103 protein-coding genes and 1 pseudogene (1 of these 104 running past the window's edge) are annotated in these 115,343 nt (G+C 45.1%); 42 read left to right on the forward strand and 62 right to left on the reverse strand.

All coding sequences use genetic code 11. The features are described from left to right. The first annotated feature begins 167 nt into the window (after positions 1–167). The 8 genes from FBF61_RS10830 (at position 168) to FBF61_RS10865 (ending at position 12,338) form a co-directional block, all read left to right on the forward strand. A complete protein-coding gene (locus FBF61_RS10830) occupies positions 168–3,569 on the forward strand; it encodes a TonB-dependent receptor (protein WP_229215003.1) in 3,402 nt (1,133 codons plus the stop codon). A 70-nt stretch (positions 3,570–3,639) separates the two neighbouring features. Beyond that, positions 3,640–5,070 carry a RagB/SusD family nutrient uptake outer membrane protein gene (locus FBF61_RS10835; RefSeq protein WP_138477255.1) on the forward strand — a complete coding sequence of 477 codons (1,431 nt, stop codon included), beginning with the start codon at positions 3,640–3,642 and terminating at the stop codon, positions 5,068–5,070. A gap of 31 nt (positions 5,071–5,101) precedes the next feature. Continuing rightward, a complete protein-coding gene (locus FBF61_RS10840) occupies positions 5,102–5,830 on the forward strand; it encodes an SGNH/GDSL hydrolase family protein (RefSeq protein WP_138477256.1) in 729 nt (242 codons plus the stop codon). 64 nt (positions 5,831–5,894) lie between these two features. Continuing rightward, a complete protein-coding gene (locus tag FBF61_RS10845; protein WP_138477257.1) occupies positions 5,895–7,568 on the forward strand; it encodes an FAD-dependent oxidoreductase in 1,674 nt (557 codons plus the stop codon). A gap of 137 nt (positions 7,569–7,705) precedes the next feature. Next, complete coding sequence (locus tag FBF61_RS10850; RefSeq protein WP_138477258.1) at positions 7,706–8,947, forward strand: MFS transporter; 1,242 nt, start codon at positions 7,706–7,708, stop codon at positions 8,945–8,947. A 215-nt stretch (positions 8,948–9,162) separates the two neighbouring features. Then, complete coding sequence (locus FBF61_RS10855; protein WP_229215004.1) at positions 9,163–9,681, forward strand: gluconate 2-dehydrogenase subunit 3 family protein; 519 nt, start codon at positions 9,163–9,165, stop codon at positions 9,679–9,681. Positions 9,682–9,784: 103 nt separating this feature from the next. Beyond that, entirely contained in the window at positions 9,785–11,497 is a 1,713-nt protein-coding gene (locus FBF61_RS10860) for a GMC oxidoreductase (RefSeq protein WP_138477259.1), read from the forward strand. Positions 11,498–11,657: 160 nt separating this feature from the next. Further along, on the forward strand, positions 11,658–12,338 hold the full coding sequence (locus FBF61_RS10865; RefSeq protein ID WP_138477260.1) for an RNA polymerase sigma-70 factor: 681 nt from the start codon (positions 11,658–11,660) through the stop codon (positions 12,336–12,338). A 65-nt stretch (positions 12,339–12,403) separates the two neighbouring features. Here the strand turns inward: FBF61_RS10865 and xylA are convergent, their stop codons facing one another. The 3 genes from xylA to FBF61_RS10880 form a co-directional block, all read right to left on the reverse strand. Then, complete coding sequence (gene xylA, locus FBF61_RS10870) at positions 12,404–13,732, reverse strand: xylose isomerase (protein ID WP_138477261.1); 1,329 nt, start codon at positions 13,730–13,732, stop codon at positions 12,404–12,406. A gap of 198 nt (positions 13,733–13,930) precedes the next feature. After that, positions 13,931–16,048, reverse strand: a complete 2,118-nt coding sequence (locus tag FBF61_RS10875; RefSeq protein WP_138477262.1) for a peptidylprolyl isomerase — start codon at positions 16,046–16,048, stop codon at positions 13,931–13,933. Between the two features lie 105 nt (positions 16,049–16,153). Continuing rightward, positions 16,154–16,579, reverse strand: a complete 426-nt coding sequence (locus FBF61_RS10880; protein ID WP_138477263.1) for a hypothetical protein — start codon at positions 16,577–16,579, stop codon at positions 16,154–16,156. Positions 16,580–16,787: 208 nt separating this feature from the next. Between FBF61_RS10880 and FBF61_RS10885 the strand changes: the two genes are divergently transcribed. Further along, entirely contained in the window at positions 16,788–17,090 is a 303-nt protein-coding gene (locus FBF61_RS10885) for an SCP2 sterol-binding domain-containing protein (RefSeq protein ID WP_138477264.1), read from the forward strand. Between the two features lie 73 nt (positions 17,091–17,163). After that, a complete protein-coding gene (locus FBF61_RS10890) occupies positions 17,164–18,615 on the forward strand; it encodes a Gfo/Idh/MocA family protein (protein WP_138477265.1) in 1,452 nt (483 codons plus the stop codon). Between the two features lie 42 nt (positions 18,616–18,657). Here the strand turns inward: FBF61_RS10890 and FBF61_RS10895 are convergent, their stop codons facing one another. After that, entirely contained in the window at positions 18,658–19,377 is a 720-nt protein-coding gene (locus tag FBF61_RS10895; protein ID WP_138477266.1) for a pyridoxine 5'-phosphate synthase, read from the reverse strand. A 375-nt stretch (positions 19,378–19,752) separates the two neighbouring features. Between FBF61_RS10895 and FBF61_RS10900 the strand changes: the two genes are divergently transcribed. The 6 genes from FBF61_RS10900 to nadB all read left to right on the forward strand — a co-directional run bounded on the left by FBF61_RS10900 (position 19,753) and on the right by nadB (position 26,302). Further along, a complete protein-coding gene (locus FBF61_RS10900) occupies positions 19,753–20,202 on the forward strand; it encodes a GatB/YqeY domain-containing protein (protein ID WP_138477267.1) in 450 nt (149 codons plus the stop codon). Beyond that, positions 20,199–20,768, forward strand: coding sequence for a CvpA family protein (locus tag FBF61_RS10905; protein WP_138477268.1), 570 nt, complete (start codon positions 20,199–20,201; stop codon positions 20,766–20,768). The genes FBF61_RS10900 and FBF61_RS10905 overlap by 4 nt, the downstream gene beginning before the upstream one ends. A gap of 79 nt (positions 20,769–20,847) precedes the next feature. Continuing rightward, the gene (rlmN, locus tag FBF61_RS10910; RefSeq protein WP_138477269.1) at positions 20,848–21,900 is read left to right on the forward strand and encodes a dual-specificity RNA methyltransferase RlmN; all 1,053 of its coding nucleotides are present in this window, start codon (positions 20,848–20,850) and stop codon (positions 21,898–21,900) included. A 191-nt stretch (positions 21,901–22,091) separates the two neighbouring features. After that, positions 22,092–23,513: an inorganic phosphate transporter gene (locus tag FBF61_RS10915; RefSeq protein ID WP_138477270.1), complete on the forward strand. Its 1,422-nt coding sequence runs from the start codon at positions 22,092–22,094 to the stop codon at positions 23,511–23,513. A 178-nt stretch (positions 23,514–23,691) separates the two neighbouring features. Next, a complete protein-coding gene (gene nadA, locus FBF61_RS10920) occupies positions 23,692–24,687 on the forward strand; it encodes a quinolinate synthase NadA (protein ID WP_138477271.1) in 996 nt (331 codons plus the stop codon). A 37-nt stretch (positions 24,688–24,724) separates the two neighbouring features. Further along, positions 24,725–26,302, forward strand: coding sequence for an L-aspartate oxidase (gene nadB, locus FBF61_RS10925; protein WP_138477272.1), 1,578 nt, complete (start codon positions 24,725–24,727; stop codon positions 26,300–26,302). Positions 26,303–26,340: 38 nt separating this feature from the next. Here the strand turns inward: nadB and FBF61_RS10930 are convergent, their stop codons facing one another. From FBF61_RS10930 to FBF61_RS10940, 3 genes are all read right to left on the reverse strand, one after another. After that, positions 26,341–27,690 carry a vanadium-dependent haloperoxidase gene (locus FBF61_RS10930; RefSeq protein ID WP_138477273.1) on the reverse strand — a complete coding sequence of 450 codons (1,350 nt, stop codon included), beginning with the start codon at positions 27,688–27,690 and terminating at the stop codon, positions 26,341–26,343. 336 nt (positions 27,691–28,026) lie between these two features. Continuing rightward, positions 28,027–28,788 (reverse strand): patatin-like phospholipase family protein, encoded by a 762-nt coding sequence (locus FBF61_RS10935; protein ID WP_138477274.1) that lies wholly within the window; start codon positions 28,786–28,788, stop codon positions 28,027–28,029. Continuing rightward, positions 28,785–29,639: an MBL fold metallo-hydrolase gene (locus FBF61_RS10940; RefSeq protein ID WP_138477275.1), complete on the reverse strand. Its 855-nt coding sequence runs from the start codon at positions 29,637–29,639 to the stop codon at positions 28,785–28,787. Before FBF61_RS10940 ends, FBF61_RS10935 begins: the two co-directional genes overlap by 4 nt. 130 nt (positions 29,640–29,769) lie before the next feature. On the opposite strand from FBF61_RS10940, the gene FBF61_RS10945 reads away from it, so the two are divergent. The 3 genes from FBF61_RS10945 (at position 29,770) to FBF61_RS10955 (ending at position 35,516) form a co-directional block, all read left to right on the forward strand. Beyond that, positions 29,770–32,094: a GH92 family glycosyl hydrolase gene (locus FBF61_RS10945; RefSeq protein WP_138477276.1), complete on the forward strand. Its 2,325-nt coding sequence runs from the start codon at positions 29,770–29,772 to the stop codon at positions 32,092–32,094. A 177-nt stretch (positions 32,095–32,271) separates the two neighbouring features. After that, entirely contained in the window at positions 32,272–33,420 is a 1,149-nt protein-coding gene (locus FBF61_RS10950; RefSeq protein WP_138477277.1) for an FAD-dependent oxidoreductase, read from the forward strand. A 182-nt stretch (positions 33,421–33,602) separates the two neighbouring features. After that, a complete protein-coding gene (locus FBF61_RS10955; RefSeq protein WP_138477278.1) occupies positions 33,603–35,516 on the forward strand; it encodes a S9 family peptidase in 1,914 nt (637 codons plus the stop codon). A 7-nt stretch (positions 35,517–35,523) separates the two neighbouring features. Here the strand turns inward: FBF61_RS10955 and FBF61_RS10960 are convergent, their stop codons facing one another. Genes FBF61_RS10960 through FBF61_RS10970 form a run of 3 tightly spaced genes read right to left on the reverse strand, consistent with a single transcriptional unit; the run spans position 35,524 to position 37,402 of the window. Beyond that, a complete protein-coding gene (locus FBF61_RS10960; protein ID WP_138477279.1) occupies positions 35,524–36,267 on the reverse strand; it encodes a class I SAM-dependent methyltransferase in 744 nt (247 codons plus the stop codon). 26 nt (positions 36,268–36,293) lie between these two features. After that, positions 36,294–37,166 carry an alpha/beta hydrolase gene (locus FBF61_RS10965; RefSeq protein WP_138477280.1) on the reverse strand — a complete coding sequence of 291 codons (873 nt, stop codon included), beginning with the start codon at positions 37,164–37,166 and terminating at the stop codon, positions 36,294–36,296. 56 nt (positions 37,167–37,222) lie between these two features. Continuing rightward, positions 37,223–37,402: a hypothetical protein gene (locus FBF61_RS10970; RefSeq protein WP_138477281.1), complete on the reverse strand. Its 180-nt coding sequence runs from the start codon at positions 37,400–37,402 to the stop codon at positions 37,223–37,225. Positions 37,403–37,478: 76 nt separating this feature from the next. On the opposite strand from FBF61_RS10970, the gene FBF61_RS10975 reads away from it, so the two are divergent. Further along, the gene (locus tag FBF61_RS10975) at positions 37,479–38,492 is read left to right on the forward strand and encodes a threonine aldolase family protein (protein ID WP_138478054.1); all 1,014 of its coding nucleotides are present in this window, start codon (positions 37,479–37,481) and stop codon (positions 38,490–38,492) included. Between the two features lie 5 nt (positions 38,493–38,497). Here FBF61_RS10975 and FBF61_RS10980 read toward each other — a convergent pair whose 3' ends face one another. The 8 genes from FBF61_RS10980 to FBF61_RS11015 all read right to left on the reverse strand — a co-directional run bounded on the left by FBF61_RS10980 (position 38,498) and on the right by FBF61_RS11015 (position 48,109). After that, positions 38,498–38,899, reverse strand: a complete 402-nt coding sequence (locus FBF61_RS10980) for a DUF1398 family protein (RefSeq protein ID WP_138477282.1) — start codon at positions 38,897–38,899, stop codon at positions 38,498–38,500. A gap of 137 nt (positions 38,900–39,036) precedes the next feature. Next, positions 39,037–39,729, reverse strand: a complete 693-nt coding sequence (locus tag FBF61_RS10985) for a DUF421 domain-containing protein (protein WP_138477283.1) — start codon at positions 39,727–39,729, stop codon at positions 39,037–39,039. Between the two features lie 122 nt (positions 39,730–39,851). Further along, complete coding sequence (locus FBF61_RS10990; RefSeq protein ID WP_138477284.1) at positions 39,852–40,262, reverse strand: hypothetical protein; 411 nt, start codon at positions 40,260–40,262, stop codon at positions 39,852–39,854. A 341-nt stretch (positions 40,263–40,603) separates the two neighbouring features. Then, complete coding sequence (locus FBF61_RS10995) at positions 40,604–41,557, reverse strand: DUF4249 domain-containing protein (protein ID WP_138477285.1); 954 nt, start codon at positions 41,555–41,557, stop codon at positions 40,604–40,606. Positions 41,558–41,567: 10 nt separating this feature from the next. Then, positions 41,568–43,976: a TonB-dependent receptor gene (locus tag FBF61_RS11000; protein WP_138477286.1), complete on the reverse strand. Its 2,409-nt coding sequence runs from the start codon at positions 43,974–43,976 to the stop codon at positions 41,568–41,570. Between the two features lie 86 nt (positions 43,977–44,062). Further along, on the reverse strand, positions 44,063–46,156 hold the full coding sequence (locus FBF61_RS11005) for a M3 family metallopeptidase (protein WP_138477287.1): 2,094 nt from the start codon (positions 46,154–46,156) through the stop codon (positions 44,063–44,065). A gap of 71 nt (positions 46,157–46,227) precedes the next feature. Then, positions 46,228–46,998 carry a hypothetical protein gene (locus FBF61_RS11010; RefSeq protein ID WP_138477288.1) on the reverse strand — a complete coding sequence of 257 codons (771 nt, stop codon included), beginning with the start codon at positions 46,996–46,998 and terminating at the stop codon, positions 46,228–46,230. Between the two features lie 190 nt (positions 46,999–47,188). Continuing rightward, positions 47,189–48,109 carry an SMP-30/gluconolactonase/LRE family protein gene (locus FBF61_RS11015; protein WP_229215005.1) on the reverse strand — a complete coding sequence of 307 codons (921 nt, stop codon included), beginning with the start codon at positions 48,107–48,109 and terminating at the stop codon, positions 47,189–47,191. 360 nt (positions 48,110–48,469) lie between these two features. Here FBF61_RS11015 and FBF61_RS11020 point away from each other — a divergent pair, with 360 nt between their 5' ends. Together FBF61_RS11020 and FBF61_RS11025 are read left to right on the forward strand one after the other, a co-directional pair. Continuing rightward, entirely contained in the window at positions 48,470–49,555 is a 1,086-nt protein-coding gene (locus FBF61_RS11020; RefSeq protein WP_138477289.1) for a shikimate dehydrogenase, read from the forward strand. Positions 49,556–49,580: 25 nt separating this feature from the next. Beyond that, positions 49,581–50,882, forward strand: coding sequence for an NAD(P)/FAD-dependent oxidoreductase (locus FBF61_RS11025; RefSeq protein WP_166444502.1), 1,302 nt, complete (start codon positions 49,581–49,583; stop codon positions 50,880–50,882). On the opposite strand, the gene FBF61_RS11030 is transcribed toward FBF61_RS11025, so the two are convergent. The 8 genes from FBF61_RS11030 to FBF61_RS35510 form a co-directional block, all read right to left on the reverse strand. After that, positions 50,855–51,661 carry a helix-turn-helix domain-containing protein gene (locus FBF61_RS11030; RefSeq protein ID WP_138477291.1) on the reverse strand — a complete coding sequence of 269 codons (807 nt, stop codon included), beginning with the start codon at positions 51,659–51,661 and terminating at the stop codon, positions 50,855–50,857. The genes FBF61_RS11025 and FBF61_RS11030 overlap by 28 nt on opposite strands. A 60-nt stretch (positions 51,662–51,721) precedes the next feature. Next, a complete protein-coding gene (locus tag FBF61_RS11035; protein WP_138477292.1) occupies positions 51,722–52,609 on the reverse strand; it encodes an oxidoreductase in 888 nt (295 codons plus the stop codon). A gap of 66 nt (positions 52,610–52,675) precedes the next feature. Then, positions 52,676–53,191 carry an SRPBCC family protein gene (locus tag FBF61_RS11040; RefSeq protein WP_138477293.1) on the reverse strand — a complete coding sequence of 172 codons (516 nt, stop codon included), beginning with the start codon at positions 53,189–53,191 and terminating at the stop codon, positions 52,676–52,678. Continuing rightward, positions 53,181–53,507 (reverse strand): ArsR/SmtB family transcription factor, encoded by a 327-nt coding sequence (locus FBF61_RS11045; protein ID WP_138477294.1) that lies wholly within the window; start codon positions 53,505–53,507, stop codon positions 53,181–53,183. Before FBF61_RS11045 ends, FBF61_RS11040 begins: the two co-directional genes overlap by 11 nt. A 193-nt stretch (positions 53,508–53,700) precedes the next feature. Continuing rightward, positions 53,701–54,093 carry a type II toxin-antitoxin system VapC family toxin gene (locus tag FBF61_RS11050; protein WP_138477295.1) on the reverse strand — a complete coding sequence of 131 codons (393 nt, stop codon included), beginning with the start codon at positions 54,091–54,093 and terminating at the stop codon, positions 53,701–53,703. After that, positions 54,075–54,305: a hypothetical protein gene (locus FBF61_RS11055; protein ID WP_138477296.1), complete on the reverse strand. Its 231-nt coding sequence runs from the start codon at positions 54,303–54,305 to the stop codon at positions 54,075–54,077. Before FBF61_RS11055 ends, FBF61_RS11050 begins: the two co-directional genes overlap by 19 nt. A 22-nt stretch (positions 54,306–54,327) precedes the next feature. After that, complete coding sequence (locus FBF61_RS11060; protein ID WP_229215006.1) at positions 54,328–54,783, reverse strand: DUF433 domain-containing protein; 456 nt, start codon at positions 54,781–54,783, stop codon at positions 54,328–54,330. 17 nt (positions 54,784–54,800) lie between these two features. Continuing rightward, a complete protein-coding gene (locus tag FBF61_RS35510) occupies positions 54,801–55,028 on the reverse strand; it encodes a SymE family type I addiction module toxin (protein ID WP_138477297.1) in 228 nt (75 codons plus the stop codon). A gap of 153 nt (positions 55,029–55,181) precedes the next feature. Here FBF61_RS35510 and FBF61_RS11070 point away from each other — a divergent pair, with 153 nt between their 5' ends. Next, a complete protein-coding gene (locus FBF61_RS11070; RefSeq protein WP_138477298.1) occupies positions 55,182–55,388 on the forward strand; it encodes a helix-turn-helix transcriptional regulator in 207 nt (68 codons plus the stop codon). A gap of 121 nt (positions 55,389–55,509) precedes the next feature. On the opposite strand, the gene FBF61_RS11075 is transcribed toward FBF61_RS11070, so the two are convergent. From FBF61_RS11075 to FBF61_RS11140, 15 genes and pseudogenes are all read right to left on the reverse strand, one after another. Further along, positions 55,510–55,791, reverse strand: a complete 282-nt coding sequence (locus tag FBF61_RS11075) for a protein-tyrosine-phosphatase (RefSeq protein WP_138477299.1) — start codon at positions 55,789–55,791, stop codon at positions 55,510–55,512. Next, positions 55,788–55,961, reverse strand: coding sequence for a hypothetical protein (locus tag FBF61_RS34595; protein WP_166444503.1), 174 nt, complete (start codon positions 55,959–55,961; stop codon positions 55,788–55,790). Before FBF61_RS34595 ends, FBF61_RS11075 begins: the two co-directional genes overlap by 4 nt. Positions 55,962–55,972: 11 nt before the next feature. Beyond that, positions 55,973–56,414, reverse strand: a pseudogene (locus FBF61_RS11080) (DUF6934 family protein). A gap of 47 nt (positions 56,415–56,461) precedes the next feature. After that, positions 56,462–57,457: a glycosyl hydrolase family 18 protein gene (locus FBF61_RS11085; protein WP_138477300.1), complete on the reverse strand. Its 996-nt coding sequence runs from the start codon at positions 57,455–57,457 to the stop codon at positions 56,462–56,464. A 21-nt stretch (positions 57,458–57,478) separates the two neighbouring features. After that, entirely contained in the window at positions 57,479–58,588 is a 1,110-nt protein-coding gene (locus tag FBF61_RS11090; protein ID WP_138477301.1) for a Gfo/Idh/MocA family protein, read from the reverse strand. A 13-nt stretch (positions 58,589–58,601) separates the two neighbouring features. Next, entirely contained in the window at positions 58,602–59,708 is a 1,107-nt protein-coding gene (locus tag FBF61_RS11095) for a Gfo/Idh/MocA family protein (protein WP_138477302.1), read from the reverse strand. A 66-nt stretch (positions 59,709–59,774) separates the two neighbouring features. Next, positions 59,775–60,362, reverse strand: a complete 588-nt coding sequence (locus tag FBF61_RS11100) for a helix-turn-helix domain-containing protein (protein WP_138477303.1) — start codon at positions 60,360–60,362, stop codon at positions 59,775–59,777. After that, positions 60,332–60,673 (reverse strand): type II toxin-antitoxin system HigB family toxin, encoded by a 342-nt coding sequence (locus tag FBF61_RS11105; protein WP_138477304.1) that lies wholly within the window; start codon positions 60,671–60,673, stop codon positions 60,332–60,334. Before FBF61_RS11105 ends, FBF61_RS11100 begins: the two co-directional genes overlap by 31 nt. Positions 60,674–60,828: 155 nt before the next feature. Further along, positions 60,829–61,212, reverse strand: a complete 384-nt coding sequence (locus FBF61_RS11110) for a T9SS type A sorting domain-containing protein (RefSeq protein WP_138477305.1) — start codon at positions 61,210–61,212, stop codon at positions 60,829–60,831. A 231-nt stretch (positions 61,213–61,443) separates the two neighbouring features. Next, positions 61,444–62,685: an MFS transporter gene (locus FBF61_RS11115; protein ID WP_138477306.1), complete on the reverse strand. Its 1,242-nt coding sequence runs from the start codon at positions 62,683–62,685 to the stop codon at positions 61,444–61,446. A 132-nt stretch (positions 62,686–62,817) separates the two neighbouring features. Continuing rightward, complete coding sequence (locus FBF61_RS11120; protein ID WP_138477307.1) at positions 62,818–63,588, reverse strand: 3-ketoacyl-ACP reductase; 771 nt, start codon at positions 63,586–63,588, stop codon at positions 62,818–62,820. Further along, positions 63,585–64,730 carry a Gfo/Idh/MocA family protein gene (locus FBF61_RS11125; RefSeq protein ID WP_138477308.1) on the reverse strand — a complete coding sequence of 382 codons (1,146 nt, stop codon included), beginning with the start codon at positions 64,728–64,730 and terminating at the stop codon, positions 63,585–63,587. Before FBF61_RS11125 ends, FBF61_RS11120 begins: the two co-directional genes overlap by 4 nt. Positions 64,731–64,870: 140 nt before the next feature. Further along, a complete protein-coding gene (locus tag FBF61_RS11130; protein WP_138477309.1) occupies positions 64,871–65,695 on the reverse strand; it encodes a sugar phosphate isomerase/epimerase family protein in 825 nt (274 codons plus the stop codon). A gap of 217 nt (positions 65,696–65,912) precedes the next feature. Beyond that, positions 65,913–67,295, reverse strand: coding sequence for a glycoside hydrolase family 88 protein (locus FBF61_RS11135; protein ID WP_138477310.1), 1,383 nt, complete (start codon positions 67,293–67,295; stop codon positions 65,913–65,915). Between the two features lie 92 nt (positions 67,296–67,387). After that, the gene (locus tag FBF61_RS11140) at positions 67,388–68,302 is read right to left on the reverse strand and encodes a helix-turn-helix domain-containing protein (RefSeq protein ID WP_138477311.1); all 915 of its coding nucleotides are present in this window, start codon (positions 68,300–68,302) and stop codon (positions 67,388–67,390) included. A gap of 185 nt (positions 68,303–68,487) precedes the next feature. On the opposite strand from FBF61_RS11140, the gene FBF61_RS11145 reads away from it, so the two are divergent. Then, the gene (locus tag FBF61_RS11145) at positions 68,488–70,257 is read left to right on the forward strand and encodes an ABC transporter ATP-binding protein (protein WP_138477312.1); all 1,770 of its coding nucleotides are present in this window, start codon (positions 68,488–68,490) and stop codon (positions 70,255–70,257) included. Positions 70,258–70,316: 59 nt separating this feature from the next. Here the strand turns inward: FBF61_RS11145 and FBF61_RS11150 are convergent, their stop codons facing one another. The 3 genes from FBF61_RS11150 to FBF61_RS11160 all read right to left on the reverse strand — a co-directional run bounded on the left by FBF61_RS11150 (position 70,317) and on the right by FBF61_RS11160 (position 74,977). Beyond that, positions 70,317–72,878 (reverse strand): penicillin-binding protein 1A, encoded by a 2,562-nt coding sequence (locus tag FBF61_RS11150; protein WP_138477313.1) that lies wholly within the window; start codon positions 72,876–72,878, stop codon positions 70,317–70,319. An 80-nt stretch (positions 72,879–72,958) separates the two neighbouring features. Then, positions 72,959–73,354 carry a peptide-methionine (R)-S-oxide reductase MsrB gene (gene msrB, locus FBF61_RS11155; RefSeq protein WP_138477314.1) on the reverse strand — a complete coding sequence of 132 codons (396 nt, stop codon included), beginning with the start codon at positions 73,352–73,354 and terminating at the stop codon, positions 72,959–72,961. A 75-nt stretch (positions 73,355–73,429) separates the two neighbouring features. After that, positions 73,430–74,977: a DUF5723 family protein gene (locus FBF61_RS11160; RefSeq protein ID WP_138477315.1), complete on the reverse strand. Its 1,548-nt coding sequence runs from the start codon at positions 74,975–74,977 to the stop codon at positions 73,430–73,432. Positions 74,978–75,328: 351 nt separating this feature from the next. On the opposite strand from FBF61_RS11160, the gene FBF61_RS11165 reads away from it, so the two are divergent. Both FBF61_RS11165 and FBF61_RS11170 read left to right on the forward strand, forming a co-directional pair. Beyond that, positions 75,329–76,759 (forward strand): circularly permuted type 2 ATP-grasp protein, encoded by a 1,431-nt coding sequence (locus tag FBF61_RS11165; RefSeq protein ID WP_138477316.1) that lies wholly within the window; start codon positions 75,329–75,331, stop codon positions 76,757–76,759. A 112-nt stretch (positions 76,760–76,871) separates the two neighbouring features. Continuing rightward, the gene (locus tag FBF61_RS11170) at positions 76,872–77,603 is read left to right on the forward strand and encodes an esterase family protein (protein WP_138477317.1); all 732 of its coding nucleotides are present in this window, start codon (positions 76,872–76,874) and stop codon (positions 77,601–77,603) included. A gap of 43 nt (positions 77,604–77,646) precedes the next feature. Here the strand turns inward: FBF61_RS11170 and pheS are convergent, their stop codons facing one another. After that, positions 77,647–78,687, reverse strand: a complete 1,041-nt coding sequence (gene pheS / locus FBF61_RS11175) for a phenylalanine--tRNA ligase subunit alpha (protein WP_138477318.1) — start codon at positions 78,685–78,687, stop codon at positions 77,647–77,649. Between the two features lie 327 nt (positions 78,688–79,014). On the opposite strand from pheS, the gene FBF61_RS11180 reads away from it, so the two are divergent. Further along, positions 79,015–79,413 (forward strand): LytR/AlgR family response regulator transcription factor, encoded by a 399-nt coding sequence (locus FBF61_RS11180; protein ID WP_229215007.1) that lies wholly within the window; start codon positions 79,015–79,017, stop codon positions 79,411–79,413. A 111-nt stretch (positions 79,414–79,524) separates the two neighbouring features. On the opposite strand, the gene FBF61_RS11185 is transcribed toward FBF61_RS11180, so the two are convergent. After that, the gene (locus tag FBF61_RS11185) at positions 79,525–80,244 is read right to left on the reverse strand and encodes a porin family protein (RefSeq protein ID WP_138477319.1); all 720 of its coding nucleotides are present in this window, start codon (positions 80,242–80,244) and stop codon (positions 79,525–79,527) included. A gap of 167 nt (positions 80,245–80,411) precedes the next feature. Between FBF61_RS11185 and radA the strand changes: the two genes are divergently transcribed. Continuing rightward, on the forward strand, positions 80,412–81,791 hold the full coding sequence (gene radA / locus FBF61_RS11190; RefSeq protein ID WP_138477320.1) for a DNA repair protein RadA: 1,380 nt from the start codon (positions 80,412–80,414) through the stop codon (positions 81,789–81,791). A gap of 53 nt (positions 81,792–81,844) precedes the next feature. Here the strand turns inward: radA and FBF61_RS11195 are convergent, their stop codons facing one another. Both FBF61_RS11195 and FBF61_RS11200 read right to left on the reverse strand, forming a co-directional pair. Further along, positions 81,845–82,759 carry a DUF58 domain-containing protein gene (locus tag FBF61_RS11195; protein ID WP_138477321.1) on the reverse strand — a complete coding sequence of 305 codons (915 nt, stop codon included), beginning with the start codon at positions 82,757–82,759 and terminating at the stop codon, positions 81,845–81,847. Between the two features lie 14 nt (positions 82,760–82,773). Continuing rightward, on the reverse strand, positions 82,774–83,226 hold the full coding sequence (locus tag FBF61_RS11200; RefSeq protein WP_138477322.1) for a septal ring lytic transglycosylase RlpA family protein: 453 nt from the start codon (positions 83,224–83,226) through the stop codon (positions 82,774–82,776). A 239-nt stretch (positions 83,227–83,465) separates the two neighbouring features. Here FBF61_RS11200 and FBF61_RS11205 point away from each other — a divergent pair, with 239 nt between their 5' ends. Then, positions 83,466–83,813 (forward strand): DUF3276 family protein, encoded by a 348-nt coding sequence (locus FBF61_RS11205; RefSeq protein ID WP_082213641.1) that lies wholly within the window; start codon positions 83,466–83,468, stop codon positions 83,811–83,813. Between the two features lie 121 nt (positions 83,814–83,934). Beyond that, complete coding sequence (gene ychF / locus FBF61_RS11210) at positions 83,935–85,035, forward strand: redox-regulated ATPase YchF (protein WP_138477323.1); 1,101 nt, start codon at positions 83,935–83,937, stop codon at positions 85,033–85,035. Positions 85,036–85,116: 81 nt separating this feature from the next. Here the strand turns inward: ychF and FBF61_RS11215 are convergent, their stop codons facing one another. Together FBF61_RS11215 and FBF61_RS11220 are read right to left on the reverse strand one after the other, a co-directional pair. Next, positions 85,117–85,500: a hypothetical protein gene (locus tag FBF61_RS11215; protein ID WP_138477324.1), complete on the reverse strand. Its 384-nt coding sequence runs from the start codon at positions 85,498–85,500 to the stop codon at positions 85,117–85,119. 11 nt (positions 85,501–85,511) lie between these two features. Next, positions 85,512–86,795: a type IX secretion system plug protein gene (locus FBF61_RS11220; protein WP_138477325.1), complete on the reverse strand. Its 1,284-nt coding sequence runs from the start codon at positions 86,793–86,795 to the stop codon at positions 85,512–85,514. A gap of 245 nt (positions 86,796–87,040) precedes the next feature. Between FBF61_RS11220 and FBF61_RS35515 the strand changes: the two genes are divergently transcribed. After that, entirely contained in the window at positions 87,041–87,214 is a 174-nt protein-coding gene (locus FBF61_RS35515; protein WP_138478063.1) for a Uma2 family endonuclease, read from the forward strand. A 158-nt stretch (positions 87,215–87,372) separates the two neighbouring features. Here FBF61_RS35515 and FBF61_RS11230 read toward each other — a convergent pair whose 3' ends face one another. Continuing rightward, the gene (locus FBF61_RS11230) at positions 87,373–89,331 is read right to left on the reverse strand and encodes an ABC-F family ATP-binding cassette domain-containing protein (protein ID WP_138477326.1); all 1,959 of its coding nucleotides are present in this window, start codon (positions 89,329–89,331) and stop codon (positions 87,373–87,375) included. Positions 89,332–89,439: 108 nt separating this feature from the next. On the opposite strand from FBF61_RS11230, the gene FBF61_RS11235 reads away from it, so the two are divergent. The 5 genes from FBF61_RS11235 to FBF61_RS11255 all read left to right on the forward strand — a co-directional run bounded on the left by FBF61_RS11235 (position 89,440) and on the right by FBF61_RS11255 (position 97,560). After that, positions 89,440–90,027: a precorrin-2 dehydrogenase/sirohydrochlorin ferrochelatase family protein gene (locus tag FBF61_RS11235; RefSeq protein WP_138477327.1), complete on the forward strand. Its 588-nt coding sequence runs from the start codon at positions 89,440–89,442 to the stop codon at positions 90,025–90,027. A gap of 361 nt (positions 90,028–90,388) precedes the next feature. Continuing rightward, a complete protein-coding gene (locus FBF61_RS11240) occupies positions 90,389–93,745 on the forward strand; it encodes a SusC/RagA family TonB-linked outer membrane protein (RefSeq protein WP_138477328.1) in 3,357 nt (1,118 codons plus the stop codon). 34 nt (positions 93,746–93,779) lie between these two features. Beyond that, the gene (locus FBF61_RS11245; RefSeq protein WP_138477329.1) at positions 93,780–95,261 is read left to right on the forward strand and encodes a RagB/SusD family nutrient uptake outer membrane protein; all 1,482 of its coding nucleotides are present in this window, start codon (positions 93,780–93,782) and stop codon (positions 95,259–95,261) included. Between the two features lie 33 nt (positions 95,262–95,294). After that, the gene (locus FBF61_RS11250; RefSeq protein ID WP_138477330.1) at positions 95,295–96,221 is read left to right on the forward strand and encodes a zinc-binding metallopeptidase; all 927 of its coding nucleotides are present in this window, start codon (positions 95,295–95,297) and stop codon (positions 96,219–96,221) included. Positions 96,222–96,255: 34 nt separating this feature from the next. Beyond that, the gene (locus FBF61_RS11255) at positions 96,256–97,560 is read left to right on the forward strand and encodes a DUF4302 domain-containing protein (protein WP_138477331.1); all 1,305 of its coding nucleotides are present in this window, start codon (positions 96,256–96,258) and stop codon (positions 97,558–97,560) included. A gap of 92 nt (positions 97,561–97,652) precedes the next feature. Here FBF61_RS11255 and FBF61_RS11260 read toward each other — a convergent pair whose 3' ends face one another. The 4 genes from FBF61_RS11260 to FBF61_RS11275 all read right to left on the reverse strand — a co-directional run bounded on the left by FBF61_RS11260 (position 97,653) and on the right by FBF61_RS11275 (position 104,336). Continuing rightward, positions 97,653–99,026, reverse strand: a complete 1,374-nt coding sequence (locus FBF61_RS11260; RefSeq protein WP_138477332.1) for a RagB/SusD family nutrient uptake outer membrane protein — start codon at positions 99,024–99,026, stop codon at positions 97,653–97,655. A 19-nt stretch (positions 99,027–99,045) separates the two neighbouring features. Then, the gene (locus FBF61_RS11265) at positions 99,046–102,153 is read right to left on the reverse strand and encodes a SusC/RagA family TonB-linked outer membrane protein (protein ID WP_138477333.1); all 3,108 of its coding nucleotides are present in this window, start codon (positions 102,151–102,153) and stop codon (positions 99,046–99,048) included. A gap of 161 nt (positions 102,154–102,314) precedes the next feature. Next, on the reverse strand, positions 102,315–103,085 hold the full coding sequence (locus FBF61_RS11270; protein ID WP_138477334.1) for a glycosyltransferase family 2 protein: 771 nt from the start codon (positions 103,083–103,085) through the stop codon (positions 102,315–102,317). A 9-nt stretch (positions 103,086–103,094) separates the two neighbouring features. Next, positions 103,095–104,336, reverse strand: a complete 1,242-nt coding sequence (locus tag FBF61_RS11275; RefSeq protein ID WP_138477335.1) for a glycosyltransferase family 4 protein — start codon at positions 104,334–104,336, stop codon at positions 103,095–103,097. A 116-nt stretch (positions 104,337–104,452) separates the two neighbouring features. On the opposite strand from FBF61_RS11275, the gene FBF61_RS11280 reads away from it, so the two are divergent. Then, positions 104,453–105,358: a class I SAM-dependent methyltransferase gene (locus FBF61_RS11280; protein WP_138477336.1), complete on the forward strand. Its 906-nt coding sequence runs from the start codon at positions 104,453–104,455 to the stop codon at positions 105,356–105,358. Positions 105,359–105,364: 6 nt separating this feature from the next. Here the strand turns inward: FBF61_RS11280 and FBF61_RS11285 are convergent, their stop codons facing one another. The 5 genes from FBF61_RS11285 to FBF61_RS11305 all read right to left on the reverse strand — a co-directional run bounded on the left by FBF61_RS11285 (position 105,365) and on the right by FBF61_RS11305 (position 109,904). Continuing rightward, positions 105,365–105,865: an ORF6N domain-containing protein gene (locus FBF61_RS11285; RefSeq protein WP_138477337.1), complete on the reverse strand. Its 501-nt coding sequence runs from the start codon at positions 105,863–105,865 to the stop codon at positions 105,365–105,367. Between the two features lie 96 nt (positions 105,866–105,961). Then, positions 105,962–106,768, reverse strand: a complete 807-nt coding sequence (locus FBF61_RS11290; RefSeq protein WP_138477338.1) for an FkbM family methyltransferase — start codon at positions 106,766–106,768, stop codon at positions 105,962–105,964. A 28-nt stretch (positions 106,769–106,796) separates the two neighbouring features. Next, positions 106,797–107,699: a glycosyltransferase gene (locus tag FBF61_RS11295; protein ID WP_138477339.1), complete on the reverse strand. Its 903-nt coding sequence runs from the start codon at positions 107,697–107,699 to the stop codon at positions 106,797–106,799. A gap of 2 nt (positions 107,700–107,701) precedes the next feature. Continuing rightward, positions 107,702–108,316, reverse strand: a complete 615-nt coding sequence (locus FBF61_RS11300; protein WP_138477340.1) for a class I SAM-dependent methyltransferase — start codon at positions 108,314–108,316, stop codon at positions 107,702–107,704. 67 nt (positions 108,317–108,383) lie between these two features. Further along, entirely contained in the window at positions 108,384–109,904 is a 1,521-nt protein-coding gene (locus FBF61_RS11305; protein ID WP_138477341.1) for a lipopolysaccharide biosynthesis protein, read from the reverse strand. A 126-nt stretch (positions 109,905–110,030) separates the two neighbouring features. On the opposite strand from FBF61_RS11305, the gene wecB reads away from it, so the two are divergent. Together wecB and FBF61_RS11315 are read left to right on the forward strand one after the other, a co-directional pair. Beyond that, the gene (gene wecB, locus FBF61_RS11310) at positions 110,031–111,128 is read left to right on the forward strand and encodes a non-hydrolyzing UDP-N-acetylglucosamine 2-epimerase (protein ID WP_138477342.1); all 1,098 of its coding nucleotides are present in this window, start codon (positions 110,031–110,033) and stop codon (positions 111,126–111,128) included. Positions 111,129–111,167: 39 nt separating this feature from the next. Further along, a complete protein-coding gene (locus tag FBF61_RS11315) occupies positions 111,168–111,812 on the forward strand; it encodes an FkbM family methyltransferase (protein WP_138477343.1) in 645 nt (214 codons plus the stop codon). Positions 111,813–111,814: 2 nt separating this feature from the next. On the opposite strand, the gene FBF61_RS11320 is transcribed toward FBF61_RS11315, so the two are convergent. Beyond that, positions 111,815–112,714 carry a GNAT family N-acetyltransferase gene (locus tag FBF61_RS11320; RefSeq protein WP_138477344.1) on the reverse strand — a complete coding sequence of 300 codons (900 nt, stop codon included), beginning with the start codon at positions 112,712–112,714 and terminating at the stop codon, positions 111,815–111,817. A gap of 406 nt (positions 112,715–113,120) precedes the next feature. Here FBF61_RS11320 and FBF61_RS11325 point away from each other — a divergent pair, with 406 nt between their 5' ends. The 3 genes from FBF61_RS11325 to FBF61_RS11335 all read left to right on the forward strand — a co-directional run bounded on the left by FBF61_RS11325 (position 113,121) and on the right by FBF61_RS11335 (position 114,919). Then, a complete protein-coding gene (locus FBF61_RS11325) occupies positions 113,121–113,741 on the forward strand; it encodes a response regulator transcription factor (protein WP_138477345.1) in 621 nt (206 codons plus the stop codon). Between the two features lie 81 nt (positions 113,742–113,822). Then, entirely contained in the window at positions 113,823–114,353 is a 531-nt protein-coding gene (locus FBF61_RS11330) for an RNA methyltransferase (RefSeq protein WP_138477346.1), read from the forward strand. A gap of 149 nt (positions 114,354–114,502) precedes the next feature. Then, on the forward strand, positions 114,503–114,919 hold the full coding sequence (locus FBF61_RS11335; protein ID WP_138477347.1) for a histone H1/H5 family protein, HCT subfamily: 417 nt from the start codon (positions 114,503–114,505) through the stop codon (positions 114,917–114,919). Between the two features lie 35 nt (positions 114,920–114,954). Here the strand turns inward: FBF61_RS11335 and pgeF are convergent, their stop codons facing one another. Further along, positions 114,955–115,343: the final stretch of a peptidoglycan editing factor PgeF gene (gene pgeF / locus FBF61_RS11340; RefSeq protein ID WP_138477348.1), read on the reverse strand. The gene runs 412 nt beyond the window's last position; 389 of the gene's 801 nt are visible here — the last part of the coding sequence; its start codon lies off the right edge, out of view; the stop codon is at positions 114,955–114,957.

Consider the following 115,343-nt stretch of genomic DNA (forward strand, 5'->3'; position numbering starts at 1 on the left):
AAACCTTTTGATAATAACGAAACAGAAAGAATAAAATAAAAAAAGAGCCGGCAATGTTCCCGCATTACCGACTCAAGTATTATCCCTTTTGGTTGTCGCCAATTCACCTCCGGTAGGAGGCAGGGATCGTTTTGTCAGTTTTCAATCTTAACAAAACAATCAAATCTATGAAAAAACCCTTAAAATACCGTCAGGTATTACTTTGGACAATGCGAATAACAGCTATACAAATCATGCTCGCCGTCTGGTTTATCGGGACCGGTTTTGCGCATGAAAGCAATGCCCAGTCTCTTCTTTCCCAGAAGATTACCGTGATGGTGGATGGAAGTGAAGTAAAGAAAGTGCTAAACCAGGTGGAAAAGCAGGTGGATGTTCGCTTCGTTTTTAGTTCAAAAATCATAAAATCGGCAAGAAAAGTTACGGTCAACGCTGCCAACAAACCACTTTATGAAGTCCTTGACCAGATATTGACGCCTCTCGGCCTGCAGTATGAAGTATCGGGCAAAATAATCATCCTTAAGAGAACGGAGAACTTGCCGGAAATCAATGCTCCGGCTGGAGATGGCGCTCCCAAAAAGGATCTTTCCGGAAAAGTGCTTGATGAGCAGGGGCTGGGTTTGCCGGGGGTGAGCGTGGTATTAAAGGGAACGCAGACCGGTACTACTACCAATGTTGAAGGGGAATTCCAGCTGACCCTGCCTGACAATGCACAGGCGCAGGTTTTGGTATTCAGTTTTGTCGGTTACACTACCCAGGAAGTGGCTGTCGACAACAGGTCTGTTTTAGAAGTGAAAATGGCTGTGGAGGACAAGTCATTGCAGGAAATAGTGGTAGTAGGTTATGGACAGGTCAGGAAAACTGATCTTACAGGCTCTGTAACCACTATTCCGGTGGACGAAATCAAAAAGGTAGCTGTTACGTCCATGGACCAGGCATTACAAGGACGCGCGGCTGGTGTACAGATCACCCAGAACTCTGGTGCACCCGGCGGAGCTACAACGATCCGGATACGTGGAGGGAATTCCATTCAGGGTGATAACGAGCCTTTGTATGTGATTGATGGGATTCCTTTCAAAAACGAAAGCTCTAACAATGGTTCGAGCTTCAATGTTCTGAGCACATTAAACCCAAGTGATATTGAATCCATGTCGATTCTTAAGGACGCTTCTTCCACGGCCATATATGGTTCCAGGGGAGCGAACGGGGTGGTGATCATCACTACAAAACGTGGGAAAGCAGGGAAGTCGAATGTGACATTGGATGCTTATTATGGTGTGCAGAATGTGCGCCGTAAATATCCCGTGCTTAACGGAAGCGAGTATGCAGCTTTTGTGAACGAGGCAAATACCAATGAAGGCAGGGCGGCCGTGTATACGCCTCAGCAAGTGGAAGCTTTCGGTGAGGGCACCGACTGGCAGAATGAAATTTTCCGTTCGGCACCGATGTATAACTATCAGCTCTCGATGAGCGGAGGCGACGATAAAACACAATATGCGATATCTGGAGGTTACTTCAAGCAGAATGGGATTGTAACCAATTCCGATTTTGACAGATATTCTTTTCGTGTAAACCTTGACAGGAAACTTACCAGCAAAATCAAGGTTGGAAACAGCCTGACGGTAAACCGTACCCTGACGAACCAGTCGAGGACAGACGGCTCCCTTGGGAGTGCCGGCCTGGTAACCATTGCTGCATTGCAGTTCCCAGGCATTTTACCGGTTTACAATCCGGACGGCAGCTATCTGATGAACCATCCTGCGCTGACCTTTACCGCAGACAATCCGGCAGCCCTGGCCAGGGAAAGCAAAAACACCAATAAGGCGCACAGGGTTTTCGGCAACGTTTTTGGCGAATATCAGATCATGGACGGGCTGAGCCTGAGAGTAGTTTTGGGAGTGGATGGTATCCTTCAGAAACAGGATAGCTATCTGCCCAGAAGTGTTTCCAGTGGTTTGTCGCAGGGTGGAGTGGGAAGTATCACAAATAATCAGTCGATCACCTGGCTCAATGAAAACCTTCTGACTTATACCAAAAATTTTAACCAGAAACATAACATAACTGCGCTTGTAGGGTATACCCAGCAAGCCAACAGGACTGAGAATGCTTATGCAGCTTCCCGGAACTTTGTGAACGATAATCTCGCGACCGGCAACCTGGGCTCAGGCTCAGTGGCACTGGTACCTTCTTCGGGAATAGGAACATGGGGGCTGGAATCTTATTTAGGCCGTATCAACTACGGTTTCAATGAAAAGTACCTCCTTACCGCCTCATTCCGTGCAGACGGTTCCTCGCGATTTGGAGCAAACAAGCGTTATGGTTTTTTCCCATCGATGGCACTGGCATGGCGGGTGTCGGAAGAGAGCTTTATCAAAAATATCAGGGCTATCAGTGAACTGAAAGTCCGCGCGACAATCGGCTCGACCGGAAACCAGGACGGTATCGGCAACTATCCGGCCTATTCGTTGCTTTCAACGCAGAACTATGTACTTAACAATGTGGTATCAACCGGAATCGGTCCGAACCAGATCGCAAACCCCGACCTGTCGTGGGAAACTACAACCCAGTCTGACGTAGGTATCGACCTGAGTTTATTGAGCAACCGGATCAGTATTACTGCTGACGCCTATCTGAAAAGGACGAAAGATCTGCTGTTAAATGTTACGATCCCCAGCTCATCCGGATTTTCCAGCGCTATTAAAAACCTTGGCCGGGTAGAAAACAAAGGGATTGAACTGAGTGTTACTTCTCACAATATCGACGGGGCTTTCAAATGGACTACGGAGTTTAACTATGCATTAAACCGTAATAAGGTATTGGATATCGGTGGCGCGCCGCAAATTTTTGCCGGTGAAGTGGCCAATATCGCGCAGAATGTAAATTCGGGTATTATCAGGGTTGGTGAACCGCTGGGTTCATTCTATGGCTATGTTACTGATGGTCTTTATCAAACCCAGGAAGAGCTGCTTGCATTGACAGACGGCAGTGCCAGAAAACCGGGAGACCGCCGCTATAAAGATTTGAACGGGGACAAAAGGATCGATGATAATGACCGGACCATCATTGGCCGTGCGCAACCGAAATTCATCGGCGGGATCAGCAATACGTTTTCGTATAAAGGCATCGACCTGACCGTTTTCTTCCAGGGTGTTTATGGAAATCAAATATTGAACGCCAACAGGTTTGAGCTGGAATATCTGAACGGGACCAACAATCAGGACCGCGATATGCTCAACCGCTGGACCCCAACCAATACGAATACTGATATTCCCAGAGCGTCCACTACCCGGCCGGCCAACAGGATCTCAACCCGGCAGATCGAGAATGGTTCTTACCTGAGGTTGAAAAATGTGCAGCTGGCGTACAATCTGCCTGCCTCATTGACCAAGCCACTGCATGTGCAGGGGGTAAGGCTCTATGTTACTGCACAGAACTACCTTACCTGGACCAAGTATTCGGGATATGATCCGGAAGTGAACCGATTCGGACAGGACAGCCGCAGCCAGGGTTTTGACTACTCAAGTTATCCTGCGGCTAAGACAATGATTTTCGGCCTGAATGTAAGTTTTTAGAACCGGCTGAATCAATTTTATAAAAACACCAACCTGGCCTTCATCCGGCCGTTGAAAAAATATACATATAATGAAAAAGATACTTCCATTCTTTCTGATCCTTTTCTGGGCAAGTTCCTGTGATGTGCTGGATCAGATTCCGGAATCCAACTTTACGCCTGCTAATTTTTACAAAAATGCCGATGACGCGAAAGCTGCGGTAAACTCTGTTTATGATCCGATGAACACTGCGGAAATGTATAACCAGGTGATGTGGATCATACAGGACCAGGCTACCGACGATTCGGAATGGGGGGGCGGACGCTCCACGGCCAATCAGGCGAAAAATGATCTGGACAAATATACATTTACTCCAGCGACAAGCACCTTTTTGTCCGTTTGGTCAACGGTTTACAGAGGTATCAACAGGGCAAATACTGTTCTGGAGAGAGTTCCGGGCATTACTATGGATACCGAGCTGCAAACACGTTTGCTGGCTGAAACCAAATTTATGCGGGGCTTTTACTACTTCACGCTGGTGAGGCTGTTTGGCGGGGTGCCGCTTTTACTTAACGAGACCACTTCGCTCAACAACCTTCAGGTATCGCGCGCAACAGCTGAGGAAGTGTATGCGCAGGTGATCAAGGATTTCACAGAAGCTGAAGCCGTGCTGCCTTTAACTTACACAGGTGCCGATAAAGGTCGTGCTACCAAAGGTGCCGCGACGGCCTTTCTGGCGAAAGTTTACCTTACCCGTGAGGATTGGGCCAATGCTGCGTTGAAAGCAAAGCAGGTTATAGATTCGGGAGTTTACGATCTCTGGGCCAATTATTCAGATGCTTTTTTGATCGCCAATAAAAATGGGAAAGAGGCAGTTTTCGAAGTGCAGGCACTGGGTGGCGGCTTCAATGAAGGCAGTTTTATGCAGGGCTATATGCGCCCTAATTTTGACAGGGTAAACAACATTTCCGGCTTCGGAGATGACCCGGTGACCAAAAATCTTTACGATACGTATACTGCCGCCGACAAACGCCGGGATGTGAATATCAGGCTGTACTCTGCCACAAGTACCCCTGCCGCTCCCGCCAGCGTAGATTATCCGGCTTATGTTTACAAATATCTTGACCCATCTGCGACAGCGAATGGAGAAGGAAGTAATAATTACCCGATCATCCGCTATCCTGACGTATTGCTCATGTATGCAGAAGCGCTCAACGAACAGGCGGCGGGAAATGCGGAGGCTTTCAATGCTATCAACAAAATCAGAACAAGGGCGGGGCTGGCAGTGTTGCCATCAACGTTAAGCCAGGCTGCTTTCCGTGACGCAGTTCTTTTGGAAAGACGGCTGGAACTGGCTTTTGAGGGGCATCGCTGGTATGATCTGGTTCGTACGAAGCGGCTCGTAAGCGCAATGAAAGCGCAGAATCCGACAATTGTGGTAACGGATAAAAATTATCTTTTCCCTATTCCGCAGACGGAGCGGGACGCCAATCCCAACCTCACCCAAAATCCGGAGTTCTGATCCTCCTTTTCTAAGTTAAAAAAACACATCTATGCAAAGAAGGACGTTTTTACAGACTACTATCGTGTCAGCTTCCCTTGCTTTTCCTGCCGGTTTGGTGCAGGGAAAACAGGCGCGCACTGCTGAGGCACCGTTTATCATCAACGCCGGAATCGGAGGCAACAATACTGTTGATCTCCTGGGCAGGATCGATAAGGATTGTCTGGCGCACAAGCCTGATATGACGATTTTGATGATCGGGACAAATGATATGAACAGCAAGAAGTACATCCCGTTGCCAGAATATGAAAAGAATCTCAGAAAGATCATTGAGATGATTCTGGGTGTAAAAAGCGAGATTATGCTGATGACGATCCTGCCGGTACACGAGCCTTATCTGTATACCCGCCATGAAAAAGCGTTCTATGGATCGGATGGCCACAAGGCACGAAAAGTTAAGGTTAATGAGACAATCAAAAAGGCTGCTGACGATTACAAACTTCATTTTCTGGATATGCACCACGTATTCGATAGCATAGGAAATGTCGGCGAAGAGAGTAGCAGTTTGATTCAGAATGCTTTAAATAGTCAGAAAACCGACGGCGTGCACCCTACTGCTGATGGTTACCGCACCATGGCTGTTGCCATCTATGAAGCTTTGATCCGTACCAATGCGCCTTATCAGCGGCTGGTATGCTTTGGCGACAGCATTACAAACGGCGGGGGAGGCGTGGACGGCAACAGTTATCCGGGTTACCTCAAAAGATTGCTGGGCTACTGATCAAAAGCGCTGTGACAGCGACCATAATTTCGATATTCTATTTTTCAACAATAAGTAAATACATATGTTCTTTAACAATTTATTGAAGCGGGTATTGCAAGGAGGTTTGTTGGCCATCCTGTTGCTTAACACCGGCTGCGGCGGCAAACAGGAGGAGAACGATGCTTCCTATGATGCCGACGTGATTGTTTACGGTGGTACTTCCGCTGCGGTCACTGCGGCCGTGCAGGTAGTGAAATCAGGAAAAACGGTGATCGTCGTTTCTCCCGACAAACATTTGGGCGGTCTTTCAGCGGGAGGTCTTGGATTTACAGATACCGGCGACAAATCGGTGATCGGCGGCCTTGCCCGGGAGTTTTATCATCGTGTATTTATGCACTACGATAAGCCGGAAGCGTGGCAGTGGCAAAAAAAGGAAGAATATGGAAACAAAGGCCAGGGTACCCCTGCTATGGATGGAGCTGACCGTACGATGTGGATATTTGAACCTCACGTGGCCGAACAGGTTTTCGAAGATTTTGTAAAAGAAAATAACCTGAAAATTTACCGCGACGAGTGGCTCGACCGTGAAAATGGTGTTGAGAAAAAGGATGGTAAGATCACTTCTTTCAAAACCCTGAGCGGAAAGACTTTTACAGGTAAAATGTTCATAGATGCAACTTACGAGGGCGATCTGATGGCTGCCGCGGGCGTGAAATTCCACGTTGGACGTGAAGCAAACAGCGTTTATAATGAAGAATGGAACGGTCTTCAGCCGGAGGTTTTCCAGCATGGGCATTATTTCAAAAAGAATATCAGCCCGTATAAGATCGAAGGTGATTCCACGAGTGGTTTGCTGCCTTACATTTCCAGTGAAAAAATAGGTAAAAAAGGAGACGGTGATAACAAGATCCAGGCATATTGTTTCCGTATGTGCCTTTCAGCGAATCCGGACAACCGCATTCCCTTTGCAAAGCCGGAAGGTTACGATTCCACCAAGTACGAATTGCTGGCGCGGGTTTATAAAGCAGGCTGGACAGAAACCTTTCAAAAATATGATCCGATCCCCAACAAAAAAACGGATACCAACAACCACGGCCCGTTCAGTACGGATTTTATCGGACAGAACTACGATTACCCGGAGGCTACATATGAAAGAAGAAAAGAAATTATCAAAGAGCATGAGCTGTACCAGAAAGGGCTGATGTATTTTCTTGCCAACGATTCGCGTGTTCCGGCTGATGTACGTACAGAAGTAAACAAGTGGGGCCTGCCAAAAGATGAGTTCAAGGACAACGGTGGTTGGCCTCACCAGATTTATGTGCGGGAAGCAAGACGTATGATCGGGCAGGCAGTGATGACGGAAAATGAAACTTTGGGTAAAAAAGCAGTTTCCGAACCGGTTGGAATGGGATCTTACGCGTTGGACGCACATAATGCACAACGGTATGTGAAAGCTGACGGATTTGTGCAAAATGAAGGTGATATCGGCGTTCACCCTAAAACACCTTACAGTATTTCATATTCGTCTATCATTCCTAAAAAAGAGGAATGTGAGAACCTGTTTGTACCCGTTTGTTTGTCCAGCACGCATATCGCGTATGGCTCTATCCGGATGGAACCGGTATTCATGATATTGGGGCAAAGCGCCGCGACAGCAGCAGTACAGGCCATTGAAAGAGGTGTTTCTGTTCAGGAAGTTGATTATGCCAAATTAAAGGAGCAGCTTCTCAAAGACAAGCAAAAGTTGGCATTGTAGGGCTTTTTCGGAATTTTATTGGCCTTTAAGTGTGAATAACCATTTAGGTTTTCGAAAAATTTGAAGCAGGTAGCCGGGTAGAAGTCCGGCTATTTTGCATAATATTGCATTAATTCCGTTAAACTATCTAAACTCAAATGACGACCCTTACTGCATCACGTTCAGACGCTTCACATCTTTTCAGTGCCCCGGTTATAGTTGCTGCCCTTGGTTATTTTGTTGACATTTACGACCTGCTTCTTTTTGGTATTGTGCGCCTGCCCAGTCTCGCGTCGCTCGGTCTGTCCGAAGCTGAAATTTCGCTCACCGGCGCCAGTATTTTAAACTGGCAAATGACCGGCTTGCTCCTCGGTGGGATCTTGTGGGGTGTTTTGGGGGATAAAAAAGGACGTTTATCTGTTCTGTTCGGTTCTATTATTACCTATTCTCTTGCGAACATCGCCTGCGGCTTTGTACAGGACGCCGATACTTATAAAATACTTCGTTTTATTGCCGGTGTCGGACTTGCCGGGGAGTTGGGTGCAGGGATCACGCTGGTCTCGGAGATCCTGCCAAAGCACCTTCGCGCGATAGGTACTTCGCTGGTGGCAGGCATTGGTTTGCTAGGCGCAGTTGTAGCCTATTTCACGGTTGAGTTTTTCGACTGGCGATATGCTTATTTCATCGGTGGAGGACTTGGAATATCTCTTTTACTGCTGCGTATCGGGGTTTTTGAATCAGGTATTTTTAAAGATCTCAAAAATCAGAAACATGTTGAGAAGGGAAATTTCTTCTCTCTGTTTAATAATAGAGACAGGCTGTCGCGCTATCTCAAATGTATCGGAATTGGTCTGCCTACGTGGTTTGTGATCGGTATCCTTGCCACTTTCAGCAATGAATTCGGTAAAGCCTTGGGTATTGCCGAAGCTATCAAGCCCGGGCTTTCGATCATGTGGTGTTATGTGGGACTTTCTATTGGTGACTTTTGCAGCGGGTTTTTGAGCCACTGGCTTGAATCGCGTAAAAAGGCTGTATTTTATCTGATGCTTTTCACGTTGTTATGCAGTTGTATTTATCTTTACGCGGGAATTAAGACTTCCGGACAGTTTTATTTTGTGGCCGGATTACTCGGTTTCGGGATTGGGTATTGGGCAATGTTCGTGACAATAGGAGCGGAACAGTTCGGTACAAACCTGAGGGCCACTGCTGCCACGACGATACCGAATATGGTGCGCGGGACGGTGGTGATGATGACCACTTTATTTGCCAGTTTTAAGGAATCTTTTTCCGTAATCAATTCAGGAGCGCTGGTTGGGGTAATATGCTTTTTGATAGGCATTTACTGTATTTTAACCGTCCCGGAAACACACAACAGGGATTTGGATTTCTTGGAAGAGTAGGAGAAGTAAGATCTGGTCATGTGTGGTCAAGTGTAGTCAGGTATTGTCAGGTGTGGTCATGAGAGGTTAATTGTAGTCAGGTATCGTTATTCGTAGTAATATATCGCACAATAAATGACTATCAATGACCACGCATGACTAAAAATGACAATAAACGTAAACACATGACTAAAAACCGGAATTTTTTATAACTGTAATTTAAAATTGTAGATAAGATGGAAAGACGCGTGGCGCTGAAAAGTATGGCCGTAGCCATGGGCGCAATGGCGGGTTTGCCTGCCTGGGCATCGGGATGGAACAAGAGTTCGCTAAAAGTCGGCATACTGCTTTCAGCAGACCAGTCGGCGGTTCTGAAGGGAGTGGTTGAGGCAATTATCCCAAAAACAGATACGCCGGGAGCAGGTGAGCTTGGGGTTGGTGATTTTGTACAAAAAATGGTGAAAGACTGCTATGATAAAAAATCGCAGGATATACTGGCAAAAGGTCTTGAAACCCTGAATACACAAAGCATGAAGGATTTCAATAAAGCTTTCACTGATATCAACCGGGCGCAGCAGACACAATTGCTAACTGCTATGGAAAAAAGCGGTGACGCGGATCAAAAGGCATTTTTTGGAACCGTTAAAAATCTGACAATTCAAGGATACATGTCCTCGGAATACGTGATGACCAATATTACGCATTACGAAATGATCCCGGCACGTTACCATGGTTGTGTTCCAGTTAAACAATAATAGAGGGGAAAAGGAGAGTGGAGGAAGGGGAAGAAAGGGAATACATTTCCAATTAACAGCTAAGCCCTTTCCTCCTTTCTCCCTTTCTTCCGATTAAAAAAATATGGCTAATTTCAATATTGATAGTAAGAAGGCCCGTACCTATGATGCCATTGTTATTGGCTCAGGTATAAGCGGGGGGTGGTCAGCGAAAGAACTGACAGAAAAAGGGTTGAAGACGCTGGTACTTGAACGTGGCCGGGACGTGCAGCATATTAAGGATTATCCAACCACGAACATGATGCCGTGGGAATTTGAGCATCGTGAGCGTTTGCCGAGGGAGGTTGTTGAAGCCAATCCGATCGCGAGCAGATGTTACAACTTTAAAGAATCTTCCGCTCATTTTTTTGCAAAAGACAATGAGCATCCCTATGTACAGGAAAAGCCTTTTGATTGGATAAGAGGCTACCAGGTTGGAGGAAAGTCCCTGCTTTGGGCCAGACAAACCCAGCGGTGGAGCAAATATGATTTTGAAGGCCCTGCGAGAGACAAATTTGCTGTGGAATGGCCGATCGGATACGATGACATTGCTCCGTGGTACAGTTACGTGGAGAAATTTGCCGGTATCACCGGAAACAAGGATGGCCTCGATACTTTGCCGGATGGCGAATTTCTGGCTCCGCACGATCTGAACTGCGTGGAGAAGTATTTTAAAGAGCAGGTTTCAAAGCAATTCAAGGACCGGCATATCATTATAGGCCGGGCTGCACATATCACGGATCCACAGCAGATACATCTCGATCAGGGACGTGCAAAATGCCAGCATCGTGTCATGTGCGAGCGGGGATGTCCGTTCGGGGGGTATTTCAGCAGTAACTCGTCCACGATTCCCTGGGCGATGAAAACCGGCAATATGACGCTGCGGCCGCACTCAGTTGTTCATTCTATTATTTATGATGATAAGAAGAAAAAGGCGAGCGGAGTACGCGTAATTGATGCGACTACCAAGCAAATGATAGAGTTTTACGCGGATATTATTTTTGTAAATGCTGCTGCATTGAACTCAAATCTGATTCTGCTGAACTCTATTTCATCACGATTCCCTGATGGACTTGGAAATGACAGCGGTGTTCTTGGTAAATATGTTGCATTTCATAATTACCGGGCCAGCGTATCCGGTGAATACGAAGGGTTCCTGGATTCAACTACGGACGGAAAGCGCCCGAATAGCGGATATATTCCAAGGTTCAGAAATGTATATAAGCAGGAAACGGATTTTCTGAGAGGATACGCAGCTGGTTTCGGGGCTAACCGCATGACTTATTCAGACAGGAATGGTATCGGCGAGTCATTGAAGGCCGGTTTGCTGGAAACCAAGTATGGCAACTGGAGTGTGGGTTCCCACATGATGGGAGAAACGATCCCTAAGGAAAGCAATTACGTTGCGCTTGACAAGAATCTGAAGGACCCTTTCGGCATGTCTCAGCTCAAAATTTCGGTGGGTTATGACGATAATGACGAGAAAATGATCAAGGATTACGTTGAGCAGATCAGTGAGATGTTTACCAGTGCCGGGTTCAAAAATGTAAAAGCACATGATGGTAACAGAAATCCGGGTAATGACATTCATGAAATGGGCGGTGTTCGTATGGGAAAAGATCCGAAAACATCTTTGCTCAACGAATGGAACCAGTTGCATGCCTGTAAAAACGTATTCGTGACCGATGGAGCGTGTATGACCTCAACTTCGACACAGAACCCGTCTCTGACTTATATGGCGCTTTCAGCGCGTGCAGCGGATTATGCCGTAAAACAATTGAAGGCAAAGAATCTGTAAATAAAATCAATGTATATTGAACAGCCGCCATCCATCGGGATGACGGCTGTTTTTGTTCCAATTCATGTCACCCGATTAAATAAAATGCATTTTTTATTTCAATAGATGGGTGGATTAAATACAAAAACGGCATTCAATATTTATATAACTCATAAACTCAATGCACAATCCTTTACTTAACGAAGAACCTCAGAAAGGAAGCCCGTTCCCGGCGCCTTCCCAGCAGGAAAAGCCTCGGTCCGTAAAGGTGGATTCTGCACAGTTTCTGAAGTCCGTTTTTGAGCAAAACCCGGCAAAAGGGCTTGAACTGCTGTTTAGAAGATTTTACAATCCGTTATGCAGCCACGCGGTACGGTTTGTATACTCCCGGCAAATTGCGGAAGACCTTGTAAGTGAAGTTTTTTTTCAGTTTTACCGGACCAGGGCTTATGAAAACATAACAACTTCCTATAACAGTTATCTTTTCAGGTCAGTGAGAAATGAATGTTATACGTACATGCGCAGAGAGTTTGGTAAAAGCGACAGTTTGGAAACGCATGTGGAAAGTACTTATTCAACCTGCCATCAGCAGCCGGACGCTGAAATTCACTACAATAATCTCTTTCTGAAAGTAAACGAAGTCATATCCGGACTTCCTGTGCAATGCCAGAAAGTGTTCCTGCTCAGCCGTTTTGAAAATAAAAAATACAACGAAATAGCTGAGGAGCTGCATATTTCGCCCAAAACTGTTGAAGTCCACATCTCCAGAGCATTGAAGCATCTGAGACATGCTTTGAAGGGAGAATGGATGATATCATTTGGCCTTACGATCCACGTTGTACTGGAATCTGGTTTCAGCTGATATGACGAAAACGGGCAGCAAATTCGAAAATTTGCCGCCCGTTCTTTTTATTGAAAACCCCCAAATCAGATAAATCTGTTGATCAGGTTTTCAAGATATTCCTGTTTGCCGGATAGAATTGCTGGTTCGCCTTTGGTAGCTGCAAGTTCGAAAAGATCTTCCAGCTTCAATTTTCCACCTTCGAAATCCAACCCTTTTCCAGAATCGAAACTTGCGTAGCGGTCGGTGCGGATCTTATTATACTCTCCGTTCTGGATAATTTTGTCAGCTACTATCAGTGCTCTTGCTACTGTATCCATACCTCCGATGTGCGCATGGAATACGTCTTCCACATCTGTTGAATTGCGACGGCGTTTTGCATCAAAATTAATTCCGCCACCTTTCAGTCCACCTGCCTGAAGGATCACCAGCAATGCTTTGGTACATTCAGCGATGTCTGTCGGGAACTGATCGGTATCCCAGCCATTCTGGTAGTCGCCACGGTTGGCGTCAATAGAGCCCAGAATACCAGCATCAGCCGCTACCTGTAACTCGTGCTCAAAAGTATGGCCTGCCAAAGTAGCGTGGTTCACTTCCAGGTTTAATGCAAAATCATCCAGCAGATCATGCTGACGGAGGAAACCGATACAAGTTGCAGCGTCATAATCGTATTGATGTTTGGTTGGCTCGCATGGTTTTGGTTCAATAAAAAACTTGCCTTTAAAGCCGTTCGCACGAGCATAAGCAACAGACATTTTCAGGATTTGCGCGAAATGTTCCTGTTCGCGTTTCATATCTGTATTCAGCAAGGTCATATAACCCTCACGTCCTCCCCAGAATACATAATTTTCACCTCCAAGGGCAATCGTAGCATCCAGGGCCATTTTTATTTGCGCGCCCGCATGTGATACTACATCGAAGTCGGGATTGGTGGAAGCACCGTTCATGTAACGATGGTGCCCAAAAAGGTTGGCAGTTCCCCACAACAGCTTAACACCCGATTCTTTTTGCTTTTGTGCAAGATACTCGGTCAGGGTCTGGATCCTTTTTTCATTGGTACGCACGTCATCAGCGTAGTCAACGACATCAACATCATGGAAGCAGTAGTATGGAACTCCCAATTTTGTAATCAGCTCAAAAGCAGCATCTGCTTTATCTTTTGCCCTGTCAACGGCATCCGACTTCTGGTCCCACGGATAAAACAGGGTAGGTCCCCCAAAAGGATCCAGGCCTGATCCGCAGAATGTATGCCAGTATGCAATGGCAAAGCGAAGGTGGTCTTTCATAGTCTTGCCACCAACAATACGGTTTTCATCATACCAGCGATAAGCCAGCGGGTTGTCGGACTCGGGGCCTTCATATCCAATTTTCCCGATGCCTTTAAAATACTCCTGTTCTCCGAGTAAAATGCTCATTGTGTTTTAGTTAATCGTTTTTGTAATGGATGGAAAGGGACATTGCTTATGCAGCCTTTTCTTCCTTTTAGGTTATTAAGTGTACAATTGACAATTTATACTGCAATACTATCACTTTTTTTTGAAAAATTTGCAGTCTAAACAAAAAGAGGAGCAGAATTAATTTCTGCTCCTCTTTGTAAGATTTTTTTATTTTGCTCAGAAAAATTTCGCGCGGCGATCCTCGATCTTGGCGTTTTCGCGGATGGCTTCATTGACCAGATATGACATCCGGCTTTCAAGCGATTGGGTCAATTGTGTTTTGTATTGAGTAAAATCAGCGATTTTAGGAGCGTCGGTCTTGCCGATTAATTCCATGATGAATACGCCGTTTTCTCCGGTGAATACGCCTGATTTTTGTCCTGGTTTCAACCCAAATGCTTTTCCCAGTGCGATCGGATCAAATCCTGCGCTGGTCAGGAAGCCTGTAGCAAGTGAAATATCAGTTGCCGATTCGACCAGGGCGCCTGCTCCATATTTTTTAGCAATCGTTTCCAGGTCGCCGGACGCGCCTTTTAGCTTTGCTGTAATTTGTTCAGATTTGATCTGGTTACGGACCTTGGTAGTCAACTCGTCACGGAAATCATCTACTTTCACGTCATCCTGGTCAGATTTGCCAACCAGTACAGCTACGATATATTGCTCTTCCGTTTCAAAAACCGGAGATACCGAGTTGATTTTAGAGTCATCCTTGAATGCCCATCTTACAATATCACGACCATTCTGAATAGCATTGATATTGGTAGCGGATTCCGGGATGCGGTTTGCGGTAGCGACAACGAGTGCTTTGTTCTTTTTAACTGCCTCGTTGAACTGTTCTTTTGTTTTAACCGAGTTAGCAAATTCATCCGCCTTCCGGTATGCTTCGTCACGTGTAGCCTGGCTTGGCGCAATGGTCTTACCGATCGCCGCAATACGGTACAGTGTGTTGGATTTGGTAGCGGTTACTTTAATGATATGGAAACCAAACTGGCTTTCTACAAGTCTGGGAATAAGGCCGGTTGATGTTGCGGAGAAAACGGCTTCTTCAAAAGGCTTCACCATTGCACCGTTGTTCTGGAAATAATTCAGGTCACCGCCACGTTGTGCTGAACCCGGATCTGCACTGGAAGTAGCTGCAAGGGCTTCAAAATTGGCTCCTGCGCGGATCTGCGCCAGTATACCTTCTGCTTTTGTGCGGGCTGCTGCTTTGGCAGAATCCGACTGGTTTTCAGCGCGGATCAGGATGTGGCTTGCTCTTGCAGAAGAGACACTGTCAACTCTGGTACCGTCGTATTTATAGATAAAGTAGGTATTCCCTTCGCGATACGGACCATATACACCGCCCGGAACGAAAGTCTTAACAGCTTCTTTCAATTGATCAGACATATTGGCGAACGACATATTGATCGGCAATGGAATGTCTGAATTCATACTGGCAAATGCAGAGTCATTTTGTGCAGTGGCAAGGCCGCGCGCAAGCTCTTTTATTTCTGTATACAACGCAGAGCTGTCATCCTTGGCAGGCTGTACGGGAAAAGTTACGTATTCGATTGAACGGGTATCTGTTCCTTTGTATTCTTTCCGATGGGCTTTAAGATAATCTTCCAGCTGTGCGTCGGTAACTTTAATGGTAGTATCGACAACCGAGAAATAGGGTACGTATAAGTAACGCAAAGTGGCTTTGGTATTTTGCGCAACGTATTCCTTTTCCGATTGGGCTTTTGGGATATAAGTAGATAGTTTGAGCAGGTTCTCATACTTGGTTCGCGTACGCTCTTCGCGAAGGCTTTTTTCAAAATTCTCCCATGATTTCTGTTGTTCGATCGGGAGGGTTTTGAGATTTTTCAGATAGTTGACAACCGCATTTTTATCAAAACGCCCGGTTGTAGGATCTGAAAAAGCCTGAAGAATAGAGGGGCTGATGTGGTTTCCCTGAACCATATCAACGAGTTCGTCGTCCGTGACTGTAAGGCCAAGATCTTCGAATTCTTTTTTATAGGCAATGTCAACCACAAACTGGTTCCAGGCCTGGTCTCTCAGAGATGCTAGTTCATTTTCATTGAGGCTGCGGCCAGACTGAGCTTCGTAGTTCTGACGAAAACCGTCGACCCGGCTCTGGAAATCCTTGATATTGATTTCTTTACCGGCAATCTCACCTACAACCTGATTACTGCTACCGCCCAGCATGGAATTTGGCCCCAACAGGTCGCCTCCCACCATAAAAAGAATTAAACTGATAGCGATTACTGTTACAGCAACCCCGGATTTTTCTCTGATTTTGTTAATTAAAGCCATTTTCTCTATTCAAATTAGTGCGCAAAATAAAATCTTTTCTTCGTGGAATGCAAGGGCTTAGATTTCAAATTCTAATAATTCGCGGCAGATGTCAGCGCCGGTTCGCTAATGCATGTGTTTTAAATTGAATGCATAGAGAATCAGCATGAAAATACTGAGGATGATTCCGGCCATGGAAGTGATGAGCCCAAGCCAGCCGCCGATGAGCAATAAGGGAGCTAAAAATGCTATCGCTATCCCTGCCAGATAGAGATAAAACCCTTTTTTCTGGAGGTTCCACATCAGGTATGCAGCATATAGTGAAAGGGATTCAAATATCAGCATGATGATCGCGCCGGTCTTGATGGTTTGCGGTGTGGTCTGCTCAATAACGGCTTCGAACATTTTGTCCATGGTTTCGGCATCCGCGCCGGACGACTTTTTCTCGACGTTTTCGCGGACTGCTTCAAATGTTTCGCGGGTTTTGTCGGCCATGATACCCGGGCTCCATAGTCTTTCAGACTGAGTCCAGAGGCCCGAAATGGCACTCATGAACGTGAGGAAACATAAAACTGTTAAAAACGTTGGTCTATTGACAATGTCACTCATTCTATAAAAAATATATCAGCAGGTTTTTCTGATGAAGGATGTAAAATTTGATGTTTTCATTGAAAACACCAAAGGCATTTGAATATTCTTGCAAGGAACATACATTTGTCGTTTTGGTATAATAAATCACAACGAAATAAAGACCTCACCTATGAGCCTGCAAATTCTCACTGAACGCGTCACCAATATTCTTGGAACCAACAGCGGCCTTGACGCTACTGTTAAGTTTAAAACGGACGAGGGCATTTTGTTCATAGACGGCAAAAGTGTCCCCAATACTGTTTCCACGGAGGATCTTCCTGCGGATTGTACTTTCGAGATTTCCGCTAAAAATGCATTGAAATTGATCGATGGCGACCTGAATGCGATGATGGCTTATATGACCGGAAAACTAAAAATTGACGGTGACATGGGCGTAGCGATGAAAATTGCTGAAACTTTCGGCGGGCGGTAGTAGGCTTTGAAAATTATTGTCTTTTTCCTGTAGAGATTTAGATAATTTTCACAAAGGTAATTCACGATCGGACATGGAAAATCAACAGGCTGCAAATGAAAAAGATGTCAAACGCAGGGATTTCCTTAAAACAGGCGCATTGGCAGCGGGAAGTTTTATGATAGTACCGCGCCATGTACTCGGCAAAGGCTTCATCGCTCCGAGCGACAAGCTGAATATGGCAGCAGTGGGGTGCGGTGGAAAGGCTGATGTAAACATCCGTCAGGCCTATAATGGAGGGACAGATAATTTTGTCGCGCTTTGCGATGTTGATGACCGGCAGTCGGAAAAATACCGGAAGCAATTTCCAAAGGCACCCTATTACAAGGATTACAGGAAAATGCTTGAGAAAGAAGCACAGCATATTGATGCCGTGTTTGTCACCACTCCCGACCACATGCATTTCCCGATCGCCATGGCTTGTATAGACTTGGGAAAACATGTGTATGTGGAAAAGCCGCTGACGAAGGATATCTGGGAAGCAAGAAACCTGACACTTGCTGCCAAAAAACGGAAAGTGGTGACCCAGATGGGGAATCAAGGCAGCAGCAGTGCTGGTACCAGGCAAACGGAAGCTATTGTCCAGTCGGGTATTTTGGGAGAAGTTCATACCATTGAAGTGTGGACAGACCGTCCGGTGTGGCCGCAGGGTGTAAAATCTCCCAAAGACAGGGGAGAGTCGCAACCGGTACCGGCGGGAGTCGATTGGGACTTATGGCTTGGAACTGCTCCGAAACGCGACTACCACGAAGCATATATGCCTTTCAGGTGGCGGGGGTACTGGGATTTTGGAACCGGCGCGCTGGGCGATATGGGCTGCCATTTTATTGACGTCCCATTCCGTGCAATGAAACTGGGTTACCCGACTTCAGTTGAATGCAGCGTCGGCTCGGTCTACGCCGACTTTTTTCAGCAGGCGTTTTTTGATGATGTTTGCCCGCCGTCTACATCTATACATTTAAAATTTGCTTCAAAAACCAAAGGAAAGGAAATCAGCTTTTCGTGGTATGACGGAGGAATAAGGCCGCAGCTGCCGGAAGGCTGCGATTATAAAACAATTTTCGGCAGTACCGATGGAGGGATGCTTTTCATCGGGACAAAAGGAATTCTGAGCGCTGAAATGTTTGGAGAAAAACCAAGACTATGGCCGGAGAAAAAATTCGAGAACGTAAAAGTTGCTGCACCGACCAGGGCACTGGTTCAGGGTAACTGGGAAGGACATCAGCAGCAGTTTGTGCAGGCTTGCAAAAAAGGTTATGGAACTTACACAAGCTCTTCCTTCGATGAATCAGGGCCGCTGACAGAAATTGTTTTGATGGGCAACCTTGCTGTACGGTCTTTCCTGCTTCGCGAAAATAAGGCAGATGGGAAAGGGGTCAATTTCCCGGGGAGGCAAAAGTTGATCTGGGACGGGGATAATATGAAAATCACCAATTTTGATGCCGCCAATCAATTTGTGAAAAGAGACTACCGTACCGGCTGGTAAAATATTCGTGAACTTTCCGGATTGTCAAATCCGGAAAGTCTTTCACAATTCCAGTTCTCTCAAATACATCTGAATGGTATTTTCCAGTCCCAGGTACAAAGCATCGGAAATCAGGGCGTGGCCGATGGAAACTTCATCCAACCAGGGTATGCTTTGTTTGAGGAAATGAAGATTGTCGAGGCTCAGATCATGGCCGGCGTTTAGTCCCAATCCTACCTCCCGTGCTTTTTCGGCAGCTTTTACAAAAGGGATTACTGCCTTCTGGCGGTTTTCAAAGTAATACGCCGCATAAGGTTCTGTATAAAGTTCAACACGGTCGGCGCCGCAGATTTTAGCACCTTCTACCATATTTTCATCCGGATCAACAAAAACGGAAACTCGGATGTTTGCCTCTTTGAAAATTCCCACCAGCTCGGTAAGCTCCGTCCGGTTATTGATCGTATCCCAGCCTGCATTTGAGGTAATGGCATGGAGAGCATCAGGGACAAGGGTCACCTGCTCCGGCTTCGTCGCCAGCACCAGCTCCACAAACTTCTTTTCAGAGGGATTCCCTTCGATATTAAATTCAGTCGTTACCACTTCTTTCAGATCGTACACGTCCTGATAACGGATATGCCGCTCGTCCGGCCGTGGGTGTACCGTAATTCCTTGTGCCCCGAACCGCTCACAATCCAGCGCTACTTTAAGCACATTGGGATTATCTCCTCCACGGGAGTTCCGAAGTGTGGCTATTTTGTTGATGTTTACGCTGAGACGGGTCATCTTTTAATTTTGAATGATTGAATGAATGAATTTTCAATGTGTGAATTAGTGATTGAGCGAATTTTTGAATGTTTTTGCCGAGGCTCGAAAGTGTGTGCTTTGGTTACTGGAAATGGTTATTAACATGATTGGTGTAACTTTGCGGCTCGAAGACAAATTTAATATTCACATATTCATAATCGCATTTATATACCCATAAATTATTAACTCCTTAACAATAACCCACACAAAAATTACCAATACAGTTATTCAAAATCAATATTCAGTCATTCAAAATTAATATCTATTCACTTACTCACTCATTCAGTCATTCAATCATCCAGCCATTCAAAATTAACATTCACTCATTCACTCATTCAAAATTCAAAATTAAAAATGTCTCTAAAAAGCCAAGTTGAATCGGGTATTAAAGATGCCATGCGGGCCAAAGATCAGGATACTTTGCGTGCGTTGCGTGCTATTAAATCTCTTATATTGTTAGAAGAAACAAAGGGCGGCGGAACCGGAGAGCTGAGCGCAGACGATGAACTGAAGCTGCTTACCAAAGCCGCCAAACAACGCAGGGAATCAGCGGATATTTATAAAACTCAGGGTCGTCCTGATCTGCTTGAAAAAGAAGAAGCGGAACTTGCCGTGATCGAACAGTTCCTTCCCAAACAATTAACGGAAGATGAAATAAAAGCCAAATTGCAGGAAATTATTGCCCGAGTGGGCGCGGCTGGTCCGTCGGATATGGGTAAAGTAATGGGCGTAGCTACCAAGGAACTTGCCGGGCAGGCTGATGGAAAGATTGTATCGGCTTTGGTTAAGGGATTATTGGCATGAAATTACTGGATGTGCTCATCCTTATTCCCCTGCTTTGGGGGGCATTACATGGTTACCGTAAAGGTTTATTGATTGAAATCATCGGTATAGCAGGCCTTGTGGTAGCCATGATACTGGGGTTCAAGTTTCTGGGGCTGGGAATGGAAGTTCTAACTCCTTATTTTAGTGACAGCATGGCCAGGAAAATCCTTCCTTATATCGGGTTTTCGGCTATTTTTTTTCCGACTATTTTTTTATTGAACCAGTTCGGATACTCGATCAGAAGGTCGCTCCGGTATTCGATACTTGGCACTTTCGACAGTTTTGCCGGTGCTATGGTAGGTATATTTACCTGGGTGTTCGGGATCAGTGTTTTTTTCTGGCTTGTAAATACCATTGGTGTAAAAATACCGGAACACCGCACCCATGAAACCTGGCTTTACCCGTTGGTAGTGCCGGTAGCTCCCACGGTTATTACCAAAGCTTTGTCTCTAATGCCGGCGGGAACCGACCTGATCCGTGAGTGGAAAAAGGAATATCTGGATGATCAGGCTGATAATGAACTTTCGAATTCACCGGAGGGTTAAGCTTCCGTAGTTGACTTTCAGTACCTTTGCAGAAAAACAGCGTTAAATGTATGGCGCATTTAACAATTGATATAAAATAATGACCGAAGTAAAGAGCAAGCAGGATATCCGGAAATGGAACGTTGACCAGATTAAGGGCTGGATGACAGAGCATGGAGAAAAGGGCTTCCGGGCAAAACAGATATTTGAATGGATCTGGAAGAAATCGGCCGGTTCTTTTGACGAAATGACCAATCTGTCACTTACCACAAGGCAACTGATGAACGAACATTTTGTGATACACAACATGGACGTTGCCAAGCAGCAGCAGAGCAATGACGGAACGATTAAGTCTGCTTTCCGGCTTTTTGACGGAAACCTTGTGGAGGGCGTTCTGATTCCCGCTGCTGACCGGATGACTGCCTGCGTGAGCAGCCAGGTAGGTTGTTCGCTTACCTGCAAATTCTGCGCTACCGGCTATATGGACCGCAAAAGGAACCTTGAAGCAGGTGAAATTTATGATCAGGTTGTAGCCATTGCCCGGCAGGCGGAAGGAAGTTTCAAAGCTCCGCTGACCAACATTGTATATATGGGTATGGGCGAACCCCTTTTGAACTATGCCAATGTGCTGCAATCCATTGAATATATTACTTCTCCGGAGGGACTGAATATGTCTCCGCGACGGATTACGGTTTCCACTGCGGGTATTGCCAAAATGATCAAAAAGCTGGGCGACGATGAAGTGAAGTTCCGGCTCGCTCTTTCATTGCATGCCGCCAACGACGCGAAGAGAAATCAGATCATGCCGATCAATGAATCCAATTCGCTGGATAACCTGGCCGAGGCGCTCAATTATTTTTATAAAAAAACCGGAAACCGCATCACTTTTGAATATATCGTTTTCAATAATTTCAATGACACACTTCAGGATGCAAAGGAGCTTTGGGAGTTTACAAAGCGCGTACCTGCCAGGGTGAACATCATTGAATACAATCCGATCGCAGAAGCTGATTTTAAAAATACAGAGGCCGACAGGCTTGACAAATTTGCCGCATTCCTGGAAGACAGAGGCGTTTCGGTGCACGTTCGCCGGAGCAGGGGCAAAGATATTGACGCAGCCTGCGGACAGCTTGCGAATAAAGAAACTGCTTAAAAAATTGGAAACAGTTTCCAAAGTTTAATGTTCAGGACGGCTCAAGTTAACAATTTGTTAATATTGGGCCGGGCAAGAATAAGTAGTTTTGTGCCAAAATTTGTTCTTGCTGATTGAAAGAATTGCTTAAATTTTCGTTTTTGCCGGTATTCAAAAAGTAAGTCTTTTAAAATCAACTTATACGCTACTTTATGTTTGGTCTTGAAACCGACATTTTCCTCCTCCTCGCTTTTAGTATTTTAGCGGCCTGTGCATTCGAGTTTGTAAATGGTTTTCACGATACTGCCAATGCAGTTGCCACGGTGATTTATACCAATTCCCTGAAACCAAATATTGCAGTGATCTGGTCGGGTTTTATGAATTTTTGCGGCGTTTTTCTGGGTGGTATCGCAGTAGCGATGGGGATTGTTAATTTACTTCCCGTAGAGCTCCTCATCGATCAGAACGTCTACCATAGCGCCGCCATGGTCTTTTCCTTGTTGTTCAGTGCAATTATCTGGAATTTGGGTACCTGGTATTTTGGTCTTCCGAGTTCAAGCTCCCATACGCTGATAGGTTCCATTCTGGGTGTTGGTCTTGCCTTTACGTTTATGCCTGAAAATTCCGAGGGCGCCGGTGTGAACTGGACCAAGGCAGAGGAACTGTTTACCTCTCTGCTTACTTCCCCGATCTTCGGTTTTGCATTGGCGATCATCATCATGTTCATTCTTCGGCGGATGCTTTCGAAGCCTTTGCGTGAAATCGTGTTCAGCGAGCCGAAAAAGAACCAGCCACCTCCGATATGGATTCGCGCCATCCTCATCACAACCTGTACGCTTGTAAGCTTTTTCCACGGATCCAATGACGGTCAGAAAGGTGTGGGATTGGTCATGCTGATCCTGATTGGTATAGTCCCTGCACATTTTGCACTGGATAATAGTAAAGACCCGCTTGCGATGAAGACAGATCTGGCGGGCATAGAAACCGCCATCGGCAGCATCGATTCATCCAGGTTGTCCGTTTCCGACAGGCATCATTTGCATACGATCAAAAAAGAAATCGATACGCTGAATGCACTGGTGAGCAGGCCATTGGTTGATAACAGGCTGCCATTGGAAGAACGCATGAATGTTCGCCGTGCATTGTTGCTGATCAGCCGTAATACGAAGACTATCCTGGACAACGGTCAAGCTAATCTGAGCCCTGCTGATCAGGCATTTTTGAAAAAGCAGGCTTCCAGCGAGAGCGGTATCCGGAGATATACCGACTACGCACCTGACTGGGTTATCCTGATGATCTCGCTTTCTCTTGGTTTGGGAACGATGGTAGGCTGGAAGCGTATCGTAGTTACGATTGGTGAAAAAATCGGTAAACAACACCTTACTTATGCCCAGGGTGCTTCCGCAGAGCTTGTGGCTGCCAGTACCATCGGGGTTTCTTCCTACCTCGGACTTCCGGTGAGTACAACACACGTACTTTCGTCAGGTATTGCGGGTTCAATGGTTGCCAGTAAAGGGGTTAAGAACCTCCAGGGCGGCACAATCCGGAACATTGTCATTGCATGGGTGTTGACATTGCCTGTTACTATGGTTTTATCAGGTACACTATATGTTTTTTTCAGATGGATATTTTAATGGTTTGAAAAAACTGAAATATCCTGCTGAATTGTAACCAGCATACTAAGCGCCGCCGGGATTCGTTCCGGCGGCGCCCTGTTTTTGCTATGGCGCACTTTCTTTGCTTTTCATTGGTTTAATATCGTAAATTCGGAACTGGATTTTTTGATTATCTAAAAACCAATTATTCACCATAATGACAACCATTGAAGAGCAAGTGAACCGTTACGGTTATGTGACCGAAACTATTGCTGAGGATATTGACCTGATTGCCGAAATTAACCGGTTGAAGAAAGAGAAGAATGCCGTGATTCTTGCGCATTATTATGTTGATTCTGAAATTCAGGATCTTGCGGATTATATTGGCGACAGTCTTGGTCTTTCGCAGCAGGCAGCTGCTACGGAGGCGGATATGATCGTTTTTTGCGGAGTCCATTTTATGGGTGAAACAGCAAAGATCCTGAGCCCGAATAAAAAAGTGGTTATCCCTGACCTGAATGCAGGATGTTCCCTGGCCGATTCCGCTCCCGCTGATAAATTTGCCGCTTTTAAAGCACAATATCCTGATCATATCGTAATTAGTTATATCAATTGTTCCGCGGAAATTAAGGCATTGACAGATATTGTTTGTACTTCATCCAATGCCCTTCAGATCGTTGAAAGTCTTCCAAAGGACCAGAAAATCATCTTTGCACCCGATGCCAACCTGGGTAGGTATGTGGCGCATAAAACAGGGCGTGAAATGGTTTTATGGGATGGTGCGTGTATCGTCCATATTGATATTTCGCGGGAAAAACTGAAACAGCTCCGGGAGGAAAATCCGGACGCGCTGCTGATTGCGCATCCTGAGTGCAAGGAGGATATTCTCAGACAATCTGATTTTGTAAGCTCAACAACCGGTCTGCTGAAATTTGTAAAGGACTCGGAGCATACCAAATTCATTGTGGCGACGGAAGCTGGCATACTGCATAAGATGAAGCAGTCGGTGCCGGATAAGAAGCTGATCCCTGCGCCGGGATCTGATAATAATACCTGCGCATGTTCCGAATGTCCATATATGAAAATGAACACGCTGGAAAAGGTCTATAATGCGCTTTATTACGAACAACCCGAAATTTTTGTTCCGGAAGACATCAGGCTTAAAGCCTATGAATCTGTGGCGCGGATGCTGGAACTGAGCAAAGGCATCTGATTTTTAACCCCTAAACTTCAAACACTTTTCTGATTTTATGCCGCAATTTGATTTTCTGATAATAGGTTCGGGAATTGCCGGGCTGAGCTACGCCGCCAAGTTGGCCAGACATTTTGATAGTATTAACGAGGAGGTTTCCATCGCTGTTATTACAAAAGTCCAGGCTGACGAAACCAACACCAAGTATGCGCAGGGAGGAATTGCGGTGGTATGGGCAGAATCAGATTCGTTTGAAAAGCATATCCAGGATACGATGGATGCAGGGGACGAAGTCAATAAGCGGAATATTGTCGAAATTGTAGTCCGGGAAGCGCCGCAAAGAATACAAGAGCTGATCGATTACGGAACGCGCTTTGATAAAGAGTCCGGCGGGGAGTATGACCTCGCCAAGGAAGGCGGGCATTCGGATCACAGGATTTTACATTTTAAAGATATTACCGGAGCTGAAATTGAACGTGCTTTATTGGAAGAGGTGAACCGGCATAAATGCATACAGATTTTTACGCATTATTACGCAGTAGAGCTGATCACCCAGCATCATTTGGGCGAGACAGTTTACCGCTATCAGGAGGATATCAAATGTTTCGGTGCTTATGTGCTGAACCGAAGGACGGGTGATGTGGAAAAGTTTCTTGCGAAAACCACCATGCTTGCCACCGGCGGGATCGGTAATATTTATCAGAGTACAACCAATCCTACCATCGCTACCGGAGATGGGATCGCTATGGCGTACCGGGCAAAGGGCATTTGCGACAATATGGAATTCATCCAGTTCCATCCAACCAGTTTTTACCAGCCCGGTCAGAAGCCTTCTTTTCTGATCTCTGAGGCCGTACGGGGTTTTGGGGGAATACTGAAAAGGGCGGATGGTACCACTTTCATGGAAAATTACGACAGCCGCCTTTCCCTTGCGCCCCGCGACATAGTAGCTAGGGCAATAGACTCCGAAATGAAGAAAAATGGGGTGGACCATGTATACCTGGACGTACGGCATTGTGACTATGAGAAATTCCTCGAACATTTTCCCAACATCACAGAGTATTGCCTGCAGTCTGGAATCGATGTGAGAAAAGATATGATACCTGTTGTTCCTGCCCAGCATTATATGTGCGGTGGTATACGGGTGAACGAGTGGGGCAAAACCAACATTGACTTTTTATATGCAGTCGGGGAGTGTGCTTGCACTGGGTTGCATGGGTCCAATCGGTTAGCTTCCAATTCTTTACTGGAGGCTGTGGTGTTCGGTCACCGCGCCTATGAAAGTACCGTGCAGGGGTACATCAATTCCCAGACGCCGGATGACATTCCGGAGTGGGACGATTCCGGAACAACACACCCCGAAGAACAAGTACTGGTAACAGAAATGACCCGCGAACTCAATAGTATTATGTCCAATTACGTGGGTATTGTTCGTACGGACAGGCGGATGAAGCGGGCGTACGATCGTCTGGAGTTACTGCATCAGGAACACGAAGAACTGTATAGGGAATCAAAAGTTTCGGTTGCGATCTGCGAGCTCCGTAATATGATATCGGTTTCGTATCTGATCATCAAAATGGCTATGGCCCGGCGTGAAAACATCGGGCTGCATTATAATTCAGACCATATAGATTGAAATGAGCCGGGTTATTATTTCAAAGACCCGGCTTTACGTTATTTATTTGCCAGCACTTTTCTGTCTTTTCGGGTAATGGCTCTTTGCCATACATTTTCTCCTACTTTTTGACCAAGGTAAGTCCCTTCTTCTACACCGTCGCGGTAGTGAATGCCACCATAAACCCGGCTGATGGATGCATCCCAGTAAGCTTCTTCAAATGATTTAAAAGACTTTACGCCATGCCCGTATTTTTTTTCGGTGGTATCCGTAAAAGCCACGTTATCTCCGATGAGATGTGTGAGTACCACACCGCAGGCGGCTGAAATAGAGCTGTGGCCGCTTACGTATTCAGGAAATGCCGGTGTTTCCAGGAACGGACGCCAGTTCGGGTCCCAGTTGTTATTGATCACTGTTTCAGGACGTATACGGACCGTACGGTATTTTTCATCCCAACATGCGACAAACGCATCAAAAATAGAGAGGGCACCCAGCGCATAGGCTTCTGTTACTTTCATAAGATCAAACTTTTTATCAGTAGTCACAGTCCTTATGATCGCCATCCAGTGGCCTGCCGGGGTCATTTTTTTATTGGCAAACATTGCATGCCCCACTATGTTGGTCACAAAAGCATTATCGTCCCAGAAATAGGCCGTCGCTTTTTGGTCATCGGTCAGGTTCTTCCCGGTATTGTAAACTTCCATGGCGAGCTCCATAAACTTGCTGTTTTTGGCAAGATCATATTTTGCAGGAGGCGGGCAGCGGAACTGCGTCACCGAGTCAAGGGCAAAAGTGCGAACGGTGTTCCACATAGGTTCGCACGCATCTGCATAGGCAGGAGGCGTAGGTACCCAAGTGCCTGGTAAATTTGTGACTGTATATCGATAACCGCGAATTTCCTTGTAGTGGTCTTTTGCAGAATAGGCGAGTACATGCTTGGCTACCGTGTCGCCGTACGCCATAGAACGTTCGTAAACGTCCTCAGGAATGCCCATATCCTGGTATTTCTTGAATAAACCTTTTTCATAGTCATCCCACATATTGCCTGAAAAGGTAAGCGTTCTGCCCACTGTGGCGAAAGCCTTGATACTGGCCAGCGGAAAGCAATATGCGACGCCTGGATCGGGTTTTGGCGAGACCGTAAATTTTACCAATTGATTTCCAAGTGATTGATAATCAGGATTTCCGGGGGCAAGTGCTTCGTAAGCCGCAAGGAATGAATATCCGTAAATCCTACTGGCAACAGGGGGTTTGAAGATGTCGTGGATAATTACGTCTGTAAGATGTGTGGCAGTTTCATGAAATAATTGTGGGTCGGATGCTTTGGTATTATATTCTTCCGGCGGAGCATTTTTTTTACAACTGTAAAGAACGGTCAGAAACATCAGGGAGAGTAAGCGAAATTTCATTCGTATATACAAATTGGTAAGGAAAATTTAAAAGCAAGCCACGAATATAGGTAAGAATTCCGCAAATAACTAGCCTGCTTTTCCTCGAATCGGCATATAAATCAATGAAATTATCTAGCGCCCACACTGACTTTTCAATGTATCTTGCAGGCATGAAAAAGGAGAATTCTGATCTTAAAAAAAGAAGTTCACTTTGTTTATGGCAGCAGCGCGGGAGTCTGGTAACGCAAGATTCGTTTTGAGATTTTGGATACAAGTATAGCTTGATCTGGTTGCGCGGATTCTCAACATCCAGATAGGTAAACGGATCGCTGTTGATTGATTTGGTTGGCAATTTTAATGTATGATTTTCAATGGGTTTTTATCCAGGAAGTCCCTGGTGTAGCGGTACCCCACATCGAACAATTGCCCTGCTTTCCGGAAATCGAAAATGCTGAAACGGCTCAATTCGGGCGGTTCTATCAATAGATCACACATTTTGAAACGCTCACGGGTTTTGCCGTGCATAGCGAGGATGAGGCTGCGGTAGACAATTTCGGTGGTTCTTTTCAGCGGTTTGTCGATCGCAAAGGGATTACAGTGTATTCCTACGACATAGTCAGCCTCATTGATGATTGGTTCGACTGGTAAATTGTTGAGAACGCCGCCATCCACAAGGGTATGCCCTCGATATTGTATTGGGCTAAAAACGCCGGGAATGCAGCAGGAAGCAAGTACCGGGATTGCGATTTCACCGCTTCTAAACTGTACTTCCTCTCCTGAAATAACATCCGTCGCAGTTACGACCAACGGAGTTTTCAGGGATTCAAATCGGTTTTCGGGGATGTATTTGCAAAGTACTGCCTCGATGCGGTTCATCTGGAGCAGCCCGCTTGCACCGAATCCAAACCGTAAATAAGGGAAAAAACTGGTCTGGAGAATCAGCTCAATGATTTCGTCGGGGGAATGGCCGTGCGCCAGCATCGCTCCCACAAATGCCCCCGAACTTGTCCCACTGATAATATCCGGTTTGAAGCCATGTTCGAAAAGTGCTTTTACCGCACCGATATGAGCAATTCCACGTGCCCCACCACCCGATAACACGAGGCCCGATCTCATGAATTGGTATCTAAAAAGCTGGTTAGCGGGCCACGCTCACGTATTTTTATCCCTTTTTCTGTATGTTCCACTACCGCTGCTTCGTAGATGGGATCATGCTCAAATAACAGAATATGTGATTCGTTGGCCGCATTTTTCAACGCAAGTTCTTTTTCCTGCATGGTCAGCAAAGGCCGCATGTCGTAACTCATGATCCAGGCTAGCGGAATGTGAAAAGACGAAGGGATCAGGTCGGCTACGTATATTATTTTCTGATCGTTGTAACTGATTACCGGGAGCATCATTTGTTCCGTATGCCCATCCACATGGATAAAATCAATGGATTGAAACGGGGACGTGCCTTTGTCTATAAATCTGAGCCTGCCAGATTCTTGCAACGGAAGAATGTTTTCTTTTAAAAAAGAAGCTTTTTCCCTCGGGTTAGGATTGACGGCCCACTGCCAATGCGCATCGTTGGACCAGTAAGTTGCATTTGGAAATGTAGGCTCCAGCCGGGAACCGTCCTTGGTAAATTGGACCGCGCCGCCAACATGGTCAAAGTGGAGATGCGTGAGTATCACATCGGTAATATCTTTCGGATGGTAACCTTTGTTCTGTATTGATGAAAGCAGTGAGTCGTCACCGTGCAGATCGTAGTGTCCAAAAAACTTCTGGTCTTGTTTGTTGCCTAAGCCCGTATCGATCAATATCAGCTTGTCGCCGTCTTCAATGAGCAGACAGCGCATGGCCCAGGTACAAAGGTTCTTTTCATCTGCCGGATTATGTTTATTCCAAAGCGTTTTGGGTACCACGCCGAACATGGCCCCGCCATCCAGCTTAAAAAAACCGGTATCGATGATATTTATTTTCATAGAGGGTTCAGTTTGATTTAGATGTTTGTTTCTTTGGACTTTGATCGTTTTACGAGTTTTATAAACGATTCGAAACATACTATTATTTTTTTAATATTTACCGCTTGTTCCGCTAAACAAAACGTTGCCTATGCATTCCAGATTTACTTTTTCCTGCGTTTTATGTAGCCTCATTTTTCTTCTTCTGACCGGCTTTCAGCATGTTGCCGGACAGAAAACCCCTGTTCAATATGTAGAAACAAGGATTGGAACGGCACCGTCCACAACCGAAAGTGCCCGGTTTCACAGCGAAGCAGGCAGCGAGTTGAAAGGACAGACTATTCCTGGGGTAGGAACACCCAACGGAATGACCCAGTGGACACCACAAACACGTTCCACTGAGACCAAATGCATAGCTCCCTATTACTATAATGACTCAACTTTTCAGGGTTTCCGGGGAACGCACTGGCTGAATGGGTCCTGTGTTCAGGATTACGGGTCTTTCACGATCATGCCCATGTCGGGTTCACTGACAACCAATCCGGAATTAAGAGCAACGGCATTTTCGCATGATAAAGAAGAAGCTGCGCCGGAGTACTATGGTGTGTGGCTGGAAGCACATAAAATCAGAGCAGAGGTAACCGCTTCCGCCCGCGGAGCGATCATGCGTTTCAGCTTTGAAAGCGGGGACGAATCATTTATAGTCATCGAGCCGAACAGTGATGAAGGACAGGGTTTTGTGGAGGTATTTCCGGAAAAAGGAGAAATCGTGGGCTATAATCCTGTGCACCGGATTTATCAGGGGTCTGGCCAGCCGGCAGGTTTCAGTGGATATTTTGTTTTAAAATTTGATAAAAAAATTGTCCAGTTCGGAACCTGGCGGGAAGATACGCTTACGCCGATGGGAAGAGTGATCACGGGTAAGAAAAAAGGGGAAAAAGTAGGAGCTTACCTGGGTTTTGGGGAAGAAAAGCAAAAGGTACATGTTAAAATCGGCACATCGTTTACCAGCATAGAAGGTGCCCGGCTGAACCTGGAAAAAGAGTTGGAAAAGGAAAACTTTGAAACAGTAAGAAAACTGGCGCAAAAGAGCTGGAACAAAGAGCTGGGGAAAGTAAATGTTAAAGGAAGTGAAAAGGATAAAGTCCTTTTTTATAGTGCATTGTACAGAACCAAATTATCACCCAGGCTTTTCTCGGATATTGACGGTAGGTATCCTTCTTTCGCGGGAGGAACTCCCCTGCAAAAAGCGGACGGATTTGACTATTACTGTGATTTCAGCATGTGGGATAGTTTCAGGGCAGCTATGCCGCTGAACGTGCTGCTGGAACCCCGGAAATCCGGGAATATGGTACAGTCGCTGGTGAAGAAGGCTGAACAAGGCGGATGGATGCCCATATTTCCATGCTGGAACCACTATACCGCCGCCATGACCGGCGATCATGCGATGTCGGTGGTGGCTGATGCTTATGTGAAAAATGTCAGGAACTTCGATGCAGAGAGTGCCTATAAGTATCTCAGAAAAAATGCTTTTGAAGTAAATACTAATTTTAAGAGCTATGAAGAAGGCAAAGGCCGCCGTGCCTTGCAGTCGTACCTGAAATATGGTTATGTACCGCTCGAAGACAGTGTCTGGCAGGCATTTCACAAACGGGAGCAGGTCTCGCGGACGCTGGAATATGCGTACGACGATTTCTGTTTGTCGGTTCTGGCGACTGGCCTGGGCAAGGAACAGGATGCAGCTCAACTCAAAAAACGGGCACTTAACTATCAGCATGTCATAGATCCTCAGACGGGCTATGCGCGTGGCCGGTATGCAGACGGGAAATGGATCGGTAACTTTGATCCTTTTGAAAAACGGGTAAGTTTCATCACGGAAGGATCGCCAGCCCAATATACCTGGTTTGTTCCACAGGATATTGCCGGCCTGCAGAAAATCATGGGTGGAAAGGCTGCGTTCGTGAATAAGCTGGACACGCTTTTTGAAAAAGGCTATTATTGGCATGGAAACGAGCCTAATCACCAGATCGCTTATTTATATGCCTTCGCCGGGGCGCCCTGGAAAACACAGCAGTGGGTCACGAAAACGATCAGAGACGAGTACGACACCGGGATGGGCGGGCTGAGCGGTAACGAGGATGGCGGACAGATGTCTGCCTGGTTGGTTTTCAGTATGATGGGCTTGTATCCGGTTGCACCCGGAACGCCGCAGTATATACTGGGGAGCCCTGCTTTTGGAGAAATTACCATCAATAGCGGAGCCGGGAAGAAATTCAGGATAGAAGCGAAAGGTGTTTCCGATAAGGCTATTTATATACAGTCGGCTACACTCAACGGGCAGGTATTTGACCGGGTCTTTTTAACGCATGACGAAATTGTAAAAGGTGGAAAACTGGTTTTGAATATGGGTGAAAAACCAAATAGGGAGTGGGCGGCCGGCACTTACGGTGTACCCTTTTCTTTAAGCAATAACTGAGGTTAACAAGGCCAATCTGTTCATAAAAGTTATAGTATAATGAAAAGTAAGTTTTGGATTTATTCGTATAAATTAAAATAATATTTCGTATAATGGTGAAATGAAAATATAAAATTTGCAATCGATCTGCATGATGGTTATTTTTCGTTTGTTTCCATCTTTTCAAGCCCATTATAAATGAACCGTAGAAATTTCTTCGAAAAGGCAATTCCGGCTGGCTTTGCACTCGGCACAGTAGCAACCTCTTGTGTGCCCAAAACCCAGCTTCAGTATCCCGACAAACATTTCCATATCAACCGCGGCTATCACCAGATACCAAAATTGCGGTTGTCCATGGACCGGATTGTGAAAGAAACGGTTGGCCTTCGTCCCTTCCGGGCATCGGGGCCAAGGCTGGATGTCGAACAGCTGGGTAACAAGACCATCGTACATAATTATGGGCACGGAGGCAGCGGCTGGTCGCTTTCCTGGGGGACCGGAAACATTACACGCAATAAGGTACTGGCAACAAACGAGAAGAAAATTGCTTTACTGGGATGCGGTACCGTTGGAATAGCTACTGCCCGTTTGTTGCAGGAAAGCGGCTGTGAAGTGACAATTTACACAAAGGACGTCCCGCCCAATATTACCAGTAACCTGGCGACCGGTACGTGGTCACCAGCTTCGCGGGTATGTGACGTAAAGGTGGCGAAACCGGATTTTAAGGCTATCTGGGAAGAGGCAACACGATTTTCTTTCCGTAGATTTCAGTTCCTTTTGGGTATGAATGACATAGCCTGCTGGGCCGAGGAATACAGTGTTTTTAATGAGACACCCGCATATATTCCCGGCGCCGGAGGAGAAGATTTTGAAATTGAGGGACTGTTACCCGAACGTGTAAGACTGGGAGCCAAAGAACATCCGTTCAAAGCCGGATACGTCACCCGCCGGTCCAACATGATGTTCAACATTCCGACATATCTCAGGCATCACCTGACAGATTTTATGATGTTTGGCGGAAAGGTGAAGATACACGAGATTAAGAAATTGGAAGATATCGACGCACTGCCGGAAAAAGTAATAGTGAATTGTATGGGCCTGGGCGCCAAGCCGGTATTCAATGATACGGAGCTCACGCCAGTATCCGGGCAGCTTTCTTGCCTTATCCCGCAAAGTGATATCAATTATAAATTATACACCCAGGGTGCTAATTTTATCTCGCGTAAGGACGGGATTTATATAGGCAGCAACGGTATCGTAGGCAACTGGGACACGACCCCCAGCAAGGAACAGACGGAAAAAACCGTTGGCATCCTCGAAAAGTTGATGCGGGAGATGAAGGGGTGACGGAGAATGGAGGAAAGGAGAATGGAGGAAAGGGAGGATGGAGGAACGGAAGGAAGGGGAGAATGGAAGGAAAGGGAAGACCGGAAGGAATAGCACGAGAAAATTGACGCCGGAGCCCGACGGGCTCCCATACCTCAACCATGGGCATAGCCCGTGGAACTCAGAAAGTAAAACGAATAACTATGAAAAAATCCCTATCCCTGGCCGGCCTGCTGCTGCTCTCCGGGGCGATATTCGGGCAAAATGTTCTGTCGCCGGAACAACTATGGAAACTGGGGCGGGTATCTGCTCTGGGGCTCTCCAAAAGCAAAAAAGAGATTATCTATTCGGTCAGTACACCGGATGCAGCAGAGAACAAAAGCAATCGCAAGACTTACCTGCTTCCGCTGGCAGGCGGTGCGGCAGTGGAAATAAAAAGTACTGAGGGACTACTTCCGAACGACAGGATTTCTCCGGACGGTAAGTTCATCATCAGCAGCGATGCTGTTAAGGTTCTTGACATTACCGGAGCTGATAAGTACCCGGACCTCAAAAAATCCAATGCCTATGTTTTTACCTCCCTGAACTACCGGCATTGGGATACCTGGGAGGACGGGAAATTCGATCATGTTTTTGTAGCACCTTACGGGAACGGGAAAGCAGGGGCGGGTAAGAAGGATATCATGGCGGGTGAAAATTTTGACTGTCCTCAAAAACCCTTTGGAGGGGACGAGGATTTTATCTGGCATCCCGATAGCAAGCGCGTCCTTTATGTCACGAAAAAGAAGTTCGGGACAGACTATACCGTCAGCACGAATACCGATCTGTATGAATATGATATTGAAAAAGGCACTACGAAAAATCTGACGGAAGATAATAAAGGTTATGACGTAGCTCCGGCGTATAATGCAAAGGGCGAATTGGCCTGGTTGCAGATGAAACGGGACGGATATGAATCTGATAAACAGGATCTTGTTGTAAGCAATGGACATGGGAACATTAATCTTACGGGCCAGCGGGATGATATTCATGTAGATGGGTTCAAGTGGGGAGACGATAATAAAACGATTTTTTTCTGGGCGGCGACCGACGGGACAGTCCAGCTTTTTAAGGTGAATTATCCGGGACTTACAATGATAGCGCCGATCATTACGCAGATCACCAAAGGTGATTTTGATATCAATGGAGTGCACGGACAGGTTGGAAATACGCTGATCGTTTCACGGAGCGACATGAACCATGCAGTTGAATTATTTACTGTAAATATAGATTCCGGGGAAATGAGGCAGCTTACGCATGTAAATGATGCTATTTACAGTAAACTCCCGATGTGCAAAACCGAGCGTAAATTCGTCACGACCACCGACGGAAAGCAAATGCTTGTGTGGGTGATATACCCTCCTGCTTTCGATCCTTCAAAAAAATACCCGGCACTGCTTTATTGCCAGGGAGGCCCGCAGGCGGCTTTGACACAATTTTATTCCTTCAGATGGAATTTTCAGCTGATGGCGTCTCAAGGATACATTATTGTTGCACCGAACAGGCGCGGGATGCCTGGGCACGGTACCCAATGGAACGAGCAGGTAAGCAAAGACTGGGGAGGACAGGTGATGGACGATTATCTGTCAGCGATCGATGCAGAATCACAGCAACCTTATGTGGATAAAAGCAGGCTGGGCTGCGTGGGGGCTAGTTTTGGAGGATTTTCTGTATTTGCCCTGGAAGGTTTGCACAATGGCCGTTTTAAAACATTTGTTTCGCACGACGGAGTTTTCGATTTCAGGAGCATGTACGGGACTACCGATGAAATGTTTTTCGAAAACTGGGAAAAAGGTGGTAACTACTGGGAAAAGGGCAATGCGGTAGCGCAGCGTTCATTCAGCCAGTCGCCGAGTAATTTTGTGGAAAAGTGGAATACACCCATTTTTATTATCCAGGGCGGAAAAGACTACCGCGTTCCCATTGAGCAGGGCTTGCAGGCTTTCCAGGCTGTGCAATTGAAAGGGATTAAAAGCAAGTTATTATACCTGCCCGACGAAAATCACTGGGTATTGAGCGCGCAGAATGCCTTAGTCTGGCAGCGGGAATTTTTTGCCTGGCTAAAAGAAACTTTGTAGGCAGCTATTATTTAATTACCCTGCCAATACGCAACAGCGTAGGGAAACGGAACTCTTTCTTCTCGCCGTCTCCCCACGCTTTTTTAAAATCATCTAAAACCGCATCAACAGGATTTTCAGTATTGGTTTTCAGATAATGTTGCACCGCTGACCAGGTATTGAGATACCCTTTCAGATCTTCAATTGTCCACATTGCTCTTTGGGCAAATTTTTCGGAGACCGGTATTTCCTTAAAAGGGAAAGGAATGTTTTTGTATTCATTGTCGATATACTTACGCTCAGGATCCCAGTAATCGTCCAGGATGTCGGCGTACAAATGTCTGATGACAAGGTTGATAGCCTCGTCGGATTCGGGCAGGTTGTAGCCGATCGCGGCGATAATGCCACCATTTTTCAATGTTACATTTACTTTGGCATAAAACCGGTCAAAATCGAACCAGTGAATGGCCTGGGCAACGGTGATCAGATCAAACTGGCTTACTGTAAAGGCATTTTCTTCAGCACTGGAAACCTCATATACAATGTTGTCCTTTTTTGCTGCCTTCGAAATCTGTTTTTCGCTGATGTCGGTAGCATAAACTTTGTCAAAATGCTCAGCCAGCTGCACCGCCAGCTGGCCGTTGCCGGTTCCGCAGTCCCAGGCTGTGTTTTTGTTTGGAACAAAGGACAAGATAAAATCAAAGGCCTCGCGCGGATAGGACGGGCGGAATGTCGCGTAACCGTCAGCTTGTTTTGAGAAATTATCCTTCATATTCTTATTGTTTCCGTGACTGATAGTTAACGATGAAAACTCTGTCCGACGAACTTCATTACTTCCGGCAAAGCAGTTCTCCAGTAAACCCAGGTATGGCCACCATCTCTTACTCGGAATTCATGCGGGATACCTTTGTCGGTCATGGCTGCGTGCAGGTGCATGTTACCCTTGATCAGGAAATCGTCGTCGCCGCAATCAATGTAATATTTGATTGTTTTCAGCTTTTCTACGGGAGTGGTTTCAATGATCTTGAAAATTGAATTCTTATACCAGTGCTCCGAAAGGCGGTCTTTACCCGGTGCTGCTTTTCCAAACAAATTGGTAAATAACCCATCCCATCTTTCCGCTGGCATAGCCGATATCTCTTCGTCAGTCCAGAAAGCCCCGCTTAAAGGTGCTGCTGAGGCGAACAGATCCGGATGTTTGGTCGCCAAAAGCATGGTGCCAAATCCACCCATCGACAAGCCAGCGACGGCCCGAAACTCCTTTTTTGCCCTGATCCTGTACGTTGACTCGATGTGTGGCATGAACTCCTGAACAAAAAAATCTTCGTATTTGGCTTTGCCGTCAGAACTGTTCATGTAAAACGTAACGCCGGCATCCGGCATCACGATGATCATTGCCGGAGCCTCGCCGCTGTTGATTGCTTTGTCTGCAATGTGCTGTGCCTCACCAAATTGTGTCCATCCTGTTTCATCATCCGAGTAACCATGCAGCAGATATAGTACCGGATAGCTTCTGTTTGTTTTTTCATAATCGGCCGGCAGGTAAATACTGTATTCCATTTCTTTGCTGAGCAGCGCGCTCTTTACTTTCAGGCTTTCTTTAATAAGCCCCTGCTGGGCAATAGATTGAAGCGAAATGAGCAAAAAAGCAAGCAGTGTAAATTTTTTCATAGAAAAGGCAATTGTGGTTTGGTTAAAAAATCAGCGCAGGCGAAATGCCACTTTGGTCAGTCTTTCAGGATATACCTCCTGCGGATATCGTTGATCAGGAATTTTTTTTGGGCGGTAAAACTTTCGGGGTGCATGGTTTCGAATATCACATTCCACTCATTAAATCTTCGCGCATCTTCTTTTTCAAAGGCAGCCGCATCAATTTTTTTCTCTTTTAAATATTCTTTGAATTCCATGATCGTAATTTTGAATGCAATATATCAGTTTAATGGGTTCAAGCAATTTACGGGAATGAAGAAAACCAGCGGTCCGATGACCATCGACTTACGCAGCGACACAGTTACCAGGCCAACGAAGGAAATGCAGCAGGCCATGTGGGCAGCCGAGCTGGGGGATGATGTGATGGGTGACGATCCTACGGTCAATGCGTTGCAGGAAAAGGCCGCGAAACTTTTTAATATGGAAGATGCGCTGTTTTGTCCCTCGGGAACTATGACCAACCAGTTGGCGATAAGAGTGCATACACAGCCGGGAAGTGATGTCATTTGTGACAAATATTCGCACATATACCTTTATGAAGGCGGTGGGATTATGCTCAATTCACTTTCATCCGTAAAACTCCTCGATGGCAACCGCGGAAGATTGTCAGCCGTGCAGGTAGCTGAGGCGATCAGTCCGGAAAATGACATACATTCAACGCTCACAAGGCTGGTCTCGCTGGAAAATACCATGAATAAGGGAGGCGGCTGTTATTATGATTTTGAAGAGATCAAAGCCATTCGTGAAGTATGCCGGGCACATGGAATACCGCTACACCTGGACGGGGCAAGGTTGTTCAACGCACTGGTAGAAACCGGAGAATCGCCAGCGCAATATGGACGGGAATTTGATACCATCAGTATTTGCCTTTCCAAAGGGCTGGGATGCCCGGTGGGTTCTTTGTTGATTGGTACCAAAGCTTCGATCAACAAAGCGAGGCGTTTCAGGAAAGTAATGGGCGGTGGCTGGCGGCAGGCCGGGTTTCTGGCCGCAGCCGGGATTTACGCGCTCGATCATCATGTTGCCCGGTTGAAAGAGGATCATATCAGGGCCAGGCAGATCGGCGACATGTTTTCAGACAAACCGGAAGTGGAAGAAGTATTTCCGGTTGATACAAATATCGTCATCATAAGGCTGGCCCCTTCTGTTCCCGAAACTGACTATGTCCAAAAACTGGCGGAGTCCGGAATCCGTGCCGTGACTTTTGGTAAAAATCTGGTGCGTTTTGTGACCCACCTGGATTTTACAGATGAACATCTTAACGAGATGCAGCGGAGGATCGGATAGGGAAATTATACTTCAGGTATAATTTCCTCGTATTCGTATTCCGAATTAGGCCCCTGGTAGATCACCTTCATTCCCGACAGGTCGGCTACGTAGGTATGAATACCCGCCTCGCCGATTTCTCTGAGAAACGTAGGATAGTCCGTCAGCCCCTCCTGATTACGTTTGATCGCGGCTTTCACATCTTCCAGTTTAAATGTTTCCTCACATTCAAACTCGGGCATATCGCCCTGGATGGTCAGCTTTTCCCCGTTGACTGCGGTGTAAGTACGTTTATGATTCCGCACTTTTATTTCATAATTGTCGACACCCACGGCCTTCAGGTTTTTTACAAAATATGGGAAAGCCTGTCCCTCCGACCGCTTTTCCACGTTTTCTATGAGTTCTTCGCTCAATTCGATGATTTCCATAACAGTGCTTTCTAAAAAATGGCTACTAACTATTGGTCTGCCAAACTGCGGATTCGGCTGTAATGTTGTTACAAAATATAAAAAAAGTTCGGGATACAATACCTGTGCCAGTTGAGGCATGAACCCTCCTGTACACTTTAGCTAATTCTCAGGGTATTAATAGCCTGTACCCACTCTTCTTTTTGACAAATCCTGCATACTGCGGTTCCAGGCTGGTGTTTTTCCGTGTGACCGCAAAATGCGCACGAATGGTGCCCTTCCTCGAGAATCATATTGCTCTTTTTAAGATAACGTTCGGGTAGAAGCGGCAACCCGTATTTTACATGCTCATCGGTGAAGAAGAACACGCTTACTTCTCCGGAGGGTTCCAGGTAAGCACTTCGGACCTGTCCCAGGTGCTCAATGCTCTTTACGCGTAATTCGGAAAAAAATTCGTCCTGCGCCAGTGTTTCCTTGCGGAATTCAGAAATAGAAAACCTTCCGTCGTGAATGAGACATACCGTCTTACCTTCGACCAACTTCTCAAACCAGGAGATTTTCCCGGTAAGCCAGGTCACCAGCCGGTAGAGCAAAATGATAGTACTGAATACGACCAGGGCCGGAATAATACCTACATCTTCATAAAACATCGGATCGCCCGCGGCAGAACCCAGGGCAATAATGATTACCGTCTCGAAGATGGACAGTTGCCTGACACCACGTTTGCCTGTGATTCGCAACGCAGCCAGCAGGAATACAAACATGATGGTTGACCGGAATACTACTTCTGCGAGAAATATTGGCGGTAATTCATTGAGCAGCACGCGCTCCCATTCAAAGATTTCTTTCATTTCAGGGTAAAAAGTATAACAGGGAGACCATTGTAATTCCCGGCGAACAGCCAAAAAAAGATGTTACAAAACCATCATTTGGTAAAGTAACATCTAAATCTATCTAGTCTTGTCGACTAGACCTAGTGGGCAATATCGTCGTCGTTGTGATGTACAATCAAAGAACTTCTGCTATCCAGTTTTTTGATCATTTCGTTTGACATAGCATCGGCGTAAACACCGTAACTACTTACTAATGTGCCTTTCAGCCCGGTCTTGGATTCGATTGCGTACAGGATAGACGTATCCGCGGGGTCAGTCATACCTTCAAAACGGTATACGTTAACGATATCGAAATCTTCAGGCGAAAGTGTAAGACAGATACCATCGTCCTGATGAATTTCCAATGCATGCGCCGTCAAATTGAAGTCATAGGTATAACCCTGCCCCTGTAAATCTTCAAGGGTCTCAATAAGCGTGTCAGGTTCCGACATGTTTTTATTTGATGGACTCGGTTTGTTAACCTTGTCCTGATCTGTGCCTTGCAAGTCCATAAGAATTAATGTTAAGGTTATCAATGCTATATGGTATCAGTAAACTGATACTCGCTTTCATTAGGTTATAAGGAAATTGCGGAAGATCGCAAAAGAGGCTTCCCGATAGCTCCCGCAGCTGGCAATGATTCGATTGAGACACAGAAAAAATTGTGCCCGTCAACGTGCATGAACGGGCATCACGGAAATTGGCCCGAAACAAAATTGGAATCGATCAAAGAGTATAAAAGGAGGATGTTTCTGGATTTAATAAATAAGGAATGATGCCGAACATTTTGAGGTACTTTAACCTCAGTTTGGCATCGGGATGTAGAATGAAGCTCTTTTTTGCGCCCGATTTATTATGGACGGTACACAACTTGCCCGGAATTATACGCGGCAAAACAGCCTAATCCGCCGGTTATATTTGTATAAATCAAAGCAGGTTCAGTGAATGGGTTGTCCGAATTACGTCTGAGTTCAAGAGATCTGTGGTATTTAAAATAATGGACATCGGTGTTATACACATCCATGGTGACCATGATGATTTTACTTTTCGGGTAAATCGTGAATTTTCTGTCGTTCCCGAAATCATACACGATAACCCCCGGGAGCCGGCATCGTCCAATCGGTGATGTGAATAACGTGCCGTCCAGATTTGCATCACTCACAAAATCATTGCGCCCAATGGTTTCGTCCCAGTTGAAATTAAAACGGTTGCGGATTCTCATTTCTCTGAATTCCTGTACCGTCGTCCCTGCCGGAATGCTGTATTCCAGATCTACGGAAGCCCTTACCCGGTAATAATTGGTATCGGCAACGATATCCTGCCAGCTCATTTTTACGGTAAGCGTAGTATCAGGATTAAATTCGCTGGCATTGTAAGAAGAATCGATTGTGTAGGTCTTTACCGCTACGTTTTTCCTTGGTACAGTACATTTCGCCGACACAGATCTCTTGCCGTCTGTAACTGAAAGTGTGTAGGTTTTACCAGCTGCAATTGGGAAAGCAGCTCTTTCAATCGTGTAAAGCAAGCTTTCGGTGTCAAAAGGTATCGTAGCTTCTTTGGTGCCGTCTGAGATTTTGACAACGGCATTGAAAACTACATTTTCGCTTTCGGTTGCTTCCCCGAACAACGGTACCGACTCGGTCACCACTACGTTGATCCTGGCGGATTGAGGAGAAATAAAACACTGGACCACCAGTTTGGATTCAACTTTGGGGAGCTTGGATTCCGGAATAGTTGTGATCAGAGACTCGCAGGCTCCAAGTCCGGTTACCATCAGGATCAGCAAGGTTATATTCCGCAAGTTCATTTGTAAAATCTTAGAATTTGAAATTGTAACTGAATGAAGGTAGCACCGGAAACAGCGAGTACCGTTTGAGTGTGTTTTTTGTTTTGACAGTAGTTCCCTCTGTTGTTGTCTCTTCCACTATATCATAGAAAAACGGGTTGCGACGGTTGTAGGCATTGTAAACGCCGAATTCCCAGGTTCGCTCGTGCCGTTTCTTTTTCTTGTGAAACTGGATGGCAACATCCATTCGATGGAAAGCTTCCGCTCTAAAACTGTTTTTTTCGCCGTATTCGCTCACCCGCGGCCCGTTCCAGCCGATGGCCGTTTTTCCATTGGGGTACACCCGGTTTATGAAATTGTCGTTCACGCCCTGGTAGGTCGAAACCGGTAAGGTGAGTGCATTTCCTGTTCCATACACCCAGGTGGCGGACAAAGTGATTTTCTTGTTGATCTCGTAAATACCCACGACGGACAAATCATGGCGTCGGTCATAGCGGGGAAAAAAAGTTCTTCCAAAGTTCAGTTCCGGGAATTTCCAGTATGTCCAGGACAACGTGTACCCGATCCAGCCTGAGAATTTCCCTGTTTTTTTCTGGACTAAAAACTCAGCCCCGTATGACCATCCTTTACCGGCGGTAACATTGTCTTCCCAGCTCAGCTCGTTTGCATTCTCTCCGTTAATGCTAAGGAAAGAAGAGCCTTCCTTATAGTTGAGAATGTTGTTCATGTTCTTGTAGTAGCCTTCCAGCGTAAGCGTGAGGGCTGGCCTTTCCAGGTCTTTAGCAAAACCGACGGCAACCTGGCGCGATTGCTGAGGCGCCACGCGGTCGGTGGTAGGAACCCACAAATCGGTCGGTAGCCCCAGGCCGGTATTGGACAACAAGTGCACATATTGGTTCATCTGCGCATAAGAAGCTTTGAAAGAGAAATCCCTTGCAAGGCTCAGTGCGGCAGAAAACCTTGGTTCCGGCCGGATGTAATTTTTGGTTTGGGTCTGAAATAAGCTCATGCGAAACCCGATATTCATTTTCAGAATATCCAGTGCCTGCCAGGTATCCTCCACATAAGCGCCTGCCTCAGTTGCGTGCACAGGTTCAACGGCTCTTTGAATCGGATCATCGACGAATGAACCGGCTATGGCAAAGGCGGAGGGTACGAACTTGTGAAAGGTAGCTTGCGCCCCGAATTTAACCGCATGCTTGGGGGAAGGGTAGAAATCGAAATCTGTTTTAATGGCAAAATCGCGGATTTTTGAATCATACCGCAGGCTGAACTCATCTTCTACAGTTCCATCGCCATTGATATCTCTGGCATAGCTCGAAACTCCGAAATTAAAATTGCTGAATATAAAAGAGGAATTGACAAAAAGCTTCTGGTTGATCAGGTGGTTCCAGCGCATGGTAGCGGTGGCATTTCCCCAATCCAGTCCGGCCTTGGTTACCGATAATGGGCCTGTTTCATTTGCATAGAATTTATCGCGCCCGAAATACCCGCTCATATAAAGTTTGTCTTTCGAGCCCAGGTCAAAATTCATCTTGGCATTAAGGTCATAAAAATAATAACCGGGCTTTACCTGGCTTTCGTCTCCTTTTTGCTGTTGTTTGATCAACGGGGCCGCAATGGCGTCGATGTAGGTCCGACGACCAGAAATGAGAAAAGATGATTTCTCTTTTTTAATTGGTCCTTCCAGCGTAAGCCGGGACGAAATAAGTCCGATCCCGCCTTCTCCGTGGAGTTTTTCCTTACTTCCTTCTTTCATATTCATTTCCAGCACCGATGAGAGCCTGCCGCCATAACGAGCCGGAAAGCCCCCCTTGGTCAGCTCCACACTCCGCAAAGCATCACTGTTGAATATGGAGAAAAAGCCAAAGAGGTGATTGGCATTATATACCACGGCGTCGTCGAGAATAATGAGGTTCTGGTCGGGTCCGCCGCCGCGCACGTACAGACCGGTTTGCCCCTCAGTCCCTTTCTGAACACCGGGCATCAATTGTAAAACCCTGAGCACATCCTTTTCTCCAAAAAAGGCCGGTATTTTTTTTAACTGCGAAATTGGTACTTCCACCTGGCTCATCTGTGCCGACCGGCTTATATAATCCTCCTGCCGCCGGGCAGATACCACTACTTCTTCGAGCTGGTTGATGGTCGGTAAAAATATATTGATCTCAATATTTTTATTGAGATTGACCTTGCGGTCTGTTTTTTCATATCCAACAAACGAAAACGAAACAGTCGCTGTGTCAGTTGCTGGTAGTGTAAGAGAATAAAAGCCGTAGGTGTTCGTAACCGCACCGTAGGGTGTGCCGGCCACATACACGTTTACGCCAGGAAGTTGCTCCTGGCTTCCTTGTTCCTTTACAAATCCGCTTATTGTTATACGTTCCTGGCCGAATGAAAGAAATGAAATCAGTAAAAATATAAATGCAAAAGTCGATCGCATAGGCAATACCTGCTGGCTTGTAAAATTACTTTGGTGAAAATATAGTACTATTTCAGCGTAACATCACTTTTGCATTTATAAATTTCCTAGCTACCCGATAACGCCTGACTTAAACCGCGATTTTCCAGCAAGTATTTAGGATCGGGTTTTCTGCCCCGGAATGATTCATACAATGCCATTGGCTCGTCGGTAGCGCCTTTTTCGAGTATGTTTTTGCGGAAAGATTTTGCTGTATGGGCATCAAATATATCCCCAGCTTCACCGAATGCGGCAAATGCATCGCAATCCAGCACCTCAGACCATATATAGCTATAATAACCAGCCGAATAGCCACCAGAAAACACATGCTGAAAATAGCTGCTGCGGTACCGCGGGGAGATCTGGCTAATGAGGCCCAGGCCTTCCATTTTTTGCTTCTCAAATAAAACCGGTTGTACCGTGGTGCCTGCCTGCAATGTATGATAGCTCATATCGAGCAGAGACGCAGCCAGGTATTCAACTGTTGCAAATCCCTGGTTAAACTTCGATGCCTTTTTCATCTTATCGACCAGCGTAACCGGAATTATTTCCCCAGTCTGGTAATGCCTGGCGTAAGATTTCAGCATTTCCGGCTCAAAAGCCCAGTGTTCCATAATCTGGGAAGGCAGCTCAACAAAATCCCTGGGCACCGAAGTGCCCGACAGCGTTTCAAATGTTACGTCCGATAGCAGCCCATGCAATGCATGTCCGAATTCGTGGAAAAGGGTTTCTACCTCGTCGGGCGTCAGTAATGCCGGTTCGTTGTCTACGGGTTTTGCATAATTGCATACAATTGAAATTACCGGGGCGATTCGCTGGCCGTCTTTCCGTTTTTGTCTGCGATAGGAAGTCATCCAGGCACCGCCGCGCTTCGAATTTCGTGTAAAGAAATCCATATACAATATCCCTGTCAGCGTCCCGTCAGCTTCTTTTACCTCATAGGCTGTCACATCCTCATGGTATTTCGGGATTTCTGTAATTTCGGTAAAGGTTAACCCGTACAGTTTTTGCGCAACTGTGAAAATCCCGTCGCGGACATTTTCCAGTTTAAAATAAGGTTTTAGTTCTTCTGCATTGTAATTGTATTTGTCCATCCGCACTTTGTCGGCATAGTAAAACCAGTCGAAGGCTTGCAGTTTTTCATTTTTACCATTTTTGTCCATCAAAAGCTGCATTTCCGAGGCTTCATTTTTGGCTACCGGCAGTGCCGCTTTCCATAAAGAATCAAGAAGGTCGTACACCTGATTGGTCGTTTTGGCCATGCTTTCTTCCAGTACATATGCTGCGTGGGACTGGTAACCCAATAAAGCTGCTTTTTCTGCCCTTAATGCTGCGATTTGGACAACAATTTCATTGTTATCAAATTCATTGTTATGGTTGCAGCGATTGGTGTAGGCGACATATATTTTTTCCCGGAGCTGCCGGTCGTCGGCATATTGTAAAAATGGCATTACACTTGGATTATGCAGCGAAAATTTCCATTTGCCATCTTCTCCTGCATCTTTAGCAGCCTGGGCTGCTGCTGATTTCAGGGAATCGGGCAAACCTGAAAGTTGGGATTCCTGGTCGGCAATCAGCTCAAAGCTGTTCGTTTCAGCCAGTAAGTTCTGACCAAAACGGACAGTGAGGACGGAAAGCTCCTTGTTGATTTCACGCATTCTTAATTGGTGACCGGCGTCGAGATTAGCGCCGCTTCTTACAAATGCCTTGTAAGCTTTTTCCATCAGGCGCGCCTGCTCCGGTGTCAGGCCCAGTTCCGGTAACCGGTCGTTAACACTTTTGACGCGTCTGAAAAGCGCCTCATTGAGATAAATGTCATCGCTGTGGCGGGAAAGTTCGGGCGCTATTTCTTTGGATATCGCTTCAATTTCCGGATTGGTGTTGGCCGACGAGAGGTTGAAGAAAACGGAAGCTACCTTTTTTAATAACTCTCCGCTTTCCTCCAGTGCGAGAATGGTATTTTCAAAGTCAGGAGCTGTTTCCTGCGCACAGATTTCAGTTATTTCATCTTGTTGTTTTTTCATACCCTGCCCGAATGCGGGCATAAAATGTTCGGGTCTGATGGCCTCAAACGGCGGTACCTGAAACGGTGTTTTGTATGGCTCTGAAAAAGGATTTTTAACTTCTTGCCCCTGAACAGATTCATTGAATGATATGGACATGCTAATTGTGGAAATGTTGAACTTTCAGCACGCAATTTATCAATTCAATGAATAGCTGCAAGGGTAGCAGATTATTTCAGGCTCAGGGCTTCTTCTTCCACATTGTTTCTTAGAATAAGACCGGAAGAGACACTCGCGAGTACGAGTCTTAGTTCGTCGCTGATGTTTTTCTTAAACCACACTTTACCGTTATTGATGGTAGAGACCGCCCCGATCACCTTGCCGTCGAGCTGGAATTCGTAACCGTAAACGTCATTTTGGGTTATGAAACTGCTGGAACCTTCCAGTTCGCGTATTCCGGCAATATCTACACGCGTTTTGCCAGACTGAATAAAACCGACTGTTTTGTTTTTTGTCATGCTCCGATTGGCGCCATCGACATTATGTACTACAAAATCCCAGGGCTGACTGTCGTTATTCAGTTTTACCGAGCCGGCGAAATAATTTTTGTAGTGAAGAGAAACTGCGAAAAAATCTTCCAGCGGCTGATATTCTGTTTCCTTAAACCGGCTTACCAGTGCAACTTCCGCCGAGGTACCGTTTGCACCAAATTGCTGAAAACTGATCTTTTCTTTGGCCCCATTGAACTTGACAATGAAAGGAATTGAGTACCCGAAAGTCCAGCCGCGTTTCACTTTGCTGGTTTTGAAATCGCCAAATGATATGACCTGCCCGATTTGTGAACCTTGCCTGCCTTTTACTGAATAAATTTCCGTTTCGTTTTTAAGGTCATTGTCCACCGCCAGTTCGGCAGTGCGGCATGAAAAAAGGAACACAGTGAAAAGAAGTAGGGAAAAAGTAGTTTTTGTTAGAAGTAAACTGGAATTGAGTATTTGTTTCATCGCTAATGATTAATTATGTTCTATCAGCCTGAAACGTCAATTCAATTGAAGGTTGTAAGGCAGGGGATATTTTGTGTGAACGGTCAAAAGAAGTCCCCTGGATCTGATTTGCGATAGCTGCGTGAAAATTCCCCATTCTTATTTTTTGAACGAAAAATCCAAACAGCAAATTTTAACCGATCGCCGACCGCTATTTCACTCCTTTAACCTTCATTTTTAGCCCATATACCGCCGTTTCTGCTGTGATAAACAGCATATCCCGGTTTTTACCACCAAAACAAATATTAGCCGTCCAGCCATTGTGCACCGGGAAATGAGCGATTTGCTCACCTTTCTTATCAAAAACAGTTACTCCCTTGCCTGTAATGTAAAGATTTCCTTCTTCATCCAGGATCATGCCGTCTGAACCTTTTGGTACAAAAAGCGTGCGGTTAGCGAGTGAGCCATCTTTTTGTATGTCGTAGACATAGGTTTTGTTGTCGCCAATGTCAGCTACATAGAGTTTTTTGCCGTCAGAAGTACCGATGATACCGTTTGGTTTTTTGAGCTTTTCATCCACCCGCACCAGTTTTTTATGGTCGGGGCTGAGGTAATACACATGTTCGCCATCCTGCTGCATAGCCGGGTCGCGTTTCCAGTAATCGCGTTTGTAAAGCGGATCGGTGAGGTAAATGCCGCCTTTTGTATCGATCCAGAGATCGTTGGGGCCGTTGAGCAATTTGCCGTCATAGTCTTTTACCAAAACAGTCGGTTTCCCATTTTTATCAAAAGACCAGACCTGGTTATCTTCATCTGAGCAAGCCACCAGGTTTCCTTTTTTATCGAAATACATTCCGTTTGCACGGCCGGCCTTATCTGAAAAAACACTGAACTTCCCGGACTCCGCATCCCAGCGAATGATCTTGTTGTTGGGCTGATCGGTAAAAAATACATTTCCGTCTTTGTCCGGCACGGGGCCTTCGGTGAATTTATAGCCATCACCCAATTTTTCCATCTGGGCGCCCGGCGCAACGATTGATTTTGAATCCATAATTTGTGCTGAAAGTGACGCAGGAGAAAGTAGTATTGCTACGCCTAGTATGATCGAATAAAAGTTTGTTGGTTTTTTCATAATAAAAAACATGCCGTTAGGATTGTGCCCTGCAAGTTTATAAAGCGAGGAGGCTGCACAAGTTTACTTGTTTCGATCAATAGGAATCAAAACTACGCGCCAAAATACCTTTCGAAAACTGATACCTGTCTTTCAATCATTTCATAGAAACAATGTTGCCACAAACGCTTTGCTTTATCGAAATAAGGCTCAGAAAATTTTCCGGACTAACCTTCGCTTTTGCAATGCATGATGAATATCGGGCAGTTATCGGGCGACCCTATCAATAAATACGGGAGGCTACAAGGAACTGGTACGACGTATAGGTAGCAGGGGTTGTAGTTTTTATTAAGTTTTTAATCGTCATTTTACACACACCATATGAAGAAATTTGCTTTTCTGGTGCATCTGCGTGATAATTATCGCAAGGATCTGGGAGAACTTGCAGCCCCGCTGGGCTACATTCCCGACCCGGTTTACCGATATCTGTTAAAAAATCGCCCATTGAAACCATTTGTGTGGAGCAACGTAACGCTGACGCCGGGCGCGAAGGAGCCGGAAGGTTTTGTGATCATGCTTCCTTATTCGGGCGCTCAGCTGATCGAACAGCAAAAACTGATGTTGCCTCTGGTTATGAGTGCCATGAAACTGGCAAAAGCAAAAGGTGCGGAAATTATGGGGCTGGGTGCGCTAAGCTCTCCGATAACACTAGGGGGGAAGTTACTCATCAATAATCCGCACTTGTCTGTCACCAATGGAAATGCTTTTACGGCTGTAATCACTCACGAACGAATTACCGGCTTGATTAAGGATTATCCTAATAACCGCCCTGTGATCGCTCTGGTAGGCGCAACGGGCAGCGTAGGCTCGCTGGTGAGTATGCTGCTGGCCAAGCATAATCCTGGTTACGAATACCTGCTCATCGCGCGAAATCAAAACAGGCTGAACGGACTCGCCAATAAAATGCGTGATTTCAATTCAGAAAACCGGATTTCGATTTCGCAGAATATCGGATGTGTTAAAAAAGCAGACATAGTTGTATTGCTTACAACGGCCGCAGAATGTCTTTTGCAAGCGCATCAGCTGAAAGTGAACGCTGTTGTGCTCGACGATACGCAGCCGCGCAATACTCACCCGGGTATTTTGTTCGAACGGCCTGATGTCACTGTCATTGACGGAGGGCTGGTATCGATCCCGCATTTGAAATGTACGCGGGGTGGGATCGGCTTGCCGGCGGGGCTATCCTACGCCTGCCTGGCCGAAACGATGCTGCTTGCAAAGGCGGGTTATGAAGGCCATTTCAGTATTGGGAACCCCACGCTGGAGCAGGCGGAGTTTATCCGGAGTGTTGCCGAAAGGTTTGATGATCTGGGGTTTAAGGTCGCGCAGGATCACAGTTTTGGAAAGCCGCTGTGCGCGAAGCCTGTTTCAGTTTCAAAAAGGGTTTTCCGGAATTATAACGACTAGGTTTTTTGAATATAAACTGTTTGATATGCGATCTTTTTCAACCCGAATTGTATTGTTGGGCGGCGGTTATGTCACGGTCTGGGCATATCGGTCGCTGGCGAGGAACCTGCGCAGGCAATTAGCGGACGGCAGCGTCACGATCACGGTTATTTGTCCGAATAAACATCACTTTTATCACGGCTGGACGGCCGAATCGCTGACCGGAATTATTAAGGAACAGAATCGGATGAGCCCTTTATCCGAAATTCTGCCCAGGGCTGTGCTGATTACGGGCGTAGCCGAGGCGGTAAATGAAACATCACAGGAAGTATCTTTGGTGAGAAAAAACGGGAAAAGAATGTCTGTTCCGTACGATCACCTGCTTGTAGGGGTGGGCTCTTTTGATAAGGCAACAATCCCTGGTTTAAAGGTCAAAGGTTTTCAGGTAAAAGAGCCTAATGCATTCAAACGTACGAGAAAGGCGTTGGTGAAAACCATCGGCCAGGCTGCCGGGGCAAATAAGGACGAGGCCAGCCGGATGCTCACATTTACCATCGCCGGAGGAGGATTAACCGGCGTAGAATTGGCGGCTAACATTGCGGAATGGGTTAGCCTGGCTAAAAAGCAATATGCTTCACTGGATGATATTGAACCAAAAATTTATCTAGTTAATAAAGGAAATCGAATCCTGACTGCGCTGGAACCGGGATTGGAAAAGCTGGTCGACTATGCTCAAAAAACACTCGAAAGGTATAATATTGAGATAGTTAATAATAAATACCTGGTGGAAGTAACCAGCTGCGGAGCTCACCTGAGCGACGGCAGTTTTCTCGAAAGTGTCATGGTGATTTCGACCGTCGGGCAGGACAGGAAGATTTTGCCGGGAACAGAAGAGTGGGATCGCGACGCTGAGTTGAGAATATATACCAATGATTACCTGCAAATCAGCTTTACCTCCAATATTTGGGGAGGTGGCGACGCTTGTCGTGTTCGGCATTTTCACTCCGGAAAACCTTGCCCGGCCAATGCATTATGGGCTATTAAACACGGTTACCATGCCGGATTGAATATAGCGCGGGCTATAAATGGTAGAAAACTGAAACCCTTTACCTACAAAGGCCTGGGGCAGACGGCGAGTCTGGGCCTGGGAAAAGGTATCACCGAATTGTACGGATTTCAATTTACGGGAGTATTGGGTTGGACAATGAGATGGTTTTTCTTCCAGTATTTTATGCCTTATCCGATCACAATGTTTCGCAATGTAGGCGATTGGTTACAGCTGCTGGTTTCCGGGAAACGGAAGGGAATTGCCGAACCAGATCAGACTTTGGAAGGTGCCACGCCGTAAGCTTTTTTAAAAGCAAATGAAAAATGGGACAGGTCTTCAAAACCAATTTCCAGGTACACATCGGAAGGCGCTTTCCCTTTTTCCTTGATCAGATAATAGGCTTCTTCCAGTCGTCTTTTTAATAACCAGCGGCTGGGCGAAATATGAAATATCTTTTCAAAATCCCTTTTAAACGTCGCCAGGCTTCTTCCGGTGAGATATGCAAACCTTTTCATCTGCACATTGAAGTGGAAATTCTGGTTCATGAAACCTTCCAGGTCGATCTTACCGGGCTCGCTGAAATCGAAGAGGATATCTTTCAGTTCGGGCCGGCTTTGTAACAAAACCAGAACCGCCTCCCGCAGTTTGAGCGACATAAGCTGCTCATTTTTTGGTAACTGAAATTCCTGGTATGGCATCAGCGAATCCATGTAGGTTTTCAGCAGTTTGGTAGGTTGTAATTCCACTATACTATCAGCTGTATGGCCCGGTTCAGCTTTGTAACCATATTCCAGGCTGATACTCCGCAATATTTCCTGATTCAGAAAAATAGAAATGGACTTGAATTCCCTGCCTTCAGGAGGAAATTTGCTGAATTTGATGAGGCTGTTTTTCTTGCTGAAACGAAAATCCCCTTCGTTGAAAATGTAATCCTGATGTCCGTCATTTACAACAAGCTTACCGGCGATCTGGTAGCTCAAAACGTGTTCGGGCACAAATTGCTCGCCTTCCCTGCTTTTGGTATAGTAGCAGGAATAGACGATTTGAGGGAATTTGAGGTCTTGTTCCAGGTCTGTCATGTGTTTGTCAAATGATAAAAATAAAAAATTGCCGCACAAAAATGTACGGCAATCGGGCGATCAGAGTCCTTTCATCTTTTTGTAGGCAACACCTATTTCCGTTTCGAAGAAGTTTTCGGCTTTATCGTGATCGGTGGACAAACTTACCGGCATCCATTTCTCAAATTCGGCTTGCCTCGCCTCATCTGCCTGCTGCAAAATCCCCACGGCGTCGCTGCCTAATACAAGGTGCAGGGGCGGCTCGGGATGCTCAGCAAGGTCGAGTATCACTTTTGCAGCCTTTTCGGGATCACCCGAGGGAACAAAATTTCCTCCGTCCAGAAATGCCGCAATCGCATCGACCGTCGTTTCATAGCCTTCGACTTTCGGAGCAAAACTCATCGAAGATCCCGCCCAATCCGTACGAAATCCGCCGGGTTCAACCGAAGTTACTCTGATGCCGAGCGCGGCAACTTCCTTCGAAAGTGCCTCGCTGAATCCGCTAAGGCCAAATTTCGCAGCCTGGTACATGGTCAGCCCGGCGTTGCCCACACGTCCGCCTATTGAGCTGATCTGCAAAATTCGTCCCGAACGTTGCTTGCGCATATAGGGCAAAACCGCGCGGGTAACTTCAATGGGTGCATACAAATTCGTGTCGAGCTGACTTTTTACCTGCTCGTCCGTGAAAGCTTCCGCAGCACCCGTGATACCGAAACCGGCATTATTGACCAGCACATCGATTTTACCAAAATACTTTACAGCCTGTTCAACAGCTGCGTAAATCTGCGTTTTGTCAGTCACGTCCAGCTCGATCGGCAGGATCTGATCCGGAAAGTTTTCTGTGAATTCCTTGAGTTGTTTTGGATTGCGGGCTGTCGCCGCTACTTTATCGCCATTTTTCAGAACTGCTTCTGTCAGGCTTTTTCCCAAACCGCGGGAGCTTCCTGTAATAAACCAAACCTTTGTCATTGTCTTTTCTGATTTTATTTTTGACAAAGGTCAGCTGAATTCGTGGCGTCAGCTTTGTTGAAAAGCTCAAAGTTCGTTTGTTGAAAAGCTCAGAACTCCTTTTTCAATAAATTCGTCCAGCCGCTCGTAAGAATCGACCACGCCACGCTCCATTCCTGAAGCCACCATACCGTCCCGGTCAGCAACCGACTGAAAAACAGACTGTACCGTCAGTTTGGTGCGTCCGCCGGGCAATTCTTCCAATCTTGTGGTTTCCAAAACTACGTGGCCTTTTTCGGGCAAACCCTCGAATTCAAAAGTCTGAATGATTCTCTCCGGGGCCGTAAATTCGTGGCAAACGCCGTGAAACCCAAATTCCATTCCATTCGGAAGTCCGTTGATGAAACGATAGGAGCCGCCCTCTCTGGGTTCGAATTTTTCGTACCGTAGCGTCATTTCGCGTGGGCCGACCCACTGAACCAGAATTTCTTCGGTGCTGAATGCTTTGAACACCAGTTCTCTCGGCGCGTCGAATTCCCTGATCACGAACAATTCCTGTTTGCCGGGCTCGACAATGATTTGTGTTTTGTTGTTACTTGCCATCGTTATCTGTTTTTAAATTGTTAAGGATACTATCCAATCTTTCAAACTTGTCTTCCCACATTTTCCGGAAAGGCTCAACCCAGTCAGCTACCTCAGCCAGTTTTTTCGGCTGGACCGTGTAGTAGCGTTCGCGACCCTGCGGATTGAGGGCCAGAATCCCGCATTCCGTCAGGATCTGGATATGTTTTGAAATCGCCTGCCGGCTTACATCAAAAGACTCTGTGACCGCATTGGGCGTCATCGGTTTTTTGGCAATCAGCGCAATAATATCCCGCCGCGTGGGATCCGCAATAGCCTGAAATACATCCCTTCTCATAATATCAATTTTAAATGCGCAATCGATTGATTGCAAATCTATGCGCAATCGATCGATTGCGCAAGTGTTTTGGCGAAATTTTTTGGGGATTTTTGTCTTGGAGATTGGAGAGGTGTTTTTTGGAGACTTCGAGAATCAAAAAAGGTGCCAGAATGTGACACCTTGGAGACGGCATATATTTGATTGCTTTTGGTTAATTTGCCAATAAATCGAGGCGTACTATCCTTTCAAAATGTTTCCTATTAAGTGTGTCAAAAGCCATGTCGTTTGCAACGGCTGTTGCTGCAATAAATAAATCAGCTTTATCAATTAGGCAGCGCTTCTTTTTAAGATCCTGTTGAATGTCGCTAGCGTAGTGAGCGGCCAGGCTGTCAAAGGGAATAACCATCATTTCGAAGAGGAGGTCTGTCCAAAACGCTCTCTGATCAGATGTTGCACCTGCGTAAATTTCAAACTCTGTGCTACTCGAAATTGCCACTTGTTCGAACTCGTAGGTGATCTGAACTAGTCTGGATTTGGATTTATCTTTTTTTCGGAAATAATCAATCAAAATACTCGTGTCGAGCATCAGGATTTTGTTCGCCATTGATTGATCGATTTGCGGTTGTCTTCAATGGTCTTGATCTGTTCGTCGGAAAATACCGGACCGTTCAGCAACAATTCTGTCAGCCTTGATTTTTTTGGTTCCGGTATGCTTTCTGCGGCAAGTTCTTCTTGAAGGCGCGCTTTCTGGGTTGGTGAGAGTTGTTTTACAATCATCAACAGTTCTTGAAATGGAATGTGTGTTTTTGTTTTCATACTCAAATGTAGTGTTTATGAGTCAATCAGAAAAGCGCATAATCTTTCTTACTACCCTCTTAACCTGCAACTTGGTGACTCCTTCAAAATCTTCCAAAAAGGATTCAACAGATTCCTCAGTTTTTAAATGATCTATCAGGTTTTGAATGGGTATTCTCGTACCTGAAAAAACCGGAGTACCACCTAAGATCTCAGGATCGACCGTGATTGCGCTGCTTTCAGTTATTTGACTCGCCAGAAAAGCCTGCGCTTTTGCTTCAAATCTTTTTCTCGTTTCTGATCCCGGCCTCCCATATTGAGCATCTAAGTGTTCGTCAAAGGTTACGAATTCTCTATATGATTTCCGGACATTTTTAAAGAGATCTTTTGCTTCCGTATTGATCTCAGACAACGTTAACTCTTGAAATACGGCCTCGGTCAGGCTGAGGCCGATTGGCATAAGAGAAGTGTCCAAATTCTTGATTTTCTTTTTAGCCATGATTTTCATCCGTTTAGTTAATCTTCCCAAATCTCCAACTGCGGACTTTTCCGTTGCTCTCCTACTTGCTCAATAATCAGCCTGTGATCTTCGAACCGAACCATAATGTGCTCCCCATGATCAAATCCCAAATCTTTAAGCCACTCGCCACATAGCTTGATTTCTGGGACAAACTTGGTTCTCCATTGGGAAGTCCTTTGGTATTTTGGATAGATTTTTAGTTGGCGATCTTTAAACCTATGCATGTAGAAAGATAATTAAGTTTACGTAAAACTAAATTAAAATTTCGTTTTACGTAAATAGTATTTCGTTTTTTGCATATAAAGCTCACTCAACTTACTCATTATCATTAACTTAAAGTTTTCACTAAGTTTGCGTCAAACGAAAACATTTAGTTAATGCCTAAGCAGAAGTTTAATAGGATTAAGATAATTCTTGCGGAGAAAGATAAGTCTGCTAAGTGGCTGGCAGAGGCGATTGAAAAGGACAAATCTACGGTATCACGTTGGTGCACAAATGATATGCAGCCTACGATTGAGACTTTTTATGAGATTGCGAAGTTGCTGGATGTGGATGTGCGAGAGTTGTTTGTGCCTTCAAAGTGAATAGCTTGGAAATACGTTATATCCTCACATAATTCTTCACCAGGCTAGAAGCACTCATAGCTTATAAATCGTAATTAATCGCGAGCAGGGAATTGATCTTGACTTTCAAAGTATCAACGAGTTATTCATCCATAAATTCATAGTCATCGGCAATGTCAAGAATTTCAATGGGCGGCAACTCAAGATGTTGATATACTTTGCGGATTTTTGTTTTCTGATCGGCTTCCATAAGCAGTACCTGGTCAGCCCAATTAAGATCACTTTCGGAAATTTTGCGATTGCTCTGAGGACTTAATCCAGCAGACCGAATATTGAATCGGCTGTCATTTTTGAAGATGTGCTCAGCCGTGCGGCTTCGCCTTTTGTTTCGTCCGCAAATGACGAGGAGGTTGGGACGGGTCATTTAGTTTCAGGAACAACAACCTGTCTTGGAGGAAGTTTGGCGGTTTTTAGTTCGTTCTTTGCCTGTGCCAGCTTTTTCGGGAAAGGGTTTTTGAGGATAAATTGATCCAGCGAAGGATCGATCTGAATCTCCGGGACTTTACTGCTCCAATTATTTTGTGACGTTTTCATGTTAGTGCAATTTAGTAATTTCTTTTACGAACAAGAAAGGCACTGTACTGAGTATTAACTTCAAACTTGAAAAAATCGTCTCCAACTCTGCCATAAAGTTCAAAATCCTGAACTGCCTCATTGAGATATTGGGTTATACCCATTCTGTACAATCTTGTCCGGACTTTTGTGCTGCCAACGGCGTAAACGGTTGCAGGGGTAAGCGTCAAAGAATTTGTACAGTGCTTGCACAACTGTCGCAAGAACTTTTTCGGAGTCTCCATTGTCGGAAGTTGCCTGATCGTCAAAGTCGCCGGTTAAATCGTTCTTGTCTCCAAAAGCTAAATTGTAAATTCCCGGACCTATATTTTGAAAAGCAACTATCTTGGAAATATACCCTTTCGGACCCTCGCTTGTGAATTCAAAAATTGTGGAATATGTACCAGCAGTCAGTGCGTATCTGTCAAGATTCATGTATTTGATTCAATATTCAAGTGCGTGTTTATTAAAAATACAAAAAATCACCTCCCCTTCACCACCCCATCAATCTCCCCTAGCAACGACTTCACCCCGGTGGAATCCTGCATCAATTGCCAGATCATCACGCCGCTGACTTTTTTCTTTGCCAGTTCGGTTTTCTTTTTGATTGTTGGAAGGCCGTTGAAATAAACCATACCGCCGTTCAGGTGCATTTGATCTTGATTGACGGAATCGGGGTATTGGCGGAGGATGGTTTTGTAGGACATGCTTTCCGGCGCGGTGCCGCCGAAGCCGTAGCCGTAAAATGGAACACCGAGGGTAAGTTTCTCCTTCGGGATTTTGCGGGTTTCGAGCCAGTATTGAAGGTCTTCTTCGGCCATGGAGTAGGGGGCGTGCGGACCGGGCCTGTCGGGACGCCAGGGGCCGGTGCGGTCGTAGGACATGATATTGACAAAGTCGAATTGGGCGAGGGCTTTGTCAGTGAACTGGCTTTTGTAAACCGTGGCAATGGCGGCAGTAACAAGTTTGTTTTTTTGTTTCAACGCAGCAGCAAGGTCGACCACAAAATTTTCGTAATTGGCATCGATCAAAGCACCTTCCAGGTCTACATCGATTCCGTCAAGATTATTGGTAACTGCCAGATTGACAAGATCATTGATCAGTTTCGTTTTCTTTTCTCCAATCAAAAATGAAGGGTAATATTTCGGCGCGCCACCTCCGCCGATCGACGCCATGATCTTCACATTTTTCAAATGGGCAAGATCTGCAACTGCCTTTAAATTAGCAGTCCCCATGAGATTGCCCAGGGAATCGGGATTGATAAATGCAATGTACAAATGCGTGATTTTGGAATAGTCCACCTGATTTGCTGCCGTGAGTAAGTCCGTCCTGTTGGGCAAGTATCCGATTACTTTGAAAATCGGGTCCGTAGTTTCATTTTTTGAAATAACCGCACTTTTCTTGCTGCAACCGGTATTGAACACAAGAATCACCATGATCCCCGAAATAAATTGCTTGATAAACTTCCGAAAATTCATGATGATCCTGTGTTTGGTGTCTTATTTTCCTGCTAACATAATCTTGGCTCCGCCTTTACGGATGGACTCATAAACGGCATCGACCACGATCATATCCTTTAATCCTTCCGCTCCTGATACATTCGGATCAGGTTTGTTGTTGAGAATTATATCTGCAATCCCGTCCATTTGCAACGTCTGATGTGTGACTATCGGCTGGTTCATCGGGCCGAGGTGCGTGCGGCCTTTAATGGGCCCGTAGCTGAACGCGGGACTCAGTTCTACAAAACCTTTTTCACCAACTACATAAAGTCTTTCGTAATTATTGAAAGCATAAGTGGTGCCGCAGCTCGCAATCACGCCGCTTGGAAAACCCAGTTGAAACATGATCGTTTCGTCCACTTCCTTGAATTTCACCGGGTCGGTTTTAGATTCCTGGGCTGTAACCCAGATCGGCTCTTCGCCTGTTGCATATCTTGCACCGTTTAAAGCATAAATGCCCACATCCATCATCGCGCCGCCGCCTGCCAATGCTTTTTTGAGCCTCCATTGATTTGGATCCCCGGATTTAAAGCCCATATAATTGTTCACGTGCATGATTTTCCCGAGTTCGCCGGCTTCACGCATGCGGATCAACTCCCGGGTATGTGGCTCAAAATGCATGCGGTAGCCAATGTAAAATTTCACTCCGGCTTTCTCGCAAGCGGCGATCATTTCACGGGTCTGCTTGGCATTGTCGGCGACAGGCTTTTCACAAAGTACATGTTTTCCTGCAGCTGCTATCTGCAGAACATGCTTGTGATGGAGCGAATTGGGCGTGGTAATGTATACAATGTCTATATCCGGATTATTTTTGATCTGGCCGACAGTTTCGTAGTTATAGGTATTCTTTTCGGGAATGTCATATTTCTTTTTCCAGTCTTCCAGCTTGGACGGAGTGCCGGAAACTGCGCCTACCAAGGTAGCCATTTTGCAATCTTTCATAGCGTCAGCCACACGCGTCCCGTAGCTACCCAAGCCCATAATCGCTACCCGCAATTGTTTGTCGGCCTTTGGTCTGGTGCAAGAATTTGCGTAAGCGGGCAGCGCTGAAAGTGCTGTGGCGCCAATGCCCAGTGAAAATTTTTGAAGAAAATCGCGACGAGAATCCATGGTGATCAGTGATTTATTTGTTGATAAATATCTTGGCCCCGCCTTTCCGGATCGACTCATACACCGCATCTACTACGATCATATCTTTCAATCCTTCCTGGCCAGTTACATTCGGATCTGGTTTTCCGTTCAGGATCGCATCTGCGACGCCGTCCATCTGATAAGCCTGGTGATTTACATCCGGCTGGTCGATAGGGCCTTTATGCGTCACGCCGCGGATCGGGCCGTAGCCAAAGGATGGGTTCATTTCCGCCCAGCCTTTGCTGCCCATCACATGCAATCGCTCGGCATGGTTGAAATTATAGGTACAACCGCAATTGGCAATAATCCCACTTGGAAATCCAAGCTGAAAAGTGATCGTTTCATCCACTTCCTTGAACTTTACAGGATCGGTTTTGGATTCCTGGGCCGTAACCCAGATCGGCTCCTCACCCGTACAATAACGTGCGCCATTTAGCGAATAAACACCTACGTCCATCATCGCCCCACCACCTGCCAGCGCCTTTTTTAGCCTCCATTGCGTAGGATCACCAATTGTGAAGCCAGCATAGTTATTGACGTGCATGATCTTGCCAAATTCACCCGCTTCTCGCATGCGTATCAGCTCGCGGGTGTGCGGTTCGAAATGCAGCCGGTAACCAATATAAAATTTCACGCCTGCTTTTTCACAGGCAGCGATCATTTCGCGTGCCTGTTTGGCATTGTCGGCAACCGGCTTTTCACAAATCACATGCTTCTTCGCCGCAGCAACCATCAGTACATGCTTGTGATGCAACGAGTTAGGCGTAATCACATATACAAGATCAATATCGGGGTTGTCTTTAATGGTGTGGAAGTTCTCGTAGTTGTAAACATTTTTGTCCTCAATCCCGTACTTCTGTTTCCATTCCGGGATTTTGGAAGGTGTGCCTGTGACGATGCCCACCAGTTTTGCGGTTTTGCATTCCTTCATACCCCGCGCCACAATGTTCGCGTAGCCACCGAGGCCCATTAATGCAACCCGCAACTGTTTATCGGCCCTGAAACCGGGAAGGGCAGAAGCAACCTCTGGCAAGCCGGTCAAAGCGGTCGCGCCGATTCCTAATGAAATCTTTTGCAAAAAATCACGACGGGAATTCATATTTAGCTTGGTTTGGTGGAAAGTGTTCGGAGATATCGGGAAAAGTTAGACCGGTGGCTTATCTCCTTACTTTGCTGCTATTTCAAGCAGTCGGGGCTGTGATTTGGCTTTACTGTCAGAGATTTTGCCCAGCGTAGATTTGATTCGTTCCTCTACTTCATGAGGAATTTGGGTAAAGAATAAATCTTCCAGCTTGATATCCAGCAGCTTGTGAATAACAATAAGATCTTTCGTTGAAAATGCCCGGATACCATTCAAAAGCTCGGAAGTGTAGGATTTATTGTGCGCCAGGATGCCGGCAAGATCGTTTTGTTTGAGACCTTTTGTTTTGAGTTTTGACAAGATCAATTCTCTTCTTGAAATGAAAAATCTGAATTCGGCGTCAGCCTGGGCTTCGGCAAGGTCACTTTCTATTATTTGAGAATCGGGAACAGGTTCTTTTCCTGACCAGTGAATGGATTCGTATTTTCGGATTAGTAAGCCCAATTCTTCTTCCAAAGATTCCAATTCCGGCTGACTTTTACTCTGGAGTCGTAAAAAACGCGCAGCGCGAGAAGCCCTCTCAAGTTCTATTTCAGAAGTTAGCTCCCCTTTACGGATCATTGATCTGATATCAGTCTCATTTAATGTATGTGACCATTTGTTCTGAGCCATTTCTCTATACTGGTTTTATTGTTTTTAAAAGTTGCTGCGTAATTGTCATGATTGCCAGCCCAAATAACGATGGCCCGGTTTGAATGAAATTTAACAAGCATCATCATGCGATGAACATGAATGTCGAAGAAATAGAATCCGTCATTGTGCACCTTATCTGCATCCCTTCTTACTTTATACAAATCCTCCGCTGATCTAATTTCAGTGTTTTCAAGATCCGAGATTAATTGTTCTATTGCTGTTATCAACCTCTTATTACCTCGGTTTTTATCCAGAAACCTGAGCAGTATCTTTTTTCCTTCGATTGTCACGGGTGATTGAATTTAAGTAAAAAGTTCTACTTTTAATAGAACTTGTCTTTTTTGCTTCAACCTTCTGACGCGGGTTATGTAAAAAGTAAGGGCTTCGCACAACAAAAAAAGCCCCCGGAGTTGACCGGGAGCTTCTTCATAAACCTTTGGATTGTTTACTTTACAGTCAAAAACCGTTCGGTTTTTTGCTCTGACAATTGAAACGACTTGGATTGTTTTTCTTTTCCGCTGATGACATCGAGGCTGTATTTACCTGCCTGCATTTCGTCCAGATTGAATGTACGGCCAAATTTGAGTTGGTTTTTAGCGACTGTTTCACGGTACACCACTTCGCCATTTTCATTTTTCAGAACAATGGTGGTTCGAGAGTCAGCATTGGCTTTGTCTACCAGTACATTAATCTTTCCGCTTTTTGTGGGATAAATGCCGGTTCCGAAACCTGAGGATTTTTTGGCCTCATTATCTTCTGCGTTGGCTGTGAAAGAAGCAGTAGCAATAAGTGCCAGGGCACAAACGAAAGTTTTGATTGAAGTTTTCATGGCTGTTTTGATTTTATTTTTATGGCTGATTTTTCTTTTGTCTTACCTAAAAGAACATGACAAATGTAATGGCTAAGCATGGTACTATGTTATGCAAAGTACAGGAGCGGAAAATCTGACCAGATGAATGGTTCATATCGCAAATAAAGAATTAACCGGTAAGGCCATTTTAATAAAAAACGGCTCCCTGGATTACCAGAAAGCCGTTTATACATGATTTTGAGACGTATTTTATTCTTTCTCCACGAAATCCATATCCTTAGTAAAAGTCTCTTCCAGAAAATACAGGGCGAGTAACGCCACTGCACTGGTAGCAACTCCGATCAGTAGTCCGCTTTGAATCACACCAAGATCGGGTTTGAAACCCACAAATAAAGCAGCCAGTGGAATAGTAGCGCCCCGCACAAAGTTGGGAACAGTAGTGGCAACGGTTGCACGTAAATTCGTTCCGAAAAGCTCTGCCGCGATGGTGATGAACAATGTCCAGTATCCATTGCAGAAGCCCAGCAGTGCACACATCAGATAAAACGTAAACAGATCCAGCGAAGGAATCAGCAGATACCCGATCATCATCGTCAGCGACAGAATAATGAACAAACCGATCACCCGCTTTCTGCTTTTAAGATACTGACTGAGCAACCCGCTGAATATATCGCCGAAAACCTGCCCGGAAAATGCCAGCATAACCGCCTTGCCGGCATTAATTCCTTCAATCCCTTTGGCAGCGCCGAACTCCGGTGAAAAAGTAATGAGAATGCCAACCACAAACCATATCGGCAACCCGACCAATATTGCCATCATATATTTCCCGAAACGTTTTCCGTTGGTAAGGATCATCAGAACGTTTCCGCGATCGACCGTTTTTTCCTTAACCTGCTTGAACATTCCCGATTCGAAAACATTGAACCTTAATATCAGCAGCAATAAACCCATTCCGCCACCCACAAAATAGGAGATTCTCCATTCAAACAGGTCGGCAACAAAATACGCGAGAATTGCTCCGAGTACGCCCAAAGTTGCAACTAAGGTTGTACCGTATCCGCGGATTTCTTTTGGCAGAACTTCGGTGACCAATGTAATACCGGCCCCAAGTTCGCCCGCCAGACCTACGCCCGCAATGAAACGGAGGAACGCATATTGATCAAGTGAAGTGACAAATCCGTTTCCGATATTGGCAAGGGAATACATGATGATGGAGCCGAAAAGTACGGAAAGCCTTCCTTTTTTATCAGCAATAACACCCCACAAAACCCCTCCGATCAGCATCCCTGCCATTTGGTAATTGAGTAGGGTGATCCCTTCGGTTAACAATTGATCGGTGGGTACATTGAGCGCTTTTAAGCTCGGGACCCGCACCACGCTGAAAAGAAAAAGGTCGTACATATCGACCAGGTAACCCAATGCCGCTACAATGACCGGCACTTGTAAAAGTTGCGAAAGCAGGGAAGGACGGGAGGTTGGGTTTTCAGGCATTTTTGATTGCTTTTAGCTATCAGCGTTTAGCTTTTAGTTTTGTTTGAGATAAACCTTATACTTCAATGCATGTTGTGTTAGATCTTCGGCGGCTCTTACAGCCAATAGCTAATGGCTGACAGCCGACAGCCGTCAAAGCCTGTCAATCAGCATCCCACCATCCACGTTGATAACCTGGCCGGTGGAGTAGGGAAAATCGCCCCTCGTGACGGATGCAACCGCTTTTCCTATGTCATCCGGCGTGCCCCAGCGAGGTTGCAGGGCAATACCACCCTGGAACAGGTTGTCATATTTTTCCTGCACTTTGGAAGTCATGTCCGTAGCAACAATACCCGGGCGGATTTCAAAAACCGGGATGTTATATTCAGCCATTCTCACCGCAAAAAGCAGATTGGTCATAGCGAGTCCAGCCTTTGAAATACAATATTCACCCCTGTTGATAGAAGCAACGGTTGCTGAAATGGATGTTACGAAAATGATGGTTGCTTCGAATGCATGATTATTCGTTTTGGCGTGCGCCATTTTCTTGGCAATCTGCTGCGTGAGAAAAAAAGGTCCTTCCAGGTTTGTCTGCATCACTTCCTGGAAATTTTCCAGCGTGGTTTCAAGAATGTCCAGTCTCTCGCGGGGAGCAATTCCAGCGTTGTTAACTAACACATTGATCTGTCCAAAAACGGAATAGGCTTTCTCTATCACAGCTTCGCGGTCCGCAGCATTGGAGATATTTCCCTGGCAATAAACTACTTCTGCACCCAGTTGGCGAAGCTCGTCCAATGCGGAAGCGGCGCCTTCTTCATCCCTGACGCCATTGATAGCGAGATTATAACCTTCATTTGCCAATGCTTTCGCGATCCCGAAACCGATCCCGCGACTTCCTCCTGTAATTAATGCCGTTTTTTTCATAGCTCCTCAATATTAACCCACTGCCGTTTTTCCCAGCTTTCGATACCTTTTTCAGCCAGCTGGACTCCGCGGGCACCGGCTTTAAGATCCCATGGAAAAGGAGTGTCTTTTACGATATGTTTTAAAAATAATTCCCACTGTGCTTTAAAGGCATTGTCAAAAATTTCCTGCTCAGGCACTTTGGACCAGCCGTCGAAAAATGGTATTGGCTGTGGAATATCCGGATTCCAGACGGGCTTCGGGGTATTTCCGTAATGTTGAATATAACAATCGCGCAGACCGGCAACGGCAGAACCTTTGGTGCCGTCGACCTGCAAAGTCAGCAGATCGTCGCGGCGTACGCGGACTGTCCAGGACGAATTGAATTGTGCGATCACATCGTCTTCCAACTCAAAGGTTGCGTAGCAGGCGTCATCTGCTGTGCATTTGTAAGGTTTTCCATTTTCGTCGATACGCTCGGGAATGTGTGTTGCACCCAGGCAGGAAACAGCTTTTACCTTGCCAAAAAGATTGTCGAGCACATAGCGCCAGTGGCAAAGCATATCGACTATAATGCCGCCGTCATCCTCTTTGCGGTAATTCCAGGAAGGACGCTGGGCCGGGATACTATGACCTTCAAAAACCCAGTAGCCGAATTCTCCGCGAACCGAAAGGATTTTACCAAAGAAACCGTTTTCCATCAGGCGTTTCAGTTTCAGCATGCCGGGAAGCCAGAGTTTGTCTTGTACCACTCCATTTTTCAAACCTGCCGCAGTAGCCAGCTCATACAATTCCAGTGCTTCCTCGGTGGTAGTACCGGTTGGTTTTTCACAATAAATGTGTTTACCAGCCAGGATAGCTTTTTTGACAGCCGCCGCCCGGCGACCGGTAACCTGTGCATCGAAATAGATCTGGTAACGCGGATCGGACATCACTGAATCCAGATCCGTAGTATATTTCTCGATACCCGACTGCTTGCAGAGTGATTGCAGTTTGCTTTCGTTTCTTCCTACCAAAATAGGATCAGGCATGATCACTTCGTCAGAAGAAATTTTAACGCCGCCCTGATCGATGATCGCTTTGATGGAGCGCAGTAAATGCTGGTTGGTTCCCATGCGGCCGGTTACGCCGTTCATGATAATGCCAATGGTATGTGTTGTCATGTTGTTTGGTTGATTAAGATATGCTGTCGGCTATCGGCTTTCAGCTATTTAAAAAAATATTAATGATGCTTCAATGCAAGCCGCCAGGGTGGCGCGAAGCTCCGCTTCGTGCCGACTATTTCAAGGCCTCCGGCCGGTAACTAGACCTTCTCTACAAAAGCCTCCGTAATCTCTTTCAAAAACAGATGCTGGTCTTTTGCCCAATGTATATTTGAAAAAATCTCCACCTCGCAAAAACCATTGAATCCGGTAGCTTCCACCCAGCTTCTGATTTTTTTCAGGTCGATACATCCTTCACCCATCAATCCCCGGTCATTGAGCAGGTCGATGGTATTTACTTTCCAGTCGCAAACGTGATAAGCCAGTAAATTGCCATGAGCTCCGCATCGCGCGATTTCTTTTTCCAGGTCGCCGTCCCACCACAAATGGTATACATCCACGGCTACGCCAACGATAGGAGAGTTGAAATGTTCGGCCATATCATTGGCCTGTGCCAGCGTATTGATCGCGGATCTGTCGGCGGCGTACATAGGGTGCAACGGCTCAATGGCCAGTTTTACTTTCAGTTTTTCAGCAAGCGGTAGTATCGCACTGATACCTTCTCTAATCTGTTCCCTCGATTTTTCCATCGATTGATCGGGAGATGCGCCACAAACCAGCACGATCATCGGCGCGCCCAAGGCGGCAGCTTCTTCGAGTAACTTTTTGTTATGATCAATTGCCTGCGCCCTTCCAGCACTGGTGGTATGCGGGAAAAAGCCTCCTCGTACGTAGGAAACGATTTCTAGTCCGGCGCTGCGGATCAGCTCGCCTGCCCGGTGCGGCCCTATGCCTTCAGTAGCGTTTTGCCAGACACTAATCCCTTTTACTCCGGCAGCCGCATAATTTTCAACAGCCTCGGCAAGTCCCCAGGGCTTTGTAGTAATTGTATGAATGCAGCAGCGATCCAGTGATATATTTTCCAAAGTTTAATTTCTGTTATACGTTGCTATTTTGGGAATGGTTATTGATGGTCATTTTTGGTCATTTTTAGTCATTTTTAGTCATTTGTTGTCATGGATGGTCATTTGTTGTCATTTGGGTGAATGTCGTTTCGACGTAAAGTCTAACAAATAATGACCATCCATGACTATTAAATGACAATCAGTGACTACCAATGACTATTAAACGACCAAATCCGCCCTACTTCACCGCACCCAAATAAGAATAGTAAGGCAATCCCTTATTAATCCGATGCAGGTAAAGCGCCACTTCTCTTGCATGGTAGTCGCCCCACATGCTGGACTCTCCGCAAGGTATTTTCTGACCGGCAGGAACATTATCCCAGCCATTGGGACGGTGGTAAATAGAGTGCAGGATCAAGCCCTGGTGCGTCGGATCGGTGGACAGATAAGGTTCAGCAAACAGCGAATCAACTGCCGTCAGACCGGCCTGCCAGTAGCGGCTGCCTTCTTCGGTTTGGCCCAGGTCGTTCAGATATTTTCCCAGACGCAGTAAACCTTGCGCCCCAATAGCGGCGGCTGAGCTATCGATCGGTTCAAATTCATTGTACGGATCGGAGGTGCGGGAAGTGTGATCGCCCAGTTTGTGCAAATTCGGAGCGCCGGTGTCCCAATGCGGAATGCCGTCGGAAGCAGTATTTGCTATATAAAAATCGCAGGTAGCTTTTGCAGCTTTCAGGTATATGCTTTCAACTTCGCTACGGCCGCCGAGTGGCGCCAGTTCTTCGTCAGAAAAACTGGGAAGTGTTTCGAGTTGCTCGGCAAATCCGACCATTGCCCAGGCAAGGCCGCGTGTCCAGGTAGTAAACCCGGAAAAACCCTGCTGAGAATTCGGGCAGCGATAATTTCCATCATTGGTATTAAACACACTTTCATGGGCCGTTCGTCCCCAGACATCATAACTGTCGCGGCCTTCGCCGTAGTAGACCGAATATTTGGCAGTAGCGATAGAATGTAAAGTTCCGCGCAGCAGCAGGCTTGTTTTTACATCATTTTCACCCATCAAACTGTGTCCCAGCAAATGCGAAACCATCAAAGCGCGAACCGAACGGATTGTATCCACAAAAAGTGAGTGCGGGCCGTTAAAAGAATGTATGAAACCCTGGCCGTCTTTGGCATTGGTCCAGCGGTGTGCTTGCACAGCCCCGGAAATTTTAAGCGCAACTTCGTAAAAATTACGTTCCCACTCATTTTCAGGAATGCGGCCCTCGTTCATCAATCTGAGCAGATTTCCGTATGTGCTGACATTGTTGAAGCCGTGGTCATGCACACCAAAATGGCTTACATGGGACGCCATATTGCCTACTGTGTTTTTACGTGCGCTTTCAAGAAAAGCCGGATCTTCCGTCGCATCATACTGAAGCACTTCCGCTCCATATTGAAATCCCTGTGTCCACTCTGTCCAGCCACGGAGCGTGTATTTACCGTTTACAGTGAAAACCGGAGTTCCTTTGGTACTGTCATATTCTTTGGAAATCAGGCTTATTTTTTCGGCTGAGAGCTGCCATAAAGCATCAATTTTAGATTGAAGCGAGGCGGCGGTAAGATCGTTACGAATCTGCATGGTAGGAAAAGATAGTATTATTTAGCCATTTTTATTTTGGATAATACAAAGATATAGTTCCAAAAATGGCATAGCAAGGTACATATTTGCTATTAAATGGTACTTTTCCGAACATTGCCCCGGTATTCATTAGGGGTAAGACCTGTTTTCTTTTTAAAGATCCGGCTGAAATACGAGGGGTCTTCGAGATGGATGTGGTAGGCGATTTCTTTGCTGCTCAGATTGGTGAAAACAAGCAGCCGTTTTGCTTCAAGAAGCAGTTTGTCGAGGATGTATTCCTGGCTTGATATGCCAAGAAATTTCCTGACGATCTTGCTCAGATAATCCGGAGAAACCGAAAGTTCCTGTGCATATTGCTGTACTTCATGCATCTCCCTGAAATTTTTCTCCACCATTTCCTGAAACCTTCCCACTATTTCGGGGACGGTGTTAGCTCCGGATTCAACAGGCAGTACGTCTTTTTGAGCTAAAAAGGAACATTTTTGTAACAACAGGCCCAGGTACTTTCCGATCAGGGCCTGGTCGGTTTCCGCTGAGAGATGATCCGTTACCATATTTTCCATGATGTTGTGAAAATATTTTATCTCAGCGCTTGTGAGTGTAATGATGGGCTGGCGGCGGACTGGCTGGAAGAAGGATAGCTGGGATAAAGAAATACTGGCAGGATTATAAAACGTGTAGAAATCTTCCGAAAAAGCTACAATATAACCCTGAAACGAGCTTGAAAAAGTGAGTAAATGAACCTGGCCGGGCGTCAGGAAATGTAAGCCGGCACCCTGTATGTTGTAAGAATGAAAATCAATCTCGTGAAATCCCTGGCCTTCTTCGATAAAAAGAATTTCATAGTATGTATGACGGTGAGGGGTGTCGGTTGGAAGCGGTGTTATGGGTAGCGGAACAAGCGATTCTTTCTGCGGCCCTTCGCTGTTTTTAAACCTGAAAATCTTTAATGCCGGAACCTGGCTGGGTGTTTTCGGTAAGGAATGAACAGGGATTGCATCGGACATACGCAGTACTGACTACAGCTTTTTCAAAAGACTGAACTTTACTTAAAAGGCCGGAAACCGGTAAAACTACCAATGTGAGGGCATGTAGCGTGATGACAGAGCCAAGATTTTTCCTCCTTCCGCGACATTTTTTACTTTTACATTGTTGACCAATAGATACGAAATCTAAATTCCAATTTTACCAGGTGAATAAAGAAACCAAAAGCGGCCAGATATTTGATCTTCCAACCCTAAAACGTTTATATGCATTCGTTCGTCCTTACCAGACGCAGTTTTATCTACTGATTGCGATCATCTTGCTCAACGCATTTCTGGCGCCGCTCACCCCGCTTTTGATTAAATATACAATTGATACACCTATTGCAAACGGGAATTATTCGCAGTTAACTTTGATGCTGGTCGTAATGATCGTTGTGACGATATTGCAGGGTATCGCGCAGTTCTGGAACACTTATATGTCGGGCTGGCTAGGGCAGTATATCATCCGTGATATTCGTGTTGAGCTATACAAAAAAATTATCTGGCTGAGGCTGAAGTTCTTTGATAACACGCCAATCGGGCGGCTGGTCACACGAACGATTTCGGACGTAGAAACGCTTTCCAATGTTTTTAGCGACGGGATGGCCGCTATTGCGGGTGATATTTTACAGCTGATACTGATTATCGCCGTCATGTTTTATACTGACTGGAAGCTTTCGCTGATCAGTTTGTCGATGATTCCGCTGATGCTTTTTTGTACTTATGTTTTTAAAGAAAAAATTAAAGATTCCTTCAACGAGGTACGCGCCGCGGTTTCCAATTTGAATTCATTTGTGCAGGAGCATATTACCGGGATGAGCATCGTCCAGATTTTCAGTAGCGAGGATAATGAATACAAAAAATTCAGGGAGATTAATAAAGAGCACAGGAATGCGCATATCAGGTCTATTCTTTACTATTCCATCTATTTTCCTGTTGCCGATGTAATCGCGGCGGCCGGAACGGGCCTTGTGGTTTGGTATGGTTCAAAACAGATCCTTGGAGCCGAGGTTACATTTGGTACTGTTACAGCTTTTGTAATGTTTATCAACCTTTTCTTTCGCCCCATCCGTCAGCTGGCCGACCGGTTCAATACCTTGCAAATGGGGATTGTGAGCACCGACCGGATCCTTAAATTGCTGGACAGCGACGAGTATACTGCCAATGAAGGCACGTTCGCGCCGGATACAATCAAAGGAAATGTAGCGTTTCGAAATGTATGGTTTGCTTACAATGATGAGGAATATGTGCTGAAAGATATCAGTTTCGAGGTCAAAGAAGGGGAGACCCTTGCCTTAGTGGGAGCCACCGGCGCCGGCAAATCGTCCATCATCAATCTGCTGACCCGCTTTTATGATATTAACAAAGGGAACATTTACGTGGACGGCGTAGAGGTACATGATTACGAACTGAATGCCTTACGTCAGCATGTAGGCGTTGTTTTACAAGATGTTTTCCTGTTCTCCGATACGATTGAAAACAACATCAGGCTGGGGGATTCTACCATTACGCACGATAAAATTGTAGAGGCAGCCAAGCTGGTAGGTGTTCATGACTTCATCGAGCGATTGCCAGGTGGCTATACTTACAATGTGATGGAAAGAGGCTCGACGTTGTCTGTAGGGCAGCGCCAGCTAATATCTTTTGTGAGGGCAATGGTTCACGAACCCAAGATCATCGTGCTGGACGAGGCTACTTCGTCCGTCGATAGTGAGACCGAGGAATTGATACAAAAAGCAATAGAAAAACTCATGAAAGGCCGCACTGCCATCGTTATTGCACACCGGTTATCGACGATTCAGGAAGCAAATAAGATTCTTGTCGTGGATAAGGGATTGATCGTGGAAGAGGGTAACCACGAGCAGCTGCTTGAAAAAGAAGGTTTTTACGCGAATTTGTACAGGATGCAGTACAAAGAGGTCTTGAAAATAGGATAGTGGGTATTAAGCAAAAAGCCTGACACCGATTTACTTCGAGCGTCAGGCTTTTTGCTATCTTAATTTCTTGAACCTGTATCCAGCGGAATCGGCGGCGGGCCAATCAGAAAATCATCCTCATCATTGCGTTTAACCGGAGGGATACTGTCAATTCCATCATACAGCGAATCGTCTTCCATTGGTGCCCATATTGTAGGGCAATTATAGGTCTTCGAAATCTTGAAACTTGGTTTTGGAAAGGGGCCCGGCTCCATTCCTATGGATTTGTCCCGGTATATTTTCTCGAGAAAACTTCCGACAAGCGGTAATGCTGTTTTGGCACCTTCGCCAAGGTTCGTTGTCCTGAAGTGAATGCTTCTGTCGTCACCGCCTACCCATGCGCCCACCACCAGGTCGCGGGTAATGCACATAAACCAGCCGTCAGAGTTGTTGGAAGTGGTCCCCGTTTTTCCACCGATTTCATTTCCATTTCTGGTCACATCAAATTTCCAGCGGATACTTCCTGATGTACCACCCGGTTCTTCTACGCCTCCTTTGAGCATGGATACCATCATAAAAGCAGATTCAGGGCTTATCGCCTGGCGGTGCTCGGGTTGAAATTCCTCGATTATTTTTCCGTTGCTGTCTTCAATTTTGGTTACAAGAATAGGCTGCGTATAAGTACCATTATTGACAAAAACCCCGTAGGCAGCAACCATATCATAAAGGGAAACATCAAAAGGCCCTAGACCTATGGAAGGAACAGCTTTAAGAGGTGTCGTAATACCCATTTTCTTGGCGTAGCGAACGACATTCGCAGGGCCTACCCGATCGGTAAGCTCAGCCGTAACCGAGTTGATAGATTGAGCCAGTGCACGCCGTAATGTCATGTTAGCGTAGGAGAATACACCGGTGGCATTTCTCGGTTTCCACTCTTTTTCAACGCCGTCTTCCATGTATTTTTTCTCAAAGGGCTTGTCCACAATTTGGTCACAGGGAGACATATTGAAACTGGAATCGTCTATCGCAGTAGTGTAAACAAACGGCTTGAATGTGGATCCTGGTTGCCTTTTGCCTTGTTTGACAGCATCGTATTTGAAATAATTATAATCCAGTCCGCCTACCCAGGCTTTGATCTGACCAGTCTGCGGGTTCATGGCCATCATACCGGCGCGCAGCACTCTTTTGTAATAATCCAGAGAGTCCATCGAACTCCAGTATCTTTTCATTTCCCCGCTGTTTTTCCAGTCATACACGGTCATCGTGTCCTTCTTATTAAGGTAATAATTGATACTGTCAGGCTGGTCAGGGAATTTCGCTGCAAGGGATTTGTATTTGCTGGTTCTTTTTACGACGGTCTGAAGGAAATCGGTGATCTCTTTCCCCTGTTCGTCTACCCATGGGTTCTGTTTTCCCCAGTGGTCCTCAAATACACGTTGCAGCTGTTTCATTTTCTGCGTCATAGCCTCTTCCGCATCTTCCTGCATGCGGGAGTCGATGGTCGTATATATTTTCAGGCCATCCGTATACAGGTCATAACCATTTTCATCACCCCATTTTTTCACAAAATCAACTACCGCATTTTTGAAATAATTGGCATTTCCGTCATAGGGGGTTTCAAACTTGGTTTTCAGTTCGATCGGCAGTGCACTGATAGAATCAGCGGCTTTCGCGCTAAGGTACCCGTATTTCTGCATCTGTCCGATCACTACATTGCGGCGTTCCAGCGAGCGTTTTTTATTACGGATAGGGTTATAGGTTGTGGTGGCTTTCTGAAGTCCGACGAGCACTGCGGATTCCTGAACATTGAGGCTGTCGGGGGATTTACTAAAATAGGATTGTGCAGCTGTATTGATTCCGTACGTATTGTTTCCATAATCCACGGTATTGAAGTACATGGTCAGGATTTCCTCTTTGGTAAAATTTCTTTCCAGTTTAATCGCCGTAAGCCATTCTTTGGTTTTATAGATCAGCGTACTCAGGCCCGGAACGTAGCCCAATAGTCCGCGCGCGTCCGTTTTTCTTGTTTTAAACAGTTTTTTGGCCAATTGCTGGGTAATGGTACTGCCGCCCCCGCGGTCGGTCGCGCCGGTAGCGATCCCTACTGCAACGCTCGCCATGGCTTTATAATCAATTCCGGAATGTTTGTAAAAACGGATGTCCTCGGTTGCGATCAGCGCTTTGATGAGATTTGGGGATATCATTTTCGCGGTCACGGGTGTTCTGTTCTCCGTGTAAAATTTACCGATCAAAATCCCGTCCGAAGTGTAGATTTCCGAAGATTGGGCAACTTTCGGATTTTGCAGATCTTCCACGCTTGGCATGCTGCCCATCAGCCACAGAAAATTGGTTTCCACACAAAAAATGTAAATACTGAAACCGACAATGCCGTAGATCAGTGTTTTCCACAGCAGCACCACTGAACGGTAATAAGGAGAGTGGACATCTATTTTTTCTTCCCACCAGGAGCGGATGGAATTTCTGTTTTTCCTGACAGAAAAGACGAATGCATCTGTACGTTCGTGGCCTGCAATAAGCGTTGCGAGCTTGTAAGCAATACGGTTGATGAGTGTTCTGAGCTGTGTTCCAATGAATTGAAACATCGCTTTGATTTTATTGTAAAACGATCTGATAACTTCCATCAAACGTTAAGGTTCGTAAGGATTCAAAGATAAGAAAAGCCGGACATTTATGGCTACGTCCGGCTTTTGCGAAATTTTTACTACTCGGCTTTGTCAAATTTCAGGGCCGCACCATTCATGCAATATCTCAAACCGGTCGGTTTCGGGCCGTCGTTGAAAACATGCCCCAAATGTCCTCCGCATGTTCTGCAAACAACTTCGGTACGGGTCATGCCGTGACTTCTGTCAACGATTTCTTCTACGTTTCCCGAAGCTATCGGCTGGAAAAAGCTCGGCCAACCTGACCCTGATTCGTATTTTGTTTCCGAACTGAAGAGGGGTGTTCCGCAGGCAGCACATACGTAAGTTCCTTCTTCTTTATTGTCGTTGTAGGGGTGTGAAAACGGACGCTCGGTTCCTTTATCAAAAAGTACAAAACACTGCTGTCCTGTAAGTTCCTTTTGCCACTCTTCTCTGGTTTTTTCTATTTCTCTCATTGTTGCGAATGTTTGTGGACCGTGGTATAATCCATGAAAATTGTACCACTTCCATCAATAACGTTTTATCGTCATTTATCGTTTGGTAAAAATGCGCCTGATCCAGGAATCCCGGGGAGGCCAGCATTGATTTTGAGATTCCGGTGCTTTCCTGAACAAACCTGCAGAAAGGCCGAAATAAAGGTTGAAAGATTTGGGGTTGCCGATATTCAAAAGTCCTGTGATGTGGTCAGTACCAATCCACAAAGGTCCCACTCTGCCGGCAATACCGATCGCAGGGGAGCGATACCGGTTCATCAAAGTCAGCGGTACCGAGATCTCATACCACCGGTGCTCATACCTCGGTGTTACTGATACCACGGATTCAGCTTTCATGCCGAATGCCCCCTGGGAGATCAGATTTTGTACCCATAGCCCGCTCACATATACGTTTGGCTTCACATAGTAATCGACACTCGCCTGAAAAGCCATCGGCAGCACAGACTTAAAATTGGGAGCAATAGGCTGACCGCCGTCCAGGGATGTATTTATGGCAGTGAAAATCTCTTCCGAACCACCAAGTTTGTCAAAAGAATCGTAGCGAAACTCCTTGTTTACGGTATGTGTTTCCTGTTGCAGGACGTAGGCGGGATTGTTGAAGTGAACCCTGCCGATATCAGTGAGGGATACTGCCACCCGGTACAAATATTTGTTTTTGGAAGCGTCGCGGAGGCGGTCGCCCCTTTCCGTATAGCTGAATTTGTTAATGTCGGGACGGTACTCGTACACGGCCCCAAGATCAAAACCCCATCCGCTTCCCGGGGCTGCGTTGCCGAGCAGCCAGGCGGGAGTGGGCCGGATGTTTGAAAATGCCTCGTCCCGTGTAAGCGCGTACTTGACATGTGCTTCATTCACATTGATATACTGGCGCCGGTTCTCCCAGGTTTCATCGGGAAGGATATTGTACGATGAATTTTCAATGATGGCATGTGCGTTATACAAGCCCAGCAGTCTCTTAACGGTGACACCGACTTTTAAAAAGTCAGTTTCATTATCCACCACAACACCGCCCAGTGTAAAAGCTATTTCAGCCGTGGCATTTAAGTGCAGCTTACCTGACTGGTTATCGAAAACTGGCCCCTGAAGATCCTTTAACTGTGTTGTTTTGCTGATCAGCCTCGCCAGCGGCTCGGTAACCGCGGTGGTATTGAGGATATACCTGGCCCTTGTGGAAATTCCCACCCCGATTTTTCCCTGAAACAAATTGAACATAATGGAAGGCAGGCGCGAGTCCCCGCCGGCGTTCAGATACTTGAAGTTACCGTTCAGCTTTTCTTTGAGATACCGGCGTGGAAATAGCAGAGCACCTCTTTCATTGCGATATTCATCAGAGACGGTGTTGGTGATCAGACTTAAAAAAGAATAGGGGGCATCATACTTTACATGGTTGTTGGCGGTGTAGAACTGAGAACCCACAACATTTACATAAAGTCTGTACCTGCTGTCGGCTACAAACGCAGGGTTATGGTATAGCGCATGAATACCCGCAAAGTTACTCATAGAGACACCTGGCAAATGCTGCGGCAAACCTTTGATAGTAAGCCCAAAGATCATGACCAATATAAGTACCCAGGATTTGTACATCGTTAAAGAGAAACGGGGTGATATTCATTTTCTATATCTACATGCAAATAAAAGCGTAACTGCACGTACTTGCAACGAATGTTTGCCTATCGGGAAAATAATATTACAGATATAACAACGGCATGATTTTAGTATTTGCAGAACACAATTCCCCGGAGGGCGGATTCGGTGCGTGTGATTATTCTTTGTATCATTTGAGGGCAGTAAGCGATAAATATGGTAAGTATAGTATTTTAGATAAAATTATAGTGCAATAGGCATTGGTGAATATTGATTATTTTGTTAAGTCAAACATTGACCATATATTGTTCTGTAAATAACAGATATATACTTATTCAAATTTTGTATTGTATGAATTTTTCATTTTCAAATTATCAAAGCGAAAATTTTTTCGATGAGATGTTCACAGAAGACGGTGAGATCCGTCCGGGCTATGAGCATTTAAAGAATAAATTTGAAAACCTTACACACGAAGATCTGACCAACCGCCAGCTGGCAACAGAACGTGCGCTGCTCTCTATGGGCATCACTTTCAACGTATATTCCGAAGGTGAAGGAACTGAACGCATCATGCCGATCGATATCATTCCCCGCGTACTTTCTAACGCAGAGTGGGAATGGCTGGAAAAGGGTCTCAAACAGCGGATCAAAGCATTGAATATGTTCATTGATGACGTGTACAATGAGCAGAATATCTTGAATGATGGTGTGGTGCCCCGCGAGCTGATCGAGTCCAGTAAATGTTTTTTAAAACCGTGCATTGGCCTTAAACCACCAAAAGGGATCTGGTGCCACATTACAGGTACCGACTTGATAAAAGGCGATGACGGTACCTTTATGGTGCTTGAAGATAACCTCCGTTGTCCGTCTGGGGTGTCTTATATGCTGGAAAACAGAGAGTTGTCGAAACAGATTTTTCCGGATGTGCTGGCACGGACGGGAGTGAGACCGGTGTCTGATTATCCTACCAGGTTGCTGCAGATGCTTCAGCATCTTGCTGACCGGCCCAACCCAACCGTGGCTGTACTCACACCGGGGATTTATAATTCAGCCTATTTCGAACATTCATACCTGGCCCAGCAAATGGGAGTTGAGTTGGTGGACGCAAGGGATCTGGTGGTTTCCGACGGATATGTGAAAATGCGCACGACCAATGGTCTCCAGATAGTGGATGTGATTTACCGTCGCATAGACGATACTTTCATGGATCCGGAGGCATTTAACCCTGATTCGTTGATTGGCATACCGGGCATTTTCGAAGTTTATAAAAAAGGCAGGGTTGCGCTGGCCAACGCGCCGGGAACAGGCGTAGCGGATGATAAGGTGGTTTATGCCTATGTCCCCCGGATTATCAAGTATTACCTGGGAGAAGAAGCTATGATCCCGAATGTTAAAACTTACATCTGCGGGGAGGAAGAGGACTTTAATTACGTGATTGAAAACATTGCTCAGCTGGTTGTAAAAGAGGCAAACGAGGCCGGCGGGTACGGTATGCTGATTGGCCCTAAGGCGACCGAAGAGGATCATGAGCTATTCAGGGAAAAAATAAGGAACAACCCGCGTAATTATATTGCGCAGCCTACAATATCCCTATCCAGAGTCCCGTGTATGGTGGATGGGCATGCGGAAGGTCGGCACGTGGATTTGCGCCCTTACATTTTATACGGGGATGACGTCAGTGTCATTCCGGGTGGCCTTACGAGGGTTGCATTGAGAAAGGGCTCGCTGGTCGTCAACTCATCTCAGGGTGGAGGCGGCAAGGATACGTGGGTGCTATACTAAATTATTATTGACAGTTACGGCAGTCTGTTGATGATAATGGTTTTAAACCAAAATTGATGTACTGCCTGACTGTTAAGAAATAATTATTGATAGCAACTTAAATTTTAAAGCAATGCAACGTGAAGTAACCGGTTGGTTTAGTCCGGCACTGAATGAATATATGGATGTAGCGGTTTACGGGCATTATGGATTTGCGCTTTTACTGATTCCCACAGCAGCATCAAATTACCTGGAATATGAACACAATGGATTGATTGAGAGTATCAAACCGTTTATTAATGACGGAAAAGTAAAAGTATACTGCATCAACAGTATCAATTCAGAGAGTTGGATGAACCCTCACATGCATGGATATGACAAAGCAGTGAGGCACCAGTTGTTTAATGATTATGTGATCAAAGAGGTAGTCCCTTTTATTAGAAGTAATTCAAGCCAGACCAATGAAATTATAGCTGCCGGTGCGGCATTTGGGGCTCTGCATGCTGCTAATCTGTTTTTTAAACATCCGGATTTTATCCAGGGAGTGATCGCTATGAGCGGTTGTTATGATCTGAGCGTTTACACGGACGGATATTACGACGATAACGTATATTTTAATTCCCCTATACATTACCTGCCCCAGCTAAAAGCCGAGTGGCATTTGTCACTGTACAGGGATAGTCGTCATATTCATTTTGTAACGGGATCAGGAGCCTATGAAGTTCCGGAATATTCGAAGCAGATATCTGCGATACTGGCTTCCAAAAATGTTTTTCACGAGCTGGACATCTGGGGAAGTGATATACCTCATGAGTGGTGGGTATGGAACCGGATGCTCCCTCATTATTTGTCGACGAGATTTTGAAATCGCTGTATTCCGATGTTGATAATCGGAATACAGCAGTTAATTATGCTCCTTCAAACTGCCTCAAAAACCTTACGTCATTCTCTGTGAAAAGCCGTAAATCATTGATTCCATATTTGAGCATGGTAATTCTTTCGATACCCATTCCAAACGCAAATCCTGTATACGTTTCACTATCGATTCCGCAATTGGAAAGAACATTGGGATCTACCATTCCCGAACCAGCAATTTCGACCCAGCCGGAATGTTTACAAACATTACAGCCCTTTCCTTTACATATAAAACATGTCACATCGATCTCTGCACTGGGCTCTGTGAAAGGAAAGTAAGAAGGACGAAGCCTGATTTTGGAATCTTTGCCAAACATCTCCTTTGCAAAATGGTACAAAGTATCCTTTAAATCCTTGAAACTTACATTTTTATCTACATACAAGCCTTCTACCTGATGAAAAACGCAGTGCGCACGCGCTGAAATAGCCTCATTTCTAAATACTCTCCCTGGCATAATCGACCGAATAGGCGGTTTTTGCCTTTCCATAAGCCGCACTTGTACATTGGAAGTATGCGTTCTCAGCAAAACATCATCTTTTACGTCTCCATCACTTTTTGAGATGAAAAATGTGTCCTGCATTTCCCGGGCGGGGTGGTTGTCCGCAAAGTTGAGCGCACTGAAATTATACCAGTCTTTTTCAATTTCCGGCCCGTAAGAAACATTAAATCCCATTCTTTCAAAGATCTCGATGATTCTTCGGCGTACGATTGTAAGCGGATGAAGACTTCCCTGAATATTGGGAGCAACCGGCAAGGTTAAGTCGATGAATAACTCAGGATTCGTATCAGAAGAATTTTCCAGAACCGCTGAAAATTCCTGAAAACGCGTTTGCGCAAGATTTTTCAGGGTATTTAATTCCTGGCCCACTGCACGGCGGTCTTCCTGAAGAATGTTTTTCAACCCTTCAAACAATTCGGTAACGACGCCTTTTTTACTGATGTATTTAAGCCTGAAAGCTTCGAGCTGATCCTTGTCTGTAACTGTTATTTTTTCAATTTCTGAGACAAGCTCTTTTACCCGGTCGGTAATCATAAGTAATTTTTTTGTACCTGTATTGGTTTTGATGTCGAATATCCGCGTCAAAACGGTTTCAAAGATAATTAAAGTTACGTCGGTTGCAGTCCCAGGAAGCTCTGAAAACTTTTTTTAGACGGAAAACCGTTCAAAAAGCAAGTTTAGAGAGTAAGTAAAATTACGTGTTTTACTAAGTTCAGTTACGTCATTTTACTTTTTGGTTTACAACTAATTAGCTGATAATGAGATTATTAGATATATATACGTAGTTCTACGTATTTTCTAAATTTACGCTATGTACTAATTTTGATTCAATCAATCGGAACAATATTAGTCTTACATACCATGAAAAATTTTACAAGCTTTACTCGCGGAAATCTGCCTGAAAATTCATTCAAAGGCACTGCCTCTCCAATCTCGGTTCAGTCCATGGGCAGAACCATTTATCTGACTCCCGACGTAATTACCTTCCTCGAAGGTGAAGGAAACTATACTTTTATTTATACGAACAACGGCAAGAAGTATCTGGTTTCAAAGACTTTGAAATCCCTGGCCGAACTCTTGAATTCAAATTTTGTGCGTGTGCACAAGTCTTATCTGGTCAATTCAGATTATGTGGTTGAGAGAATGGAAGACGACCGGGTACTGAGGCTTTCGTGCGGAAAAGAAGTCTCAGTTTCGAGAAGGAAAATCAAAGAAGTGACTTTTCTTCTGGACCATACCAATCTTCGCATCAGCGCGTAAGATTGCGTTACAAGTTTTTTTATTGAATTAAATTAGTGGGTTATTCATAAAAACAGCAGCCATCGCACAGATCGAAGGCTGCTTGTTTAGTTTTTGGGAAGTTATAAAATCCTAGAATAACTTCAGCCCTAATGTCACCTGCCAGGAGCTGATTTTTTGCTTCAACTTTCCATTTGCACCTGCTAGCGGTTGCCCGTCTAACTGAAAAGATGCAATATTTGTAAATGCACCTTCTTTTCGAACATCCAGGCTTATGCTTCCAATATCAATCCCGGCGCCAAGCTGATATCCGAAAGTTGCTTCGGACATTGCATTATTTAAGTCAGAAGTATATTGTTTGAAAGCGTCACGTAAACGCTGGTTGTCTCCGATCCTAAATGAAGTAACTGGTCCGGCCAACACTCTCACGGGGCCGGCTTTAATTCCGATTAACAGCGGTACATCGATATTGCTATATTTAATATTGACGGTCTTGGTAACCGGTTGCTCCTGATCTTGCTCAATGATCTGAAATGAGCCGCCTTTTGTGGAGACCAGAACTTCCGGTTGGATGAACAACGTTTTGCCAAATCTCATGTAAATCCCCCCGACCGCTCCTGTGCGCGTATCAAAGCTTTGTTTGAGATTGTCCTTTACTTCTTTCCCATCGTATCCCAGATAAGGATTCCCGTTGTCATCATAGCGTGTTGTAAAAACATCTCCCATGGTGAGGCGCGATAAATTTACTCCTCCCTTAATACCGAAGGCAAAACCTTTTTTTTGCGCTTGTGCTGACGTTAATGCAAGAATGCATATCACGCAGCTGCACGCCAATTTTGTCAGGATGTTCATGGATAATATAATTTTTTTAGTAAAGCCGGTTAATAACGTTTAAAAATAAAAAACTATACCTAACTCATATTTTTTTTGATTTTATGGTCGAAACGTACGAATATTTGGATAATTATTCATCGGACGGTGTTAGTGTTTAAGCAAATATAAATTAGACTATTCTACTTATGGCCAAAACCAAAACAGCCTATTTTTGTCAGGAATGTGGGTATAATTCACCCAAGTGGGTGGGCAGGTGTCCATCTTGCGGCGAATGGAATACTTTTGTTCAGGAAGTTATTGAAAAGGAAGACAAGAAGACGGCTGTTAGCTGGAAGGGAATTAATTTAGCTAGCAGGCCCAGGGCCATTGCTGAGATCGAGTATCAGAATGAGCCCAGGATCAGGACATTTGACCATGAACTGAACCGTGTGCTGGGCGGAGGAATTGTGCAGGGATCGCTGGTTTTGATCGGGGGAGAGCCTGGTATTGGGAAATCGACATTAATGCTTCAGATCGCGCTGACGCTTTCGGACAGAAAAGTGCTGTATGTTTCAGGGGAGGAATCGGAGCAGCAGATAAAGATGCGGGCGGAAAGAATGACCGCTGGAAGCAGCAATTGCTTCATATTGACGGAAACACACACACAGAATATTTTCCGGCAGATAGAGGATTTTCAACCTGAAATCCTGATTGTCGATTCTATTCAAACGATGCAGTCCACATATATCGAATCCGGGGCAGGCAGTGTGTCACAAGTTCGGGAATGTACGGCAGAGTTTATGAAATACGCGAAGGAAACTGGTGTGCCGGTGTTTTTAATTGGCCATATCACCAAGGATGGCTCTCTTGCCGGTCCGAAAGTCCTTGAACACATGGTAGATACAGTTCTTCAGTTTGAAGGCGACAGGCATAACACTTACCGGATCCTGCGGACGGTCAAAAACCGGTTTGGGAGTACTTCTGAACTGGGGATATACGAGATGCAGGGAACGGGCCTCAGGCAGGTAAATAATCCGTCCGAAATCTTGATTTCTCAGCGAGACGAACCGGTCAGCGGAATCGCAATCGGCTGTATGATGGAGGGAAACAGGCCTCTACTGGTCGAAATTCAGTCTCTAGTAAGCGTGGCCACCTATGGAACTCCGCAAAGAAGCAGTACCGGTTTCGATGCGAAACGCCTGCAAATGCTGCTGGCTGTGCTGGAAAAGCGAGGAGGCTTTCGTCTAGGTGTCCAGGATGTATTTTTAAATGTGGCCGGGGGATTAAAAGTGGAAGATCCTGCTATCGATCTGGCGGTTGTTGCATCCCTTGTTTCGTCTTATGAAGATAAATTTATAGCCCCATCAGTCTGTTTTGCAGCCGAGGTAGGACTTGGAGGCGAAGTGCGCGCCGTGAACCGGATTGAAAGCAGGATCTCCGAATCTGAAAAGCTGGGTTTTAAAAAGATCTATATTTCAAAATACAACAGCAAGGGGCTGGATATCAAAAACTCAAAAATCGAGATCATACCAGTGGCACATCTGGATCAGCTGTTTATGTCACTTTTTCTGAACAGTCACGAATAGGATGTTTTCAGAAGTTGGAGTAAAATTCAGCAACCGTGATCAATATTCTAAAATCACTTCATTTTTGAATGCTTTACTAAATATGCCATCAATATAGGGTCGAAACCTCTGGCAATATCGGCTTCAATAAAGTCAATTTTGTACTGTCCGCACTTCAATTTTAGTTTTTGATAAAAGTCGCCGACAAATTCCTTGTAGGAATCTCTCACCTGATCCGGCTGGACTTTTACTCTCTCCCCCGTTTCCAGATCAATGAATTCATAAGGTCGGTTTTCAAATGCAAACTCCTCTTCTGTTTTCCGGTCGGTCACATGAAATAAAAGGACTTCATGGAGGTTGTGCCGGAGATGTTGCAATGCAGAGAATATCTTGTCGGCATCTTCCAGGTTATCAAACATATCACTGAAAATTACTACAAGCGATCTTTTGTGAATTTTCTCTGCGATCTGATGCAAAACGCCGGATACTGAGGTCTTAAGCAGTGGTCTTTTGCTCTGGAGAAGATTTTCCAGGTCCAACATAATTTTGTGGACGTGGGAAGGAGTGGATTTTACCGCGGTTTGTATTTCAATGTTTTCGGCGAACGTACATAGGCTTACGGCATCTTTCTGTCGCTGAAGAAGATATGTGAGGCTGGCGGCGGCCATCACGCTGAATGTCATTTTGCCGTTATTCTCTTCCGGATAATACATGGAAGATGATGTATCCAGCAAGATATGGCATCTTAAATTGGTCTCTTCCTCGTAGCGTTTTACGTATAAACGGTCTGTTTTTGCGAAAACTTTCCAATCAATATTTCTGGTGGATTCGCCCGTGTTGTACAGCTGATGTTCCGCAAACTCTACGGAAAAACCATGGAATGGAGATTTATGCAGTCCGGTAATAAAGCCTTCTACCAGCTGTTTTGCCAGAAATTCCAGATTGCCGAACTCTCTTACTTTGGCTAAATCAAGTTGGCGGCTACTCATCGGTAGAAAAAAGATTAGCGTTTGGTTCGCATGGAGATAACTTTGCCTGATTTCGGGTCGATTTCTTCATCAGAATCCAGCAGGATCATACCTTCCATACCTACAACCCTCACAGATACATTTGCTATTCCTTTACCCAGGATACCTATTACTTTGGCTGCTTCTTTACTTAGATCGATAACCCTGCTTTTTTTAAACGGGCCGCGATCGTTAACCCGCACAATTACCTTTTCATCATTATCCAGATTCGTAACTTCAAGCATCGTATTGTGGGGATAGCTTTTATGGGCAGCCGACAATTCATTGCTTTTATGCAATTCGCCGAAGGAGGTCTTTCTGCCGTTAAACTTGGTAGAGTAGTAGGAAGCGTTCCCTGTTTCCGTTTTGCCTAACTTAACCTGAGCGAATGAGGCAGACCCGGCGGCAAAGGCTAATATGATAAGAATCAGAATCCTATGATAAACCATATCTGTGGATTTAGGTATAACATGATAAGGAATAGGTACCTTATTTTTGTATCATAACGTCGTGACTTTGCAGGAAAATGAAAGCCACAGATTTCAAAAGTAACAGAAAAAACACAGAAACGAACAGATTCTATGGTTTTTAAGTAAAATGTCCGCAAATTCTTTTGCGCCCAATAATAACAAATTGCTAATATGTTACCGTTTTTTTGATAGCAGCAATAAACTTTATATTTTAGCGTTTGAAAACCTATTTAAAACTTAACATAGTGGAAGACAGAGAGCAAATCTACTCCAAAAGGGTCAGGGCAGGAAAACGGACTTACTTCTTCGATGTTCGCTCTACGCGATCCAACGATTATTATCTTACCATCACCGAAAGTCGTCGTCATCCTCAAGGAGACGGGTTCACGTACGAAAAGCATAAAATGTTTTTGTACAAAGAGGACTTTGATAAATTCGTAGATGCTTTGAAAGATGCGGTGGACCATGTGAAAACAGAGTTGATGCCGGAAGTTGACTTCTCTCAGTTCGAAGCCAAAGCCGACGAAGTGGATGTAGTAGGAGAGTCGGATCTTAAGTGGGATTAAAAAATTTATTTTTTTAACAGGAGGCCTTCGCAATGTATTACGAAGGCTTTTGGTTTTTGTATTCGCTAAATGGTAATTTTGCAAAAATTATCATTTGCTGTTCACTGCATACCTTTATAATATGAGTCTTCAATGTGGGATTGTAGGATTGCCAAACGTCGGGAAATCCACTCTTTTTAATGCTATTTCTACCGGCAAAGCCGAAGCTGCCAATTATCCTTTTTGTACAATAGAGCCCAATGTGGGTGTTGTTACAGTGCCGGACGAACGTTTAGATACGTTAACTACCCTTGTAAAACCACAGAAAGTCATACCGACGATCATTGAGTTCGTCGATATCGCCGGCCTTGTAAAAGGCGCAAGCCAGGGGGCGGGTCTGGGGAATAAATTTTTAGCCAATATCCGGGAGGTGGATGCCATTGTTCACGTAGTACGCTGTTTTCAGGATGAAAATGTGGTGCACGTCGAAGGTCGTGTTGATCCGGTTTTTGATAAAGAAATTATCGATATCGAGCTGCAATTGAAGGATCTGGAATCGGTAGATAAGAAAATACAGCGTACAGAAAAAGGCGCCAGGGCCGGTGATGCAAAAGCAAAAGCGGAACTGGAGTGGCTGAAAAAATATAAAGAAACACTGGAAGCCGGTAAAAATGCCAGAAGTCTTCAGATTGATGAAGAAACAAAACAGGCTGTGATCGGAGATCTGCAATTGCTGACTGCCAAACCTGTTTTGTATGTTGCGAATGTGGATGAGGGTTCAATGCTTACCGGAAATGAATACTCAGAGAAATTGCGGGAAGCTGTGAAGCACGAAGGTGCCGACGTAATTGTACTTTGTGCGGCGATCGAATCTCAGATTTCTGAAATTGAAGATCCGGAGGAACATGAAATGTTTTTGAGTGAATACGGTTTGAAAGAATCCGGACTGAGCAAGCTGATCAAAGCTTCTTATTCACTTTTGAATCTGATCACTTATTTCACGGCTGGAGTGAAAGAAGTAAGAGCATGGACAATTATTCGCGGCTGGAAAGCACCCCAGGCAGCAGGCGTTATTCATAGTGATTTTGAAAAAGGTTTTATTCGTGCCGAAGTAATCAAAATTGCTGATTATGAACAATATAAAACAGAGGCAGGCGTAAAGGAAGTTGGAAAAATGGCCGTTGAAGGAAAGGAATATGTAGTTGCCGACGGCGATATCATGCATTTCAGGTTCAATGTATAACCCTGAAAATAAATACTACTGAAAAAGAGGCGTAGCTTTAAAAACTACGCCTCTTTTTTGTATAAATCCGCCCGATAATTCCTAAAAATCAGCGAGGTCGTTGTGAATGACTTCTCGCAATGTTTTCGCCATCAGAATGATAGAATCAACCCGATAGTGCGCTTTGGTCAGAAGGTCGGTGCTGTAACCTTCGTTCAGTAATTGGGAAAAGATCTCTTTCAGATAAAGAAGATCATCAATATTTACTGAAAAGTCCTCAACAACATACATCTGAAATCCTCTGTCTTTCCACTCCGGAAAATACAAGACGAGGTAAAAATCCGATTTGACATAAAATGATATGACGTGATTATTTTCAAAATCAACCGGCATTTCCTCATGATCTACCAGACAATCAATGATATGACTTTCATCAATAGTGATGGATAAATTAGAAGTCAGATAAGTTCTGTTAGAAGAGTCCATGGTTGCGTTTTTTAGCGTCTCCGGTTCCATTCCACCGTGCGGTATCCGATTAAAAGATCAGACCGGCCTGCCGGCGGGCGGTGATAGATTAAAATATCGTAGTCATTTTCTGTTGGTGCATAGTTGCCTTCAATGTAAGCTTCATCGGCTTTTTTATCCGAATTATTAACCATAATATAATCATAGTTGATAACACCTTGTTTGATCATTATTTCTGACTCGTAAGCCTTATTATCAACATTGTATGTCATGATATTTCGATCTGTCAGCTGCCAGAGGTTAAAGGCCCCGTTCACATAAAATGTAGCACCCTGCTCTTCCGGAATGCGCAATGTGAAAAGTACCGGCGTATAATCTGCCTCAATACTTCCCCTTCCGGATTCGCGCTGATCCACAATGTATTGGCCATTAAAATCATCAATCTGAAGGTAAGACCCCTCAGATCTGGATTTGTCAGGAAAGAGACTCAGCCTTGTAAATTCATCAGATCTTTCGATCTCATTGATCCCGTAACCCCTGCCGGACAAAGTACGACTGTCGAAATAGCGGAATTCGTTTCCACCGGGAAAAGTATTTTCAAGGTCAAAAAATATGTATTCCAAAACCTGGTCAAACGGTTTGACATTGGTAGGCTTGAATCCTGAACGTATCTGGTCCCAGCGAAAGTTTTTTCTCAGAACTACTTTCAGATCCGTTTGCGGTGCGTTCAGCGGATAACCTTTGTAATCGACTGTAAAGTCAATTTGCTGATCGGTAAACTGTTGCTGGATGCCTTGTGAAAACCGAGCTTTTGCGGTCACATTTACCCTCGTCTCATAAAGCATAAACCTACGGCTCAGAACGGGTTTCCGGTCCCGGTCGGAATACACATATATCACGTAGTTGCCTGAGATTTTTAATCTCGGCAAGTCGAGGCGATAATGAAAATAAGGAACTTTGGTACTGAAAGATTGTTCGCTGTTACTGATCGGGTACTCGTTAAATTCATAGGTGAACTCGATATCGTTCAGGTTCGATTTCGTCCAGTCCGCATTGCAATGAATGATTTTAGCTCTGTAACCTTCAAACTGACCAGAAAGATCATCAAACTCCAGAACTAAAGGAGAAGTACTGTTGAGCGGCTTGATGGGCGGTGTTAGCAATCTCCTGGGGTTTTCCTGGTCGTCAATTGCCGGGTAAAGCAGAACGGTGTTGATTTTATTGTTGTAAATATAGTCCTCCAACCGAATGTTTTGCCGCTGTGCAATAGCAATGGAATGATACAGGCAAAGAAATGTCAGGAGTAATGTACGCATAACGGGATATTTTCAATATTAACGTTACTTCGGCTGATAATGTACGTATAGTTCAGGAAAGGTCTTTGTTCATTATCAACTATTTTTCTGCATCACTAGCACAACTATGACAGCACGGGCTGGAATTTTTTAGTCTGAAGAGAATATCTCAAAATGGAAAGAGACGCTGACTACAAGAGCGAATTCTATCGTGGGAAAATAGTTACTATGGCAGTATGCAGGCATAATCACACTATTCCAGTGATCTGCGTATCCACATACCTGCCAGCTGGCTATATACTTATCCCGACTGGTTGATTATATGCGGAAGAAACGAATATCTTGGCCATAAAAAGGATCACATTATCAACCCATCGGTTATTATTGAAGTACTTTCGAAAAGTACCTCGGGTTACGTTAAAGGAGAGAGGTTTCCTTGATTCGGAAGCATGTAGCATTTGTGAAGTGATAACTTCGGGCAGCGTTGAACTTACATAAAGATGACAGATATTTACACAGAAACCGAATCTTATCTTGTTGTGGTGAGCGTCTGCGACTCGGGCATTAAAAAAGGGAACCGTCAGATTCCCTTTTTTAATTATTTGCTTTGTAACTCATCAACTTCCAGCATTGCGTTTTCCCAGGAGTCAGTCGCTTTTTCGAGTTTTTGCTTGATGTCGAGATAAAACCGGTTCAGCTCTGAGAGGGCAGCTTGGTCATTATATATTTTTGGATCAGCCAGTTTTGCCTCTGTTTCGGCTTTGCGGGTTTCCAGGTTGCTGATCGTAGTCTCAAACTCCTCAATTTGCTTCTGCGCTTTTTTTAGCCGCTGCGTTTCCTCATTTGAAAACGACTTTCCGTTGGATTTTGGAGCACTACCATTGCTGGCCGGTTGCTGGCTGCTTTTGGTTTGAGGCGGCGCGCTGCTGACAACTGCTTTATCGCTAACAGCAGAGAGCAGACCTCGCTCCTCTACCCAAATTTCATATTCCTGATAAGTGCCCGGATATTCCTTGATCTGATGGTCTTCAATATACCAGATCTTATTGGCAATGTTCTCAACAAAATAACGGTCGTGGGAAACGACGATGTAGCTTCCCTCATATTGCTGCAAAGCCTGTATAAGAATATTTACAGATTGCATGTCCAGGTGGTTGGTAGGCTCATCGAGCAGCAGGAAATTCGCTTGTGATAGCAATACTTTTGCAAGAGCTACCCTCGACTTTTCACCTCCCGAAAGAACTTTGATTTTCTTGAAAACATCATCACCGCTAAACAGAAAACAGCCCAAAACAGTCCGTAATTCAGTTTCTGTTTTATTTGGATTGGCGTATTTAAGCTCTTCTATCAAATTATGCTGAACATTGAGCGATTCCAGCTGGTGCTGTGCATAAAAAGTAAACGATACATTATGACCGAGTCTTCTTTTTCCTTCGATAGGCTCCGTACCCGCCACGACCCGGAGTACGGTGGATTTACCACGGCCGTTTGCCCCTATGAGTGCAATTTTGTCGCCGCGCTCCATACTGATATTGGTATGGTCCAATATCACTTTTTCCCCGTAAGCCTTCGACGCATCTTCCAGCTGGAAAACATGCCTCCCCGGCTGGGTAGTGAACTGAAAGCGGAAATGAACCTTTGCATTTTCATCAATCACCTGATCCACAACTTCCATTTTATCCAGAGCCTTCACACGGCTCTGAACCTGCCTGGATTTGGTTGCTTTCGCTTTAAAACGTTCAATAAAACGTTCTGTCTGACGGATCTTTGCCTGTTGGTTTTCATAAGCGCCCCGCTGAATGTCATTGCGCTGCTCTTTTTCTTCCAGGTAGTAGGAGTAATTTCCAGCGTAATAATTCAGTTTTCCGCCGGATACTTCAACAGTTGTATCGATAGTATTATCCAGGAATTGCCTGTCGTGAGAAACGACAATTACGGCCCCTTCGTAACTCTGTACATATTTCTCTACCCACTGGATAGACGGCAAGTCAAGGTGGTTGGTTGGCTCATCCAGCATGAGTAAAGAAGGCTTTTGCAGCAGAAGTTTAGCAAGCATAACCCGCATGCGCCATCCTCCGGAAAACAATCTTAGGGGTCTGTGAAGGTCATCGGTAACAAATCCCAGACCCTCCAGAATGGCTTCTGCTTTGGATTGGATAGTATATCCGTCCAATGCTTCAAATTCATCCTGCACTTTGGCAAGTTTGTCTACCAGGGCGTCGCTATAATTGTGCTCCATGTCATGCAGGATCTTGTCCATTTGAATTTGCAGATGGTTCTGCCTTTCAAATGCCTGCATCGCCACGGAAAGAATGGAATCATCACTTTGGTAAGAAAGCAAATCCTGGTTCAAAAATCCGATAGTGCAATCTCCGGCTTTGGAAATATGCCCGCCATCCGGCTGGAATTCACCATTGATCATCCGTAGAAGCGTAGACTTTCCGGTTCCGTTGAGACCGATAAGGCCGATTTTTTGTTTTGGCTTTATATGAAGCGAGGCACTGTCATAAAGTGCGCGGTCGCCAAGAAAGTAGCTGAGGTTCGTAATCGCGATCATACCGCAAAGGTACGGGGAAAGTAGGAGATAGAAAAAGTGTAATTGTTGGAATAGTTATAAAACGCTCCGGTCACACGTTAATTTTAAGATTTAATGTAAATTTGAGACATGAACAACCTATTCCCCATATTCCTGAAACTTGAAAATTTACACACCTTGATCGTTGGCGGCGGGTATGTGGGTCTTGAGAAAATTACCGCGGTCCTGGACAATTCACCAGAAGCAAAAGTGACGCTGGTTTCGCCTGAAATAAGGAATGAGATACTTAGTCTTGCCACCGGGAATTCACGTATTAATCTAATTAACCGGAAGTTTCAGGAGGAAGATTTTTTGCAAAAAGATTTGGTTATTGTCGCGACCAATGACAAGGAAGAAAACAAAAGAATAGCCGCGCTTGCCCGGGCAAAGAACATACTCACGAACGTAGCTGATACGCCGGCGATCTGCGATTTTTATCTGTCCTCTGTAGTGCGCAAGGGTAATCTCAAAGTGGCTATCTCAACAAATGGCATGTCGCCGACCTTTGCGAAACGTCTTAAAGAAGTTTTGGGAGAGGCGCTTCCCGATAATCTTGAAACAGCGATGGAACAGCTGAAAGCGGTCAGGGATATGTTGAAGGGCGATTTCGCAAATAAAGTAGATGAGCTGAACAGGATCACCTCTGTGTTGATGGAAAAGAAAACGGGAGAGCAATAGAGCCTGTTTTTTGCCATTTATGGAGTTTTATAAGCTATTTATAAAGAGGGGATTAGGTTTAATCCCAGACGAAAGCCATGATTTAAAACCGCAATAAATCCCTGAGCTTCTATGTTTTAAGTAAAAGTATTCGTAAGTTTATTTGCGCCCCTACAAAATAATCGTTTTTCCGGAATAACATTTATGCACGCCATTGCGTATGTTAATGGTATCTTCCATTAAAATATCCGGAAAGAACTCCATCTGAATTACCAAGAGAACTTTTCGTTTTTTACTTTGATAATGTGTATTATTGAGTTCAAGAATAACCAGGACTGTTGATTAAAACCCATTAATTTCGAGCTATACCTATACTTACAATATGAATGTTTTTTATCGGATCAGTGGCCTGAGTCGGCTGTTAGTGGTGCTCCTTGGTATATTTTTCCTTTCTAACTTCATTTCAGATTTTTCTTCATCCGCCACTGCTGCAGACATTGATATTCGCGGTGTGGTCAGGAGTAGTACGGGTGAGCTGCTGATCGGTTCTACCATTCGTGTTAAAGGTCTCCAGAAAGGAACGGTTACGAATGAAAAGGGTGAATTCGTTTTGCAGGGTGTGAACGAAGGAGCGACTTTGGTGATTTCTATGATTGGTTTTCTTTCAAAAGAGGTAAAGGCTGCTCGCAGTATTTCCATTGAACTGGTTGAGGATGCGGTAGGCTTGCAGGATGTGGTAGTTACTGGTTTTCAGCAAATTGACAAGAATAAGTTTACCGGATCGGCAGTTACCTTGAAGTCGGATGATGTAAAGATAGATGGTTTGCCAGATGTAAGCCGGATGCTGGAAGGCCGGGCAGCCGGTGTGTCTATTCAGAACGTATCCGGGACGTTTGGTGCGGCCCCTAAGGTCCGTATCCGGGGGGCAACTTCTTTGAATGGCGATAACAAGCCGTTGTGGGTGGTGGACGGCGTTGTACTTGAGGATATTGTTAACATTTCCAACGATCAGCTTTCCAGCGGTGATCCCAATACTTTACTCGGTTCGGCAGTGGCGGGGCTCAATCCCAACGACATTGAAACATTTGATATATTAAAAGACGCGGCGGCGGCAGCTTTGTATGGTGCGCGTGCCATGAATGGGGTGATTGTAATTACCACCAAAAAAGGCAAAAGCGGAAAACCTGTTATTTCTTATTCGGGCAATTTCAGCAGCCAGTTAAAACCTTCTTACCGGAATTTCAACATCATGAATTCGGCCCAGCAAATGTCGGTTCTGGGAGAACTGGAAAGAAAAGGGCATCTTAACTCTAATATTCTCGACCAGCCGGATTTTGGGGTTTATGGTAAATACTACAACTCATTATTCGGCGACAGTCAGGGCGAGTTTCCGGTCATCAATACCCCCGAAGCCAAGAAGAATTACCTCTTAAGATACGCGAAGGCCAATACTGACTGGTTTGACGTACTTTTCAAGCAGAACTTTATCCAGGAACATTCGCTAAGTATTTCGTTTGGTACCGACAAATCCCAATCTTATTTTTCGACGAGTTATCTCAACGACAATGGCTGGACGATCGCTGATAAAGTAAGTCGTTATACCCTGAACTTTCGCAACAATTATAAGCTTTCCGATCGAGTATCTCTCGGTTTCTCAACGCTTGCGTCCATCAGGAGGCAGCAGGTACCGGGTTCGCTTAGCAGGAGGAGCAACCCCGTTGAAGGAAAGTTTGACAGGGATTTTGATATAAACCCTTTTAGCTACGCCTTGAATACGAGCCGGACGCTGACTGCGTATGATGAGAACGGCAACCTTGAATTTTTCCGCAGGAACTTCGCCCCCTTCAATATCATTTCGGAGCTAGAGAATAACAAGATCAACCTTAACCTTGCTGATATACGTTTACAGGGCGATTTTTCTTACAAAATCACCGAGCACCTGACATATGACTTCCTCGGTGCTTTGAGATATATCCAGACTGGCAGGGAGCACAGGATTACCGAGCATTCCAATATGGCCAATGCCTACCGAGCGGCAGATAATGCTACGGTCGCAAATCTGAATAAATTTCTCTACCGGGATCCTGACGATCCCAACGCTTTCCCAGTCGTAGTTTTACCAAGCGGAGGTTTTTACAACCGGAACGAAGATCAGATGATGTTTTACAATGTCCGGAATAACCTCAGATACAACCGGACTTTTAAGGAAAGGCACGCTGTTAATCTTCTTGCAGGGCAGGAAGTCAAGTTTACCAACAGACAAAATTCGAATAACACCGGTTATGGTTTTCAATACGATCAGGGCGGTACACCTTTTATAGATTACAGGATTCTTAAACAAACCATTGAGTCCAATTTTGCCTACTATGGAATGCGGGAAGATTATGAGCGGTTCGCGGCTTTTTACGGTAGTGCGGGTTACACGCTGGACGATAAATACAACTTTACGGCCTACCTGCGCTATGATGGATCCAATGGTTTTGGTAAATCGGCCATCGCGCGTTGGCTGCCGACGTATACAGTGGCAGGCTCCTGGAATTTTGACCGGGAAAATTTTATCAAGAGATTTTCATGGTTGAGTATGGGGCGCCTCCGGGCCAGCTATGGTTTGTCGGCGGATACGGGGCCAGCAACCAATTCCGCTGTACTGTTTCAGAGTATTGTAACCAGGAGGCCATTCGCCGATGAAAAGGAATCTGCCATCCAGCTCGCATCTCTTGAAAACACGGAACTGACCTGGGAAAAACTGTACAGTGGTAATGTCGGTCTGGATCTTGGTTTTTTGGCCAACCGTGCGAACATCTCCATTGATGGCTACATCCGTAACAGTTTTGATCTGATAGACGTAATCAGGACTTCCGGCATTGGCGGTCAGATTTATAAGGTGGCCAATTACGCGGATATGGAATCACATGGCGTGGACGTTTCATTAAATGGTGTGATTTTCAAAAATAAAGACTGGGATTTACGCTCAACCCTCAATTTTGGCTATGCCAGAACGCTGATTACTAATGTGGATAACAGTCCGGGTATTTTTGACCTGGTCAAAGCGGAAGGCGCAAATATTCAGGGACGTCCTGTCCGCAGCTTGTTTTCAATTGACTACCGGGCTTTAAATCCCAAGACGGGTGTGCCGATCTTTCTAAATGAAAATGGGGAAGTTAGTTCGGATGTATATCTTCAGGATCAGAATATAAGCTATCTGAAATATGAAGGGCCGGTGGATCCTCCGTTTACTGGCGGGTTCAACAACACACTGACCTATAAGAATCTGTCGTTGAATGTCCTGTTTACTGCTCAGGCAGGGAATAAAATCAGATTGAACCCATTATACAGAGGAGCTTTCAGTGATCTCGATGCAATGCCCAAAGAATTTCTAGACAGATGGGTGCTTCCGGGAGAGGAAAACGTAACAAGTATTCCATCTATCAGTGACAAGCTTGAGTTGCAGTACCTGGCTGGAACTTACCCTTATAATATTTACAATTATAGCACCGACAGGGTTGCAAAAGGAGATTTTATCCGTTTAAAGTCGGTTTCACTCGCATATAAGGTTCCCTTGGTTTTGGCAAGAAAAGCGGGTTTGTCCGGGGCCAGCATACAGGTCTCATCGATCAATCCCTGGCTTGTTTATGCCGATAAAAAGCTAAAAGGGCAAGATCCTGAATTCTTTAATTCGGGAGGTGTTGCCCAGCCAATACAAAAGCAGTTTACTGTTTCACTGAAATTGACATTGTAAACATTGTGTGATTGCTCGCAAGAAAATGAAAGAGATGAAGAAATTAAATAGAAGCCGCGGACTGACAGCGATCTTTTTAGCAATTCCGATGCTGGTATTGGTCGGTTGTGAGGATTTCCTTTCAAAGGAACCGGACAGCACCAGGGCCGTTATCAATGACCCTAAAAAAGTTTCTCAGTTGCTGGCCACAGCCTACCCGCAGGCAGGCTACGTTGTTTTCGGCGAATCCATGAGCGACAATGTCTCAGACAAATCGCAGGGATATGACGATAAGACCAACAGAGGTTCATTTCTCTTCGAAGAAGTTGAGGCGACTGTCAACGACTCTGATTCGCCGGATCTTTACTGGTCGGAATGCTACAGGGCGATTTCTGTGGCTAACCAGGCGCTTAAGATAATTGCGGAAGCGGACGATCCCTCTCTTTACAGCGCACAAAGGGGAGAGGCGCTTGTAGCCCGTGCCTATGCACATTTTATGCTTGTGTGCCTTTACAGCAAGTTTTACGATCCGCAAAGCGCGTCTTCTGATCCTGGCATACCGTATGTTACCGAGCCGGAAACCGTGGTTATCAAGCAGTATGAGAGAAGAACTGTTAATTATGTTTACCAGATGATCGAAAAAGATCTTCTGGAGGGGCTTCCCCTGATCAGCGACGGAACCTATACAGTACCAAAATACCATTTTAATACCGTCGCTGCGAATGCTTTTGCGGCCCGTTTTTATTTGGTCAAAAAAGATTACAACAAAGTTTTGCAGTATGCCAATGCGGCATTTCCGGGTACTACCATCGCCAATAATCTCAGGCCGTGGAATACCTCCATGGAAAACATGTCACCAGCTGAATTATACGCTATTTATTCACGGGCAAGCCAGGGTGCGAATCTGCTGATCGTCGAAACAGCATCACTCATCGGAAGGTATATGCCGCAATACCGATATGGAATGACGTATGCCAAATCTCAGGAGATATTCGAGAGCCAGAGCCTGGCCGCATCCTCTGCCAGATGGGCGTATCCGCTTTACTATCAGGGAGATAATAATTATTTCGTCCCTAAATGGTATGAGTATTTTGTCAGAGAGTCTGTAAATGCGGATATAGGATATTTGTATACGATGTTGCCTTTGTTTACGGCGGAGGAATTGTTGTTTAACCGGGCCGAAGCGAATGTGTATCTGGGCAATACCGCAGCGGCACTGAGTGATCTGAACCTGTTTGCAAGCAAAAGACTGACTGGTTACAACGCGACCATCCATAATATCACTGCAACCAAGATCAGAAATTTCTATAATACCTCCAACGCCACCACCGGCTTGATCAACGCCATACTCGATTTTAAAAGGGTGGAGTTTGTTCAGGAAGGAATGCGATGGTTTGATATCCTGAGATACAATATTCCAGTTGAGCACACGACCAATACGGGCCAGGTGATCACCATCCCTGCAAATGATCCGAGAAGGGTGCTGCAGATACCCCAGACGGCAGCGTTGTCCGGATTGGAAAAGAACAAAAGATAAGACTAGCCAATCGATTATTAAAATCACATACTGATGAAAAAAATAGTAAACAAACTTCTTTACCCGCTACTTTTTCTGAGCGTTATGTTCAGTTCGTGCAAGGAAGAGGAAATCGGGGATGTAGAAAATATTCCGGGGCTGGGTGGTGATACCTGGGCACAGGGTCCTATTGATAAATGGATCCTCGACAACTTTACTACTCCTTACAACATTGCGGTGAAGTATAAATGGGACCAGTTTGAATTTCCGAGCAGTATCAACAAAACGCTTGTACCCGCGGATGAACAGCAGGTCATTCCTTTGCTATCCAGTATAAACAAAGGTTGGGCCCAGCCGTATATCGAGGAGGCGGGCTCTGTTTTCTTCAACATGTTTTCTCCTAAAACTTTTGTATTGTCCGGCAGCGTTGAATACAACCTGGATGGGTCTGTAACAGGCGGGCAGGCTGAGGGCGGAAGAAAGATCGTGATGATGGGGATTAACCAGTTCAAGGTGAAGGGTATGCCCGGGTACACCGCTGAAAAGGATTCGGTGTATGCCAAATTCTTTGTATTTCACGTTATCCAGCACGAATTTGCGCATATTTTGCACATGAATAAAATGTACCCGGCAGATTTCAAATTGATTACAGCCGGTAAATATTATGGAGGAAACTGGATTAATTTTTCTAATGAAGATGCTTTACGGGATGGTTTTGTGACTGCCTATGCTGCCTCCGGATTTGACGATGATTTCGTTGAAACGATCTCAGTCATGCTGATGGAAGGAAAAGATGGTTTTGATAAAATAGTTAATTCAATTCCGGAAGGGACCACGTCGAAAGGCACAACCAAAGCTCAGGCGCAGGCGGCATTAAGGCAAAAAGAAGATATGGTGGTGGCCTATTACAAAAAATCCTGGAATATCGATTTTTACAGCCTTCAGACAAAAACCAGGGCTGCGATGGTGTCATTATTTTAAAAGACGAGCGTTTACTATTGTAATAATTGATTGAATGAAAAAATCCATCATATATTTATTCTTCCTGGCGAATGCCTTCATTTCTTGCGAGAATAAGGATGATACTCTTTTTGAAGAAACGGCAGATGCTCGTTTGAATGCTGCTCTGGCTTCTTATGAAAAACAATTGATAGAGGCGCCTGACGGCTGGAATGCTGTAATATATCCTGGCGGAGGAGGCAGTTACGGTTTTTACCTGAAATTTGATGATCAAAACCGGGTTGTGATGTATTCCGATTTCAGTGAGGAGTCTGCGGGAACGTCCAAGGAAAGCAGTTACAGGCTAAAAGCGATGCAAACTCCCGCCCTGATCTTCGATACGTACTCCTACCTGCATGTATTATCGGATCCGGATCCGGATGTAAATGGCGGGGATGCAGGGGAAGGGTTCAAATCCGATTTCGAATTTAATATTTTCCCTGATTCGGTTAAAGCCGATGTGATAACACTGGTTGGTCGAAAAAATCAGAGCAAGCTCGTCTTAAGGAAAGCTACTGCCGCACAGGCCGCAGCCTACGCAAATGGCGATATGGCCAAAAGTTTGCTCTTTAACAACATCTCGAAATATCTGACTTATTTCAAAAGGGTTACATTAGGTGGTGTCACGTACGAAATCGGTATTAACCAGGACTCACGTCAGGCAAAAATTACCTGGATGGACGGGGCTAATCCCAAATCGCACTCTACAAAATACTATTTTTCTTCAGCCGGATTGACATTTGATTCACCCTTAGTCAATGGTTCCCAGACGATAACGGGTTTCAGTAACATTACTTGGAATGCAAATAGCGTCCAGCTCGGTGTTACGGCGGCCGGTCTTACAGGTGCTGTGGTCGGCGCCGTCAGACCGTTGGTCATTGATCTGGAAGCACCCAGAAGGTGGTGGCAGGATCCGATTGAATCCGGAGGAGACTGGAGAACCAGAGATGCATTTCATATCAACGGAGTGGATGATGCACTCAAAGTAAAAACTTTGACGTCTGGCGAGGGAGTTTATGCATTTTACGTCTATCAGCCAGGGCTTAATGCAAGTTATGATCTTTTTGGGCCTGTTTTCTTTGAAGATGGTCAATATTCCATCAATTACTGGTACGCCCCCAACAGGCCAAGATTCACTAGCGACGGCCGTGTTATTTTTACTGAATACGGGACACAGGGAGCCGTTCCGGCCACCGGGCCAGCTGCTGATGCCAAAAATGCGTTGTATGAGCCTAGCGGCTACTATCTGGTTCAGACATCTGAAACCACTTATGATATGGTAGGAGCGAAGGACGCCAAGACGTGGATCAGCTGGCAGTAGAAGATAATGAGCATCTGCCGGATTTTAAAGAAAGCAAAAAAGCACTTCTGAAACTCAGAGGTGCTTTTTTGCTTATCGGGAAACGAAGTTTTCTAGTTGTACCCCTCGTTTTGCACCAGCTTTGGATTAACGTCTCTTTCGCGTTGCGGAATAGGAAGGATCAACAAGGGAGAATTGTAGGGCAAATTACCGATATTTTGCTTGTTTCTCCTGGCGTCATGCAGTGTATGTCCTTCAAATGCTAGTTCCAGGTGGCGTTCTTTCAGAATAGATTCCAATGTAACGGCAGTTGCAGCTTTCAGCCCTGCACGGGTACGGATGGCGTTCAGGTCGGCAAGGGGCGTGGCTCCTATGGTAGTCGAAAGACGGAGATTTGTCTCAGCTCTGGTCAGGTACATCTCGGCAAGGCGGAACTGGAGCACATTGGTATATCTGTCAAGATATTTCTGTGTATAAATAACGTTGGAAGTGATAAAGAAATCCCCTCTTTTGTCGCCGGTTTCATACAACGTGCGGTGTTTTGGCAAGACCCTGATATCTCCACGCCCGGAAGTACCAGGAATTTCGTCGATGGCTGTTCCAAAGAAGGTGTTCATATCGTTGATGCCATCTTGCTGGGTTACCATTATCGAGAAGATATACTCGTTAGGATTAGCTCCTCCATTGTTCAGAAAAGTGTTAAAAATCGCGCTGAAATTAGTATTCAAAGAAAATTGGCCGGATGCTATCACTTCATTCGCCTCGGTACGGGCCGCAGCAAAGTTGGATTGCATCAGATATACTCGGGAAAGTTGTGCGGCTGCGGCGTATTTTGTAGCATAAAATGAATTGGTTTCCGGCAGCAGATCCTTGGCAGCCGTCAGATCTTCAATCACCTGCGCATACACTTCCGCCACTGAGCTTCGGGGCAGCTTATCCTCTTCAGTAACGCCGCGGGTGGGCTTCATGACCAGCGGAATGCCGGGGTTGGAAGCATTATCTCCATCGCCCCACGTTCTGGCATATAACCGGACCAGGTCGAAATAAACTGAGCCCCGGATGAACCTCGCCTCACCTTCAATACGCTCGCGCTTGGCTTCATCGACGATATCAATCGCGGAAAGAACATTGTTACAGCGGTTGATGACCGCGTAGGAATCGTTCCAGGTATCCTGGGCAGTTGCATTGATGGTGGTGATTTGCTTATTGGTTAGTTCCAGCAAGTTCTGGAACGTTCCCGTAAAACCCAGCTCGTCATTGTTGCCGAGCAGCTCGGAGGCTACCTGAAAAGCGCCACCATACACGTCCACGTCCTGTAACCCGTCGTAGCAGCCTATCAGCGTTACTTCAACATCCCTCGACGTACTCAATGCCGCGCCTTCGTCTATATCCTCCGTAGGATCTACATTCAGTTTGTTGGCGCAGCCGTTTATCGTAAATAGTCCGACACAAATTGTCAGGGTATATATATATGTTTTCTTTTTCATAAGTCTTTAATCGATGCTTTTAGAAACCAATGTTAATTCCAACCATCAGGGTCCTTGGCTGTGGAGAAGTATAAAAATCATTTCCCAGCGCAAATTTGGACTCCGTTTCCGAGAGGTCGTCTGTATTCACTTCCGGGTCCCACCCTTTGTAATTGGTAAAGGTTGCGAGATTCAGCGCGGAGACATAAATACGGACTTTTTCCATTTTCAGGCGGTTTGTAAAGCCGGAAGGGAGATTATATCCCAAGGTCATTGAGCGAAGGCGCATGTATGAGCCATTATAAATGTACCTTGTGGAGGCCTGGTTACCATTGCTGATCAGGTAACGCGCTTCCGGAACATCAGTATTCCGATTTTCCGGAGTCCAGGCGTTGAGCTGATCGGCTGTTTGATTGTCCTCGTAAATCCCGTTGCCTGACGCGTACTGCCCAACTCCGAAAAAGTTGATCTTGTTTCCAGCTACTCCGTTGAAGAATACATTCAGATCAAAACCTTTATAAGTAAAAGTATTGGTAATACCTCCGACAATTTTCGGTGTAGGATTTCCCGCAACGATACGTTGTGCGCTATTGTAATCGTCATTACTTACTGTTGAGCGATCCACGGAACCGTCCGGATTCGGTGTGTTTTTGTAAAATAGCGCGTCCCCGTTGTCAGGGTTTACACCTGCGTATTCAACAGTGTAAAATACCCCTACCGGCTGACCTTCCATCACCCGGTTTATGTTTCCGACACCGCCCTGAATGATCTGATCCTGGATATCAGTAACCCTGTTTTTATTAGTAGCAATATTAAATGAGGTGTTCCACTTAAATGCCCCGACAATGTTTTGGGAGTTAAGTACCAGCTCAAAACCTTTGTTTGTCAGCTTGCCGATATTGGCAGTTTGTGTGGTGAATCCTGATGTTCCGGGCACATTTACATTCAACAAAAGTCCGTTGGTCTTTTTTTCGTAATAATCGATCTCACCATTAAGCCGGTTGTTGAACAAGCCGAAATCAATTCCAAAATCGGCCTGGTTGGTGGTTTCCCATTTGAGATTGGGATTGCCGATCTGATAAGGCCGCTGCCCGGCTGCACCCGCATATCCCGCATCACCGCGAAACAAACCAAGCTGTGGGAAATCGCCAATTTCGGAGTTACCGGTGGAACCGTAGCTTCCTCTGATTTTGAGAAAACTGATCACACTGTTGCTTTTCAGGAAATCTTCTTCGGAAAGTACCCAGCCCGCGGAAACGGAAGGGAAAAACCCGTACCGGGAATTTACACCGAAACGGGATGAACCATCAATACGCGCGCTTGCAGACAAGAGGTATTTGTCCGAAAATTTATAGTTGAGGCGCAAAAAATACGACAGGAACCGGTAATTGGTTTCCGTTGAGCTGCCATCTGATTTGGTGGCAGCACTTGATATCTTTTTATAGGAGTCGGAAGGGAATTGCGTACCCTCGATAAAGTTTATTTTTGTTTGTGATTGCTGATAAGACATCCCTAATGTACCCCCAAAACTATGCGCTCCGAAAATCCGGTCATAAGAGAAGAAATTGTTGGTATTGTAATTGGTAACAAATGGTCCAAAATTTTCTCCCAAACCATTGCTGGCACTCCCGACAAGCCTTCTGTTCTGGCTCTGGTAATAGCTTTCTTCATTTTGATTGAGGAGATCAATACCCAGTTCGCTTCGGAATTTTAGGTTGGGGGTTAGGCTAAACTGAGCATATCCGTTCGTCAGGTTTCGGAAAGAAGTAGAAATGAATTTTGAGTAGTTGGTCGCGATCATGGGGTTGAAATAGATCGGTACATACAGTTCGCCCGGAGGGGTTCCCGTAGGTAACCCGGTAGAAGGGTCCGTAAAAGGGGTGAGCGGCGTGATTGCAGACATTTGCAGAGGATTGGAGAATGCATTATCACCCGGCAGACGACGGTTTACGGTTCTTGATAAACCCATCGACAATCCGACCTGCAACCAGTTATAAGCCTGATGGTCCAAGTTCATCCGGCCCGAAATACGGTCCAGTTTGTTGGCAATCAATGTTCCGTTTTGATTAAGGTACTGCGCCGACAAAAAGAACTTGGTTTTTTCTACCCCGCCGTTCATCTGAAAATCCAGTTGTTGCATCGAGCCTTTCTGAAATGCCTGGTCCTGCCAGTCGTAATTTTTTTGCTGGGGCGTGTTATATGTGCCAAGGCTCTGGAAATCCAGAAAACCACCCTCGCCAAACATGATGGAAGAGTTTGACTCCGGATCGCTCGGATCAATCCCGTCGATGCGATCGGTATTGGCGCCCGCCATTTTATAGAAATTAATGTACTCCTCTGCGTTCAGAAACCTTACGCGCCTGGTTGCTTCCGAGGTACCCATCTGGTAATTGACGCTCATATTGGTTTTTCCTGCCTTTCCTCGTTTTGTAGTGATCAGCACCACTCCGTTCGCGGCGCGGGACCCGTAAATCGCTCCTGCAGAGGCGTCTTTTAATATTTCGATAGATTCAATGTCATTGGAATTGATCTCCGCCAGCGGGTTGGATGCACCGCCGCCTCTGTTGCTCTGATCATCGGTAGTGATGGGCATGCCGTCTATTACATATAGCGGCTGGCTGCTGGCACTGATTGAGGAGTTCCCTCTCACGCGGACATTTACCGCCTGGCCCAGTTTTCCTGTTCCGCTGTTGACATAAACACCTGCGGCGCGGCCCTGCAATGCCGCATCGACACTTGCAACAGGCATATTCTGAATTTCCGTTCCACGGATCTGTGCGATATTACCTGTCACATCCCGCTTGATCTGAGAGCCGAAACCGGTTACTACCACTTCATTTAAACTGCGTGTATCGCTGCTTAATGTAATGTTGACAACGCTTCTATTTCCAACAGTCACTTCCTGGGTAACCATCCCCACAAAACTGAAAATCAGTACGGCGTTGTTTGAAGGAACCGTAATTTCATATTTGCCTTCCACATCGGTCTGTGTCCCGGCATTGGATCCTTTCACCTGCACAGATGCACCCGGCAAGGAAGAACTTTCATCATCCGAGGTTACTTTTCCGGTAATTTGTACACTCTGTCCACTTACTTTCGCGACGACCACGAACAAGTTTAAGAGTGCGAATAGCAAAATTTTTCTCATAAGTACTTATTTGGTTTTTCGGTTACAAAATGAAACAAATATATGGTAATTGTCTTACCAACAAAATATTGTAGTGAAGTATTTGTGTAGGCGGTATGTTTTGTATTATGTATATATGTAGAAAACGTAGTACGTTTTTTAGTTCACAAAAAGCGACAAAATTACCAGTATTTTCCATTTCTCCGCGCGAACATAAATCCTCGGTAGAGTATCACCAGATGATTGTAGACTGTGGGAAAAAAACCGAAGTGTTTTCTGAGTACATGAAAACGGTCAGTGAGGGAGCGGCGGTGGTTTTGGGTGGAGGTACCCCCTAGCAGATAGCGGCAAAGTATGAAATCGAGAAATTCCGTTTTGCGCGAATTTTTCAGGCATGTGATTTCCCAATCTATATCTGCGCTGAGATTGGAAACATCATAACTTGGTGCAATGTCTTTTTTGGCAATGAATGCCTGGTGGCACACTTTCATACCAAGCCTGAAATCCTGCCATTTGAGATTTTCAGGTAGGACGTGCGGCGTAAACCGGCTTCTTAATCCAACCTCGGCACCATTTTCTTTCACAAACATAGCGTCGCTGTAATAGGTGTCTGCACGGCTTTTTAAGCGTGATAAAAGATTCGAAAGCGTGTTCACATCATAAACCTCGTCACCAGCATTAAGAAACCAAAGGTATTTTCCGGTTGCGAGGTAAAGTCCTTTGTTCATAGCATCATACAGTCCGCGGTCTGGTTCTGAGACTACTTTGTTTATAAACTGCTCGTACCTTTTTGCAATCTGTAAAGTGCTGTCCTTCGAATTTCCGTCTATAATCAGGTATTCGATAACCGATGGATCACTGACCTCCTGCAAAGCGTTCTGAAGACTTTTCAAAGTGCGTTCCAGAAAGTTCTCCGCGTTGTAAGTGATTGTAATAATGGTAATTAGAGGCATATTTACTTATTACAAAGAAGCGTATAAGGTTTGATACTGACTGGCGATTAATTTTTCAGAATAGCTATTGAGCACTTTCTTCCGGGCATTTTCAGAAATCACATTGTTTCCGTCATTCTGAAGAACCCAGGCAATACCTTCCGCCAGTGATTCGGCGGAGCCAAAGTCTGACACGAATCCGTTCACCTGATGATCGATCATTTCGGGAATACCGCCGGTTGAGAAACCCACAGCAGGAACTCCGCATGACAACGCTTCCATGACAGTGTTTGGTAAGTTATCTTCCAGGGAGGGTACCACGATCATATTTGCAGCATTGTACGCCTTTACCATTTCTTCCGGTTGGGTGATTTTGCCAAGATAGTGTACCGGTACCGGGAAATTACTGAAATTTTGCGGATTGGCTTTTCCAAAAATAAGCACTTCCACGTTTTCCATTACGCAGCCTGCTTGGCTGATGGCCTCTCTGAAAAAAGCAAAGCCTTTGCGCGGGTCCTGGGTGTTTGCCCCGGCAAAAAGAATCAGGTTCTTATTTTCTGGTAACCCAAGCATTTTTCGTGTTTCCAGCTTGTTATAGGGGGAAAACAATGTTGTGTCCAGGCAATTCGGGATAGTAAGGGAAGTGTGGGGCTTTGTGAGGGCTGCGGCTTTTACCAACCCGTCGAGCCATCTGCTGGGTGATACAAGTGCGAGGTTTGCCTGATCGTAAATGAACTGTTTCTTCTCAAACTGAGAAAACGAGATGTCATATTGATCAGGTTTGGCAAGATAGGGGCAATACTGGCAGTGCGAAAGGTAATTATCGCAACCTCTGCTGTAATGGCATCCGCCGGTGAATGTCCACATATCGTGCAAAGTCCACACCACAGGCTTCCCCATAGAAAACAGGCTTTGCAGCGATTGGAGAGATAAAAAGCCGAAGTTGACCCAATGTAAATGAATGATATCTGCTTTTTGTACCAAGGGATGCCCTGCAATATCTGCCCCTATGGCAGCCGGAGAAAAAGCAAATCTCACTGTTTTATCTTTTTCCTGAGGATAAAAATGAAGTCGCTCCGCAATGAAACGTCCGAAGTGCTTTTTCTTCTGCAATTTATTATCAGAGAGCTCAATCACCTTTTCCTCATGGCCCTGAGCCGTTGGTACCAGCATGTATGAGTCTGTTCCGTATTTCAGCAGCGCCCTGTGCAGTCGGGTAGCGGCAACACCCGCGCCTCCTTCCAGATGAAAAGTACTCAGGTGAAGTACCATTTATATATTAGATTGTTGACAATTGCATTCATCCGGGTAAAATTAAATAGTTCTGCCGGTAAATAATTTTTATTCGTTAAAACTATCTTTAACAAAAAATAAGCAACTGAGGGATAATGTCTAGCGAAAAAAGAAGCCACGAGGCGCATTCGGGTTGGTTTGAGGTACAGTATGCAACCAAAGAGGCAAAGGATAAGGCAATAGAATTGTGGGAATATGATGAGCAGCACAACACAATTAATCATTGGATACACCAACGTCAGCTACAACTAGCCAATCCCTTTTTATCGGAGCCAAAATCATGGCTTACCGTAGGAGATGGATATGGTTTCGATGCTAATTTTTTTTACAAACGGGGTCTGGATGTTACCGCCACTGATATAGCAGGAACGTTTTTGCCGCTTGCGCAGTCCCGCGGTTTCCTGGGCAAATATTCTGTTGAGAATGTGGAAAAGCTCAGCTTTCAGGATGATAGTTTTGACTATGTTTTTTGCAAAGAAGCCTATCACCACTTTCCGAGGCCGTATCTTGGTGTTTATGAGATGCTTAGGGTTGCAAGAGAAGCTGTGATATTGGTAGAACCACACGATCCTATATCAAAAATGCCATTTCTGCTGGCGCTGAGAAATATTTTTGACCGCTGGGATACTTCATTGTTACAAAAATACTGGAAGAACAGGTACTCGTTTGAAGAAGTTGGTAATTACGTGTTCAAGCTATCGGAGCGGGAGATGGATAAGCTGGCCAACGGTATGGGATTGCCGATGGTGGCTTTCAAAGGGATCAACAATAACTATTACCACCCCTCATACGGCCGGGAAAAAGCGGATGATTCTTCAAAAGCATTCAGGAAAATTAAACGTAAATTGGCTTTTCACGATTTTCTGACAAGATTTTCTTTTATGCCCTCGCAAATACTTTGCGCTGTCATCTTCAAGAAAATACCTTCTGAAAAAGTAATGGCGGAAATGAAAAAGGAAGGATTTCAAATTCACGTTTTCCCGCCTAACCCTTACGTATAATGGTTTTCAGTTTTCATCATTTTTAAAGCCGATCTGCTTTCTTTCCTTTTGCGGCGGGTCAATGAGGAGATTTAGGGTTTGGTGAATGTCGTGGAATTTCATATCCATTTCATTTTCCAGGGTTTCAATTCTGGTTTTTAATTCTTTCGAATCCATGTAGTACTGGCGTAGCATCACAAAAGCGCGCATAATGGTGATATTTACCTGCAATGCTTTTTTGCTTTTCAAAACACTGGATAACATTGCGACGCCTTGTTCTGTGAAAGCGAAAGGTGCGGCGCCTCCAAAATAGCTTTTAGATGGTATCACAATTTGTGATACCAAGTATTCGATTTCATTTTCTGTAATCTGAAACATAAAATCGTTGGGAAAGCGGTCGATGTTACGACGGACTGCCTGTTTCAAAACTCTCGTTTCGACCTCATATAATGCGGCAAGGTCAAAATCAAAAATTACTTTCTGTCCTCTCAGGGTAAGTACCTTACTTTGGATGACTGCTAAATCCATAAAAACAAGTTTGGTTAAAATGCCTTTACGTTCGGACTGACGATGCGGAGGCATTAGTTTTATCTAATACGCTGCATCTTGTCCAAAGTCACAGGATTATTCTCGCCAACCAAAAATATTCAGTTGCAGGTCCATCACATCATTATCCCTGTAGCGATGGTTGGTAAATGGTTGGAGCCGGTGCTGATTGGTGTCAATAAAATAGCGGAAGTCGTTTTCTTCAAAAATCTGGATGATATTGGCCAGCCCCTGCGGATGGCCGAGGTAGGAGTGGAACTCTACGAAGAGGTTTTTTACATGCCCCAGCGCGTGCCGGCAATCATGAAGCACTTCTTTTTCAGCTCCTTCGATGTCAATTTTCAAAAAATCAATCTGGCTTTCATACAAGAGGAAATCTTTCAGGCGAACGGAAGGGATCTTTTTCTTTTCGGAAGTGGAGTATATAGACGAAGAGTCCGCCGACTCACTTCCCAAAAGTACACCGCCTTCATCAATCCAGACAGCTTTTTCAATGACATTGACGTTCTCAACTGCATTGGCTTTCAGATTGTAGTCCAGTAGGGAGGCTATTTCCGGTTCGGCTTCGAAAGCAGTGATTTTCGCCTTTGGGAAAAGTTTTTTGAAATATAGCACACTCATTCCCACATTCGCCCCGCAGTCAAAAATCACGGGTTCCGGGTTAGTACTTTCAAAGTGGTAAAATTCATCTGCGAAAATCTCTTTGTGCTGCCAGAGGAATGACATCACGTCCGGTACTTTCAGCTGGTACCCGCCAAACGCTACATTGGTCAGCTTATGACGCGGGCTGTTCCCGTATTGGAACAACAGCTTCATAAACTCGCGGTTCGTTTGCGTTCGCAGAGAATGATAGGGTTCTTTCAGTAAATAGCGCAGCCAGTACATACAATAGCGAGTTCTTTTCTGGTTCAGATCAAAGCTGATACTTCAACCAATTTTTTATTTTCAGATAAAAAGGAAGACGATAATAGTCACCAAACAGTTTGATCATTTCTGCATCGGGTTGGATGTTGGGGTCAATTTCAATCTTTTCGGGATTCATATCTTCACCGTAATACCCAGTTTTGAATGTAAAGTTAGTCCCGCTGCCGTCAGTGCCTATATTTTTAATTTTGGACCGGACAGGGTAAACTCCGAATGCATTGTTTTTGAACTGACAATAAGTCCATCGGATTGCCCAGGAATCGATTACTTTTTGCTGTTGTTTGACCAGCATTGGCCAAAGGTCTTCGCCTCCCTTTGCAAACTCTTTGACTTTGTTCCTGTCTTTTTTCAATGATACAAAATCAGAAACTGACCAATCGGCTTTATTCCACCTGTCAATCCATGTACCCCAACCCCAGGAACTTGCCCTGGGGGCCAGAAAGAGATCTTTTCCATAACCCGCAGGAAACGGGATCGGCGGACAATAGGCAGTAACTGAAAATATATCAGCCCGGGATTGATATGTGTCCAATGCTTCGTTCATAAAAGCCAGAAAATCCGGTGTCGTCAGCATATCGTCCTCCAATACAATGATCTTCCCCTGCAATTTCAGAACTTCGCTCACCCCTTTGATCACCGATATGGCGAGGCCGTTATTTCTGTCGGCCTCAACTACTTTGATGTCTTTGAATCCTTTAAGTTCTCGCAGATATCCCCTTATTTCTTTTACCAGAGGCTTATCTGATTCATGCCTGGGCCCGTCGGAATAAATAATCAGATTGCTTCCGGAAGCCAGCGTGTTGTGCTGCAAAGCTTCAATCGTCTGACGCAAATGCCAGGGGCGGTTGTAGCAGAACAAAACGATGGGGGCAAGATTAACCGGCGAGGTCATGATTAGCTCTTAAAGGCATCAATAATCAGAGAAGTATAGCCTAGCTTGCCATTTTGGTTCCGGCTGTCATGATCAGCGGAACGTCTGATCATGCCGTCTTCCGGTTTCCAGGGATTTTTATGGAACTCACCGTTTTCATCAAAATATTCGAGTGGCTTTACCTTAAACCCTATTTCTTCTAAAAAACCGGACATCAGTTTGTAGTTATAGAGGAGTTTGTGGTCGTCGGCGCCGTTTCCGGTACCACCCGGCTTTACATAATTAATGTATTCCTCGTCCGGATGAAAACCGTCCGGCACTGCAACCCGCAAAAATCCGCCGGGTTTCAGATAGGTGTAGCAGTGCCTGAATGCCAGTTTTCCCTCATCCGGTGTCAAATGTTCCCAGACGTGCTCAGCCAGAATACGGTCGATTGAGTTCTCGGGGAAGTATTTTTCCCAGTCGCTTTTTTTCAAAAGGTTTAAAGTTTCGATGTCGGAATGGATCCATCCTTTATAAAGCGAAAACATGGAGCCAACAACCATATTCACAGGTTTGGAACGGTCATAAGAAACCAGCTGAAACAGGCTGAAAGGCTGTTTTAGAATGCCGGCAACTATTTTTTGCGTTAAAGACATCAGAAAAATAAATTAATTAAATGCTGGAATTCGTAATGCATTTGTTTCCTCAAAGATAGTAATCAGCTTATTCACTTTTGGAAATACTCGTTTTGATCAAATTCCAGCCGGCGCTGAAACCATTTGAAATATCTTCCGAAACTTTCCAGGCAAGAACCCCGCCGCCAAAAATAATCGTGACAATAACCGACCTGGTCAGCACATCTACCAGAATATCGGAAAGTTTGCCGGAAGAAGACGCTGGAATAAACCAGACAGCCAGGTACGCCACTGCCGCGAGAATGATAACTTTTACGGTTCCGATTGTAAACGGCTGAATATTCATTTTGTAACGTATGAAGAACAGCTTTACTACATTGTAGGTTACAGTTGAAAATAACGCAGCCGCGGCAGCACCGTTGAAACCATAAATAGGGATCAGAAACTGGCTGCTGAAAAGTATCAGAACTGTGAAGAAAAGCATGAACACAATATCATAACGATAATAGCGCGAATTGGTGAGAATTTCGGTGTTCAAGCCAGTCATCATGTCCGTGATCCGGGATACGCCGACCATCAAAACCACCCATTTTCCCTGCGCGTAAATATCGGATTTGGGGATCAGGCTGAAAATCGCATCAATGTTTGACCAGATCCCGAGGAAAAGAAACGTGCCTATGATAAAAAGGTTCAGGGACGATTTTTTGTATATGGTATCAATGTGAGCAATGTCGTTCCTGGCGTAGGCTTCTGAAATAATCGGCGCGCTGATCATCACAATACTGTTTCTTGGTATGGAAATCACAAGGGCGATCCGTGAGGCAATATCGAAGACAGCAGTACTACCGAGCCCTCCCTGAAAAGCTGGAAGCAATACCTTTTCGATATGTGGGAGCAAAGCTGCACTGGCGCCGCCAAGCACTACCCAGAGTCCGTAACGGTACATTTCTTTGAAAGCCGGGTGTTTTATGAAACCAAAATCAAGCGAAGTGTACAATCGTTTTTGAAAATGGAGATACACCAGCATCGCTGTAATAGCTACGCCGTAACTTACCACCGTCAGATTGACCATGGTATCGAAAGAGATGATCTTGAAACCAAAAAGAATGACCACCAGACTGTTCGCGAGCCGTAATCCTACCTCGCGGATCAAAGAAGGTACTGCAATACGAAGATTGATCCGGGAGTATGATTCCAGGGCCAGCAGGTAAACCATCCCAACGGTGAGCGGAATAAATACATAGTAATACCTGACCAACATCGGCGAGTGGTCGAGATAAAACTTTAAGTACAGTGGCTTAAACAAAAGATACAGCAGGACGAAAGCGGCCAGGCCGATCAGAGGAGTGATAATGATGAACGTGAAAAGCTGCCTCCTTGAATGGTCGTCCTGAAACCTGCTGTGAAACCGCACCGCGACTGAGGGGACGCCCAGCAGGGCAAATGACATATATATTACCGGGAATGTGAGCAGGGTGGAAGCATACAAACCGAGTTGCTCCTGGGTCAGATACTGATTGTACAGTATCAGAATGTTAAAAATCCCAATGATTACACCAATATAAGAAACAATTGAGCTTTTAAATCCCTGACGTACAATAATCCCCATTGAGGTTCTACTTGGTTTAACAGGGCGAAATACGGTAAAAACGACAAGATAGCCTAACGAGCGTTACTATTTAGGGGTATCGTCGTCTTAGTCTATATTTCTTTTGATGACTAAATATTATCTGGTTTGAAAGTTTTAAGTATCGTTGGCGCTAGGCCCAATTTTATAAAAGTGGCCCCTATACATGCAGTTTTTCAAAAGCATCGTGATATGGAATCCAGGATCGTACATACCGGTCAGCATTATGACGACCAAATGTCTGGTATTTTTTTTGATCAGCTCAATCTGCCGCGACCGGATTATTTTCTGGGAATAAATAACGGATCTCACACAGAGCAGACCGCTGGTATCATGTTGCAATTCGAGAAGGTTATTCACACTGAAAAACCCGATATGGTACTGGTAGTAGGCGATGTAAACTCAACACTTGCCTGTGCATTGGTCGCAGCAAAAGAACAGGTTCCGGTTGTTCATGTGGAGGCAGGGCTCAGGAGCGGGGACCGGAGAATGCCGGAGGAGATCAACAGGATCATGACAGATAGCATTTCGGATCAACTGTTTGTGACTGAGCAGGCAGCTGTGGACAATCTAAGAAAAGAGAATATCCCGGCAGAAAAGATCCACTTCACCGGAAATGTATTGATTGATTCGCTGGTACGCTATCGTGCAAAGGCCTCTGAGTTAAAAATTTCTGAGCAGCTCAACTTGAGAACCAGATCATACGTATTGATGACAATGCATAGGCCAGCCAATGTGGACAACGAAAAGAGTCTGAGGCAAGTTATTGAGATAATAAAATGTGTTGCCGGAGATGTACCTGTTGTATTTCCATTGCATCCGCGTACCTTGAAAAATATAGCAGCTTTTGGATTGAAAAATGAAGTCGAACGCATAAGAGGACTTCAGATCATGAGACCGCTGGGTTATCTTGAGTTTTTGAATCTCATGGACAACGCTGCACTGGTCATTACAGATTCAGGGGGCGTTCAGGAGGAAACCACCTTTTTAAATGTACCCTGCATCACGCTCCGGGAAAGTACGGAGCGTCCTGTTACCGTAGAAGTCGGGACAAATAATCTTTTGAATACACTGGATAAGGAAGTTGTCCGGCCTGCCATGGAATCAATACTCGGCGGATCTCCGAAAATAGGTAAAATCCCCTATTTGTGGGACGGCCAGGCTGCTGAGAGGATCGTTGCAATTTTAAGAGAAAAATACATTTAGTACGTTTGTGAGAAATTAAGGCTTGACGGCCAATCCGAAATGATCAAGATTTTAAAAAACAGTGTCTGGAGTTTGCTGAACAGTATTGGTCTGGGTGGTAGCGTCCAGCTATCCCTGGATGGTGCCCTGAAACAATATGGCTGGTTCAGAAGCTTTCACACCAAACAGTCAATTGATATCAATGGTGATCCGTTGCCATGGTATACTTATCCTTTTATCTTATTCCTCAAACCAAGAATCAAATCTCATTTTGAAGTATTTGAGTATGGTTCAGGTAACTCGACGAGATGGTACGCCGGTCAGGTAAAACATATTACTGCGGTTGAGCACGACAGTGACTGGATCAGGCAGATAAGTTCCAAGCTTCCGGCGAATGCGAAAATACTCGAAAAGCCTTTGGGAGATTCCTATGTTAAATCGGTGCAGTCCACAGGAGAGCTATACCATATCATAGCTGTCGCTGGCCCAAACCGGGTTAAATGTGCCAGTTTTGCGATCGATTTTCTGACGGACGACGGCGTTCTCATTCTTGACAATTCAGAGAGACATTGGTATCAGACGGCTAAAGAATATCTGGCCGGAAGAGGTTTCAGGAGACTGGATTTTATTGGAATGGCGCCGATCGTGGGCATTGAAACCTGCACCAGTGTATTTTACCGGGATAATAATTGCCTGGGCATCTGATTTCAAAACGTCAGTTCATACGTTCTCTTGACACTTTCTTTTCCTCCGATGTTTTGTTTAAAACGGGCCAGAGAAGGTTTATGAATTCCTTTATGATCCAGTGATATGCCAAGGTCGAGGGTGGCTATTCCTTCTTTCCAGCAATAGCTGTAAATTGTTTCGGTCAGGATCACATAGGGGCTGTAGTGACGGTAGTCGGGGACATCTGCCGACAGGAAGTTGTAGATAATGCCGCGGCTTACGCGGACAGTCAATGAAAGGGCGATTATTTTCTCCGAATCCCTGACGGTAAAAATCTTTACTTCTTCCTTGAATTTCATCAGCAGTTCCTCAATTTGTTGCTGCGATAATGTGAGCGAATATCCTTTCAGTGTCCTGCATTCGAACAAAAAGCTATGAATAAATCCAGCCGGGAGATTTTGTTCCAGACCGGCCCTGAATCCCGCTGCCTTTGCCCTTTTTAATTTTCTGTTTTCTGATGCAGCGATGTGATAGGTAAATCTATCGGAATCAACGGGAATTGAATGGTTGATGAATTCGCCGGATACTGTGAAGCCAGCGCTGCGATAGGTGTAGTCCAGGCGTATATATTCCCAGGCGGCGTAATAGCTTAAAGGAGCGGTTTTAACGATCAGTTTCTTACCTTCGCGAGCGGCAATAAATTCTTTTATACAGCAAACTAAGAAATCAAGATCATCTTGCTTACAATTTTTATCCACCTGAATTCCGCCAAAGGGAGCCCTGAGAGGCGACACCCAATGACCGGGAGTGGGCTCTGCGCAGTGAAAAATTCCACAAGGCGCGGGGATGTTTTCAGTGAAGAGCAGGAAAGAAAATATTAACCCAGTGCTCTGTGTGCCCAGATGCTCAGGTTTCAGGTACAGGAAAGGACGGAAGCTCAAATCGCCGCATGAAGTGTCCGAGGTTGTGAATAATCGTACTTCGCATCCGTTATGCTGCCACCTAGTTTCAGAGTAGTGTGTATCTAGTTTGATATATGTAAAATTTTATATCAGGGTAAATATGTACATTAATTGAACTTATTTTTTTAGAAATTTGAGCCGATCGATAACGATTTCTACACGTTTGCTAAAAATTGGTATACTAATTTGATATTTTTCATGTTTAATACAATGCTGATCGCTAAATTTGTTAATTCGTAACACAGTTGCAAATTATTCGTCAAATGCCTGTTTAGATTGTAAATCAGGATCTTTTATTGAAAGATCGTTGTATAACATAAAGTAGTTTGCTTAATTTAACCAAGAATACAAAGTAATCCTAATTCAATTGGACACGAACCCGTACATGAAACACATACTTATTGCCGAGGACCATGCAGTGGTGAGGATAGGTACCAAACACCTTCTGAAGTCTTTAATCCCCGAGTCAACAATTTCTGATGTTGACGATTTTGATAAAATCCTTCAGGAACTGGAAACGAAAGCCTACGACCTCCTGATCCTGGATATCAATATTCCGGGAGGTAACACCACCAAAATGGTTGAGACCATTCGCAGTAAATCTCCCGGGATAAGAATACTGATGTTTTCCAGTTATGATGAACAACTTTACGGCCTTATGTATCTTCAGGCTGGAGCAGACGGATATTTGTCCAAAGATGCACCGGAAGAAGAGTTTAAGTCTGCGGTAATGAGTGTCCTCAATAATAAGAAATACATGAGTGAAGATATGCAGCAGATGAATATCAACAGGCTCATCAACCCCAAGGAATTTCAGCCAGATCCGATCGTTAGCCTTTCTCCAAGAGAAACGGACGTTATGAACCTCCTTAAAGAAGGTTTCGGAACGGCAAAAATTGCTGAAAAGCTTAATCTGCAACTTTCCACAGTTAGTACTTATAAAGCCAGGATATTTGAAAAGCTGGGCGTTAAAAATATTGTAGAGCTGATCACCAAGATCAAGTAAGGCTCTTTTGGAATTTTGAAATCCCTGCCTTCTCAAAGGGGCAGGGATTTTTTTTACATACCAGGTAATAAATCGGTAGTTATGAGGAAACTTAGTGTTGAGGAAATGGGCCGTTTGACGGTGGAGGAATTCAAAGAGTCTGAGAAATTTCCTTTCGTGATAGTCTTGGATAACATTCGCAGTCTCAATAATGTGGGATCATTTTTCCGGACCGCGGATGCTTTTAGGGCACAGAAAATTATTCTTTGCGGTTATACGCAACAGCCTCCGCACCGGGAAATAACCAGGAGCGCGCTTGGGGCTGAACTTTCTGTAACCTGGGAAAAGGAACGGCAGACAGTAGATGCAGTCAAAAAACTGAAAAACCGGGGATACCATGTCTGGTGTGTAGAGCAGGCAGAAGGCAGCGTTTTGTTGCAGAATTTTGCTCCTGAACCAGGTATTCCATACGCCTTTGTATTTGGAAATGAAGTAGAGGGTGTAGCAGATGAGGTCATTGCCGCTTCCGATGGTTGCTTGGAAATACCTCAGTTTGGTACCAAACATTCTTTTAACGTGTCGGTTTCAGCGGGGATCGTATTATGGGAATTTGTCAGAAAAAACTTAACATAAATATAACACAGAAAATTTGGTCTTTGTGATTTAATAAAACGTAATTGCAAGTTATTACTAACGTTATGGTGAACGCTGATCCGCTTGTTTAAAAGACGCCCGAATCTGGTTGTTACCAGTCTATTTTTAACGATCTTACTATTTAGGTTATGAAATCTGCTACAAAAAAATTGTCGAATGAAATTGCAGAGACGCTCGCAGGAAAAATCGATGCAGTCTCGGCCGGATCAAAAAAAATAAAGAAGTCTATCGAAAAAGCAGCTGAGAAACTAGCCAAAAAGGTGGCTAAGTTTGAAAAGGAAACTTTGAAAAAGAAAGCGAAGGAAGCTAAAAACGCTGAAAAGAAGTTAAAATCCAAAGACAAGCATTCGAAAACAAAAAAAAGTAAATTAGAGAAGGTAACCCTGCCTGTTGCCATTGTTGCACCTACGGCACCTGTTGCACCACAACCCAAAACTGCAGTAGCGAAGGTAACAAGCACTAAACCAGCCCCAAAAGCTCCCGCAAAACCTGCGATAAAAACTACGGCCCCAAAAGATGAGGCTAAGCCGGTTACGGCAGAATAAAGCCCGCTAATGCAATTTATTTTGATAAACCGCATTCAACTCTCAACAGGGTTGAATTTTTTTGTGCTGTTTGTTCCTATTGTCGCAAGCATCCTTCCTGTCAGACCTTTCTCATGACGGTATGAAAAATAATCTTCATTGTGGATGACGGTCGAATATGGAGAAATTTCGATATGCTCAGTTTTAAGTCCTGCACTTACCAATTGGTCATGATTGGCCAGTTTAAGATTTACATAATATTTGCCTCGTCCGGCGTCCCATCGTTTGTACTCCGGGTTAAAATGCTCGGCTACCTCTTTGCCAACTTCAAAAGAACATTCGTCAATACAGGTTCCGATATAAGCATAGCAATTTCCAGGATTTGTTCCGAACTGTTCTTGTAAAGCTTGTGTGGTTTTTTGTACAATCAGCCCGACAGTTCCTC

Source organism: Dyadobacter bucti (assembly GCF_005869225.1).
GTDB classification, from domain to species: Bacteria; Bacteroidota; Bacteroidia; order Cytophagales; family Spirosomataceae; genus Dyadobacter; species Dyadobacter bucti.

Excerpts from the sequence above, each read along its gene's own strand:
- FBF61_RS10985 (WP_138477283.1), bottom strand. The coding sequence starts at position 39,729 with ATGAAAGAAATCTTTGAATGGGAGCGCGTGCTGCTCAATGAATTACCG.
- FBF61_RS11005 (WP_138477287.1), bottom strand. The coding sequence starts at position 46,156 with ATGTCCATATCATTCAATGAATCTGTTCAGGGGCAAGAAGTTAAAAAT.
- FBF61_RS11330 (WP_138477346.1), top strand. The coding sequence starts at position 113,823 with ATGAGGAAACTTAGTGTTGAGGAAATGGGCCGTTTGACGGTGGAGGAA.
- FBF61_RS11010 (WP_138477288.1), bottom strand. The coding sequence starts at position 46,998 with ATGAAACAAATACTCAATTCCAGTTTACTTCTAACAAAAACTACTTTT.
- FBF61_RS10855 (WP_229215004.1), top strand. The coding sequence starts at position 9,163 with ATGGAAAGACGCGTGGCGCTGAAAAGTATGGCCGTAGCCATGGGCGCA.
- FBF61_RS11235 (WP_138477327.1), top strand. The coding sequence starts at position 89,440 with ATGAACAACCTATTCCCCATATTCCTGAAACTTGAAAATTTACACACC.
- FBF61_RS11270 (WP_138477334.1), bottom strand. The coding sequence starts at position 103,085 with ATGCCTCTAATTACCATTATTACAATCACTTACAACGCGGAGAACTTT.
- FBF61_RS11200 (WP_138477322.1), bottom strand. The coding sequence starts at position 83,226 with ATGGTTTATCATAGGATTCTGATTCTTATCATATTAGCCTTTGCCGCC.
- FBF61_RS11335 (WP_138477347.1), top strand. The coding sequence starts at position 114,503 with ATGAAATCTGCTACAAAAAAATTGTCGAATGAAATTGCAGAGACGCTC.
- FBF61_RS11045 (WP_138477294.1), bottom strand. The coding sequence starts at position 53,507 with ATGAGAAGGGATGTATTTCAGGCTATTGCGGATCCCACGCGGCGGGAT.
- FBF61_RS11250 (WP_138477330.1), top strand. The coding sequence starts at position 95,295 with ATGAAAAAAATAGTAAACAAACTTCTTTACCCGCTACTTTTTCTGAGC.
- FBF61_RS11180 (WP_229215007.1), top strand. The coding sequence starts at position 79,015 with ATGAAAAATTTTACAAGCTTTACTCGCGGAAATCTGCCTGAAAATTCA.
- FBF61_RS10965 (WP_138477280.1), bottom strand. The coding sequence starts at position 37,166 with ATGAAAAAATTTACACTGCTTGCTTTTTTGCTCATTTCGCTTCAATCT.
- FBF61_RS11135 (WP_138477310.1), bottom strand. The coding sequence starts at position 67,295 with ATGCAGATTCGTAACGATCTTACCGCCGCCTCGCTTCAATCTAAAATT.
- FBF61_RS10900 (WP_138477267.1), top strand. The coding sequence starts at position 19,753 with ATGTCTCTAAAAAGCCAAGTTGAATCGGGTATTAAAGATGCCATGCGG.
- FBF61_RS10960 (WP_138477279.1), bottom strand. The coding sequence starts at position 36,267 with ATGAAGGATAATTTCTCAAAACAAGCTGACGGTTACGCGACATTCCGC.
- FBF61_RS10830 (WP_229215003.1), top strand. The coding sequence starts at position 168 with ATGAAAAAACCCTTAAAATACCGTCAGGTATTACTTTGGACAATGCGA.
- FBF61_RS11070 (WP_138477298.1), top strand. The coding sequence starts at position 55,182 with ATGCCTAAGCAGAAGTTTAATAGGATTAAGATAATTCTTGCGGAGAAA.
- FBF61_RS10975 (WP_138478054.1), top strand. The coding sequence starts at position 37,479 with ATGACCATCGACTTACGCAGCGACACAGTTACCAGGCCAACGAAGGAA.
- FBF61_RS10865 (WP_138477260.1), top strand. The coding sequence starts at position 11,658 with ATGCACAATCCTTTACTTAACGAAGAACCTCAGAAAGGAAGCCCGTTC.
- FBF61_RS10880 (WP_138477263.1), bottom strand. The coding sequence starts at position 16,579 with ATGAGTGCCATTTCGGGCCTCTGGACTCAGTCTGAAAGACTATGGAGC.
- FBF61_RS11230 (WP_138477326.1), bottom strand. The coding sequence starts at position 89,331 with ATGATCGCGATTACGAACCTCAGCTACTTTCTTGGCGACCGCGCACTT.
- FBF61_RS11305 (WP_138477341.1), bottom strand. The coding sequence starts at position 109,904 with ATGGGGATTATTGTACGTCAGGGATTTAAAAGCTCAATTGTTTCTTAT.
- msrB (WP_138477314.1), bottom strand. The coding sequence starts at position 73,354 with ATGAGAGAAATAGAAAAAACCAGAGAAGAGTGGCAAAAGGAACTTACA.
- FBF61_RS11300 (WP_138477340.1), bottom strand. The coding sequence starts at position 108,316 with ATGTCTTTAACGCAAAAAATAGTTGCCGGCATTCTAAAACAGCCTTTC.
- FBF61_RS11245 (WP_138477329.1), top strand. The coding sequence starts at position 93,780 with ATGAAGAAATTAAATAGAAGCCGCGGACTGACAGCGATCTTTTTAGCA.
- FBF61_RS10905 (WP_138477268.1), top strand. The coding sequence starts at position 20,199 with ATGAAATTACTGGATGTGCTCATCCTTATTCCCCTGCTTTGGGGGGCA.
- FBF61_RS11165 (WP_138477316.1), top strand. The coding sequence starts at position 75,329 with ATGAATTTTTCATTTTCAAATTATCAAAGCGAAAATTTTTTCGATGAG.
- FBF61_RS11015 (WP_229215005.1), bottom strand. The coding sequence starts at position 48,109 with ATGAAAAAACCAACAAACTTTTATTCGATCATACTAGGCGTAGCAATA.
- FBF61_RS11220 (WP_138477325.1), bottom strand. The coding sequence starts at position 86,795 with ATGCGTACATTACTCCTGACATTTCTTTGCCTGTATCATTCCATTGCT.
- FBF61_RS11120 (WP_138477307.1), bottom strand. The coding sequence starts at position 63,588 with ATGAAAAAAACGGCATTAATTACAGGAGGAAGTCGCGGGATCGGTTTC.
- FBF61_RS11035 (WP_138477292.1), bottom strand. The coding sequence starts at position 52,609 with ATGACAAAGGTTTGGTTTATTACAGGAAGCTCCCGCGGTTTGGGAAAA.
- FBF61_RS11285 (WP_138477337.1), bottom strand. The coding sequence starts at position 105,865 with ATGGATTTAGCAGTCATCCAAAGTAAGGTACTTACCCTGAGAGGACAG.
- FBF61_RS11150 (WP_138477313.1), bottom strand. The coding sequence starts at position 72,878 with ATGGAAGTTATCAGATCGTTTTACAATAAAATCAAAGCGATGTTTCAA.
- FBF61_RS11240 (WP_138477328.1), top strand. The coding sequence starts at position 90,389 with ATGAATGTTTTTTATCGGATCAGTGGCCTGAGTCGGCTGTTAGTGGTG.
- FBF61_RS11050 (WP_138477295.1), bottom strand. The coding sequence starts at position 54,093 with ATGGCGAACAAAATCCTGATGCTCGACACGAGTATTTTGATTGATTAT.
- FBF61_RS11290 (WP_138477338.1), bottom strand. The coding sequence starts at position 106,768 with ATGTACTGGCTGCGCTATTTACTGAAAGAACCCTATCATTCTCTGCGA.
- FBF61_RS11110 (WP_138477305.1), bottom strand. The coding sequence starts at position 61,212 with ATGAAAACTTCAATCAAAACTTTCGTTTGTGCCCTGGCACTTATTGCT.
- FBF61_RS11030 (WP_138477291.1), bottom strand. The coding sequence starts at position 51,661 with ATGACAGACCTGGAACAAGACCTCAAATTCCCTCAAATCGTCTATTCC.
- FBF61_RS11260 (WP_138477332.1), bottom strand. The coding sequence starts at position 99,026 with ATGAAAAAGAAAACATATATATATACCCTGACAATTTGTGTCGGACTA.
- FBF61_RS11160 (WP_138477315.1), bottom strand. The coding sequence starts at position 74,977 with ATGTACAAATCCTGGGTACTTATATTGGTCATGATCTTTGGGCTTACT.
- FBF61_RS11195 (WP_138477321.1), bottom strand. The coding sequence starts at position 82,759 with ATGAGTAGCCGCCAACTTGATTTAGCCAAAGTAAGAGAGTTCGGCAAT.
- FBF61_RS11085 (WP_138477300.1), bottom strand. The coding sequence starts at position 57,457 with ATGAATTTTCGGAAGTTTATCAAGCAATTTATTTCGGGGATCATGGTG.
- FBF61_RS11325 (WP_138477345.1), top strand. The coding sequence starts at position 113,121 with ATGAAACACATACTTATTGCCGAGGACCATGCAGTGGTGAGGATAGGT.
- FBF61_RS11280 (WP_138477336.1), top strand. The coding sequence starts at position 104,453 with ATGTCTAGCGAAAAAAGAAGCCACGAGGCGCATTCGGGTTGGTTTGAG.
- FBF61_RS10990 (WP_138477284.1), bottom strand. The coding sequence starts at position 40,262 with ATGGACTTGCAAGGCACAGATCAGGACAAGGTTAACAAACCGAGTCCA.
- FBF61_RS10915 (WP_138477270.1), top strand. The coding sequence starts at position 22,092 with ATGTTTGGTCTTGAAACCGACATTTTCCTCCTCCTCGCTTTTAGTATT.
- FBF61_RS10895 (WP_138477266.1), bottom strand. The coding sequence starts at position 19,377 with ATGACCCGTCTCAGCGTAAACATCAACAAAATAGCCACACTTCGGAAC.
- FBF61_RS10840 (WP_138477256.1), top strand. The coding sequence starts at position 5,102 with ATGCAAAGAAGGACGTTTTTACAGACTACTATCGTGTCAGCTTCCCTT.
- nadB (WP_138477272.1), top strand. The coding sequence starts at position 24,725 with ATGCCGCAATTTGATTTTCTGATAATAGGTTCGGGAATTGCCGGGCTG.
- xylA (WP_138477261.1), bottom strand. The coding sequence starts at position 13,732 with ATGAGCATTTTACTCGGAGAACAGGAGTATTTTAAAGGCATCGGGAAA.
- FBF61_RS11140 (WP_138477311.1), bottom strand. The coding sequence starts at position 68,302 with ATGTCCGATGCAATCCCTGTTCATTCCTTACCGAAAACACCCAGCCAG.
- FBF61_RS11170 (WP_138477317.1), top strand. The coding sequence starts at position 76,872 with ATGCAACGTGAAGTAACCGGTTGGTTTAGTCCGGCACTGAATGAATAT.
- FBF61_RS11295 (WP_138477339.1), bottom strand. The coding sequence starts at position 107,699 with ATGACCTCGCCGGTTAATCTTGCCCCCATCGTTTTGTTCTGCTACAAC.
- FBF61_RS11255 (WP_138477331.1), top strand. The coding sequence starts at position 96,256 with ATGAAAAAATCCATCATATATTTATTCTTCCTGGCGAATGCCTTCATT.
- FBF61_RS10850 (WP_138477258.1), top strand. The coding sequence starts at position 7,706 with ATGACGACCCTTACTGCATCACGTTCAGACGCTTCACATCTTTTCAGT.
- FBF61_RS11275 (WP_138477335.1), bottom strand. The coding sequence starts at position 104,336 with ATGGTACTTCACCTGAGTACTTTTCATCTGGAAGGAGGCGCGGGTGTT.
- FBF61_RS34595 (WP_166444503.1), bottom strand. The coding sequence starts at position 55,961 with ATGAAAACGTCACAAAATAATTGGAGCAGTAAAGTCCCGGAGATTCAG.
- FBF61_RS10945 (WP_138477276.1), top strand. The coding sequence starts at position 29,770 with ATGCATTCCAGATTTACTTTTTCCTGCGTTTTATGTAGCCTCATTTTT.
- FBF61_RS10890 (WP_138477265.1), top strand. The coding sequence starts at position 17,164 with ATGGAAAATCAACAGGCTGCAAATGAAAAAGATGTCAAACGCAGGGAT.
- FBF61_RS10970 (WP_138477281.1), bottom strand. The coding sequence starts at position 37,402 with ATGGAATTCAAAGAATATTTAAAAGAGAAAAAAATTGATGCGGCTGCC.
- FBF61_RS10950 (WP_138477277.1), top strand. The coding sequence starts at position 32,272 with ATGAACCGTAGAAATTTCTTCGAAAAGGCAATTCCGGCTGGCTTTGCA.
- FBF61_RS11025 (WP_166444502.1), top strand. The coding sequence starts at position 49,581 with ATGCGATCTTTTTCAACCCGAATTGTATTGTTGGGCGGCGGTTATGTC.
- FBF61_RS10845 (WP_138477257.1), top strand. The coding sequence starts at position 5,895 with ATGTTCTTTAACAATTTATTGAAGCGGGTATTGCAAGGAGGTTTGTTG.
- FBF61_RS10885 (WP_138477264.1), top strand. The coding sequence starts at position 16,788 with ATGAGCCTGCAAATTCTCACTGAACGCGTCACCAATATTCTTGGAACC.
- nadA (WP_138477271.1), top strand. The coding sequence starts at position 23,692 with ATGACAACCATTGAAGAGCAAGTGAACCGTTACGGTTATGTGACCGAA.
- FBF61_RS11055 (WP_138477296.1), bottom strand. The coding sequence starts at position 54,305 with ATGAAAACAAAAACACACATTCCATTTCAAGAACTGTTGATGATTGTA.
- FBF61_RS11000 (WP_138477286.1), bottom strand. The coding sequence starts at position 43,976 with ATGCGATCGACTTTTGCATTTATATTTTTACTGATTTCATTTCTTTCA.
- FBF61_RS11125 (WP_138477308.1), bottom strand. The coding sequence starts at position 64,730 with ATGACAACACATACCATTGGCATTATCATGAACGGCGTAACCGGCCGC.
- FBF61_RS10995 (WP_138477285.1), bottom strand. The coding sequence starts at position 41,557 with ATGAACTTGCGGAATATAACCTTGCTGATCCTGATGGTAACCGGACTT.
- FBF61_RS11315 (WP_138477343.1), top strand. The coding sequence starts at position 111,168 with ATGATCAAGATTTTAAAAAACAGTGTCTGGAGTTTGCTGAACAGTATT.
- FBF61_RS10980 (WP_138477282.1), bottom strand. The coding sequence starts at position 38,899 with ATGGAAATCATCGAATTGAGCGAAGAACTCATAGAAAACGTGGAAAAG.
- FBF61_RS10930 (WP_138477273.1), bottom strand. The coding sequence starts at position 27,690 with ATGAAATTTCGCTTACTCTCCCTGATGTTTCTGACCGTTCTTTACAGT.
- FBF61_RS11185 (WP_138477319.1), bottom strand. The coding sequence starts at position 80,244 with ATGAACATCCTGACAAAATTGGCGTGCAGCTGCGTGATATGCATTCTT.
- FBF61_RS10935 (WP_138477274.1), bottom strand. The coding sequence starts at position 28,788 with ATGAGATCGGGCCTCGTGTTATCGGGTGGTGGGGCACGTGGAATTGCT.
- FBF61_RS11265 (WP_138477333.1), bottom strand. The coding sequence starts at position 102,153 with ATGAGAAAAATTTTGCTATTCGCACTCTTAAACTTGTTCGTGGTCGTC.
- FBF61_RS11075 (WP_138477299.1), bottom strand. The coding sequence starts at position 55,791 with ATGACCCGTCCCAACCTCCTCGTCATTTGCGGACGAAACAAAAGGCGA.
- FBF61_RS10860 (WP_138477259.1), top strand. The coding sequence starts at position 9,785 with ATGGCTAATTTCAATATTGATAGTAAGAAGGCCCGTACCTATGATGCC.
- FBF61_RS11095 (WP_138477302.1), bottom strand. The coding sequence starts at position 59,708 with ATGAATTCCCGTCGTGATTTTTTGCAAAAGATTTCATTAGGAATCGGC.
- radA (WP_138477320.1), top strand. The coding sequence starts at position 80,412 with ATGGCCAAAACCAAAACAGCCTATTTTTGTCAGGAATGTGGGTATAAT.
- FBF61_RS11060 (WP_229215006.1), bottom strand. The coding sequence starts at position 54,783 with ATGGCTAAAAAGAAAATCAAGAATTTGGACACTTCTCTTATGCCAATC.
- FBF61_RS10940 (WP_138477275.1), bottom strand. The coding sequence starts at position 29,639 with ATGAAAATAAATATCATCGATACCGGTTTTTTTAAGCTGGATGGCGGG.
- pheS (WP_138477318.1), bottom strand. The coding sequence starts at position 78,687 with ATGATTACCGACCGGGTAAAAGAGCTTGTCTCAGAAATTGAAAAAATA.
- FBF61_RS11040 (WP_138477293.1), bottom strand. The coding sequence starts at position 53,191 with ATGGCAAGTAACAACAAAACACAAATCATTGTCGAGCCCGGCAAACAG.
- FBF61_RS11090 (WP_138477301.1), bottom strand. The coding sequence starts at position 58,588 with ATGGATTCTCGTCGCGATTTTCTTCAAAAATTTTCACTGGGCATTGGC.
- FBF61_RS35510 (WP_138477297.1), bottom strand. The coding sequence starts at position 55,028 with ATGCATAGGTTTAAAGATCGCCAACTAAAAATCTATCCAAAATACCAA.
- FBF61_RS10835 (WP_138477255.1), top strand. The coding sequence starts at position 3,640 with ATGAAAAAGATACTTCCATTCTTTCTGATCCTTTTCTGGGCAAGTTCC.
- FBF61_RS10875 (WP_138477262.1), bottom strand. The coding sequence starts at position 16,048 with ATGGCTTTAATTAACAAAATCAGAGAAAAATCCGGGGTTGCTGTAACA.
- FBF61_RS11100 (WP_138477303.1), bottom strand. The coding sequence starts at position 60,362 with ATGGCTCAGAACAAATGGTCACATACATTAAATGAGACTGATATCAGA.
- ychF (WP_138477323.1), top strand. The coding sequence starts at position 83,935 with ATGAGTCTTCAATGTGGGATTGTAGGATTGCCAAACGTCGGGAAATCC.
- rlmN (WP_138477269.1), top strand. The coding sequence starts at position 20,848 with ATGACCGAAGTAAAGAGCAAGCAGGATATCCGGAAATGGAACGTTGAC.
- FBF61_RS10955 (WP_138477278.1), top strand. The coding sequence starts at position 33,603 with ATGAAAAAATCCCTATCCCTGGCCGGCCTGCTGCTGCTCTCCGGGGCG.
- FBF61_RS11020 (WP_138477289.1), top strand. The coding sequence starts at position 48,470 with ATGAAGAAATTTGCTTTTCTGGTGCATCTGCGTGATAATTATCGCAAG.
- FBF61_RS11215 (WP_138477324.1), bottom strand. The coding sequence starts at position 85,500 with ATGGACTCTTCTAACAGAACTTATCTGACTTCTAATTTATCCATCACT.
- FBF61_RS11115 (WP_138477306.1), bottom strand. The coding sequence starts at position 62,685 with ATGCCTGAAAACCCAACCTCCCGTCCTTCCCTGCTTTCGCAACTTTTA.